This window comes from Neobacillus sp. plas4, assembly GCF_057221695.1.
Genome location: NZ_CM170152.1, coordinates 3135001 through 3250343, shown reverse-complemented (window position 1 = coordinate 3250343; position 115343 = coordinate 3135001). Strand labels below are relative to the sequence as shown.

The window sequence follows — 115343 nt, the reverse complement described above, 5'->3', positions numbered from 1 at the left end:
TCGACGGGCACCTTGTTTCAAGCAGACGCCCGCCAGATCTTCCAGACTATATGCGAGAGTTTATAAAAGTAATTGAGCAAAAATAAGTTGCTAGTCAGTATAATTTGCGGCTTATTGAGAAATACTTTTTGATTAGGACTAAATTTTTTTATGTGAGGAGAATGTAACATGGCGAATATTGAAGTAGGCGAAGTATTTACAATTAGTGATGAGAACGAGCAAGAGCAGGAAGTAGAGGTTCTGGCTTCTATCAATATAGAAGGTACTAATTATGTTGCGGTAGGTTTTGTTGAAGATATTCAAGAGGAAACCGAAGAGGATATTGATATTTTCTTCTTAAAAGTAGATGAAGATGGAGACTTTTCAGCAATCGAAAGTGATGAAGAGTTTGATAAAGTGTCGGCTGCTTTTGAAGAGATTATGGATGAGGAAGAGGAATAGATTCAAAAAAGCTGGCAATTGCCAGCTTTTTACATTCGTTAAATTTTACATCGGAGTAAATCCTACAAAAGTTCCATTGATGAAGACATACATATTAATTACTCCATTTTGATCGATAAATGGAACGCCCACCATTGTTACTCCTTCTGCAGGTAAAACTACCTCTATACTTTTTGCTCCATTCCAGCGGTATCCAGTGTTTATTAATTCCAATTTTTTAACCTTAAACGCATCACTGCTTAGAAAAGCAGCAACAATTTTATTTCTTTCAGAACCAGTAAGGGGTACTAGGCTATGACATGCACAATCATCTCCTGGTTCTTCTGCCTGTACAGGAGTCCCTGGGGCAGCAAACATCAATAAAACAATTAAACTACTTAATAAAAGGGTTACTATTTTCTTCATTCACTTTCCTCCTTCTTTTGGTCTAGTTATATATTCCTTTATTTCTCGACATTTTCCTGCAAACATTTTGAATAAATTGCGACAATTATAGGAAATCTTGTTAATTTTGCTTTATTTATTAGTTTTTATATACCCTTGTGTAAGGTTAACTACACTTTTAAGTAAAAGAAAGCCTCGCAGGGAACTCTCTGCAAGGTTACTTAATAAAGCGTTTAATTTGTTTTAACGCGTCTTTCCGATTTGGATATCGAAATGGTAGATCGAACGTAGTTGTTTGTTTTAAGATACTTTTTTGGTGCGAGAAGACATAAAAACTTCCTCTACCATGATAGGCCCCAATCCCACTGTCTCCAACTCCGCCAAATGGAAGGTAGGGAGAACTAAGGTGCATAACGGTATCGTTAATACATCCCCCGCCAAAAGAAATAGAATTAAGGATCGTTCCTTGAAATTCATTGCTTTGAGAGAAAATAAATAGTGCCAATGGTTTTGGGTTTTCGTTTATTTTACCTACCATCGTATTTGCATCGTCATATTCAAGAATAGGTAGAATGGGGCCGAAAATTTCCTCTTGCATCACAGGGTCTTCCCAATTGACTCCTCCAAGTACGGTAGGCTCAATCGTTAATGTATCGATAGAATAATTGCCACCATGAAGGATTTCTCCACTTGAAAGTAAGTTAATAACACGGTTAAAATGCCGTTCACTCACAATCCTAGTGAACTCTTGGTTTTTTATGATTTCCTCATAAAGGTCCTTGATACTTTCTGTGAGTATCTTTATGAATTCATCCTTAACATCCCGATGAACATATGAATAATCAGGTGCGACACATGTTTGACCAGCATTGATAAACTTGCCCCAAGCTATTCGTTTGGCTGCTAGTTTGATATTCGCATCATGATGGACAATACAAGGACTTTTTCCTCCCAATTCGAGCGTAACAGGAGTTAAATGTTTGGCTGCTGCTTCCATAATTAACTTACCTACCGCAACACTACCGGTAAAAAAGATATAATCGAATTTTTCTTTTAACAAGGTTTGAGTAGTTTCAGCATCGCCCTGGACAACAGAAATGTACTCAGCAGGGAATGTTTTACTGATAAGCTCAGCCATAAGCTTTGACGTTTCTGGTGTTAGTTCTGATGGTTTAAGGATGGCACAATTTCCGGCAGCAATTGCTCCAATGAGTGGTGCAATCGCTAATTGCAGAGGATAATTCCATGGAGAAATAATCAATACCACACCATACGGTTCAGAATAAATATAGCCTTTTGAGCCCATTTGGGTGAAGGCAGTTTTTACTTTACGTGGTGCTGTCCAATTTTTAATGTGTTTAAGAGTAAAGCGGATTTCCTCTAATACAATCCCCAATTCGGTAATATACGTGTCAAAATCACTTTTATTCAAATCGCTTTTAAGTGCAGCCATCAGCTCTGTTTCATGCGAACGGATCATGTTTCCTAATAATGTTAAAGCTTCTATTCTGTAGGTAACATCTTTGGTTTTGCCCGATTGAAAGAAATCCCGCTGTCTATTAAGTAATTCACTAGAAATTTCCATTCTCCCACCTCCACACGATAAGAATATTTTACCACATCCTATTTTAATCAGTAGAATTTGAAATAGGCCGTAATGGAATAATTTTGTATGAATAATAATTATCGGAGAATACTATGATTAAATATTAGTGAAGGAGACATGAAATGCAAATCGAAACCGGTATGAAATATCAAATTTCTCAAAATATCAAGGGGAATTTTAATTCAGCAGATACACTAACAATAACGACTAATAATGGGATAACCGTTCAATTTACACTTGAAGATGGAAAAGGATACGGTTCTATGCCGATCGATCATTTAAATTATTTATTAAAAAGGTCCAATTTAACACCATCTACTACAAATAAAAGAGTGCTGTTAAGTCCAGAAAATGAAGAAAAAATTGGATAAATAAAGCCTTCCTTGAATGCCAAGGAGGGCTTATTTATTTCTCGTTTGTGATCATTTTTAACAAATAACGAGCGTAGGTATCTGATATTTCCTCCGCGCTTTGAGGACCATTCTGGTCATACCATTCTTGAATCCAGTTAAGAGCTCCTAAAATGATTAGCCGCACCATTTTCACGTCCACATTTTCAAAAGCATTTATTTCAATGCCTTCCAGAATAATTCTGTCAAAATACAGTGAGTAACTTTTTCTCAGTTCAAGAATTTCCTTTAGTTGATCTTCCGAAAAATTATGATTCGGTTTTGTTAGTGCCATAAACATTGATTTCTCACGTGTTGCAAGAAGAATATGTTCTTTAATCGCGTGCCTTAGTTTTTCAATTGGGTTGGAATCACTATTAACCACTTTCTCAATGCCATCAAGGCAGAGTTCCATAATCATCAAATGGCATTGATACAGTAAGTCATCTTTATTTTTAAAATAATAATACATCGACCCTTTTGTCATAAGCAGCTTGGCAGCGATTTCTTCCATTGTAGTTCCTTGGTAGCCTTTTTCAATAAGAATAGCTGCTGCAGAGCGAAGGATTTCCTGCTTCTTTTTAGCCATTTTCTGAGCTCTAAAAGATGACATATTTCAAACCTCCTACCTCTATGAACTCTAAATCTTCCTATCTATTTGAACAATTAGAAATTTTTTTACTCTTTGTTTAAATATAGGACAACGGTTTAGGAAAATCAACGGGAATATAGTGGAGATCGATTAATTTTTTAAATCAGTGTTCAAAAAATAAATCAATTGTAAAATTTTAAGAAAATTGTTATTATTAACACAATAATAACATCTTTTGGAAACTGGGATATTGATTGAATAGGAGCGGGAAATATGAGAATACAAGATTCTATTGCATTGGTAACTGGAGGCGCTTCTGGTCTTGGAGAGGCAACTGTCCGAAATATTGTAAAAAATGGCGGTAAAGCAGCTATACTTGACCTCTCTGAAGAAAGAGGGACAAAGTTAGCCGAAGAATTAGGGGAGAATGCTGTTTTTTACAAGTCAAATGTAACAAGTGAAGAAGATGTACAACATGCTATTGATAGAGCTATAGCCCAATTTGGGAAAATCAATACAGTAGTGAATTGTGCAGGTATTGCAATTGCAGAAAAAACAGTTGGCAAGGGCAGCAATGCACATAGTTTTGATAGTTTTAAAAAAGTGATAGAAATCAATTTAATTGGCACATTTAACGTGATTCGCCTTGCTGCAGCCCAAATGGTAAATAATGAGCCGAATCAGGAAGGGGAAAGAGGGGTTATCATTAATACGGCCTCAGTTGCGGCATTTGATGGTCAAATCGGCCAGGCAGCATACAGTGCCTCAAAAGGCGGAGTTGCAGGTATGACTTTGCCTATCGCCCGCGATTTAGCGAAATCCGGGATTCGTGTTATGACCATTGCTCCAGGGATCATCGAAACACCTTTATTTGCATCTTTATCTGAGCAAGCAAAAGCAGCCTTAGAATCACAGGTTCCATTTCCATCCAGGCTTGGACGACCTTCTGAATATGCACAATTAACCCAGTCCATCATTGAAAATGTCATGTTGAATGGAGAGACCATCCGTTTAGATGGTGCCATTCGTATGCCTCCGAGATAATCCAAAACAAGGAAAAAATATATTTAAAATTAGGAGGAAAGAAAATGCGTGAAGTTGTGATTGTAGAGGGTGTTCGTACACCAGTTGGTAAAAGAAAAGGGCTGCTCGGTACTGTACGCCCAGATGAATTAGCTGCAAAAGTCCTAAAAGAATTAGTAAATCGTGCTGGGATTTCTCCGGGAATCGTGCAAGACGTAATCTTGGGGTGTGTTTCACAGGTAGAAGAACAAGGTATGAATATTGCCCGTACTGCTGCCTTGATAGCGGATTTCCCAATACATGTTCCGGCAACCACATTAGATCGTCAATGCGGTTCAGGTCAGCAGGCCATCCATTTTGCCTCTCAAGCCATACTTAGCGGCGATATGGATATTGTCATCGCAGGCGGTGTTGAGAGTATGACTCGGGTTCCACTGGGGTCTACTAGTCAACATTCAAAATTAAGCGAAGAGCTTACTTCGCGTTATGAAATCATTCATCAAGGCTTGTCAGCAGAAAGAATTGCGGATGAATGGGGATTTACGCGCACCAAATTAGATGAATTTTCAGTAGAAAGTCATAATCGCGCCCTACTTGCTCAAGAAGAAGGCAGATTTGATAGAGAAATCATGCCATTAGAAGTAACATTGGAGGATGGCACTACGGTTGTTGTGAAACAGGATGAAGGTCCGCGAAAAGGGTCTACAGTTGAAAAATTAGCCACTCTAAAGACAGTCTTTAAAGAAGACGGGAAAATTCATGCTGGAAATGCTAGTCAAATGAGTGATGGAGCAGCGGCAGTTCTCTTAATGTCTTGGGAAAAAGCAGAGGAACTGGGAATTAAACCACGTTTCCGAATTGTTGCCCGTTCGGTAACTGGCTCTGACCCGACGTTAATGTTGACAGGTCCAATTGAAGCAACTAGGCAGGTATTAGTGAAAGCAGGATTAACTATTGATGACATCGACATATACGAAGTGAACGAAGCTTTTGCACCAGTACCAATGTGCTGGTTGGAGGAAATTAAGGCTGACCCTAAGAAATTGAATCCTAATGGTGGAGCTATTGCACTAGGACACCCTCTGGGAGCTACAGGTGAAAAATTAATGATTTCTATGATGCACGAATTAGAAAGAACGGGCGGTCGTTATGGACTGCAGGCTATTTGTGAAGGCGGTGGTATGGCCAACGGAACGATTATTGAAAGAATCAGTGAATAGGTAAGAACGCGGGAATAAGCAGGAAAAACAATCATTTTGCTGATTATTATTTTTTACAAGATTACTAGAGAGGAGCAACGTGAATTGCTTAATGAGATAGGTGTGACGCAAGTAACCATCCCACTGCCTTTTCGATTAAATCATGTTAATTGCTTTTTAGCAGAAGGGGAAAGAGGGTGGACGATTATCGATGCAGGATTAAATAATGAAGTATCTAGAGACATTTGGAGACCCATCATCGAAAAACATGATATTAAGGATATCATCATTACCCATTATCACCCTGACCATTTTGGATATGCCGGAACACTTCAAAAACTTACAAATGCAGAGGTTTGGATGACGGAAATCGATGCAGAGGCTGGTTTATCCTATTGGGAGTCAGAGTCACTTTCGATTGTAAATAAGAACTACGAAACCTGCGGGTTACCAGATGATTTATCGAGGGTGCTAACCAGAGATGAAAGAAGTTTTAATCCCCAGGTAAAACCATACCCAATTGTTCAACATTACATGGAAGAAGGCATGAAAGTCGTTTTTGGGGATTACGAATATGAAGTTATATTTACACCCGGGCATTCTGATGGGTTAATCACGTTTTTTAACAAAGAAAAAAGTATCTTATTTTCAACCGATCATATTTTACCACGGATTTCTCCTAATATTTCATACTGGTTTCGAGGCAATCGAAATCCATTACATGCGTTTTTTGCTTCATTAGAAAAAATTAAATTATTGGATGTTGATTTTGTCATTCCTTCCCATGGGAAGCCGTTTAGAAATGCAAATCAAAGAATAGAAGAATTATTGGAACATCATCATGAACGATTAGAGCAGACTTATGATTACATTAAACAGCCTGCGACCATCTATGAAGTTAACACCAAGCTTTTTAAGAATCTGAATATCCATGAAACTCGATTTGCAGTTGGTGAAACACTCGCCCATTTGGAGTATTTATATTTAAACAACCAATGTCAAAAATCGATTAAGGATGGAACTTGGTATTACGAGTGCATTTAGGTAGAAGGGTATCCCACGTGGGCACCCTTCATCTTTTTTTACATTATCATATTTCTCTGTTGGTATATACAGCAATTAATACAACCGCGTGGCAATCTCCAATATTCTTTACAGAATGAGGTACACTTGCATTCCAGCTGAAGGAGTCACCTTGTTCTAAGATAGCAGAATCTTCCCCTTGCTCTGCCAGCACTTTTCCTTCTAGTACCAAATGACATTCTTCCCCTTCATGGGCGTGGGCGTCACCAATCGAAGCACCAGGGGGAAATTCTACACTTCGCAAACTTAATCCACCCATCGAAGAAATGTGCTCAATATTCAATTTGTTAAAAGTTGTCATTGTTCGATTATCTTTTCGAACTACGCGTAAATGTTGTTTTTTTTCTAATAATAAATAGGGAAGAGGAACCTCTAAATAGCTGGCAATGGTTTGCAGCGTATTGATGGAAGGTGAGGTGTTATTATTTTCAACATTGCTGATAAATCCTTTTGAAAGACCTGTACCTTCACACATTTGTGCGATTGTGATTTTTTTTCGATTTCTAATTGCACGAATTTTTGAGCCGATATCCAGTTTTATCACCCTTTATAGTTTCCTAATATAGAACATATTTATATATTAGCAAAAAAATGATTGACAATCCATAAGATCTCTTGTTATCTTATAAACAACAAATGTTCATATTTGAAAACATTTAATAAAAAGAAAGGATGAATAGTATATGAATGCACCGATGATATATGAGCTCCGTCGTCCGAATCAGATTGACCCTGATAAAAAATATCCTGCGTTGTTTATCATGCATGGAATTGGCAGTAATGAGCAAAACATGCTGTCGTTGGTTAGCGGGTTAGAAGAACAGTTTTACATTTTCAGTATTCGCGGTCATCTCTCACAACCACCAGGATTTGCCTATTTCACAATTCAAGGGTACGGCAAACCCCATCGGGAAGTGTTCGATGAAGGCGTAAATAAGCTTACAGGCTTTATTGACTATGCTTGCGAAAAGTATCCGCTAGATACTTCAAATTTATACTTGTTAGGTTTTAGTCAAGGTGCCATTTTATCCATGACCCTTGGGTTAACATTAGGAAATAAAATTAAAGGTATTGTTGCTTTAAGTGGTTATATTCCTGCCTTCGTCAAAGAAGAATACACAATTAAACCTGTAGATGAGGTATCCTTATTTATTTCTCATGGAGAAATGGATCAAGTTCTTCCTTTTGAATGGGGAGTTGCCAATAACGAATATTTTCGCCAATTAGGTGCTAACGTTACTTTTAACACCTATCAAGAAGGACATAGTGTTTCCTTAAAAAATCTGCAGGATTTTACAAACTGGTTATTACAAGACTTAGAAAAATAATTTATTAATGGAGAGGAAGAAAATGATGAAAAAAATAGAGGTAAGCACATTAATTTTACGATTAGTATTAGGAGTTACATTTTTTGTCCATGGGTTAGTAAAATTCCAGGGCGGTATTGAAAATATCGTAGGCTGGTTCGATGCCATAGGCTTACCAGGCGGCCTGGCTTATGCAGTTGCTTTGTTAGAAATAGTTGGTGGAATTGCATTAGTAGTTGGATTAGGAAGTAGAATTGTATCAGCATTATTTGTGCTATTAATGATTGGAGCAACTATCAAAGGGAAATTAGCTATTGGCTTTTTGGGAGATGGTCAAGGTGCTGGTTGGGAATTAGATTTAGCATTACTTGTAATGGCATTATTTATTGCTATTAATGGCAGCAAAATGTTTGCTTTAGATAAATTTGTTTCCAAAGGACAAAAGAATCAGACTCAATCACTCTAATTCAGGGGGTACGGACAATGATACCATCACTCTTTATCGCACACGGTGCACCGTTACTGGCCATTGAAAACAATGAATATACTCAATTTTTAAGTCAACTAGGTAAGAATTTGCCGCGTCCAAAAGCGATTGTCTTGTTTTCTGCGCATTGGGAATCTCGCGTGCAAAAAGTAAGTGAAGTAGATCAGTATGATACGATCTATGACTTCGGTGGATTTGACCCGAAACTTTATACGATTAAATATCCTGCACATGGTTCTATGGAAATTTCTAATGAAATAAAAGAGCTGTTTAAAGAAAATGGAATACCATTTGATGTGGAAACGAAGCGGGGATTAGATCATGGCGCATGGGTCGTACTTCGGATGCTATATCCAAATGCTGATGTTCCTGTTATCGCGATGTCGGTTAATCCTGCTCTAACTCCAGAAGAACAGTATAAAATAGGAAAATCCCTTGCTACTTTACGCGCTAATGATGTATTAATTATCGGAAGTGGTGGTACGGTTCACAACCTTAGAGCTGTAAGCTGGGGTGACGATGGCGCAATACATCAGTGGGCACTTGAGTTTGATGATTGGATTGCACATCATCTTCATACATGGGACACTGATTCATTGTTTAAATACGATTCGCTTGCACCTAATGCTGAATTTGCAGTTCCTAAGTTTGGAAACGAACACTTTATTCCGATTTTTTACGCAATGGGAGCAGCAGATGATAGCAGAAAAGCCGCTTTAATCCATCGAAGCTATCGTTATGGTAACCTAAGTCACAGCGTTTGGCAGTTTGGATGATAAAGGCAAAATAACACTAACCAAGCGTTAGTGTTATTTTTATTAAAAGGAAAAGCATATAATTTGATGATTTATTTGAATCTTGATATAATAATTCGGTTATAAATATAAATAATGTAATAATGTTAATAAGGTGGTAATTATGAATCTAGATTATAGAGTTTTACTGTATTATAAATATGTTACGATTGAGAATCCTGAAGAGATACAACAAGAGCATCTACAGTATTGTAATGAAATAGGTTTAAAAGGGCGGATAATCATTGCATCTGAAGGTATTAATGGTACCGTTTCAGGGACAGTTGAACAAACAAATGCTTATATAAAATACATGGATGAGCACCCGCTATTCGCGGGAACCATTTTCAAAATTGATGAGGCTTCAGAGCATGCATTCAAGAAAATGCGTGTTCGATTACGACCAGAGCTTGTTACTTTACGGTTAGAAGATGATGTTAATCCAAATGTAACGACAGGGAAGCATTTAAAACCGAAGGAATTTTTTGAAGCTATGCAAAGAGAAGATACAGTTGTCATTGATGCAAGGAATGACTACGAATATGACCTAGGTCATTTTAGAGGTGCTGTTCGCCCAGACATTTTAAATTTCCGTGACCTGCCAGATTGGATTAGGGAGAATAAAGAACAATTTGAAGGAAAAAAAATCCTTACTTATTGTACGGGCGGGATCCGCTGCGAAAAATTTTCAGGCTGGATGCTTAATGAAGGGTTTGAAGATGTTTCACAATTAGAAGGCGGCATCGTTACCTACGGAAAAGATCCAGAAGTGCAGGGAGAATTATGGGATGGACAACTATATGTGTTTGACGAGCGTATAAGTGTACCCATCAATCGCAAAGAGCATGTGGTTGTTGGGAAGGATTATTTCACAGGTGAGCCATGTGAGCGTTATGTAAACTGTGCTAATCCTGAATGTAACAAGAAAATTCTTTGTTCTGAAGAAAATGAACATCGCCACCTGCGCAGCTGTTCACATGAATGTAGAACACATCCCCGAAACCGCTATGTGGCAGAGCATGGACTTACCGAAGAAGAAGTAAACGAAAGATTATTGAATCTCCAAGCATAAAGGAAAGGCTGCACACTTCATAAATAGTGTGCAGCCTTTTTTTATTTCTTTGCAACAACTTCGTTTGACTTTGAAAGTTCATCAAATATCGCTGTTGTTAAGCTAAGATCACCCCTGCTGTCATGACCAGCTTCCCACAACATCATTCCTCCAAAGCCATTATTCATCGCTAGATTCGTCTTCTTTTGGATGGTCTTCACACCATTATAATGATACGTTGTTCCGTTCATATAAACCGTGTCGTTCAGAGCATTTGCTGGATCCTGCTTGACTATGGCAGCATACGAAACCTGTTTAATGGCAGGGTCTTCTGGTTGAGCATAGAAAGGAACACCTAAAACTAGCTTTTCTTTTGCTAAGTTATACTCATCAAAAAGTGCTGCCCAATAGTTTACTATTTTCTCTGTAAAAGGATATGGAGATAGATTAGCAGCATTATAGCCGCCATCCCACTGACCATCATAGGCCATAATATTGACATGATCCACATGCTGGAACATAGAGGGCTCATAAACGACAAAGCCCATTTCGGTGCCTGTCACCGCATGAATTTTTGCATAAACGGCTACCGATAGCTCTTTCCCCTTGGAATGTAGCTGATTGCTTAGTTCGCTGGTAAAAGCAGCTAGGTTAGCAGCGTCTGACTTTGAACGAGGGTGCTCAAAATCGATATCAATGCCATCAAGCTGTTCGGTGTCGACTATATGAATTAGCTCATTTACAAGTCGTGTTCTCGCGTCTGAATTGCTAATAGCCGCTCTAAATGGCTCATAGGATTCCCCGCCATTAATATGAAACCAGCCGCCTACGGCTAGAATTACTTTTGTATTGTGTTCTTTGGCTTTTATCACCATTGTTCGTAAATTATTGATAGCGGAATCGCCATTTAGTAATATGCCCCCATCTGCTGTCGGATGAGCAAACGAAAAGATCACGTGTGTTAATTTGGAATAATCCACTGCATTCGGATCACGGAAATCCTGAACATAGCCTAATAATACTTTAGAGTCTTCTACCACTTCTTCGGGAATTTCTTTTTCTACAAGATTTTTATCTGACTTAGGCAGTTTCTCCACTTTTTGCGGTTTAACCGCCTGATCTGTTTGATTTGTTGAGTAAATAACTCCTGTAAAAATTCCCCCAATAAAGGTAAATAAAATTACCAGGGCTAGGAGGATTGTGCGTTTCTTCATATTTTACGATTCCTCCCTACTATTCTCATACTTAACGATTGTATCAAAAATAGATAGGAGGAAGTGTTGGTAATATCCGCCTTGCGAAATTATGGTAAATTCCTGGTTTGAATTTGTTGTTAATTAAGCTCAAATATTGTCTAATAATAGTAGGTTGCTTTCTTAAAAAATGTTGTTAAAATCTTAAAGCCGATTTTAACGTGGAAATAGTTATGTTGCACTTTAGAATTAAGTATGTAGGCTTTTTTCTTATTAGTTTTTTCTATTTTCTGTGGATACATAGCACAATAATTAAATTGTCTTCCAAATGCAACAAAGTTTAAGAAAAAAGCCTTTAAGTAAGACATCTAAAGAAAAGGAGATTTACATCTGTGTGGGCTGTTGGAATAGGGATCATCTTACTATATAATTTATTGATTTTTTATATTGGCTATAATATTTGGGTTTGGTTGAAGTACATAAGTGGTGATCGAAAGAGTATTAAAATTATTTTCTGGGTTGTACTTATAATTTTTGCTTATTCATTTGTTATTTCACGCTGGTTGGATGAGAGTTTATTTTTTACCTGGCTGGGTGCCATTTGGCTTTCGTTATTTTACTTCTTAATCTTGTTGCTGCCATTAGCGAATATCGCAATATTTTTAAGGAGATTTACAAAAATAAAGAAAGAAAAGTTTGTTAAATGGACAGGTAATTTTCTAATAATCGTGATTGTTGGTTCATTCTTTTTCGGAGTGTTTAATGCTTACAGTCCTGCAGAAAAAACATATCAAGTTCAAATTCCTAAACAGTCAGCAGGGAAGCAAAGTTTAAAAATTATCATGGCTTCCGATATGCATTTTGGGGATCTATCTGGAGCAAGGCAGGCAAAAAAGCTGGTAGAGTACATTAATGCCGAGAAGCCTGACCTCGTTCTATTCCCGGGGGATATTATTGACGATGATATAACGCCTTTTCTTGAACAAGGAATACCAGGTATTCTGAAACAAATCAAAGCACCTGCCTATGCCTCTCTTGGAAATCATGATCGCGATGATGTTGATCTTGTTAAAATATTTAATAACAGCGGTATGAGAGTTTTGGATGATGAAGTATTGGATCTACCAGAGGGAATAACGTTGGTTGGCAGGAAAGATAGAGGTTATCAAGACGTTGTAAGAGCAGATCTTTCAGAGTTAATGAAACAGGCCGATATTTCGAAACCCGTGTTTTTACTCGAGCATCAGCCTTACGATTTAGATATTGCCGAAAAAAATGGAGTTGATTTAATTCTTTCTGGTCATACACATCGAGGACAGGTTGCTCCAGGTAACCTGATAACAAATATGATATTTGAAAATGATTGGGGCTATTTAAAGAAAGGCAGGCTTCAATCGATTGTCTCATCAGGCTATGGAGTTTGGGGACTGCCACTGCGGATTGGAACGCGGTCAGAAATTGTTCAAATTAACGTTACCTTCAATCCCTCCATTCGATAAAGAAAAAAATCTATCTGACATCAGATAGATTTTTTTCTTTATTTAACTATAGATAACTGTTAGTGTTTTTTTTATTGTAATTGAATAATATTTATTGATGACTAAAAATTTAATTGAGAGCGCTTTATCAGTATAAAGGAGAGAAGCGAATGGAAAAATTAATGCCTTCAGAAATTCAACAAATGTTATCCTCCGTACCGAATTGGAAATTAACCGAAGAGAAATGGATTGAACGAAAGTATCGTTTTCGAGAATACCTGAAAGGAATCGATTTTGTTCAACAAGTGGCAAATTTATCAGAGCTGACGAATCACCATCCATTTATTTCTATCGACTATAAGGTCGTCACTGTAAAGATATCATCTTGGAATGCAAGGGGTTTAACAGCTTTGGATTTTGAATTAGCTGCGAAGTATGATGAATTTTATAATCAAATGTAAAGTTAATTTTCTTCTAAAGGGAGAGATTTACTAATGGGAGAAGCAAAAAAGATTCCGAGGCATTTACAAAAATATGTAGTGGATCAACAATATGAAAAATACACACCGATTGATCATGCCGTTTGGCGGTATGTCATGCGACAAAACCATCATTATTTAAAGGATACAGCCCATCATGCGTATGTTGGCGGATTAAAATCTTCTGGTATTTCTGTAGAGAGAATACCCAATGTGACTGACATGAACATAGCGTTAGAGCCATATGGATGGGGAGCTGCTAATATTGATGGCTTTATCCCAGGGGTTATATTTTTCGACTTTCAAGCACATGGTATTCTCCCAATCGCCTCTGATATTCGTAAACTAGAAAACATTCAATATACACCTGCTCCAGATATTATCCATGAAGCGGCAGGTCATGCACCTATTTTATGTGAAGAGAAATTCTCGGAGTATGTAAAGCTATTTGGTCAAATTGGCTCAAAGGCATTGGCTATAAGCGAGGAGCATGAGTTATTTGAAGCTGTTCGCTCCTATTCCAATTTATTAGAAAGCGGAACAGCTACAAAAGCTGAAATCGAAGCAGCAAAAGCAAACTTTGAAGAAAAGCAAGCAGCTGTTACGGAACTGTCAGAAGCGGAACAAATTTCTCGGCTATATTGGTGGACAGTCGAGTATGGACTCATTGGGACAGTTGAAAAACCACAAATTTATGGTGCAGGTTTGCTGTCTTCTGTTGCAGAAGGCAGAAGCAGCCTAACAGCTTCTGTTAACAAGATTCCTTTTGAACTACAAAAAGTGATTGCTACGGGTTTTGATATTACCAAGCCGCAGCCACAGCTTTTTGTATGTGACAGCTTTGACCAATTAATTGATGCTGTGATTGAGTTTTCGAAAACCATGGCCTTTCATGTTGGAGGAACGCAAGGCTTGGATAAAGCACTTCGTTCCAATCATACTGCCACGATTCAATATAATTCCGGTCTGCAGCTGACGGGAACATTACGAAGAATCCTAAAGGATGAGGACGGGGTAGCAATTTACATTCAAACCGAAGGTCCTTCAGCCTTAGCATATGAAAATACAGAGTTGCTTGGTCATGGGAAAAACAGTCACCAAGATGGCTTTGGAGCCCCGATTGGAAGAATTAAAAATCTGAAAAATCCACTCGAGCTGCTTACAGATGAAGAACTCGAAGAAATCGGGATCTCATTCGGAAAGAATTGTACCTTCGAATATGAGAGTGGAGTTAAGGTAAAGGATACTCCAGTTCAATTAATAAGAAAAGACGGCAAATTACTGCTTATCACCTTCAAAGATTGTACGGTTTCAATAAAAGAACAAATCTTATTCCAACCTGAGTGGGGTACTTACGATTTGGCGGTTGGTGAAAGTATAACATCGGTTTTTGCAGGTGCTGCGGATTCTGATCAATTTTATGCAGATATAGGTGAGGTTGAGACAAAACCTCTTGTTAAAAGGGACCTAACCAAGTTAGAAAAGTTATACGGGAAAATAAGATCTATCCGAGAATCAATGAGTAACGATATAGAAGCAGAGTTGGCAGAAGTGATTGATGTATTAACAAATGATTATAAAGATGATTGGTTATTACGAATTGAAATTATGGAGCTTCTAGTAAAATATAATCTTTTGCCAGATAAACAGCTATTGCTGAGAAAGCAATTTGACGAAATAAAAGATTTACACGACGGATATTCCGTGTTAATTGAAAGAGGGCTCAGGTTAACAAATTCCTAAGCAGCAATAAGTTCGTATCAATAACAACCTGCCGCCTATTGAACAACTTTACCAAAGGTTGAATTGATGGGCGGTATTTTTATGGAGCAGGAATGAAGACATTCAATAGCAAAACGTGATAAGTGTAACTCATAAAGGGCACACTTTATTAAAAGGTAAAATTAGGTGGAGACTAATGAAGTTACTATGTATAGATGGCGGTGGAATCCGGGGAATTTTCTCGATTGCGATTTTACAAGCACTAGAAGAAGAAGTGGGTTACCCTGTAGGGAAATTATTTGATGCTGTTGCAGGGACAAGTACGGGTGCCATCATTGCTGCTTCTGTTTCATTGGATAAAAAAATGAAAGAAGTTCATGAAAATTACATGTTGTATGGAGAGAAGATATTCAAAAGACAGGCAAAAGTAGGGATCTTTAAAAGTGTCTATAGTGATCGGTCACTCCGGAAACTATTAAAAAAGTCCTTTGGTGACCTCCAATTGGAGGATATTGAAAAACCTCTGCTTATCCCGGCTGTCGACATTACCCATGGAAAACCATTTATCCACCGCTCCAACTTTGGACACCCGGGAAATGATGATTTATCGATAAAGCTTTGGGATGCCGTTCTTTCCTCTTGCTCCGCACCTGTCTATTTCCCGCCCAACAACATTGGGAATGAATATTTATCAATTGATGGTGGTTTATGGGCAAATAATCCATCATTAGTAGGTTTAACGGAAAGTATTCATTATTTCCAAAAAGGAATGGAAGATATCCATATCTTATCACTTGGCACGGGACTGCAAAATATTGATTTTACGTATGATAAGGAAAAGTATTGGGGCATAAACGAATGGCTGCCTTTTCGTTTTCCCTCTATGAAGGTGACCCCGAAACTTCTCGATTTAGCCCTTCATTTATCTTCAGAATCGGTTACCTATCATTGTCAGCTTCTATTAAAGGATCAATATCTTCGAATTAATGAAGAGTTAGGGGAGGAAGTACCATTTGATGAAGTAAAGTACATGGATTTCCTTAGTGAACTTGGCCGAAGGACGTTTTACAAACAGAAAAATGAAATCATGGCCTTTTTAAAGAAGATATAACCAAAAACTCGGTTTATAAAGTACCGAGTTTTATTCTATTCAAAAAAGCTGCTATATCTTTGCCAATATTTTTGACCATTTGAACTCATACTATTTCATGAGGTGAAGAACATGTACAAACTGTTGTCTCACAATGATCTGGATGGTGTGGGGTGTGGAATTCTAGCAAAACTTGCTTTTGGAGAAGACGTGAAAGTCCGCTACAATTCTATTTCTGGTTTAAATCGCGAGGTTGAATGGTTTTTAGAAAATGATGATCGCAATACCTTTTTATTTATCACAGATTTGTCTGTAAATGAAAAAAATGAACAAAGTCTCAAAGAGTTTTATGATAATGGGGGCAAAGTACAGCTTATTGACCATCATAAAACCGCTTTACATTATAACGAATATGATTGGGGACATGTTGTCGTTGAGGATGAGGAAGGAAAATTAACATCAGCAACTTCCTTATTGTATGAATATCTTATTTCGCACCAATTGATTGTGCCTACAGACGTGATAACAGAATTTGTTGAGCTCGTTAGACAATATGATACATGGGAGTGGGAAAAAAACGATAACCAAGAAGCGCAGCGTCTGAATGCTCTATTTTTCCTTGTTTCGATCGATGAGTTTGAAGAAAAAATGATCGCCCGGCTTCAAACAAGCGAACATTTTCACTTTGATGAGTTCGAAAAGAGAATACTGGACATGGAAGAAGATAAAATTGATCGCTATATCCGCAGGAAAAGAAGAGAGCTTGTTCAGACACAGCTAGATGGACTTTATGCAGGTGTGGTTTATGCGGAATCGTATCACTCTGAACTTGGAAATGAACTTGGTAAGGAATACCCTCATCTGGATTACATAGCGATTTTAAATATTGGCGGTAAACGAATGGGCTTCCGTACTATTCATGACCATGTGGATGTATCCGCAGTGGCTGGACAATACGGAGGAGGCGGTCATGCAAAGGCATCAGGCTGCTCTCTAACCGAGGAAGCATATATAAACTTTGTAACGGAAACCTTTCATCTAGATCCAATTCCAGAGGACGCAAGGCGAAATCGCTATAACCTAAAACAGTCAACGTTTGGCACGCTGTATAAAAGCCGCAGGGAAGACGAGTTCCTTCTATACCAGTTAAATGAGGAAAAATGGATAATTAAACGAAATAACACAAGATTGGAGCAAACCTTTTCTAGTTTTGAAGATGGGGAGAGCTTTTTAAAAAGATATTATGAGGTTTGGCTCGTAAAGGACGAAGACTTTGTTCATTACCTAATGAAAAAGTTTGAAAAGTGATGTACGAAAACAAATCCACCCAAGAAGCCTGGGTGGATTTGTTCGTAATTGTTACTGTTTCAATTGATTTAAATCCTGAATGCATTCTTGCACAAGTGTAACCGCCTGGCTCATTGCTGCGCCGCCGCCAAATGCAGCAGTTACTCCTACTGCTTCTAAGATTTCCTGTTCCGAACATCCTTGGTCTAGGCAGCCTTTAGTATGATAGATGATACAATATTCATCTTGTGAGTATAGACTAATTCCTAACGCAATCAACTGCTTTTCGCGTTGTGATAATGCACCTTCTTTAAAGCATTCTTCTGTAAAAGCATTGAAGTGTTTAGCAAACTCCGGCATCTTTTGCGTAAAAACACCTAAACCAGATTTATACTCGTGAAGAGCAGCCTCAGTAGAATTTCTAGCTTCAAAATCCATTCTTCATTCAACCCCATTTCCAAAATTCATTAAACAAAATATAGTATAAGCAATATAAGAGTCACTTAACCAAACAAAATGAGGTAACTGATTTTTAATGTGAAAATAGGGTAGAGTATAGTGAAAGAGGGTATAAAAACTATATATAAAAGATTGGGAGGAGAAAACATGAAAAAAAATACTATAAATTTGAATGGAAAATCTGTCTGTTACAACGAAAAAGGGAAGGGAAGCCCAATTGTCCTTCTGCACGGCTTTTGTGGCAGCAATGGTTATTGGGATAATATATTAAGTAAGTTATCAGAAAATTATCGAGTGATTGCTCTAGACCTTCCAGGTCATGGTGAATCTGCTAACCTTGAGGGGGACGTTTCGATTGAAGACATTGCTGATCATATTAAGGATGTATTAGATTATTTGAATGTAGCTCAAGTAACAATGTTCGGGCATTCCCTAGGTGGGTATATTGCCCTTGCTTTTGCGGAGAAGTATAGTCAAATGGTAAACGGATTTTCACTGATTCATTCGACTGCTTACCCGGATTCAGAGGAAGCCAAGAAGGGAAGAGAGGCAGGTGTTGAAAAAGTTCGACAGGAAGGAGTACCGGCTTTTATTGATGGGCTGATACCAAAACTCTTCTCACCTGACAACATAGAGAAAAATCAAAATGAGATCACGACAGCTAAAGAAATAGGATATACCACCTCACCAAAAGGTGTCATGAAAACGCTTATTGCGATGAAAAACCGACCGGACCGTAATAGTGTGTTAGAGAGGGCAGAGATTCCAGTCCTATTAATTGCTGGTGAAAAGGATCAAATTATTCCTTCTGAAAAGACATTTTCAGTTAGTAAATCAAATATTAAACATGTCTTACTAAAAGATTCTGGGCATATGAGTATGTATGAGAATCCATCTGAGCTAGCCAAAAAGATGATTGAATTTTTGAGCACGGTTAAATAATAATAATCAAAAAATCCACCCTTTGGTGGATTTTATTTTTTAGAGTTTACAAACTCCTTGACCATTTCAACGGTAACATTTTTTCTCATTGATATAATTCTTAAGTTAATTTTATTCATTTTATTGGTTACATCATTAATTTTAGCAGTTGAAAAAGGTTTACCTTGTTTACATAATTCGATGGCTTCTTCAATATATTGTTCACGCAGCTGATCCCAAGCTAAAAACTGCTGATAACTCTTATTTTGATTTTCTGCATGTTTCATTAAATCCTTATGTACGCTCATGATTTCACTCCTCAAAATGTTAACTGATATAATAATACCATAAATCTATGGATATAAAGGAGATGCTTTTTTGGTAAAGAGTATTGTCTTAGATGAAACACCAATAAAAGTCTACAAGTATGAGGAAGAAATCGAGCATGGTTTAATTAAAATCTCCGTTCAGTTTAATGTATCAAGTGAGGAGTATCATGATATTACGACACTATTGTATAAAGGAACATTTAATGTAGAAGTTCCTGAGAGGGAGTTATCATTTAGAGCAAGTATTCATCAATACTCTACTTCATTTACAAATTTATATATTAAAGGCCAGGTTGGAGTATTTACATTAAGTTTGCTTGAAGTAAAAGAATAGGAAGGAAGGGGTGGTGTGAGAATGAGGTTAAGTATTTTGGATCAGGCGCCTATCTCTTCTAATCAGACTGCTGCTGAGGCACTAAGAGAATCGATGGAGTTAGCTCAAGCAGCGGAAGAGTTAGGCTACATACGGTATTGGATTGCGGAACATCATGATTTACCAGGACTAGCATGTTCTGCTCCTGAAGTAATGTTAGGTTATATTGGAGCGAATACAATTAAAATACGAATTGGCTCTGGGGCGGTATTATTACCGCATTATAAACCATATAAAGTTGCCGAGTTATACAATATGCTGGCTACTTTGTTTCCTGGCCGAATCGATGTCGGGATTGGCCGAGCACCTGGTGGATCTGCAGAAGCTACAAATGCTTTATCAGATAACTTTTTACAGCAGGTATGGAATATGCCGAGTTCCGTGAAAGATCTGCTCTATTTTTTAGACAATACGATTCCTCCTGAACATCCGCATGCGAAAGTATCTGCGTCTCCGGTTCCGACTGTGGCACCTATCCCATGGCTGCTTGGTACGAGTAAAAAGAGTGCATTACTTGCTGCAGAAAATGGACTATCGTACGCGTTTGGACAGTTTATGAGTGATCAAGACGGTTTCGAAATTATTCAACTATATAGAAATCACTTCAAACCTAGGAAACCAGATCAAGTTCCTGAAGTCATTCTCACAGTGTCAGCCATTTGTGCAGAAACATCTGAAAAAGCAATGGATGTTGCATTAAGCTCACTCGTATGGGGGTTACAAAGAAAAAGAGGAGAGGGACAGGAAGGGGTTCCATCGATTCAAAAGGCGAAGGAATATTTTCAAAACGAAAGAGAAGACCTCTTAGGAGAAATGAGGCAAGGTATTATTATAGGTAATCCGCATGAGGTAGCACAGAGCATTCAAGAACTTCAGGATAAATATAATGCAGATGAAATCATGATTGTTACCATAACACATTCACCATTAGACCGAATTCAATCTTATAAACTAATCTCAGAAGAAATTTTAAGTAAATGACTAATTAATAATAGGGCTTGGCGGGACTTTAACCCGCAAAATACGCGGCAGTTTACGGTTAAAACTGCTGGTTGCTCTACAGTTGAGCTACAAGTCCTGTTTTTATTTTTGTTCCAAAACCAAATATTATTCATTGTTTGTTCGGAAACTTATTTAATTTTAGCTATTTCCTCCGTCACAACAAATGCAAGATCATCGTTTCCAAACAAAGATAAGACACCAAGAAGGGTTTCGTGACCAATTTCTCCAGCTTCCTCTTTAGGGACCACTAATTCCATTGCTTCCATTAAAGCCATATTCGAGGCCTGATTAGGGTAGGCACGTAAATACAATTCCTCAGGATTTAGATCATGATTGATGCACCATTGAGCAAATACGAGGATCATCATTTTTTCCTCACCTTGATAGTGCTGAATAATTTTTTCTTCTAATTGTTTTTTATCCATAAGAATTCTCCTTTAAAACATCATCATTTTATTATATAGGATTCCAAGACTTAGCGAGTAAAAAGATAAATCAACTTTTCAAAAAGTAGGGGCTAGTCCAATCAAAAATTGCAAAAAATTAATATTATTTAGAATAAACTGGAATTTTCGTGAGGCGTTGAATCAAATGAAAAAAGCTACATGTAGGACTAATTAACCGAACAACAAAACGTTGAAAAGGAAAATGGTGAGGTAGTTGAAAAAAAACAAAAAGACTAAGAGTTCTGTAAAAAAAGAAAACTTCAATTCAATTTTAGTTGCGACTTCGATTGGACCTAATAGGATAGAAATACAAAGGAGTGCCATTAATACATGGATAACTGCAGGTTTAAATGTTGTTTCTTTGAATACGAAAGAAGAAGTAGACAAACTTAAACCATATTTCCCTGATATCGAGTTCCGTGTAGTAGAAAGAAATGCTAAAGAAAAATACGGAAAACCATATATTTATATCTATGATATTATGAGCTATCTAAAGAGTACAGATTATAAGGTTGTTGGGATAATCAATTCTGATATCCAATTTAGGGATCTAGAAAAAGGCCTCGTGAAGATTATTTACAAAGAAGCATTGGACAGTCTCGTTTACGGACATCGACTGGATGTCAAACATATTAACGATTCCTATGGCACTCTTAGTAATGGTGTTGACTATTTCTTTATTAATAAATATTTACTTCATATTTATCAGGATGATGGGCTCTGCATGGGACGACCTGCTTGGGACTGGTGGATGGTCTGTGTTCTAGCTTCTAAAAATATACCAACGAAACGAATATTAAACCCACTTGGATTTCATGTAACTCATCCTCAACAATGGAATGAAAACCTTAATCAAGATCTTATTGAAAGTATTGTTAAGAAAAAGTATCTAAGTAAAATGTATCCGGGCTTAAATTCTTATGAATTAAATAGTAAAATGTGGGAGATCGTCATTTCAAAAAATGGAATTATAATTAAATAATAAAATCCATTTACATTTGTTTAAAAAAGAATTGCTGTTTACAAGTAATATAAATTGAGTAAAAATCATAGTTCTTTCAATAAGAGAGAAGCCCATGTGGCTTTTTTTCTTTTTTTGAAATGTCTAATGACACAAACATTAATTCACTCAGGAAAGAAATCGACAACTTACGAGTGACACAAAAGTACTTAATACCTTGTTAAAATGCTAATGTATGTGTTTTTTTATTCTGTTCAATAAAGTATGGCCATCATTGTGAAAGTTTTCACTTAAACTAATGTGGCAGATTAGTTCAACTAGAAACTATACTAATTTATGGAAATATTTATTAACACTTTGCTAAAGTTGGATGGATATTTACAAGAATTGCTAAAATTTATGATTTAAGGTCGCCATATAACTGGTAGAGCTAATGAACATAATAATGTTCCGATCGTATCTTTATACACATCGATAAATCCTACTTTCTTTCATAGTTATAAAGTTGTATCACACCCCTTAAACACTTTAATCCTGAGCCAAACCTTTATGGTTTGGGGCCTGCGGAGGTTGTTCCAACCATTCGTTTTCAATCATTAAGTTTACACCATCTTTAGCGTATTGAGCATTTTCTGCTGTTAAACGAACATAAGATGCTGCAATATCCATTCTTAAACTTGCGGCTGAAGAAGTTGCATAGTTCGAAATACTTGAAGCAATTAACAATGTAATATGAAACATGATTAATTTATCAGAAAAAGGTGTGAAAGTTGAATCTGTGACTTCAAGGTCCCATGCTGCCGGTGCTGGAATGTCATCCTCAGTTAACATGGATGAAAATAGTTGAATATGTTTTTTAGCTATTTCTTTACCTCTATTACAATAATCACTAACCTTTTCAGACTTCGCTACTTGGGCAAAACCTTCTAAAAGAGCTCTACCAACTGCATTTGCCTCAATATTTGCTGCAATATGAGTAATTTCGATTACATTTAGAGGTCTATTATTTAAATTTAAAAAACCACCTAAATACTTCTTTTTATCAATGAAATCAACACTATTAGGAGTTGAAACATAAGGTGGTCTTACAAATAATCCCTTTGATAATAAAACGTTGGCTGTTTTATTATATAGTTCTATTGAGGATTGTATTGCTTGACTTAGGAAATCACGGACATCAGAATGTGCGGAAGTTGCCAAAGCCACACCATATATAGATAAACCAACTTTTGACATATTTTTAAGATAATATAAGTAAAAAGCATCTGAAAATAGACGTGGAGAACTTGGACTTACATCTTCGTCAGAAAAGCCAACTGGAATTGGTTGATTATCTTTTTTTAGTATTTCTTTACTCGTATTTAACATGTTTTGTGATATATTAAGTGCAAATTCTAAAATTGATTTTATATCTGGTTCATCCACATTAGCCAAAAAATATTCCATAATACATTTAGAAAAACTGTTGTTCACATAGCTACTCCACATAATTGATATTTCAGAAGATGTCAATCTTGGATTATGTTCTCCCTCCATTTTATACCCTCCCATAAATCGATAATTATAATATCCACTATTAACTGGTAGTATATTCAAATTCCAAGAAAATTATATTAACCGATTAAGTCTTTATAAAATCAGAGAATCATTGTTTTATTCACCTACCGATACAAAAGACCTGATTGAATTTCATTTTAACCATCATAGACATTTTGATCCGTTTAATGATAATCCAAATTCATTGTATTTACCTGATAATTGGATACCACATTGTACATTTGCTAATAGATTGACTTTAGAAAAACTATCCCAAGCCTTTAATTATTGTTCAGAAATAAACACTATATGCGGAAAGATAAAAGAAGTGGCTTTAATAGATATTTCCGATAAAGGTAAAGCACCAATAATTTACTGGAAAAGGATTAACAGAATAATGTGGTCTAATTATGCTAACGGGGAGTTTAGTTTAACAAGAAAAGAAAAATTTTCGAGAATTTTGGGAATTATAACCTTTGAGGATAAATCAAGAAGAAAGAGCTCCTTTGGTATATATCTTTGATTCAAGACTCTTTAATTGAAAGTAATTAACAGAAGGTTTATTATTAACTTGTTCACCAAAAGTACATAATAGAAATTGTACTGAAAGTTGTTTTCTTAACTGAAAATGACTTGGAAATTTCGAAAGGAGAAATTCAAAATGGGAAAATTAGATGGAAAAGTAGCAATCATTACAGGGGCAGCACAAGGTATGGGTGCTATGCATGCTCGTAAATTCGTGGAAGAAGGCGCAAAAGTAGCGATTACTGATCTTAACTTTGAAGGTGCGCAAAAACTAGCCGATGAATTAGGAGAAAACGCAACCGCTCTTAAATTAGATGTTTCTAGTGAAATGAACTGGGTAGAAGTTGTAGCAAAAACAGAAGAAACATTTGGTCCTATCAACGTTTTAGTAAACAACGCAGGAATTGGTATCTTTAAAACATTAGAAGAATTAACTGTAAAAGACTTCGAATTAACATTTAAAGTAGACGAGCTTGGCGTATTCTTAGGAATGCAAAAAGTGCTTCCTTCTATGAAAAAGGCTGGGGTAGGTTCTATTGTTAACATTTCTTCTGTAGATGGTTTAGTAAGTGCGCCAACAGCAATTGCTTATAGTGCTTCTAAACATGCTGTAACTGGTATGACTAAAGGTGCGGCTGCTGAGCTTGGACAGCATAACATCCGTGTAAATTCTGTGCATCCAGGAATTATCAAAACGCCAATGGCTGACCAACCAGATGTTGAAGAATACCTAAAACAACTTGAGCAAGATATTCCACTAAGAAGAAGGGCAGAAGTAGAAGAAGTATCTAATTTAGTTGTATACCTTGCTTCTGACGATTCTAGTTATTCAACTGGAGCACAATTCGTTGTCGATGGCGGTATGATTTCAGATTTGTAATAAAAATAAACTTATATACCCCAACATTTGGTAGTTGGGGTATTATATTGTCATCATTAGACGCACAACTAAATAATGCTGATTATTTATTAAACTGCCCTTCTAACACAAATATTCAGAACGGAGTAATCATAGTGTTTAGTCATTCGCTTTTTTTATTCAAGTAACGGGTGCAAGAGTGAGTTAAAGCAACGCAATTCGAAATGCGTTGCTTATTTATTTCTAAAAATACTTCCTATAAGACATACTCCCTAGAGTGTAAATTTTTCATTGTAGTTAAAATTGAAGATGGAGAAGCACCCGCTTTGTATCTATCTAAGCATTGAAGCTGAAATTGACTTTGATTTATATGCTAATCCTTATGAAAGTGATTATTAAACAAACGGGGCAGGCTAGTTCAATAAATCGGAAGGGAAAAGGGATATAAAAAGGGAATTACTTGATAAACCATACTAAATAAAGGAGAGGTAGTTTATGAGTAAATCATTTATTGACCAAGTACATTATATTAGAATTCCGGTAAAAAATTTAGAGCAGTCTGCACAATGGTATAGAGATATATTAGGGCTTCAATTATTAACCATTACTGAGGATCCATTTGCCATTATAAAAGTTAATGAGGGACCTTTTTTACTTATCTTAGTTCCTACTGAAGATGATACATTTGCACATTTTACAGTTGGTAATGTCCCAGCCTTTAGCATTGGTTTTACAAGTCCAGAATTATCTAAATTTCATACACACCTTATTGAAAATGGTGTTAAGGTTGAGGATATAAAAGGGGATAATGGACATGCCTATTTCCACTTTTTTGATTTAAATGGCAATAAACTCCAAGTACACTGGTAACAAATATATATAAAGGTATATTTAGTGAAAGGACACACTTAAACTAAAAGGGGCATTCTTTAATTAAGGTTTAGTTAAACTAATTTTTTAAAATATTATTAAAGGATTTAATCAATAAAAAATTGACACAAAAGTCCTGAATTTTAAGGACTTTTGTGTCATTTTAATTTTTTCCCAAAACACTAATCAAGTACAAATTGAAGAGTTAAGGACTTTTGTGTCGCACGTCAGTCGACAACAAATTCAAAGAATAATTTCAGCATAACGATAAAAAAACATAATTACGTAAAATATAAATTTGACGTAATTAAGCTTGTTAGGTAAAATATAGAAGTGAGGTGATTTTATGGTAAATCAGTCAAAACAAGAAAATTTTAAAAAATTACAGTCGCTCTTATCTGAGTTACCCTGGTATGTTGATGAATATATCAATCATAAATTAAGAAAGCTTTCGACGGCTTCTTTATTTAATTACTGCCATGATTATAAGATCTTTTTCAATTGGATGATTCGTGAGCAATTATATACTGGAGCTGCTAAAGATATCCCATTGAAACGTTTAGAGCAAATGACGGTTATTGAGATTGAAAGTTTCTTAAACTTTCTTCATTACGAATTAAATAATAAAGAATTAACCGTTAATCGGAAATTATCAGCTTTAAAGTCCCTGTTTAATTATTTGCAAAACATTGCCGAAACGCCGGATTTACAACCTTATTTGAACCGTAATGTATTGGCAAAAATTGAATTTAATGAAGTGAAAGAAAATCTGGAAACAAAAGCTGCTAAAATGGAAGGCAAAATCCTGCTTGGTGATGAATACGAAAAGTTCCGTTTATTTGTTGCAAATGACTATGGTGAATTAAACAAGGAAAATAAAAAACTCTATAACTTTCACCAATTAAATAAAGAGCGTGATACTGCCATCGTCTCATTAATTTTAGGTTCCGGCCTTCGTCTTTCTGAACTAATTGGCATTGAATTAGATGATATTGATTTTAAAAAGTACTGTGTGAGAGTAATTCGCAAAGGAAATAAAGAACAATTCGTCTATTTTAGCCAAGTGGCAATGGCGGATCTTCAAGAATATCTTGCGGTAAGAACATCGAAATATAAAGTAGAAAAAACCAATAAAGCCTTGTTTATTGCTGCTTCGGTTGGTCCAAAAGGGAAATCCCGCAGACTGACAGCCAGAGCTGTTGAAAAATTAGTTGAAAAGTACGCTACGGCATTCGGAAAACCATCGTTATCCGTACATAAACTAAGACATTCATTTGCAACCAGGTACCATGCTGAGATTAACGATGTACCAAAATTACGAAGACAATTAGGTCATTCTTCCATTCAAACGACGATGATCTACACACATATTAAAAATGATGATTTAAAAATCGCTGTTGATAAAATGGATATGCCAAAAGAGCAACTTGAATAAATAAATTTTGTTCCGTCTCATTATCTTAAGTATACTTTGGATATGAGACGGAATTAGTTTTTTGTTCTTTAATCGATTATAATAACATTATGTAAACTATAAAGTTTGTAAACAAATCTTCTCTACTCATCATTACTAACAAAGAAAAACACAGGTTTCCCTGTGTTTTTCTTTGTTTTAAGGGCTCCGCTTGGTTTCCTCTTTCCTTCTCTACTTGCTTCTCTTGCTTGAGTGAACACTTGCATTATTGAGTTTCCATTTGCCATCAACAAAATTCCATGTCGAATCTACGAAAGCAATTGTATCTGCATTTGCCACGCCGGTAATTCTTTGTGCCCCTTTTAAGATAAACTCTCCGCTTGTTAATTTCACTGGTTTAAGTGAGTGAAACGAATTCACTGTCAATTCCATCGGTTCATTTAATTTCCCTTTATAGTATAAACCTAGCTTCTTATAGTATTTTTTCCGATCCTTTAAATCAAATATATAGGTGTTCCCTGTTAGTCCTATCTTTATTTTCGCTTTATATCCATCCTCAAAAGTGCTGTCTATTTCTAATGGATCAGGAACCGCTAATTCCTTACTTATATAATCCTTAAACGAATATAAATAATTGAGCGTGATCCCTCCACTCCCTCCTGTTAAAACATTTGCAAATAAGTCCTTTACTCCATCCTTGTTTAGATCAACCAACTTAAGTGAAGCCTTAGAACCACTTTCCAGTGGCATTTTGTACTGTTTATCGTCATTGGTAGAAATATCAATATAAATATCTTTTAAATAATCATCTTCATCATCATAAGGTACGCCTTTTAACTGGATATTTTCATTTATACCATCTCCAGTTATATCACTTTCATGTTTGGAAATCGTGACAATTTTCGCTTTATCCTCGAAGGCATGAGCACCAGTGATCGCCATGACAGACATGAGAAAAAATGCAGATGCCGCTAGTAATCGTTCTTTTTTCATCCTATTCCCCTCCAAAATCTGATACATGTAGTATGTCCTATTTTTGGTAAAAACATGAAAAAGACTCCCATAATTTCGGGAGTCTTTTTCATGTTTTTATGATTCATCTGTTTTTGCCTGGCCTGGTGCCTTCCAAATATTCGTTACTTTACCATTTTCATCTTCATCGAGGATGAATGAGCCATTTGAATAACGGTCATTTAAACGAATATCAGCTGTCACGAGTGATTCGGTCGAACCTTTTTCACTTTGGATATAAACAAGATCTTCGTCATTTGCCAAAGCAAAACCGACCACTCGGTGTGGATTTGCTTTAAGTTCTCTTAATATCACAACTCCACGCTTCGCTCGTGTTGTTTTTTCAAATTCTTTTAGTTTCATTCGCTTAACGGAACCGCGTTGAGTGGCAATCACAATAGTTTCTTTGCTGTCTGGAGAAATTATCTTACCGCCGACAAGTACATCGCCATCTTTTAAATTAATCCCTTTCACTCCGGCTGCACGCACACCAACGATACTAACTTCTTCTTCATGGAACCATAATGCATAGCCATATTGTGAGATTAGGAATAACTCTTTTGTACCATCTGTGAGATGAACATCAATTAGTTGATCATCTTCCTTCAGATTAACACCAACTAATGGCTTTGAATAACGTTGTGCTTTGTACTGCTTCAATTCCGTTTTCTTCACCATTCCATTTTTCGTAATGAATACTAGATATGCATCTATATCAAAGTCTTTTACAGGAATGACTTGAATAATATCTTCATCGAATTCAATTGGAATGATATTTGCAACATGCTGTCCAAGATCCTTCCAGCGGATATCCGGCAGCTCATGAACAGGACAGAATAAGTAATTGCCTTTATTCGTAAATAAGAGAAGGACATCTTTTGTATTCATGTCTAATTTTGCAAGTAAACGATCTGAATCCTTCATCGCGAAGTCTTGCCCATTGGAAGCAGCAAAGGATCGCTGGCTTGTCCGTTTGACATAACCCTCTTTTGTAACTGTAACAATGACATCTTCATTTGGAACGGTTACATCAAGATTAATTTTTAGTTCTTCAATTTCCGCCTCGATTTTAGAACGACGCGCATCAGCAAATCTCTTTTTTACGTCTTTTAATTCTTTTTTTATGGTCGAAATAAGCTTCTTTTCACTTAATAAAATGGATGTCCACTCTTCAATTTTCGAAGCTAATTCTTTTGCTTCGTTTTGTAAAGCTGTAATATCTGTATTGGTTAAGCGATAAAGCTGTAAGGAAACAATCGCTTCTGCTTGGGCTTCGGTAAACGCAAATTTTGCAATTAAATTGTCCTTTGCATCCCGTTTATCTTTTGAAGCACGGATGGTGGTAATCACTTCATCTAAGATAGATAGTGCCTTCATTAACCCTTCAACAATATGCTGACGTTCCTTTGCCTTGTTTAGCTCGAATTGTGTTCTTCGTGTAACAACTTCCTTTTGATGCTCAATATACGCGTCAAGTAATTCACGAATCCCTAACAATTTTGGACGTTTTTGGCTAATAGCAACCATATTAAAGTTATAGGTTACTTGCAAGTCACTATTTTTATATAGGTAGTTTAGGACACCATTTGCGTCCGCATCCTTCTTTAATTCAATAACGATTCTTAGTCCGGTTCTGTCTGTTTCATCGCGGACCTCTGAGATTCCTTCTACTTTACGGTCAAAGCGCAGCTCATCAATTTTTTTAACAAGATTTGCTTTATTGATTTCGAAAGGGATCTCTGTAACAACAATTTGCTGCCTGCCGCCTCGCATTTCCTCTATTTCTGCTTTACTGCGGATAATGATTTTCCCTTTACCAGTTTCATAGGCCTTTTTAATCCCATCGATTCCTTGTATTATTCCCCCAGTTGGAAAATCTGGCCCCTTTATGACGTTCATGATATCATCAACTGATGAATCAGGGTGGTCCATTCTCAGAATAACACCATCAATGACTTCTCCGAGATGGTGAGGCGGGATATCCGTAGCATAGCCCGCTGATATTCCTGTTGAGCCGTTTACAAGCAAGTTAGGGAACATCGCTGGTAAAACAGTAGGCTCCTTCGACGTATCATCAAAGTTAGGAATGAAATCTACTGTTTGCTTTTCAATATCGCGAAGTAATTCAGATGAAATGGCTGATAACCGTGCTTCTGTGTAACGCATAGCTGCTGGTGGATCTCCATCGACGCTTCCGTTGTTTCCATGCATTTGTATCAGGACATTTCTGACCTTCCAGTCCTGACTCATCCGCACCATTGCCTCATAAACGGAGGAATCCCCGTGTGGATGATAGTTACCAATTACGTTACCAACGGTTTTCGCTGCTTTTCTGAAACCTTTGTCAAAGGTATTACCCTCTACATGCATCGCATAGAGAATTCTTCGTTGTACTGGTTTTAATCCGTCCCTTGCATCGGGAAGGGCACGTTCTTGAATAATATACTTACTATATCTTCCAAAACGATCACCGATTACATCCTCTAGAGGTAAGTCACGGAATTTCTCATTTGTGCTCATTCTTTAGATTCCTCCTCGGTAACCGTAATATTTTCATTTTCAAGGATTGTGTCATCTTCCTCTAAGCCAAAGGCTACATTGCCTTCAATCCATTTTCTGCGCGGTTCAACTTTATCCCCCATTAATGTGGTTATCCGTCGCTCCGCTCTAGCCGCGTCATCAATTTTGACACGAATTAATGTCCGTGTTTCCGGATTCATGGTTGTATCCCATAACTGGTCTGCATTCATCTCACCAAGACCTTTATAGCGTTGAATGATATAGCCTCTGCCAACCTTGTTAATGGCCCCCTGTAATTCATCATCATTCCAGGCATACTCAACTATTTCCTTTTTACCAGATCCTTTACTTACTTTATATAAAGGCGGCAATGCGATAAATACTTTACCAGCTTCAATAAGCGGCTTCATATATCGATAGAAAAATGTTAAAAGTAACACTTGAATATGTGCACCGTCTGTATCCGCATCCGTCATAATAATCACTTTATCGTAATTGACATCTTCCACGTTAAAATCAGAACCGACGCCTGCTCCAACGGTATGAATAATCGTATTGATTTCTTCATTCTTAAAAATATCTGCTAGCTTCGCTTTTTCGGTATTAATGACTTTACCGCGAAGTGGAAGGACTGCCTGAAAACGTCGGTCACGTCCTTGTTTTGCAGAGCCTCCTGCAGAGTCACCCTCAACCAAATAGATTTCATTTTTTTGTGGGTTTCTTGATTGCGCAGGTGTAAGTTTCCCAGAAAGAAGAGCATCCGAGCGCTTTCGTTTTTTACCGCTTCTTGCATCCTCACGTGCTTTCCGTGCAGCTTCACGCGCCTGAAAGGCTTTAATGGATTTTTTAATCAACAGCGAGCTAATATTGGGATTTTCTTCAAGAAAGTAAGTCAGATGTTCCGAAACAACCGCGTCAACTGCCGATCTTGCTTCACTCGTACCTAATTTACCCTTTGTTTGACCCTCAAACTGCAATAAGTCCTCTGGTATTCTTACGGATATGATTGCAGATAAACCTTCACGTATATCTGCTCCTTCAAGATTCTTTTCCTTTTCTTTTAAAAGGGAAACCTTACGTGCGTATTCATTGAAAACACGAGTCATTGCTGTCCTGGACCCAACCTCATGTGTTCCACCGTCTTTGGTACGGACATTGTTTACAAATGAAAGCATGTTTTCTGAATAGCCATCATTAAATTGGAAAGCGAAATCGACTTCAATTCCATTATGGCTTCCTTCAAAGCTTACGACTGGATGAAGTACTTCTTTATCCTCATTTAGGTAGGATACAAAGGCTTCAATCCCGTTTTCATAATGAAAAACTTCATGAAAATCATTACGCTCATCGATGATTTCAATCTTTAATCCTTTTAACAGGAAAGCAGATTCTCTTAACCTCTCACATATTGTTTCAAAATTATAGGTGGTGGCAGAGAAAATGGTTGTATCGGGTTTAAAGTGAATCGTTGTACCTGTCTGATTGGTTTTACCGATTTTCTCCAATGTGGTAACCGGTTTTCCTCCATTTTCAAAGCGTTGTTCATAAATAAACCCATCTCTTTTAATGGTTACCATTAACCATTCAGATAAAGCATTAACAACGGATGCACCAACACCATGTAAACCACCACTGGTTTTGTATCCGCCTTGACCGAATTTACCTCCAGCATGGAGGATAGTTAAAATGACTTCAGGAGTCGGTTTCCCCATTTTATGCATGCCCGTTGGCATTCCGCGTCCTCTATCCATAACGCTTATCGAATTATCTTTGTGGATTTTAACAATGATTTGGTTTCCAAATCCTCCTAGAGCCTCATCGACAGAGTTATCTACAATCTCATATACAAGATGGTGTAAACCGCGTGTATCAGTGCTCCCGATGTACATTCCTGGTCGCTTTCTGACGGCCTCTAGTCCCTCTAGTACCTGTATGGCATCATCATTATATTCAAAAGCTTTCTGATTACTTGCCACTAAAATACCCCTTTCATTCCCTACAAAAAGAAAAAACACCTTCTGTTTGCTATCTTTATAAGTATATTAATCATTCGTGTAAAAGTTATTTCCATTATTTAGAACGAATGTTTGCCGCTTTAATTGTACCACATGTTTGCGGCGTCTATGCTTTATTTTAGCGATTTATTTCGTTTTGGCAAATGCCAGATATAAAACAACATACTTTTGTAACACTATTTTTAGTGAAAAAATGAAAAAAAACTGCCATCATTTAGCAGCTTTTTTCACTATATTATTATTTTGTTAAAGCGTGAGCAACTTTTATACAAAGATCCATGATGACTGTATATCCTTTATCCTTTAAAAACGTATATGCTTCTTCGTTTACTAAGCCCTGCTGCGCCCAAAAAACATCCGCATCAATTTCATCGAATTCCTTTGCTACATCAAACAATTGCTCTGACCGGCGGAAAACATTGACGATGTCAATATGTCCCTCGATATCCTTTAACGAGGCAACCGCTTTCACTCCAAGGACTTGATCAACCGTTGGATTAACTGGAATGATTTCATATCCTGCTTTTTGCATAACCTCGGAAACCATATAGGAGGTTCTATCAGGTTTGTCACTAAGGCCAACAACAGCAATACGTTTTGATTTTTTTAAAATTGCTCCAATTTCTTCTAACGACGGATTTTCAACTGCCATGAAATAAACACTTCCTTTATTTCCTTAATTTTACTACCTTCTTTTACTATAACATATTTAAATTGTTTACAAAAAAATATAGCTCCCAGGAACCGGAAGCCTTATGAAGGTTAACCATTTATCAGTGTTGTTTGGTTTTCTAAACCAACTTTAGGGACAGACAGAGTGAATCGTGCCCCACTTTCAGTATTATTGACTTGAACACTGCCATTCATATTCTCAATAATCATTTTTGTCATATATAGACCGATACCTGTCCCATGCTGTTTGGTTGTGAAATATGGGTCGAACACTCTTGATAATAATTTAGATTCAATGCCGCCGCCATTATCCGTAATTTCCAAAAATACAAAGTTATCTTTTGTACCTATCGAGATATCGAGCCTGCGATTTTTTACTCCGTTGGCAACAAATACGTCTTTTGTATTCATTAAGATATTTAGAATCACTTGACTGTATTCATTGGGATATCCATAGGCCATAGGTTGTTCACGGTAATTAAAATCTACATGGATTTTATGGTCTCTAAGATTGGAGGAAAAGATAGACAGTGCATCTTCAACACATTGTGCAACAGAAAAAGGACTTTTCTCTTTGTTTGGTTGATAAAATTTCTGATAATCATGGATCGTTTGTGACATATAGTTTATTTGACTCATGCTCTCTTTTGTAAAGATTTCAATATATTGATCATTAATTTCGCCAAATTGGAGAGCTTCTCGTACATCTTGAATTATGAGTGATAGGCGATTGAGCGGCTGCCGCCATTGGTGGCCAATGCTGCTGATTAATTCACCCTTCGCAGCAAGCCGGGAATGTTGGATAAGGAAAAGGTCCTTTTGTCTATTTTTCTCTCCTTCTTCCTTCACTCTTTCCTCTAAAGAATTAGTTATAATTTCATATTCTTCTGCTAGCTCTCGGCAGTTCACTTCACTTTCCTTTAGCTTTTTTATAAGCATTTTTTCCTTTAACATCGACCGTAAAAGAAAAAGAATAAGTATACTGAAAGCTAAGATGATCCATAAGTTAAAATCAGACACGATTGACCACCCTCAACTTTTATTAACTGTTACACAGTTTTTTCCATTTTGTTTCGATATTTTTAGCGCTTCTCCTGCCTCCATAATAAGTTCTGTTTTCTTCTTACATGCTGAATATTCAGCTATACCAAAACTACAGGTTATAGAACCTATTTGGGGGAAAGTAAAGCTATTAATTATGGTACGGATTGACTCTGCCAAAACAACTGCACCATGACTATTTGTTTCTGGTGTTAACAATATGAGTTCATCGCCTCCCCAGCGTGCAAAAATATCACTCTCTCGTATCCTTTGTTGGACAATGGTGGAAATCGTTGCTAGTACCTCATCCCCTCTTTGATTGCCAAAATACTGATTAATATGATTAAAATGGTCAACGTCAAAAAGGATAATAGAAAAAGGGTGTTGATAACGTTTAGAACGTCTTATTTCACTCGATAAAATCTCTTCAAATCGTAAACGATTATAGCTTTTGGTTAAAGGATCCATCATGGCTAATCGATTATTTTGACTATGTTCTTCCTCTAAAACAGTAATTTCTGTACAGACAAATAATGTCTGTTTCCCTCCAGGGATTTGTGCTGCCTTCATGTAATAAATCGTTTCTTTCTCTTTTGGACCTTTCCATTTAACCTTTGCAGCATTTCTTCTGTTTTGAAAAAATTCTTCAATCCATTTTGATTTATTCTTAGGGTAAAAGTAATTCGGATCATCAACAAATAGTTCTGAAATGCAAATAACGTTATGTAACTCCTGGCTTTTCTTAAGACCTGTAAAAAGGGAAAAAGCCTGGTTAAATTCAACGATATCATCTTGTTCAATTACGAATAGTAAATTATCCTGTGCATCTAGAATCGCATTTGCTAAATTTTTCTGATTTGACAATTCTCTTTCAAGTTGAATGTGATTTATAGATTTATGAATGGCTGATAGCAACTTTTCTAAATCAATAGGTTTTAGAATAAAATGATTGACGTTATATTCTATCGATTGGATAAAAATCTCTTGGTCATCATTCCCGGAGGTAACTATAATTTGCACTTTTTTATTGAGATTCCGAATGCTTTCGATCATTTCTAAACCGTTTATTTTGCTCATGTTGATATCCACAATGATGATATCAGGTTGAATCTGTTTAAATAGCTGAAAACCCTCTTCCCCGTCAATGGCTACATGGACATCTGAAAACCGGCGATTAAGGACACGTAATATTTTTTCACGTGAAAAAATTTCTTCATCAATATATAAAATTTTCACATCCTGATTTTGATAACGTTGGTATGGTGGTACACTTATGACCATGATTTTCACCTCTTTCAAAGTACTTAAATGGTATATGGCAAAACCGACCCGTAACACTATCGAATCGGTGGTTTTAATGGAAATTTTAAGAGTTAGTTAAATTATATTTCCTGTTATCAATGCTTTCAATCGACTACGAAATCGTTTGAAAATTCTCCATATCTTTGTAATAAAATTGACTCTAATTGTCCTCAACTTAGACAGAATATTTATTTGAAAGCGTAAATCAAAAAAATAGACCAGCAATGCTGGCCTATTTTTGTGTTACTGCTTTATTAGGATCCATATTGATAGCGGTCCATGCTGTCTGATCTCCAAATAGACGTGACCAAGAAGCAACTCCTGCTAGTTGATAGGCAGCTGCCAAGCTTGCTCGTTTATTTAAGGATAGTTCATCCTCAATCCATACTTTATAGGTTGCTTTCTCAGCTTCTGCATAGTATTCCGCATAGTTTTGACCAGTCACTTCATCATAAACTGGCTGCACTGCTTTTTCCGCCAGCCAATCTTTTATTTTTGCCATGGACAAGGCTTGAGAGCTTACCTCAATTGTTCCATCTTCCTTTTGCTCTTCTTTCCAAAGTCTTGTATATAAAGGAACCCCAAGGATGAGTTTCTCTTTTGGAACCTCTTTTAACAAGGCTTGGAGGTTCTTCTCTACCCAGGGAAGACTCGAAACACTGCCAGCAACAGGAGATGAGCCTGAATGTTCATCGTAAGCCATGATTATTAAATAATCGACAATCCCAGCAAGTTTACTTCTTTCGTAAAAAGAAGACCAATTATTGTTTTCGCCGGCATAAAAGGTAATGTCCATTGAAACCACTAATCCCGCTTCATGCAAGTACGGTGTTGCTTCCCTCATAAGCTGGGTAACAAGTGGTCCATCTTCCTGATATACATTTTCAATATCGAAATTAATCCCTTGCAATTGATACATTTGGCTAAAATGAAGCAACTGTCTAATAATGTATTGACGGGTTTCAAAGTCTTTTAAGGCCTCATGCGTTAGCACGGGATCGAATGAATTTGAAAATAACCCCCATACTTGATACCCCTTTGATTGGGCCCATTTACTATAATCTAAGGATGCTAGATTTTTTATAGAGCCATCATTACCAATCAAGGAGAACCAAGTTGGTGATACCACATTCACACCCAACATTTCTGGTATTTGGGTATGATCTGGATTTTTTGTATAAACAGCTTCCCAGGTCAACTGCACCGGACCGTTTATTTTTGGAAGAGCTCCTGTTTTGCTTTGCTGTGTAATGTTAATAGGTACCTCTTTGTTTTTGTTAACATGTTTCTTGTTGATGTAACCACTTATTCCATTCTCTTTTCTTACTAAATAAAAATCTTCTTCTTCCGCCTCAATCATTACTGCTTCTTGTTTTGACAATTCTGCTGTATAAGGTACCTTCAACGATGGTTCAGTGCGTAATCTCAATATCTCAGGATGAACATCTTCTTCTGTAATTTCTCCTTGGACGTAGTGGTCCCCGTCTTTTTGAATCCAAACTGCTCCAGTTTCTTTTAGAATCTTATATTGTATAGGATAATAGTTTAGCAGCGGGTCTATTGCTACATAGATATTTTCTTCTTTCGAAATAATCGGTGATACTTGTAGATCAACGGGCTTTTGATTTACAAAGAAGGTTAAGGAGTCTGTAGGCATTTGAATCACTTTTTCTGAGGTAGTAATGATGATAGACTTAGACTTTTCATCAAAAATAATCGTTTCATCTATGTGTTCTTGCATAAATGTTAGCGGGAGAAAGATAGAGTCTCCTTCTAATATGCCATTTCCTTGCTGCTTCCCTTCAAAAAGGATTGGATGGTCCCCACTAAAATATGTGGCTTTTTCCTTAGAGGCAAACGGATAAAATAAAAAAAGAATTGAAGATGCAATTACTAACATTGCAAGAATCAATCCTCCTAGAATCCATTTAGGTGATAATGATTTCTTTTTCTGGTATTCAATATGTGCCATTTTTCTTCCTCCTCACTTCTATCCTACGGTATTAAAGGGAAATTTTGAAGGGCTTTTTTTAACACTTTTGGAATTAGTTTAATGCAGTAGTAGTGTTTTTTCACTATTACATGGTAAAATAATAGAACTTGCATTATTTATAGAAGGAGAAATCGTGATGGTTCAAATAATTTTAGTCCTGATCCTTGCCTACTTACTAGGTTCAATTCCGTCAGGTTTAATCATTGGTAAAGTTTTTTATAAAACAGACATACGTCAACATGGAAGTGGGAACCTAGGGGGAACGAATACCTTTCGAACTTTAGGAGTAAAAGCTGGTTTAGCAGTAACGCTGGCAGATATTCTAAAAGGGACGTTAGCGGCTTCCTTACCTGTTATTTTTGGTCTAGATGATATTAACCCTTTACTGGCTGGAGTTTTTGCTGTTATTGGTCACACCTATCCAGTCTTTGCTGGATTTAGAGGCGGTAAGGCAGTAGCAACCTCTGGCGGCGTTTTATTGTTTTGTGCTCCTCTGATGTTCTTAATGATTTTCTTGGTCTTTTTTGCTAGTCTTTACTTTACAAAATATGTATCTTTATCATCGATGATCGCTGGTGTTTTTGCAGTGATTTATGCTTGTATTGATGGGGATATTCCTCTCCTTATTGCAGTCACATTATTGGCCTCATTTGTCATTTATCGACATCGCGCTAATATTAGGCGAATTATGAATAAAACAGAACCAAAAATAAAATGGCTTTAAGGAATTTACTTCCTTAAGCCATTTTTCATTAAAACCTATTTTTACACATTTTTGATTAGTCTGAATGAATACTCACCTTTGTCATTCTTATTATAATCGAGCTTTGTGTTGTCAAAATGTACAAAATCCAGTTCATGAATCAGAATCTTGATCTCGTCAATTTCAAATAGGAGATCACCCGTTATTTTCCGCTCTTCCAGAGACAGATTAAGTTTTGGACCTCCTCAGCCAATCCCCATACTCAACCGGACTAATAATTCCTCATCAGCACTCTGCTTTTCTCTCTCGATTACTTTAGATAAAATACTGCCAGCACTCTCAGATATTTTGAACATACCTAACACGTCCTTAATTTTTTTCGAAAAATACGGAAATAAGTCGAAAAATAGCACATAAATATATTATAGTATTGGTAGACTTGTTTAAAGTATTATGCCTCAAAACAGATTATGAAGGAGAACCTATGAAAAAGAAATTTATATTGACGTCTGTATTTATCATTTCCGCGTGCATACTTCTGGCTTCAGTATTATTTATTCAACAGCAAAACAATAATGCAACGACGGCAAAATTACATCCTACAAAAGATCATTCTCTTAGAAATCAACTTGTAATGAGCAGGACCTTGACAGAAAAGGTGACCGTTGGAGCGATTGGTGACATTTTGATTCATGATACTGTTTATCAGGATGCCTTTAATGGAGCGCAGTATGATTTCAATCCTATTTTTGCTAATGTGAAAGGAATATTAGAGTCACCGGATATTCTAACTGCCAACCAAGAAAGCATGCTAGGCGGAGTTGGAATTGGTGTATCAAGTTATCCCATGTTTAATAGTCCTCACGAAGTCGCAGATGCGCTCGTCAATACGGGGGTTGATATCGTCTCTCTTGCAAACAATCATACTCTGGATAAAGGTGAAAGAGGAATTGTTTCCGCTACGGATTATTTAAATAGCATCGGACTTCCCCATGTCGGCAGCTCCCTATATGAGGCAGACCGTCAACAACTAAGAATCATTACTAAAAATGGGATAAAAATAGCCTTTCTATCCTATACTTACGGTACAAACGGCATCCCAATTCCGGAGGGCAAAGACTTCCTTGTGAATCTTATTAATCGTGATATCATGAGTGATGAAATCGGGCGTGCTAAAAAAGAAGCAGATGTTGTGGTGATGAGTATCCATTGGGGGAATGAATATCAACGAATTCCTACAAACGAGCAAAAGGATTTGGCTCATTTCCTTGCCAATGAAGGCGTGGATATCATCTTTGGTTCTCACCCGCACGTGCTGCAGCCAATGGAATGGATTCAGACAGAGGATGGCCGAAAATCCTTCGTTATTTATTCATTGGGGAACTTCATTTCTGGGCAGGTAAGGGACTATAAAGATATTGGCGGTATGGCTACAGTTGAAATAACCAAACAGGTTACTGAATCTGGAAAGACGATTGAGTTATCAAATCCGGCATTTTACCCTACTTTTGTATCTAGCCAGAAGTCAAGAAATTACCAAGTGGTGCCACTCGAAAATGCAGGTTCTTTCGGGCTTCAAAATGCACCAGCAAAATACCAGGAAATACAAGAACATATGACCCAATGGCTCCGTTAAGCGGGGCCTTTTATCAGTTGTGCTGGAAGGATGTTCGATATGAAAAAAAATAATAAACAAGGTATCTATTTATCAATTCTTTTTATTGTACTACTCTACCTTTTTACAAGAAGTTTTTATACGCCATTTTTTTTGATTCTACTTTCGGTAATGCTCTATCTTGCATTCTTGAAGGAAGAAAATCGTTTAGTTGCATGGATGATCATTTCCTTCTTTGGCGGGAACTTAATCCTCTTTTATCTTGATAAATTTATCGATGGAATTCAAATAGATCCATTTCAAAGGGTAATTATTCATCAGCTTTTGTTCATTATCCCAATCCTTACAATCTGCTACGTAATCAATAGGTTCAATAAAAAAATCAGCTTGTTTTTTAGACGCCCAGAAACATGGATTCAAAGACCTTTGGCTTTAAAGAGAAAATATGTTTATATTATCGTTTTGCTTATATTTATCAGTTTCCTTTCAGTCGTTATGACTCTTGAGGCTACGCTCAATTTTCATCTTGTTATCTCACTGTCACTTTTCGTGTTTATTCATGCGGTCCTTCAGGAAATAATGTGGCGAGGAATTCTATTAACACAGTTCATGATGATTGCCAATGAGACGAGTGCTATTCTGTTTACAAGTCTGGCCTTCGCATTAAACACAACCATATTTGGTTTTACTCTTGTAGTTTTCATCCTGTATTTTATTTTTGGGTTATTACTAGGCTTTATAACAAGCAAATGTAAGAGTATTCTCCCATCAACGATTGCACATGCACTTGTGTTAATTCTCCTATTCATAAAAGGCTTTTTGCAGCTACCAATTTAATGCATTTATTTGTATACCAGTGTAAAAAAGCACACTAAAAGAATTAATCTTCAAGTGTGCTTATACTTTTACCAAATATGATTTTTCAGTCCTTCTTTTTGAAGAATTTCTTTTTGTCTGTCACCAATTAAATCAAAATGAGAATAGCCATCACGGCGATGGTGAATCCATTCTTTTTTCAATCCATATTTATTGCCCCATTCAGCCAATTTCTCTAGGTCATGACAGCCAACTTTAGTCACTGTTTTGCACCCCGGAAAACGGTCATCCAGCCAATAATGGGTTAAGAATGCAATTTCACCATCATCAATTTTTTGTTTCCAGTCTTTTATTTCCTGTCTTTTAATCCCAAATGCCATTGCAATCACCCACCGCCATTGACATATTACTTCTTCTTTATATCCTCGTAGCGTAGGAACCATTCTGGGAACGCCTTTTTGAAGGCGATTGGTCGAAAGTTGTCCTTTTTGACAACGATATGAGTCGATGTTCCTTCTGCGCACACTTCATCTTCGCCATTTACAATCGAATACCCATAAATGGTTTTAATCCCATCATTTTTTTCAATCCAAGTTTTAACAAATCCCTTATCACCATAACGTAACGGCTTTTTATAGGTAGCTTGAATGTCATAAACAGGTGCAAAATAGCCTGCATTTTCCATGTCTAGATAGCTGTAGCCAAGGTCCTCAATCAAACCTGTTCTCCCTAGCTCAAAGTATTTTAAATAATTAGCATGATAGATGACTCCCATCATGTCGGTATCTGCATATAATAGTTGAATTTCTCTTACCGAAATAAATTCTTTGTCCAACTGTATGATTCCCCTTTTTACTCTGATGTTATGGTGCTATTTTTTTTAGTGCTGTTTCTACATCTTCCCTTTCAATATGAATGGCTTTTTCTAATAAATCCTCTTCTCCTGCTTCTCCCATCAACCTCATGGCTTGTGCCTGAATCATTTCATCCGCTAAATTGGTTGCGAATCTTCCATTTCCTTTGAAGCTGTTATTTTCAATACTTTGTTTCAACAATGCTCTGGCTCCCTCACTTATTTGATACTGGAAGCCGCCAACGTATGACTCGATAATCGAAAGAACCTCATCAGCTGAGTAATCAGGGAATAAGAAGAATTTCTTAAACCGTGAGCGCAGTCCTGGATTGCTTTCTAATAGCTGGTCCATTTCTTTTGGGTACCCAGCCAGGACCACAACAAGATTTTCATTATGTTTGGTCATCTCATCTACAAGGGTATCAACCACTTCTTTACCGAAATCACCCGCAGTTTGGCTTAAAAGCGAGTATGCCTCATCAATAAATAAAACGCCTCCAAGTGCTTCTCGAATCTTTTTCTTGGTTTTTCCTGCCGTTTGACCAACATATCCTGCTACAAAATCGGCTCTGCTTGCCACGATTAGATGACCTCTTTTTAACATACCGCACTCTCTTAGGAGCTCAGCATAGATGTTAGCAACTGTGGTTTTACCTGTGCCTGGATTTCCAGTGAAAACGGAATGAAGCTGAATCGGTACGGTTGGGAGTCCTTTTTCTTTTCTAAACTGCTGCATTTTAACAAAGGAGCTCAGCTTCTCCAATTCACTTTTTAGTTCAGTTAATCCAACCAAACGTTCTAATTTTTCAAAAGGTGATTCGCGGCTTTCATTCTTATCTACTTCAAAGTCGTCCTTATCTAAAATTGTATACGTGAAAATATCTTCATGGGAAATCGGATGGTCTGACCCTTTTTTAAATATAGCGTCTAATACGATATTACGGACTGATCGTGCATTACCAAAAGTATCATCCACTCGTTCCTGATCTAGACGATGATTAATTTCTAACTCTGCTTCCTCTGTAAGGATATAATCGTTTTCTGAAGCAATTTTTTTCGCAATTAAAATTAATTCTTCATTTGAATAGTTAGGTAAATGGATGAGATTTGATTGCGGGAATCTGCTCCTTAAACCTGGGTTGGCATCTAAAAAGATACGCATTTCGTCGGGGTATCCCGCTAAAATGACAGCAAATTTCCCGCCATATTCCTTTCCTGTCATAAGAGAAACGAGGGTATCTACGGCCGTTTGACCATAATCATTTCCTGATTGACCTTCACGTTTTAAACTGTAGGCTTCATCAATAAACAGAACGCCGCCAATCGCCTTCTCGACAACTGCTCTCACGTTTTCCTCCGTTTGGCCAACAAAGGCACCTACCAATTGTGATCGGTCCGTCTCAATCACCTCAGGACGCGGCAGCACCTCAAGTTCGTGATAGATTGTAGCTAATAGCCGGGCAATCGTTGTTTTCCCTGTTCCAGGATTCCCTGTTAAAACCATATTAAGGCTAAGTGCATCTTTAATTTGGAATCCAAGTTCTTTCCGTTCTTTTTGATATTTTAGGAATTGATAAAAATCATTGACTCGCTTCTTAACGACATCCATCCCAATCATTTCATTTAATTGGTCAAGTGCTTTTTCTGAATGTTGATTGAATTCCTCTTTGACTTCAAACAACTTCTGCCATTCTCTCTTTATTTCTTCAAGGCTAGACAAATGCAACTTTAAATCATCAAAATAGGTGGCAGTATGGAATACACCTGTTATTGATTTCTCATATTCTTCAGCAGCCTTTAGGAGATTACCCGTCACCTCAATGGATGTAATTAGCAAATCAGAGAGGTTCTTATATTGATCAAAAAGCTGTTTATTTTCCAATGCTTCAGCAAGATTCATTTTTTCGGTTAAATCCTCTTGATGTTCATCTGCTTCGGATAAAAAATTTTGGCAAATCTGTATGTATTGTTCAGCAACTTTCTTCTTTGCAGTCCGGTTATCTGTTTCCCGAATCGCTGGGAACGACAGAATATCCAGGGTTTCCTTTTTCTTAATCCAATCATACCGAATAAAATAAGACTTGGCTTTCTTATTAGCTGGATCTAATTCTAATGCTTTTGTTAGCCAAGCTTGGGCTAACGAATCTTGGTTTTTACGATTTAGACGTGATAAAGCGGCTAATGTTAACATTCTCGATAAGATAGCAGGGTTGGTTTGGTGACGCATAGCTGTTAGCAGCTCATTCTCGTCAGTGATAAAACCCAGTTCATCGAGTTCGGTTTCCCACTGTGTTAGCCTTTCGTTATTGTTGTTATAAGTACGTTGTTGTTGTATCAATAGGATCACTTCTTCTTCAAAATTTCCCCTTTATCTTACCATAACCTGACCAGTGTTACGAAATGAAAGGATTTAAAGAAAAAAAGGACCTGTATAATAGAACAGGTCCTGGTCTGTTGTTTTAGACTTCATCCTTAATTTCTGCACGATAACTTTCAATGCTTTCACGGCGTCGTTCGTTTTTAGCTTTAATTTGCTCACGCTGTGTTTCGCTATCTGTAAAGGCAAGTGATTCTTCAGCTGCCTCTATATTTTCAATCGTATCATGAATCATAGATTGCAGCTTTTCTACGTTATCACTTCGATCATCTGGTTTCGGTTTGTTATTATAGGTCATTAAGATTCCTCCTCGGGTGGTATCACGTACAAATATAGTTTGTATCGAAGCAAAAAAAATATCACAGAAAAATTTGCTAATCAGGAGGCATAAAAAAGACTCGCAAGCCATTGCCTGACGAGTCTTTACCATTTTATTATTCACCTTTTGTTTGCATGACTTGAGCATGCTTACCGGATGTATCTTGGTATTTTTTTCCCTTATTACCGCCGTATTTCTGTGATGTTTTATTTCCAAGCTCATCCGTACTAAATGCTTGCTGTCCTCTTTTTGGATTACTCATGTATTATCCCTCCTCCTTAACATTTTGTCCGTTTTAGGGGGAAACATGATTGGTAATCTATGTGAGTTATTCAGCTTTTTCCAAACGCTTTTCTTCTAAGCGCAATTCAATCTTTTCCATCGCAGCTCTATCTCTCAAAATTTGACTTTTATTTTCGGATACCAACTCTGCAAAGGAACGCTTTCTAGGCTTTCTCATGTATTTCACCTTCCTTATTTCTTATTCTAACAGTTATTATGCCCGGAAACGGTTTCAATTATTACAACTTTTTGAAAATTAAAAAGAAAAGTAGCAAATAATGATTTAAAGCGTAAAAAAGACATTGGAGTTCGTCCAATGTCTTACTTTAATTCCTTCGTGTATTGTTTCATCGTATCATGATTCATAGCACCGACGTATTTGAAGCCGATATTGCCCTTCGTATCGATAAAGTACGTGGTAGGAATAGATAGTACTTGGTACATTTCATTCACTTTATCTTCAGCGTCTAATGGAATAGGAAAAGTAATTTTATTTTCATCTATAAAGGATTGAACGTCTAAATGCGGGTCAATATTAACTGCTAAAATTACTACCTCATCACCGGATTCTTTATGAAACTCTTCCATTGCTGGCATTTCCGCTTTACAAGGAGGACACCAGGTTGCCCAGAAATTAAGCATTACCTTTTTCCCTTTTAAATCGGATAATTTGACAGTCTCCCCCGTTAAGGTTTTTAGTTCAAAATCAGGTGCTTTAGCACCAACTTTTAAACCTCCCATATTGGCAGCTTCTTGACTAAGATTATCGGGTTCAGACTTTTTTTCCATAGCCTGCACAATCGCAACTCCTAGTAGGGCAATTAACACTACGATAGCAATTACTTTTTTTACCATTACCCCGAACCCCCCTGTTCTATATGCTATTTCGATTTTACACTATAAACTCAGTTAAAACGAAGGTTGTATATGCCAATTTTGTGACAATATTAAGAACAGTTTATTAAAAGTATCCTGGAAAAGCAAATTTATCTTACTTTCTTTACAATACCATAATCTTATAAATATTTCTTAAAATATAACCACAGAAAGGATTAGGGGGATGTTCGCAGATAAAATTGAAGTAACGCAGATATATTAGATTTTAAGCAGATATATTTCAATTAACGCAGATATCTCTGATTTATCGCGGATATAATAAAATAGCCCCTCTCGAGGGGCTATTTTAAGGAGCAGGTTTTACATTAGTTTTCTTTTTTGCTTTAAAAGTTCGTTAAATTCATTATCTAATTCCATGTATTTAGGATTTTTTTGATCAATTAATGATAACTCACCCAAGATTGTAGCAATTCTGTTTTCGATGATCATTAATTTTTCTTTCATATCAATAGGCTCAGCACTAGTTTTATTTAAGTAATCTTCCGGCTTCATCTCTACACGCTTAATCACATGATTCTCAAAAACAAGGAGTTTATCGCAGAGCTTATTCAAGAAATAATAATCATGCGAAACAGTAATAATGGTTCCAGTAAATTCATTAAGTGTTTTTTCAAGCTGTTCTCTGCTGGGTAAATCGAGATGATTGGTTGGTTCATCTAAGATTAAAACATCATAATCTTTCAGCAGCATGTCAACGAATTTAACACGAGTCCTCTCGCCAAGACTTAATGTTGCAATTGGCTTCGTTATTAGCTGTTCCTTTAATCCGAGATTAGCAAATAGTGTTCTCGCCTTGAGGATGTTTTCTCTGTCAGTAAATCCCAATGCCTCTAAAGCTGTTTTTTCTGCAGGTAAGTTGTCTACATCCTGGCTTAAGTAAGCAACCTTTAACGATTCACTTTTCCATAGCTCGCCATGAGAAACGGATGTTTCCCTAAGGAGCATTTTTATCAAGGTGGTTTTTCCACAGCCATTTTCCCCCAATAAACCGATACGCTCTCCATGATTAATATAAAAGTGTGAATCGCGGAAAAGGGTTCTCTCACCAAAGCTTTTTGTTAAACTTTTCGCTTCAATAATTCGTTTTCCTCTATTCCCTTTCGTATCAAACTGAAATCTAACTTTTGTCTCCTCTAGAGGTTTGTCGACTTTATTTTTTTCAAGCTCGCTCTGAAGTCGTTTCATTTTAGATTTCACTTGAGAATCCCTTTTTTTCGCCTTAACTCGGTGATATTCCTTATTTCCATAATCTCTGCCTTGTTTAGTTGATGTTCTGTGAGCTGTCTCGGACCACGACGATAATTGGTCCATTTGCATTTCGATTTCTTCTTTTTTACGCTGCTGTACATCATAATGATGCATTTGAGTTTCCAGTCTGTGCTGTTTTTCCTTCTGATAATCGCTGTAATTACCATTGTAGAAATGAAGCTTGGTATTCTCAATTTCAAAGATCCGTGTGACTGTCTTATCTAAAAAATGGCGATCGTGAGAAATAATCAGCACTGGTCCTTTATATTTCGCCAACTCTTCAATCAACCATTCTATCCCCTTAAAATCTAGGTGGTTGGTCGGCTCATCGAGAATTAAGAATCCTGGCTTGGAAGCCCACACGTTGGATAATGAGAGTTTCAACTTCTCGCCGCCGCTTAGATGATTTAAACGCGTTTCCTCCCATTCATAAATCTTTTTCAGCCCTAACTCACTTGTGTGCTGCAAGATTTCTCCCTCAGATGATAGAGAATTTTGAAATTCACTGCCATCGTAATCCACGGATTGCGTCAGGTAACCAATCTTTAATTCCGGCGATTTTTCAATGAAACCCTTATTAGGTGTAAGTTTACCAGTAAGAATATTGGCCAATGTCGTTTTGCCGGTGCCATTATACCCTACAAGTCCAATTCTTTCACCATTCTTAATATCAAATGAAACATTGTCAAAGATTTTCCTTAGATTAAAGTTCATTTCTAGTCCGGTTGCTTTTATAATAGATAAATTATTTTTGTTCATAAAAAAACTCCCTTCGATGGAACCTGAAGAGAGTAATTGAGTCATGTAGTTTACACAATCATAATAAGCATACGTTAATAAACCTAAAAAGGCCTTTATTAACAATGTTTTGATTGAAATATAAACGTTCAGGACTAAAAAAGGATAGACTAATCCTATTCTTCAGGTTCACCATTTTTCGTTGTTCGAATAAATGTGCTGAAAAAATAAGATTATAACTTCATACCTCTTTACCATTCCTTTACGTTTGTTATATTTATTTTATTGTACCTAAACCGAAACTGTCAATGATTTCCGTAAAATTAACATCGGAATACGGCTTTCCACTCTCAATATTATCTTTTAAATGGGTAAGAGTATACCCCTGCCAATCCTCTAAATTATCCGAATTCCACTTCTCCAAAAATAAAGTATATAAAAAAACCTCTCTTATTTTTAAAAAGATAGGAATTTGTTGAATAAGTTCCTTGCTGAGTGTGTGTACATGTTGATATCCTCTTAAGAAATGCTCCCAGAACTCACTGCTAAATTGGGTGGTTTCTGGTGTAAAGGATGAAGTTTGCCAATAGGCATGATAAAAGGCGGCGGCTAGATCATAAGCATACCAATGGTAAGCACAATCATCAAAATCAAAAACGGTTAGCCTTCCTTTATTTACAAAGATATTCCCTTGGTGAAAATCATTATGTATAAGTCCGAATAAGTTTGGAGTTAGTGGGAACTTCTTTAATTGATTTAATAGTTGTTTGTATTTTTCTGCTATAAGTTCGGAGGTGATTTTTGGAAGTAGATTTAATAAATCAGGCTGATTTTCTGACCAAATGGGCCGATCTACCTTTATTGTTTTTCCAGCCATGTGCATTTTCCCCATTAGATTGCCCCAATGATAATATAATTCTTTGTTCCATAAATCACGATTGGTGACATCAATTGAAGTTCCCTTTGCCTTTTCAAATGCTACTACAAAATGATGTTCTCCGATTGTTTCGACCAACTTCTTACTCACAGATTTTACTGGTAAAGAAACAGGTACACCATTCTCCCACAGCCCGTGAATATATGCCAATTCATTAATAATATCCAGTTGCTTTCGTCTACTGGAAGGTGAAACTCTAAATATAAGGTTACCATAGGAATAGACGGTATTATGAAAGCCGTCATTAATTGGAACGAGTTCACCTTCCTTATAGCCATATAAAGGTAAAATAATATCAGTAATCATTTTGATCTCAATCTCACTTTCTGAATGAGCACCTATTTTAATTTGTTATAAATTTTATCTGCATAGCTGCCAAAACGGGAATTTGTGGCTGTTCCTCTTTTTTCAAGCAGTCTATCCATTTCCAGCCTTTTTTTCATCAACTTTGCCCGGAGGCGTCCTTTTTCTTCTTCGTCCGTTGTCTCTTCTATCAATTCTTCAATTCTAAAGATTTCACTTTTAACATCCTCAGGCGAATATCCCGCATTTTTTAACACTCGATACGCCATTTTCCATTCGTTTGACATTCCGGGAAAGTCATCTTTTAATTCCAAAGGCTGCCCTATTCCAGGTAGATTTTCGAGATCATTCTTCTTTATGGCTTCCTTAATTTTATCTTCTGCTATTTTCGAAAAATCCATTTACATCGCACCCTTCGCTCTACAAGTAATAGTTTATTTTCTCTAGTATATATGTTATTACCCGTAAAAAGCCACCATGCATGGCTGCATGGTGGCTTGAATATTACGCTTCTTGTAATTTTTCACGAAGTACCATTGGAAGGATACCACCATGACGGTAGTAATCAACTTCAACTTCAGAATCAAAGCGAACAAGTACTTCAAATTCTTTCTTGTTACCAGCTTCATCAGTAGCAGTAACTTTTAGAAGGTCACGTGGTTTAACATTCTCATCCACTTGAACATCGATTGTTTCTTTACCAGTTAAGCCAAGTGTTTCAGCGCTTTCGCCATCTTTAAATTGAAGTGGAAGAACGCCCATTAACACTAGGTTAGAACGGTGAATACGCTCAAAGCTTTCAGCTAGAACTGTCTTAATGCCTAGAAGGTTAGTACCTTTTGCAGCCCAGTCACGTGAAGAGCCCATTCCGTAATCTTTACCAGCAAGAACAATAAGCCCAGTGCCATTTTCTTTGTACTTCATGCAAGCATCGTAGATGGATGTAACTTCGCCAGTCGGCCAGTATGTTGTGAAGCCGCCTTCAGTTCCTGGTGCGATTTGGTTACGAATACGGATGTTTGCAAATGTTCCACGCATCATAACTTCATGGTTACCACGGCGTGAACCATATGAGTTAAAGTCACGAGGCTGAACACCTTTTTCTAATAAATACTTTCCAGCTGGGGTATTTTTACCAATAGCACCTGCAGGAGAGATATGGTCAGTCGTAACAGAATCTCCGAACTTACCTACAACACGCAGTCCGTTTAATGGTTCAACGGTACCTGGCTCTGGTGATAAACCTTCAAAGAATGGAGGATTTGCAATGTAAGTAGAATCCTCATCCCAAGTATATAATGGCTCATTGCTTGTTTTGATTTGATTCCATAGTTCGTTGCTTTCAAAGACATTTTCATATTCTTTTCGGAATAATTCAGGTGTAACAGTCTTTTTGACAACATCATTTACTTCAGCAGTTGCTGGCCAGATGTCTTTGAAGAATACATCATTACCATTTTTATCTTTACCGATAGGTTCGTTAGCAAAGTCAATGTTTACTGTACCTGCAAGTGCGTAAGCAACAACTAACGGAGGTGAAGCCAGGTAGTTTGCTTTTACAAGCGGATGAATACGTCCTTCAAAGTTACGGTTACCTGAAAGAACAGATGTAACTAAAAGATCGTTTTCAGCAATTGTCTTCTCGATTTCTTCTTTTAATGGACCGGAGTTACCAATGCATGTGGTACAGCCGTAACCAACAAGGTTGAAACCGATTTGCTCTAGGTATGGAAGTAATCCAGAATCACGAAGATATCCAGTTACAACCTTAGATCCTGGTGCTAATGATGTTTTAACAAACTTAGGAACTTCCATTCCAAGTTCAACCGCTCTCTTCGCAACAAGTCCAGCTCCAACTAGAACGTATGGGTTTGAAGTATTTGTACAGCTTGTAATAGAAGCAATAGCTACTGCACCAGTTGTAATTTCAGTTTCTTCCCCATTGTTAAATTTAATAGTAGCAGTCTTGTTAAGTTCATCAGATTGTAAGCCGAATCCTTGGTTTCCTTGTGGTGCAGAAACTGCCTTTACAAACTCTTCTTTCATTTTTGAAAGTGGAATCAAATCTTGTGGACGCTTAGGACCTGAAAGATTTGCTTCAATAACTGAAAGGTCAATCTCAACAACATTAGTATAAACTGGCTCTAAAGCTGGATCAAAGAATAATCCGTTCGCTTTGCAGTATTGTTCTACTACATTGATTTGCTCTTCTTCACGGCCAGTTAAACGTAAATATACAAGTGATTCATCATCGATTGGGAAGAATCCGCAAGTTGCACCATATTCAGGAGCCATGTTTGCGATTGTTGCACGATCTGCTAGTGGCAGTTGGGATACTCCAGGACCGAAGAATTCAACAAATTTACCAACAACACCTTGGCTGCGAAGAACTTGAGTTACTTTTAATGCTAAGTCTGTAGCAGTTGCTCCGTTTGGAAGCGCACCTGTTAACTTAACACCAACTACTTCAGGTACCGGGAAGTATGAAGGCTGTCCAAGCATTCCTGCTTCAGCTTCGATTCCGCCAACACCCCATCCAAGAACACCAAGACCGTTGATCATAGTTGTATGAGAGTCAGTACCAACTAATGTATCTGGATACGCTTCTAATTCACCATCAGAAGTTTCCGCTACATGTACAACATCAGCCAAATACTCTAGGTTAACTTGGTGTACGATACCTGTTGCAGGTGGAACCGCACGATAGTTATTGAATGATTTTTGAGCCCAGCTTAAGAACTGGTAACGCTCAGCATTACGTTCAAATTCTAAATCCATATTTACTCGTAATGAGTCAGCAGATCCATACGCATCAACTTGTACAGAGTGGTCGATTACAAGGTCAACTGTCTTCTCTGGATTAATTTTATCTGGGTCGCCGCCGAGGTCTGCCATTGCTTTTCTTAAAGAAGCAAGGTCAACTACTGCCGGTACACCAGTAAAGTCTTGTAGGATTACACGTGATGGCTTGAATGGAACGTCCACTTCTTTAAGCTCATCTGTTCCCCATTTTGCTAAGTTTTCAACGTGCTCTTTCGTGATTACACGGCCATCGTATTGGCGAAGCACAGATTCAAGTAAGACCTTTACAGAATATGGCAATTTAGAAACGTTGCCAATACCGGCCTCTTCAAGTGCACTTAAGCGGTAATAGTGATAACGTTTACCGTTTGCTTCAAAAGAAGTCCGTGCGTTAAATACATCTTTTTTCACCATTTTAAATCCCCCTCATTCGTCATCATTAGCTAAAATTAACGAAAAGTCGAAAAGTTTGAATATTCCTATCCATCCCTACTTTTCTCACAATTCTAATCTTAATACAACCTTCAATCTATGTAAATAACAAGAAAGTTATTGTGATTGATAAGTTTTTCTTATGATTTTTACGTATAATGTTCAAAATATTTAGATAAATATTGGAAGAACGTAAACTGAATAATCATAAAGATTAGAATTTGTCGTCTTATTTATTATCTCAAAAAACTTATTTGTTGTCATTATTTAAGTTTAAAAGGAAATATTAACATTATTAAAGAGAATTCTACAGAATTCTTTTAGGAGGTGATTACGTTGCAAAGAAGAAAATCAAATCATGTAATCCCAGGTGCTAATGCTGCAAAAGGACAGGGAATGGGTGCGGGATATAATGAGGAAATGTCGAACGAACCATTAACAATAAAAGAAAAAATGAACAATAAGAAACGTAAAAAGAATCAGTAATTATAAAAAGATAAGCCCCTATTTCGCGAAGTATACTGTGTCACTAGTTGCAGCAGCTGGATTCACACTAAAAGCAGGGTATCCCCTGCTTTTTCATGATGTCCTTATTCTGGAAGATTAACTTCAGCAATGATTGTTTGTAAATCTTGTTGAAATCGTTCAAGTGAGCCCGTTGGTGTTCTGAAGCTACTTCTAGGGCATTTTCAATTTGCTGATATGCTTCATTTACTTCTTCCTTTAAATGCTTTAACTGATGTCCATAGCTTGCACTGTCGCTAATAATAGTGGCAGCAAGTCCTTGGGCTTCTTCATACCCCTGTTGGGCTGCCTGAAAAGCCTGCTGTTTATCCTTGTTATACGGAAATCGATCAATTTCTGGCATTGACTGTTTCACTCCCCTCTGTTTTCTATACCGTTAAATTGCACAGCACCCAAACAAATTATTCAGCATAAAAAGTCCTCAGCATTGCATCCTAACAATATAGGAGGAGGGATGAAAATGGTGAACAAAAACGACGGCAAGGATATGCGAAGAAACCAGCCAAAGACATCTGGTCAGCCTGAACCTTTAAGCGGTTCAAAAAAAGTAAAGAACCGTAACCATACACGTCAAAAAAGTAAGTCACATCATGATATGTAAACAAAAATAGGCACAAAAAAATAGTTCTAACCCCCTCTAGACCGCAGAGGGGGTTGCTTTTATAATTGAAGTAAGGCTTGCAGTAATAGCTGCTCTTCTTCCTTAGTGACGGTTCTTAAATCAATGATATATTCATCTTTTTGAATTCGTCCAACAATAGCAGGTTTATTTTCAATCCTTAGTTTCCTGCCGACTTGTTCCGCTGTAAGTGAATGATGTTTAAGTGAAATGACCCTAGTTGGAAGTAGTACGTCAGGCATCGTTCCGCCGCCTACTTGACTTGTACCAGGGGAAATTTTTGCTTCAAAATGATCTGTTCCTTGTAACAAGTTTGTAACAAAAGTCTTCGTTCTTTCGTCTAATTCAACAGTAGAAATTAATAAGTCACGAATTGTGGGTATGTTTTTAACTCCCATTTCCCCTCGTGCATAATCAATTAGCGTGCCTTCTAGTGCTGCTAATGTCATTTTATCTACCCTGACCACACGTGCTAATTGATGTTTTTTTAGAACGTCAATAATCTTCTTTTTCCCAGCAATAATTCCTGCTTGAGGTCCTCCTAACAGTTTGTCGCCACTAAAGGTTACAATATCCGCACCCATTTCAATGACCTCTCTTACAACCGGTTCATCTCCGATTCCGTGTTTTCTAAAATCAAAAAGTGCACCACTTCCAAGGTCTTCGTAAAAAATAACGTTTTCAGTTTGTTGTGTCAACCCGATAAGCTCTTCCGTTTCCACAGATTTCGTAAAACCTATTACTTTAAAATTACTTGTATGTACTTTCATGACAATAGCCGTTTCAGGATTAAGAGCTTTTTCATAATCATATAAATGAGTTTTATTTGTAGTTCCAACTTCGACTAATTTTGCTCCGCTTTCTTCCATAATAGAAGAAATACGGAAAGAGCCGCCGATTTCTACCAGCTGACCACGTGAAACAATAACTTCTTTATTTTCTGCAAGCGCTCTTAATACAAGATAGACGGCTGCTGCATTATTATTCACAACCATGGCAGCTTCTGCACCAGTAATTTCTTTAATAAGGTTTTCTACATGACTATGTCTTGACCCTCGCTCTCCTTCTTGCAGCCTATATTCAAGGTTTGAGTAATTTTGCGCAGTTTCCACGACATGTTGGATCGCATTGTCGCTGAGTCTTGCTCTACCTAGATTTGTATGAAGGATGGTTCCTGTTGCATTAATCACTCTTTCAATCGTAAAAGAAAATTGATTCTTTACGTTTTCACCTACTAGCTGAAAGATTTCATCTATAAACTGATTTGTCCCTGGAATGGATCCATTCCAGTTATCCTTTACAATTGATGACCGTATTTGGTCAATTGCTTCTTTTACCTGTTTGGTTAACTGTGAAACATCTAGTTGATTGTTCCTAAGAAGAACTTCAAACTGTTCATGATTTTGAAGTTCATGAACTGCCGGAATTGAGCGTAGCCATTCTTTCACCAAAAAAACTCCTTTACGGTTCCTATTTATTCCTATTATAACATTACACCTTTTTAATCTGAATGAATAAAATACATCGAGCAAGGGGGATAGTTATGAAATCCAAAAAAAATGATCAGCCTATTGATTTTGAACTTGTGGAAAAGTGGTTGGAAAACTATTGCCTTGATCCTTTAACTACACAAGATGACTTGATACAATTTCGAATTGATCTCTACGAAACGGATCAAGAGTGGATTGTAGAGGCATTACTTAACGAGTATACAAGTTCGGAAATTAAGGTGTTTATAGAAGATAAAAATCTTGTTATTACAGCTGCAAAGTCTTCCCCACCCTCTAATGTACAAAAAAGAGTTCGCACGGTTCAATTCCCCTTTGAAGTGATCAATCAGAAAGTAACGGCAAACTATATAAATGGAATATTAGAGGTTTTGATATCAAAAACTGAAAAAGGATTAGGAAAAAGTTGCTATATAACATTGCCCTAAGTAAAACTTACGGCATTATTTTTTTATCATCAAATTAACATAATACAATTATTGGAACGAAACACCCTCATACCAATCTCTGATATGAGGGTGTTTTTATTTTTGTGAAATGATATTAATGATATCCTCTGTGTCTGGAAATACTCCAGTATCAAGCTTGGAATAGATCTTCTCTCCATTGAGTGTTACTTCAAATGCTCCACCAGAAACTGGGATCAATTCCATTTTTCCTATCTTGCGGTTAAAGTGTGTAAATAGCTCTTCCGCGAAACTCGCGGCCTTTGGTGCGTAGTTTCATTGCATGCAAAATTCAACGGTTATTTGATAAACGTTCATTTTTGATCCTCCATTATTCCCCTAAATCTAATTACCTACATCGGTATAGTAAAAACATTTTAACTTACTGCAATTGTTCAAGCAAATCTTTTGCTTCCCTAGTATGTGCGGTTTCATAAATTATAAGTTATACTAATTAATGGAGGTGGATCTATTGAGCGAGCAAGAGAAAATACGCCTAACTTCTTTATCAACGAAAGCTGGTTGAGGCTGCAAAATTGGTCCTGAGGACCTGGCGCAAGTGTTGCGTCATTTACCAAAACAAGAACAAGTTCCAGAACTATTAGTGGGACATGAAACATCAGATGATGCGGGTGTTTATCAGTTAACTGACTCAATTGCCCTTATTCAAACGGTCGATTTCTTTACGCCAATCGTAGACGACCCATATATGTTTGGACAAATAACAGCAGCAAATGCTTTAAGCGATGTTTATGCAATGGGTGGAGAACCGAAAACGGTTTTAAATATTGTCGCTTATCCAATCAAGAAGCTCGGTGCAGAGATACTTTCAGATATTCTTCGTGGCGCTGCAGATAAAGTTAAGGAAGCCGGAGCATTAACGGTTGGGGGTCATTCTATCGATGACCAAGAACCTAAATTTGGTCTATCCGTTACGGGAATTGTTCATCCAGAGAAGGTTTGGAAGAATGTTGGAGCAAAACCGGGTGATGTTTTGGTGTTAACAAAGCCAATTGGAGTAGGGATTATCACGACAGGGATTAAACGAAGTGTCGTTACACCACAACAAGAACAAACGGTAACGGATACAATGGCTGAATTAAATAAAACAGCAGCTGAATTGTTGACAAACTATCAACCACACGCAGTAACCGATGTAACTGGATTTGGATTGTTGGGACATAGCAGTGAAATGGCACGCGGAAGTAATGTCAGCTTTGAAATCTGCTACTCTAAGGTTCCGATCCTCGAGGGGGCATTAGAGTTAGCCAGGGACGGAGTGGTTCCAGGAGGATCCAAATCAAATCACAAATGGTTACTAGATGATGTCTCGTATGAAGATCTTTCCAATGAGGAGCAGCTAGTGATATGTGATGCGATTACTTCAGGAGGACTTCTGATTTCAATTAGTGAAGAAGAAGCTGTTCAATATGTGGACAACCTCCGTGCCGCTGGGAAACACCATGCTGCTGTCGTTGGCAGGGTTACTGAGAAGAAAGACAAATTGATCTATGCAAAAAGATAACAGCGTGGTATTTGCCTCGCTGTTTTCATTTGTGTTTTTTCGGGAATCAGAACAAATTTTTTGCTCCTGATGGGTACAGTTTTTACAAAAAACCGAACAGCTTCTACAAAAAAACATATATTTTATTACCTAAAATCACAAATAAAAAGATGACCCAAAATCGATTTAGGTCATCTTTTTTACAAACGCAACTAATTGGCTTTAGTTTTGTTTGCAGTTAATTTATGTGTAAGTCTATAAATCATATCTTCTGTCATTTTTGCTAAGTCATATTTAAATGTAAAGCCCCACTCTTCTTCTGCAGTGATGGCATCGATAGAATTAGGCCAGCTGTCGGCTATTTTTTGGCGGACCGGGTCGACATTATATCTTAGTACAAAGTGCGGTATATGTTTTCTAATTTCATTTGCAAGTTCTTCTGGGTCAAAACTCATTGCGGTAACATTGAACGAATTCCGGTGTATCAGCCTGCATGGGTCTGCCTCCATCAAATCGATAATCGCATTAAGGGCATCTGGCATATACATCATGTCCATGTACGTCCCCTTATCGATATAGGAAGTATACAGACCATTTGTGATAGCTCCGTAGAAAATCTCTACAGCATAGTCTGTGGTACCCCCGCCAGGCAAGGCGACATATGAAATCAACCCTGGAAAACGTAATCCCCGTGTATCGACTCCAAATTTATGATAATAGTAATCGCTTAATAGCTCCCCTGCTACTTTATTTACACCATACATGGTCGTGGGCCGCATAATGGTATCTTGGGGTGTACTATTTTTTGGTGTAGACGGTCCAAATGCGCCGATTGAACTAGGCGTGAAAAATTGTGCATTCAACTCTCTAGCTGTTTCTAATGCATTCATTAATCCACCCATATTTAAATTCCAAGCTAGAACAGGTCTTGCCTCGGCAGTAGCAGACAGAAGTGCCGCCAAATGCATCACAGTATCTACTTTATATTTTTTTGCTACTTCCCCCATCTTGTTGAGGTCGGTAACATCCACGATTTCAAATGGCCCGCTTTGTGCCGCTTCACTTTCGTTCTTCTTAATATCAGTAGCGATTACATTGTCTGTACCATACGTTTCCCGCAACTTCATCGTAAGCTCAGAACCGATTTGTCCTAATGCACCTGTAATTAAAATTCGTTTCATTCTTCTCCGTCCCCTTAACATATGTCATGTAAACCCCCGCCCATCGAAGGGTTTCTACAATTAAATAATGCTCATTTCCCTGCCGACTTTCTCGTAAACAGCAATTGCCTGGTCAAGCATTTCTTTTGTGTGTGCTGCAGTTGGCATGTTGCGGACACGTCCAGTTCCCTTCGGAACAGTTGGGAAAACAATTGCCTTTGCATAGACGCCCTCCTCATTCAACCGTTTGCTAAATTGCTGTGCTAATGCTTCGTCTCCAATAATACATGGTGTGATCGGTGTCTCACTGTTTCCTATATTAAAACCTAAATCCTTCAAGCCCTTTTTTAAGTAATCCCCATTTTCCCAAAGCTTTTGATTTAGTTCGGTGCTTTCCATTAAGATTTCAATTGATCTTTTACTTGCCGCTACATCCGCTGGTGTTAAGGAAGTAGAAAAAAGGAACGGACGACTGCGTACTTTTAACCAATCAATTAAATTCTTTCTCCCTGCAACATATCCACCTACGACACCAATCGCTTTTGAAAGAGTTCCAATTTGAAAGTCAATTTTGTCAGAAAGGCCGAAATGTTTAACCGTACCCGCACCGTCACCAAGAACCCCAGAGCCATGTGCATCGTCTACATATGTAATGAGATCAAATTCTTCGGCAATTTTTACGATTTCTGGAAGTAGCGCGATATCTCCATCCATGGAGAAGACACCATCAGTAATGACCATAATTTTATTGTATTGACCCGATGCCTTTGCTTCTTTCACTTTGTTACGTAAGTCCTCCATATCTGAATGATTGACTCGAATTATTTTTGCTTTAGACAGGCGGCAGCCATCAATAATGGAAGCATGGTTTAATTCATCGGATAAAATTGCGTCGTTTTTATCCATTACAGCCGAAATGGCAGCCATATTACAATTAAACCCAGATTGATAAGCGATTGCTGCTTCCGTATGTTTAAACTCAGCTAATTTCTCTTCTAATTCTACGTGGAGTTTAAGTGTTCCGTTAATCGTTCTTACTGCCCCTGCACCTACTCCATATGTTTCAAGTGCCTCCGCTGCAGCTTTCTTTAATCGTTCATCGGTCGCTAATCCTAAATAATTATTGGATGAAAGATTTACGAGTTGTTGACCATTTATTGTAATAATTGGGCCGTTAGGGCTTTCTAATGGATCGATGACATTATAGAGACCTTTACTTTTTAAATCTTCTAGATTCTCGTTTAAAAATTGCTCCAACATTTTACTGGACATATTTATTCCCCCTTATTGTCGGTTTCGGAAAAACAATTGTCCGCTCCAGGTGGACAATTTAAAAACCCTTTAACCTTGGTATGAAAGTGTTTCTTTACTATACTTTATCATATTTCATTTAAGAATGTTCGTTCCAAATGGACATTTTTGATAAAATTTTTTTTGTATTTATAGGTTGTACAATTGGATATATTGCAAAGGGAGCTGAAAAGGTATTATGGATTACAAAGAAAGAACCTGCCCAAATTGGGACAGGTTCTTTTTAACGATTGTATACATGGTTACTTCACTTTTATTCCACTTAATTTTGCAGAGGATTTGTTCACATTTTCCAGTGCCTCTAAGTATTCGCTCTCTAATCGGTTTATGATATCAGCGGCAGACTCGATTTTATCTATAGCACCTACACCGTGCCCAGCGGACCAAATATCGCGCCAGGCTTTCACATCGGATTTACCCGCCATGTCATTAAAGTCAACTTTTTCTTTTTTAACCAACTTTTCTGGATCAAGACCAGCTTTTACAATACTAGGAATGAGCATGTTTGCTCGTACTCCGGAAAAAGCATCCGTTAAAAGTATATCTTCTTGAGTAGAAGTGACGAGCATTTCACGATAATCATCTTGTGCCATACTTTCCGTTGCAACGATAAATCTTGTTCCCATATAGGCAAGGTCAGCACCTGCTGCTTGTGCGGCTAATATCCCTTTACCAGTAGAAATAGATCCTGCAAGCACAATAATCCCATCCCAGAAAGATCGAACCATATCCACGAATGCAAAGCTATTAATCTGACCTGAGTGTCCACCTGCACCACTTGCTACTAAAATTAACCCGTCAACCCCTGCTTCTGCAGCTTTCTGAGCAAATTTTAAATTGCTTACGTCGGAGAAAACCAAGCCCCCATACTCATGTACAATCTCCACTACTTGTTTTGGACTACCTAATGAAGTAATCACCAATTGCGGCTTGTGTTTTTTTAGTAACTCAAGCTCGTCCTTAAGACGGCTATAGGTACTATGTACAACTATATTCATGGCCCATGGTGCGATTTTACGGTCAGGCTCTGCTGCCTTAGCTTCTGCTAATTCCTCATTTAAGTGACCCATCCATTGATCAAGGACCTCAATCGGTCTTGCATTTGGGGCTGGGAAAGATCCAATTACACCATTCAAGCAGCAATTTTTTACAAGTTCTGGACCGGACACTAAAAACATTGGTGCTGCGATAACTGGCAGTTGTAGCTGGTTCCACCAATTTTCAGGGATTGTTTTTTTCATATACATTTACACTCCTTGGTTTAGAATTTTCTGAATTAAACTTCTATTTATATAGTAACTGATAATGAATGGTTATTCAATCATGGAGTGAGGCCAATTATCATTATTAAGAAAGCGTTTTTCTAATACGAACGAAGGTTTTTAAAAATATCATATTGTTCGTCTTTTGAGAAAAAACGTATTGATTTCCGTTTCCATCATGTTTATAATGTGAATGAATTCAATAAGGCTTCACTCATATAATCGCAGGAATATGGCCTGCAAGTTTCTACCAGATTGCCGTTAACAATCTGACTATGAGTGGGTAATGTAAATGGAGCTTTTTTAAGCGTTCCATTATTGGTCTATAAGCCCAAATGCATTGCCTCACTCAAAAACTGATGTGAGCAATAGCATTTGGGTTTTTTATTTTTCCGAGGGGGTCAAACAATGAGATTATTAGAAGAGAAGATTAGAAAGGACGGCAAAGTCCTAAATGAAAATGTATTAAAGGTGGATTCATTCTTAAATCACCAAATAGATGCCAATTTAATGAATGAAGTTGGCAAAGAATTTGCTCAGCGTTTTGCTGGTGAAGGAATTACGAAAATCGTTACCATCGAGTCTTCAGGTATTGCCCCTGCTGTTATGGCTGGTTTATATATGAATGTCCCGGTGATTTTTGCGAGAAAAAGAAAATCTCTTACGTTGACAGATGATTTGCTGACCGCAAGAGTCCATTCATTTACAAAAAATGAAACAAATGAACTTGCAATCGCAAGAAAATATGTAAAGAAAAATGATAAAGTTCTTATAATTGATGATTTCCTTGCAAATGGTCAGGCTGCTCTTGCCTTAGTTGAGATGGTCCACAATGCTGGCGCGTCTGTTGCCGGCATTGGAATTGTTATTGAAAAATCCTTTCAGCCTGGTGCTCAAATATTAAAAGAGCAAGGTTTAAGAGTTGAGTCATTAGCAAGAATCGCTTCTCTTTCTAATGGAGAAGTAACATTTATTACTGATAAAATGGAGGAAGTCATCCAATGAAACAACATCCTTTTAAAATTGCCTCACTGGGTATTCAACATGTGTTAGCAATGTATGCAGGAGCTGTAATCGTACCGCTTATCGTAGGCGGTGCATTAAATCTGACAGGTGAGCAATTGACCTATTTGGTTTCCATAGATATTTTAATGTGTGGAATTGCGACAATTCTACAAGTTTGGCAAAATCGCTTTTTCGGAATCGGTTTACCAATCGTCTTAGGTTGTACGTTTACTGCGGTTGGTCCGATGATCGCCATTGGCGGTGAATATGGTATTTCAGCCATTTACGGTTCGATTCTTGTATCTGGATTAATCGTCATTGTCATTGCACAATTCTTTAGTAAATTAATAAAGTTCTTCCCTCCTGTCGTTACAGGATCTGTCGTTACAATTATTGGTATTACGCTAATTCCTGTGGCTATGAACAACATTGCCGGCGGTCAAGGAAGCCCTGATTTTGGCTCCTTATCAAATATCAGTCTAGCATTTGGAACTTTATTTTTCATTATTCTTCTCTATCGTTTTGCAAAAGGATTTATTCGTTCCGTTGCGATTCTATTAGGTCTCGCTGGTGGGACAATTGTAGCTACATTGATGGGCAAGGTAAACTTTGCAGCCGTTGGGGAGGCTTCATGGTTCCATATGGTTAAGCCTTTTTATTTCGGTACTCCAACCTTTGAATGGACACCTGTTATTACTATGACTTTAGTTGCAATTGTAAGTTTAGTAGAATCCACAGGTGTGTATTTTGCCCTCAGTGATATCACTGGCAGAAAACTTAAGGAAATTGATCTAGCGAAAGGTTATCGTGCAGAAGGTCTAGCAATTATGTTGGGTGCAGTCTTTAATGCTTTCCCTTATACCACCTATTCTCAAAATGTCGGTCTAGTACAGCTTTCAGGTGTAAAAACGAAAAATGTTATCTATACTATGGGTGCGATGTTAGTCATTTTAGGATTTGTACCTAAAATAGGTGCCTTAACAACTGTTATTCCAACTCCTGTATTAGGCGGGGCGATGGTGGCAATGTTTGGAATGGTAATCGCGTACGGTATCAAAATGTTAAGTAAAGTAGAATTTGCTTCTCAGGAAAATCTTTTAATTATAGCTTGTTCAGTTGGAATGGGTCTTGGAGTGACAGCTGTCCCAGATTTATTTGCACAATTGCCAGAAAGCGTTAAAATCCTAACCAATAACGGGATTGTTGCTGGAAGCTTAACGGCTATCTTCTTAAATATTGTGTTTAATGTAGCGAGACCTGTAAAAGCTCAAAAAACAATTAGTCAAAGTGCTGATTAAAAATGATCCAATAAAAATCAGGTAATCCCCAAACCGATAAAATGCCCCGTATAGGTTAGACACCAATCTAGCATTTACGGGGTAATTTTTTGATTAAACTCGCTAAAAAACCTCGTGCTCTTCCACAAAAAATAAAGCGGTGCTCACTTAGCAGCGCTTTTGGAAATTCACCATTAACTCATTTTCAGGAGTCGGACTTGTATTATCCTCACCAGAGCTAGAGTTTGTTTTGGTGATGGAGATGGGTGAAATGTAAACCGCACCGCCAAAGTTAACAATACCGCCAGAAATTGTCCCGATCGAAACATTATTAGGGTTCGTCACCAATGTACCCCCTCCTTTATGTTACTGCTATGATATGTAAGGATGTGGTTAGGGTTCATACAATAGTCGTCCAAATTTTGTACAAGATCTGGTTAATGGTCAACCGAAACTCTTCAATTTAGAAAAATGATTTAAACATTTCTTGGTGGTCATTACATTCCTTACAGATATACTCTATTTCCAGTGGATCTTCTCTTACCATATGGACAGTTTCTCTACTGCAATTTTCACAAAATCTAACTTCCTGGATTTCTTCCATAAAGCTCACCTCTTCTTCTTAATAAAAAGTATCCTAAGAATATCATTCCTTTTTCTAGAGCTTCTAAACCGTTTTTGTTCTCTCTTATTATTTTTCATTTCCAATGTTTCCCTGCTCCAGCTGCAAAAGCGCTGACTTCATATCCAATCCACCGCGAAACCCGGTTAGTTTTCCATTCTTTCCGATCACTCGATGACAAGGTACAATTAATAGATTTGGATTTGCCCCGATAGCTGTACCTACTGCACGAACCGCAGCAGGTCTTTGTATAGCGTTTGCTATATCCGAATAGGTCCACGTTTCTCCATATGGAATGGAACACAATGCATTCCATACCTCAGTTTGAAACGGTGTTCCTTTTAAATCCTGAGGTATTGAAAAAGAATCTCGTTTTCCTTGAAAAAATTCAATAAACTCCACCACATAAGACTGCATGGCCTCGTCATTTTTGATCAGTTTCCTTCCGGGATATCGCTTTTGAACCCATTCTTCCAATTCCTCAAAAGCTTTACCTTGTGAACCTACATAACAAAGTCCCTTAGAAGTTGCTGCCATATATAGTTCCCAATTTCCATAATCCAATTTTGTCCAATAAACGTCGGTTTTCATTTTAAATCCCTTCTATCCTTTTAATTTCTTGACCTCTCTATTAGTATACCGATTTCAAGAGATGTATTTAAGTACGTATTATATGGTGATTTAAGATTGATTAACAAAAAGTTTGGAATGTCGGAGAATGATCACAAACGGTCATCGCATAAAAAAACAAAATTCCTGCGTAAAAGGCAGGAGTTTAGTGTTTATTCTTAAGGATTACTATCTGATCCATATTTTCTTATCGGTAATTCCGATAAGTATCAATACGTTATATAGATAAAATGAATTTAATAGAGATAATCAATTCATTATAATCATAATGGCAAGGACAAAACTACTGTGTTAAACAACAAACATTATGAGGTGGATCGTTTTATGAAAAAATGGGTATCAGGAATTATTTTGTTTATGCTCGTACTTACATTAGCAGCTTGTGGGCAAAATGATGATAAAGCAACAGAAGGAAAGAAAGAAAGTAAAGAAACAAAAACAGAAGAAGTATTTAAAATCGGTGCGATTCCCGATCAAAATGCAGCATTCCTTCAAACAGGAATGGACGCGGTCGCTAAGCAATTAAGTGAAGAAACAGGAATGAAGGTTGAATTTGTCCCTTCCGTTGATTATGCAGCATTAGTTACAGGTTTTCAGCGCGGAGAAATCCATTTAGCATGGTTTGGCGGCTTAACAAGTGTTCAAGCTAGGAACCTTGTGCCAGATGCTGAGTCGATTGTTCAACGTCCACGTGACGCAGAATTCAAATCTGTATTTATTACCCAAGAAGGCTCAGGAATTAACACACTAGCTGATTTAAAAGGAAAATCTTTTACTTTTGGCAGTGAAAGCTCGACATCAGGACATTTAATGCCGCGTTATTTCTTATCTGAAGAAGGCATTGATCCGAATACAGACTTTAATGGAAAGCCAAATTTCTCAGGCTCCCATGATACAACGTATAAGTTAGTTGAATCTGGTTCTTTCCAAGCAGGTGCGTTAAATATATCCGTTTGGGAAGCTGCAGTAAAAGAAGGCAAAGTAGACTCTAGCAAAGTAAAGGTTTTCTACACTACTCCAGATTATTACGACTATAACTGGACAATCAATAGTAATGTTGAAGAAGTGTTCGGAAAAGGATCTAAGCAAAAAATAAAAGACTCGCTTCTTTCAATGCCCGGCGATTCAAAAGAAATTGCTGATTTATTCCAAACAGACAAGTTTATCGAAACAAAGAATGATAACTATGAAAAAATTGAAACAGTAGCAAAAGAATTAGAGATAATTAAGTAGTAGGTGTTGTTACATGTCTTCAAAAACTATAATTGAAGCGAAAAATATCACAAAACAGTTTGAGCGGAAGATAGCCCTATCTTCCCTTTCTTTTTCTATTAAAAAAGGTGAATTGGTTGCCTTAATTGGTCCTAGTGGTGCTGGAAAAACAACCCTTTTAAACTCAATTGCCGGCCTTGTTCCGCTGCACAGCGGAGAGCTCATGATTGATAGTCAGCCTCTGGGCACCTATAAACGCGGCAGACGATTTGCTAAAAAGATAGGCGTCATTCGCCAGCAATTCGATTTAATTGGTCCTCTGGCCGTGATTCATAATGTTCTGGCAGGTAAATTATCTGAGTGGGGATTTATCAAATCAATCTTTTCTCTGCTCATTCCACAAGAAAAAGAAGTGGCGATTAGAGCACTAGAACGAGTTGGACTGAAAGATAAAGCATATGAAATTACAGCGACACTTTCAGGTGGAGAACAACAGCGTGTTGCAATGGCTAGATTATTGGTGCAAAAACCGGAGATTATTCTAGCAGATGAACCAGTCGCTTCTCTTGATCCCGCTCGGGCAGATGATGTGCTGGCGATGTTGACCAACATCGTTACAGAGGAAAAACAAACATTATTGGCAAGCTTGCATTCTGTAGAATACGCCCGTAAATACTTTACTAGAATCATCTCACTCAAAAATGGGGAGATATTTTTTGATTTGCCAACGGAAAAAGTAACCGATGAACTTTTAAATGAATTATACCGATTGAAGGAGCAGGTATAAGATGATGAAACTTATCCCCTCTCTTCGGCTTCATAAAAGATTCATCCTTACATTACTGTTACTTTTCATTTTTATTTGGAGTCTTTCCTCGGTTCGTTGGAACGCTGAGCTATACCATGCCGGCGGGATTCCAACCATGCTGCAAATAGTGGAAGGATTGATCCAGCCAAATTTAGATCCTGGCATCTTATTGGTTGGTTTGGAATCTGCATGGATAACTCTCGCATATGCAGTTGCAGGGATGTCGTTAGCCATTATCTATGCATTTATTGCTGGTGTCCTTGCATCAGGGACATTAACCTCCAGTAAGTTTTCTAGAATATTCTCGAAAGTGGTATTTAGAGGAATTCTAGGTTTTACTCGCTCGATTCATGAATTAATCTGGGCATGGCTTTTTGTTGCTGCGGTGGGTCTTTCCCCTTTTGCTGCAATCTTTGCTCTTGCAATCCCTTATGGCGGGATTCTCGGACGGATATTTGCAGATATGTTAACAGATGTCCCAGAACAACCCATTATGGCACTTAAATCTGCAGGGTCCTCTCGCCTCCAGACATTGATTTATGGTTACCTGCCATTGGTCTGGGCTGATTTCATTAGTTACACGATGTACAGGTTTGAATGTGCGATTCGATCTTCAGCGATTATGAGCTTTGTTGGTCTTGGGGGATTAGGTTTCCAAATCCAATTAGCTCTTGCGGACTTGAAATATAATTCCGTATGGACATATGTTTTTTTTCTCATTGCCCTCGTTATTTTTGTAGATAGCTGGAGCAACTTTGTTCGTGGAGGATTAACCGATCATAAAAGGCGAAAAGGTTTTGGAACTGGCTGGTTATCCGTTCTGTTTTCCTTAGTTTTAATCGTTAGTTCGTGGGTGTATATTACTTTGGCGGAAAAAGCTAATTTATTTGAGCTATTATCTGAAAGAAATTTGGAGTATGCAAAAAAGTTTTTCGGCGGACTCTTTGGTGTCGATCAAGAAAATCCAGCTTTTCTTAATGGTGAGAGTTGGACTGCGGCCTTAAAGTTAACGTTAGAAACGCTTGAAATGAGTATTATGGCAATAGGATTTGCAACTGTTGTTGCCTTTATTACCGTTATTCCTGCAGCAAGAAACATCGCGAATGGCGGTCTTACTTTGAAAAAAAGTTGGTTGAATTGGATTCTTTTCGGCTTTATTCGACTGACATATATATTTTCTAGAGCGGTTCCAGAACTCGTTTGGGCGATGATGATCATTTTTATTTTTAAACCTGGCATTTTGCCTGGTGCTTTAGCTCTTGCTCTTCATAACTTTGGTATTTTAGGAAAGCTTTGGGCAGAAGTAATTGAGGATATGGACCCTAGGCCAATCCGAAATTTATCCACATCTGGTGCTTCAAAAATCGAAATTATGTTTTATGGAATACTGCCGATTGTTCTCCCAAGATTTCTCACATATATTTTATATCGCTGGGAAGTGATTATGAGAACTACAATCGTTGTTGGGTTTGTTGGTGCAGGCGGGCTGGGGATGGATTTTAAACTCGCAATGAGCTATTTTGATTATACTCAAATCACGTTACTGTTACTTTGTTATATGATCCTCGTTATCCTTGCAGACCTTGCGTCTGAAACAACTCGAAAGGCAGTTAAATAGAGAGTACATATCCATTCAAAGGGTGTGTGCTCTTTTTTTATCTGTCACCCTCCCTGCTACACATTTGCTAGCAGCTGATATATGATTGCTATCTGAGTGATGGACCCGCTATTTTAAAAAATCTTTGAGGTTTGTAAAATAATATATAAATAAAACTTGAAATACTTGTATTCATTTCATGTTTTCTATTATCCTAAGCATAGCGGTCAAAATTTGTATCAACCGAGACATAGAGATTTGATCTGTTTAAATTATTTAGGAGTTGGAGTTATTGGAAACAAAGAGAGCTTTACCTATTTTATTTTTAGTGATGTTTTTAGTCATGATAGGTTTTGGGATTATCATTCCCGTTCTTCCTTTTTATGCTGAAGAAATGGGTGCCTCCCCTACACAGCTAGGATTACTAATGGGCGTTTATTCATTAATGCAACTGATCTTTGCGCCATTTTGGGGTAAATTGTCTGATCGGATTGGACGTAAACCAATCATGATGATTGGTATTGCCGGATTATCCTTATCATTTTTTATTCAAGCAATGTCTACTGAACTTTGGATGTTGTTTGCGGCCCGAATTATCGGTGGAATTCTTTCTTCTGCTAATATGCCAACCGCAATGGCTTATGTCGCAGATATAACAACCCCAGAAAATCGTGGAAAAGGTATGGGAATTATTGGAGCGGCAGTTGGTTTAGGATTTGTATTTGGACCAGCGATTGGCGGTATATTTTCAAAAGCAAGCATGAGCATGCCTTTCTATTTAGCTGGAGCTTCTTCGTTAATCACATTAGTGATCATTTTCTTTCTATTAAAAGAATCTTTACAAACAAATAATCAAGAGATTCAGCAAAGTAAAATTTCATCGAGATGGAAAGCATTTTCAGGACCTGCGGCCGTATTGTTCTTATTACAGCTATTGATTTCTTTATCACTGTCTGGTCTTGAAGCAACATTTGCTTATTTTGCTGCCAAAAAAGCTGGCTTAGGAGCCACTCAGCTAGGGTATATTTTTATGATCATGGGCTTTGCAGGTGCGTTAGTACAAGGCGGTTTGGTTGGAAAGTTAACAAAGAAATATGGTGAAGGGAAAGTTATACAAGGCGGAATCATTGTATCCGCGATAGGTTTCGGTTTAATCCTGCTTGTAGACAGTTTTGCAACGGCAGCAATATTTTTATCTATTTTTGGTATCGGTAACGGCGTCATTCGTCCAAGTGTCTCTTCCCTGCTTACGAAAACAACAGATGCTGGACATGGAAGTGCCACAGGTCTGCTTTCTTCCTTTGATTCATTAGGAAGAATTATTGGTCCTCCATTAGGAGGCTGGTTATTCTCGCTATCGATTGGATTACCCTATATATCAGGTGCAATCATTTCGATTCTGGCTTTAGTTCTTTATCAATTTTATCGTTCAAAGGATTTAATCTTAAAAACAAACTAGCATATGTTAAAAGGACATGCATAAGATAGGTTACGAGGATGTATTGTTAAAGGAGTCGAGATAAATGAAACTGCTCTCTCATTTCACAACGTTTATAATCCTGTGTATACTTGTTGCTTTGGTAGCCTATCTTGATTCACCCTATTCCTTTATTCATAGTGGCTATTCCTATTCAACCAGTGAACCAGCAGTGGCACAGCCGGTAGAAATAAAGCCTTCAACCGAAATACCGGTTTTGGAAAATAGGCTGGACAGTGTTGAAAAAATGGACGGATATTACGTTGAAATTTATCAGGAATACGAAGTATTTTACGATGGAGAAGGTAATGTGGCCAAAAGAGAACCAACTGGCAAGACGGAAAGTGTCAGGTATTGGGATGAAAGTAAAAAAATCAAACGGTAAAAGCTGTCGAAAGCATTTCGACAGCTTTTTTGTTTTTATAGCGATTTTATAGGTATTCATTCGAATATTTAGAAGCGATATTTGAAAACCTACTAGTAGTTGGTAGTTGGAGGTGAATATGATGAAAAAATGGCTTTATGGAATCATATGTGTTGCATTTCTTGGCTTTATTACTGCTTGTGGCGGTGGGAATGATGAAACAAAAGAAGACACAAATAATACTCAGGAACAAACTACAGATGAACATGAACAAACAGCTGACGCAGGTGATGGAGATGCTTTATTTCAACAAAGCTGTTCTTCATGTCATGGTGGTGACTTAGTCAGCGGCGGAGCACCGGATCTTGATAAGATTGGCTCAAAGTACTCTAAAGATGAAATCGAACAAATTATTTTAAAGGGACAAGGCGGTATGCCTGGGGGACTTCTTAAAGGTGAAGATGCTGATGCAGTTGCATCTTGGCTTGCTGAGAAAAAATAAGTGAGTAAAAACCAGAATGGACATTCCAATCTGGTTTTATTTTTTGACAAGAATAAGCTGAATTATTTGCTAGATAGTACTGTTTACACTACAATAAACTTATTGATTTTTATTCATATTCAAAAAATAAAAGGAGTTCAAGATGAAACCAAGAATTCTTGTCTTATTCCTTCTAGCGGTTCTTGTATTATCTGCTTGTGGACAAAAGACACTTAACGAACCATTGACATTACTAAACCAGGATCAAAAGGAAGTAACGTTTCCTTCAGAAAAACCAACAGTCTTCTTTTTTATTACCACCTATACCTGAGGACTTTGCCAGCAGCAACTGGTTCAGTTGCATGAAAATTTGGATGAATTAAAAGACCTAGATGCAGATATGTATATTGTTAGCAATGATTCTCCCGATGAACAGCTTGAATTATATAATCAGTTAACAGAAGCTTTTGGTCAAAGCCTCCCATTCGTTTCTGATCCAGAACTCGAATTAATTGATTTCATGGGCATGAAAAATGGTGATGTAGCCTATAGAGGATATGGGATGATTGATAAAGATGGCGAAGTCATTTTTACAACTAAAAATGACCATTGGGGAGAACAGTTTGACCATACAGGAGAAAAGATTAAGGAAGAATATAATAACCTCCAGTAGTTTTAGAAAAGATCCTTCAAAAAAGCTAATCAGACAAGATTAGCTTTTTTGCTTCTTATTAGAATTATTTAAACATTTTTTCTATAGGATGATTTTTTTGAATGGTTTGATGATCTCCAATTAAGGTAATATCACTGAACGGGGCAGAGTCCCCTATTTTAGCATTTGCCTCTATTACACAACCTCTACCGATCACGGCACGATTGATAACTGCATTTTCACCTATGATGGTATTTGGCAGTATAACAGAATCTTTGATTTTAGCCCCTTTTGCAATTCGGACACCATTAAAGAGAACAGAATTGTCAACTCTTCCAAACACAACACAGCCCTCACTAATGATTGATTTATGCATGGACCCTTCTTCATCAAGATACATAGGCGGCTGAGGCAGTCCAGAGGTATAAATTTTCCATTCCTCATTTACTAGTATCGGATTTGTCCGTGCCGACAATAGATCCATATTCGCTTCCCAAAAGCTCTCGACTGTCCCAACATCTTTCCAATACCCACTGAAACAATACTCATGGATATGGCAGCTATCTCGTAACATAGCTGGGATGATATCCTTACCAAAGTCTTTTGAAGAAAAGGGATTCTTTTCTTCTTTTTCAAGGTATTTTTTTAATATAGCCCAATTAAACAAATAGATTCCCATAGAGACAAGATTAGATTTTGGTTTTTCTGGTTTTTCCTCAAAATCGATGATTCTTTTTGATTCTGGCTCCATATTTATGATACCGAAACGGCTTGCTTCACTCCAAGGAACATTGATAACAGAAATCGTTGCATCCGCACCAGATTGTTTATGCTCGTTGATGAGCTTGCTGTAATCCATTTTATAGATGTGATCCCCAGAAAGAATGAGTACATATTCTGGGTACTGACTTTCTATATAACGAAGGTTTTCATATACAGCATGTGCGGTCCCTTCGAAAATTTTTTCTTCTCCTTCATTTTGTACAGGCTGAAGGATTGCTACACCTCCCAAATATCGATTAAGCCCCCACTTTTCCCCATTTCCAATATACTTGGATAACGTTTGATGCTGGTAGTTAGTAAGGATTCCTACGGTATCAATGCTAGAATTTTTACAATTACTTAGTGCAAAGTCAATAATTCGGTATTTTCCTCCAAACGGGACAACTGGTTTTGCTAAATTACTCGTTAATTCTTTTAACCGCGACCCTTTCCCACCTGCTAACAACATGGCAATACATTGTTTTTTCATCATTGGCATCTCCTTTAGGACAAGAGATTTAAATTTACCTATATGTAAGACTTATATTGCCCTCATTGTATCATTCTCCGATATCGGACAAAATTAATAATTAACGACGTTGAACCCACCAATTCGACCTAATTCCTTATAACTTATATAGATGAGTAAAAATGAGTAAATGATTGACAATAAATACAACCTGATTATGTCGAATAAGAACGATGTAATAATTGAAAAATATGATCATTTTGTGAAGAACAATTCATAAAAAAACACGCTGAAATGATTTCAACGCGTTTTCTAACTATTTTAATGACCGACAGCTTTTTCAAGACCGCCTGGTTTGGTATGGACCGCAAGCTTTTCTAATAATTTATGACTCTCTTTATTAAGCCCTATTAGGTGGACCTTTATGCCATTTTGGTGATATTTAATCATCACCTTATCAATTGCACCGACTGCTGAATCATCCCATAAATGAGCTTGTGTTAAATCTAAGACTACCTCTTTTACATTTTCACTATAATTAAAGCTATCTACAAATTCTGTAACAGAAGCGAAGAATAATTGACCTGTAACACCGTAGATTTTTCTCTCTGCAGCAACAGATGTCAAGGTAGTTACTCGTACTTTAGAAATTTTGGAAGCAAAGAAAATAGCACTTAATAAAATTCCTACTAAAACACCTTTAGATAAATCATGTGTAATAAGAACTGTTCCAACAGTTGCAAGCATTACAATGGTATCGGAAAACGGCGTCTTGCGAATATTTTTTATAGAGGACCAATCAAAGGTTCCAATCGAAACCATGATCATAACTCCGACTAAAGCTGCCATTGGAATTTGGACCAAGAAATCATTTAATAGAATAATTAACACCATTAAAAATACACCAGCTACTAAAGCAGATAATCTCCCACGACCTCCAGATTTCACATTAATTACAGATTGTCCAATCATTGCACAGCCCGCCATTCCGCCGAAAAATCCTGAAACAATATTTGCAATTCCTTGCCCTCTTGCCTCTTTATTCTTATCACTAGGGGTATCCGTCATGTCATCCACGATAGAAGCAGTTAATAAAGATTCTACCAAACCCACAATTGCAATGGATAGTGAGTAAGGAAAAATGATCTGTAACGTTTCGAAATTAAAAGGAATATCAGGTATTAAGAAAAATGGCAGTGTTTGACTCAATTCACCCATATCACCAATAGTCCGAACCCCGCTTCCTGTCATGACAGCAATAACTGTGATCGTGATTATTGCGACTAATGGTGATGGAATCACCCTTGTTAAACGAGGGAAAATATAAATGATAGCTAGAGCCCCGCCGACCATTGCATACATTTCCCAGGTTTCACCAACAAAATGTGTCAGTTGCGAAGAAAAGATTAGTATTGCCAGCGCGTTAACGAATCCGACCATAACTGAACGAGGGACAAATTTCATTAAACGACCTAATTTTAAGACCCCCATAATAATTTGAATGATTCCAGTTAAAATAGTGGCAGCTAGTAAATACTGTAACCCATAATCGGCAACTAAGGTTACCATTACCAGGGCAGTTGCACCAGTTGCAGCAGAAATCATTCCCGGTCTTCCACCTACGAATGCAATAACAACTGCAATACAAAATGAAGCATATAAACCAATCATGGGGTCTACTCCAGCAATAAGTGAGAAGGCAATTGCTTCTGGAATTAATGCCATTGCAACAACAATACCGGATAGGACATCACCTTTGATGTTACCAAACCATTGATTTTTCAATGTGTAACTGTTCATGAAGCACCTCTTTCTATTTTCAATATTTAATTGACTTTCAACTCTCATGAAAGTCAGAGCCGTTGTGAACAAAACACAGTATATATGATTGTGACAATTTTGTGAAACGACATGTAAACGCAATCAATAATCAATCACATTGTATTACTCCGTTTTTCTTCCGTTTTCAATATTTTTTAAAAAACAAAAAAACAGGAGGGCGAACTCTCCTGCTTTTCCAAATACTTTTTTATATTACTTAAGTACATTTTTTAGTATCTCATTAAGATCTGACCAGTCTCGAATCCGAGTATATTGTAAGTGTCGATTATAGGACTGGTCTCTTACAAATACTTTTAAGGAATCGTGTGTTAGAGTATCTAAAACTTCAGCTTTATCATCGAAGTAAAAGTCTAACTTTAGTTCCTTTATGATTTCGACCTTTTCATGATCCTGCATTCCATAGTAAAAGCGGTCATCTCTAACCGGGAAGCCTTGATCTTTTAACCATTTTTTTGTCCGCTCCCCATGTTCCTTTGGTCGGGCGGTTATGTAATAAATTTCATGGCCTTTTTTGTCTAATTCCTGCAAGGTTTCAACGGCATGAGGAAATGGAGGACAATTGGTATAATAAATCTCTTCTAAAGAAGTATTCCACATTTCCTTACCCTGCTCATCAGATAATCCAAAGGGTTCATGGATTTCTACCCTATTTAATGCATGAAAGTCCTTAATCGGAACATTTTTATTTAATCTTTTATTGTAGATCGTAAACGCGTGTTCTCTTAAATTGATGAGTGTGTCATCAATATCGAAACCAAATTTCATTTTATAACTCCTCATGGGTGTAAACTGGATAACCTATAAATTTATAATCTTTACCGATTTGCTGAAGCGCTAGATTTGATAACTCAACGGCGTCTTTCATTTTATCCATACCAGCCCCTGCAAGGAAGGAAGGTGCATGCTGACCGCCAATGATTTTTGGAGCAACGTAGAGCACTACTTTATCAATTAATTTTTTTTCTAAAAATGACCAGTTTACCGTTCCTCCACCTTCAATTAAAACGGAAGATACGAGCTTTTCACCTAGTATTTGTAAGACTTCAGCAGGATTAACGGTTGATCCGCTCGTTTGAAAAACAGCTATTCCTAAGTCCTCTAAATTTCTTCGCTTGTCTTTATCGCATCGTTCACTAGTAAAAATCCATGTTTCCGCCAATTTATCAGTAACCAATTTAGCATTCAATGGAATTCTTAATGTGGAGTCCAAAACAATTCGAATGGGATTCCGCCCATTTGGTATTCGTGTAGTAAGCTCGGGATTATCTTTTATGACCGTGTTTACCCCTACTAGTATCCCCATGTTCTCATTTCTAAGATGGTGGACATCTTCTCTTGCTGCTTCAGAAGTAATCCATTTGCTGTCAAAAGAATGGGTGGCGATTTTTCCGTCTAAGGTAATTCCTGCTTTTAGTGTAATAAATGGCGTTTTCTCAACAATAAACTTATTAAATACTTCATTCATTTGTTGAGACTCTTCTTGACGCACTCCAATAATTACTTCGATTCCAGCCTCTTCTAAGATTTTTACCCCGTTCCCTGCTACAACTGGATTTGGATCCAGTGTGGCAATCACAACTTTTTTAATGCCTGCCTCTACGATGGCTACGGCACAAGGTCCGGTTCTGCCATAGTGTGAGCAAGGTTCAAGTGTCACATAAATGGTTCCGCCTTTTGCTTTCTCACCAGCCATTCGAATCGCGTGTATCTCAGCATGTGGTTCTCCAGCTTTTAAGTGGGCACCAATCCCAACTACCCGGTTATCATTGACAATAACTGACCCAACTAACGGATTCGGGTCAGTCTGCCCTTTCATCGCCTGGGCATTTTTTAAAGCTAAATCCATATAAAATTCATGATTAGTCATTTGGACAAGTCCCCTCATCTTCTTCTAGATGACCAGACTTATTTATTTTTGTCTGTAAATATTTCTCATTATACTCAGAGATATCTCCCCATAAAGGCTGCCGTCCTGAAACCTCTAGACCTGCTTCTTTTAAGGCGTTTAATTTTTTAGGATTATTCGTCATTAATGTAACGGGTTTTTGACGAATTGCCTTTAGAACACTGATGGCATCACTATAGTTTCTAGAATCATCCACAAATCCAAGTCCTTCATTTGCTTCAACGGTATCATACCCGTTTTCTTGAAGAACATAGGCCATTGCTTTACTGAATAAACCAATACCTCTTCCTTCATGGTTTGCTAAATAGAATAATGCTCCAGTTCCATGTTCCTGAATGATTTTCATTGATTTTTTTAACTGATAACCGCAATCACAACGCTTACTTCCGAAAATATCACCTGTATGACAAATGGAATGCATACGAATAATCGCGTCTTCGCCAAATTCAAAGTCCCCATAAACTAAAACACTTGATTGTTGAAACTCCGCTAAATTAGAGGATGACAATTTATCAATAATTCTTTCATAATCCTCTGTTACCTCATCACAATTTAACCAGCAGTACCATTTGAATTGAACGGTTTCGCCGTATAAATTCACTGGGAGTTTTATTGGTCCAACTAAGTAAATAGCACCTTTTTCTGTTTTAATTAATTGAACTTTATCTTCTAATACAGAAAGTACCTTAGAGTCTAGAGTTTGTTTCATTAAATGATCCCCTTTTTTCATTAGTTTGTCGTATTCATTTTTATTTCATGCTGAGGTCCAGCTGGTAGAGTTTTCAAAATCTGTTTGAATGGTTAGAAGGAGCAACCTAATGAGACTGCTCCCGAATATTTTTATTTTATTATCAAGCCTAATAATCGTGCAAATCCTACGGCTTGATCTGTAGTAACTTTACATCCGACTAAATCAGGAATCGATACATTTAGTTGTTCAAAAGTGCAGCTGCTTAAATCGATTCCCTTCAGCGGGGTACCCTCAAAACTCGCTTCATTTAGATCACACTCTTTAAAAAATACGTGATTTAATTTAGATTCAAAGTAATCAGCATTTCTTAAAGAACAAAAATCAAAACGAACATGCTTTAATTTTGAATATCCAAATGAAATTAAATTGGCATTGCAATCTTGAAACAGAACATTTCCGAGTGATGAGTCTGAAAGGTTAAGACCAAGTATTTTGGAATCTTTAAACTCCACACGATGAATGCTTCCGTTACTAAAATCAGTATTGGATAGGTCACAGTGATCAAATATAACGTCCGTTAATTCAATATTTTTAAACGATACATCGTGAAAAATTACATTCTTAAAAACGACTTGCTCAAATCTTATTCTATGTATATCTTCACTACGGATAGAACAATCACTTATGTAACACATTTCATAATAAAGTTCTTCATTTAGATAGAAGTCCAATGGAGTTAAATCTGGTGGAATTTTGGGATTTTGAATTTTCACTGATTGTGTCACCTCGCTCAAAAGAGAAGACCTCTGTTCACAACAAAGGTCTTCTTGTCGTTTTATTCACCTAAATCAACGTTGTGGTACACACGTTGAACATCATCTAATTCTTCTAATACATCGATCATTTTTTCGAATTTAGCCTGCGCGTCTTCCGGAAGAGTTACTTCATTTTGTGCAAGCATGGTTAATTCCGCTACGGTAAATTCAGTAATTCCAGCATTCTTAAATGCTTCTTGTACAGCGTGGAACTGGTCTGGTTCAGCGTAAACAATTACCTGCTCCTCTTCTGCAAGAATATCACGTACATCTACATCTGCTTCCATTAAGATTTCTAGAACATCATCTTCCGTTTTTCCTTCGATACCAATGACAGCGGTTGAATCAAACATGTATGCAACCGAGCCGCTGACCCCCATGTTACCGCCATTTTTACCGAATGCAGCACGAACATCAGATGCGGTACGGTTCACGTTATTCGTTAAGGCATCGACAATAACCATTGAACCATTTGGACCAAACCCTTCATAACGAAGCTCTGAGTAGCTTTCTTCTGATCCGCCTTTTGCTTTTTCAATGGCACGGTCAATAATGTGTCTTGGTACATTATATGTTTTTGCTCGTTCTAAAACAAATTTTAAAGCCTGATTTGATTCAGGGTTTGGTTCCCCTCTTCTAGCTGCTACATAAATTTCTACTCCAAATTTTGCATAAATACGACTAGTATTTGCATCCTTTGAAGCTTTCTTTTCTTTAATATTGTTCCATTTACGGCCCATCTTGTCCACTCACTTTCAATTGACTCTAACAAAAATAGTAATAGAAATAGACTGCTACTTCAATCATTTTTTGAAATGGAGTTCTACCAGATAATATTATACCGTAATTGTTTCATTTGTTAAGTATTTATCGTCCAAACAATGAATAAAAGTCAGGGGTCCTGACTTTTTAAGATAATTTTAATTTTGCTATAAATTTGATTTCGTTTTGAAATTTCTCGAGGATTTCTTCAAAAGAGGATTGTATGAGAAGAGGAAATAAGTTTTCGAGTGCTTCTGGATAATTTTGACCTAACGCTTCCCGTAACAGAACATATTCATGGAAAAGAAGGGCTTTTTCAAAATCAATTCCAAGCTCGTATAAGCCCCTAAATAAGCTTTCTTTTGGGATTCGCTTAATCTTTTTATATACTTTTTCATTTTTTTCAATAAATTTTTCTTCCAAATATCTTGTCACATAATCTCTGTAGACCATTTGCCCGATATCATTTGTTTCTTTTTTTGTATGATTAAAACCAATCACTCTGCCCTCTTTGTTCTCACGAATAATAAACGTTTTGTTCCCTTTTAATTGCTGAATGAAATTTTTTACACTTTTATCAAAGATTTTATCAAATTGGATAATTTGATGGAGTTTAACAGCAAAGTCTGTATTTTCTTCTCCAACAACAAATAACCGATCCACAATAGGTAAAAGCTTTAAAACGCCTTCAGAAAGTTGGCTTGATGCATCATAAATGATAATGTCATATTCCTTCTTCATGTTTGTGACGATTTGTTTTTGTTTTGTGAGTGTTAATTTAGAAAATTCATGGATCACTTCATTTGTAAGCCCTTCCTTTTCTAAAGTTCCATAGGAAATGAATGCTGTTGATAAAGACGTATTCATTTTAAGCCAATGATAGATGGATAAAGACAATTCCGTAACACCAGATTTCGCTTTTGGCGAATAAAAGCCGACCACATACATTTTACTCACCTGCCTTTTATTACTATAGTATTTTTAGAATGAAATAACGTTAAAGACAAACCCTCCCTTTGCTTCTTTTTTTGAAAAAAAGGCTGTTATTTCAAAATTAAATATAAAAAAGAATGACATTATGTCATCCTTATTTGTATTCCCCTGACACTCTTGGACTGCTTTCAAATCCTCCACGTTTATGGGATCCATCACAAAATGGTTTTTTATTTGAAAGTCCACAACGGCACAGATAAACCTTCGGCTTTTTTGGAAATTCATTACCTTCTGAATCATAGAGCTGGAAGTCACCGCTAACTTCCAATGGTCCATTATCTGAAATTTTTATTTGATTATCCATTTTCTTCACTCCCTTGAATTCTTTATTAATGAATAAAATTCAGCACGTAAATCAGCTCTTTTTTCATATATACCTCGAATACTAGAGGTTGTCGTAACGGCATTCGCTTTTTTAATGCCCCTTGAGCACATACACATATGTTTTGCTTCAACCATCACGATCGTTCCCTCCGGCTCTAAAACCTCTTCTATGGCTTGTGCGATTTGGGTTGTAAGTCTCTCCTGAACTTGAAACCTTTTAGCATATCCTTCCACTACACGGCCAACCTTTGAAAGTCCTGTGATTTTTTCATTTGGGATATAACCAACATGGGCCATTCCAAAAAAAGGAGAAAAATGATGTTCACATAACGAGTAAAATTCAATATCCTTAATGAGAATTAATCCATTATGTTGAATATCAAACGTTTTTTCTAAATGCAGCTTTGGGTCTTCACGATATCCCTCTGTGGATTCAAGGAAAGCTTTAAGGATTCTAAATGGAGTGTCTTGCAAACCATCTCTTTCCGGGTCGTCTCCACAGAGTTTTATCAATTCTTTAATCGCTTCCGAAAAACTTGCAAGTTCCGCTAAGCTGCCGTTTTCATCAATCGACTGTTGGCTAAACAATTTAGGGAATTTCTCACGCAAAAGTAAATACTGCTCACTCGTCATGTTCACATCATCCTTTTGTTATTTTTAGGACAGTTCATCCTCAATGATGATACGAGAGGTCTTTTCATTAACGGGCTCATCTAAAAGAAGTTGAAAAATGCAGCAGTCATCACCATTCTGAAGCTTCTTCACTCTTTTAACTGAACAGCCTAATAAATGGGTTAGAACGGAAACCGAAACACTGCAAAGGATTGGCCGCTCTATTGCAACATTGTGAAATGGACAATTTCGCTCAATAAGGGAATAGGAATTATTTTTATATTCCATTTCCATAAACGAATCATCTTTTTTATAGAAATCCTTTAGAGCATGCAACCGTTCTACCGTGGTCATTCCCTTTAATTTAGGTTCCCATTTAGAGATTCTTTCCTCAACCATGGAAGAAAGGACTTTTTTGAGTGCATCATCTCCTAGTTGCTGGAGCATTGTATCTAATACTTCAATGGTTAAATGGTCGTAATCTTTTTCGAACATATGTTCCCCTGCCTTGGTTAGTCGATAGTGTAAGATAGGACGGCCAATCCCATTGTTTTCTGAAAATCGTTTAATCCATCCTTCTTTTTCTAATTGTAAAAGGTGCTGCCGAACAGCTTCACTACTAATTTCTAAGAAGGAAGCGAGCTCGCTCATGGATGAGGAACCATTATTTTTAATAAGGCGGATAATCCTTTGGCGTGGTTCTGACAAATGATTCGCACGAAAACTCATCTTCTTCCCTCCAATCCTGCCGTTGATTAAATATATTCAGGAATCAAATGAATTGTTCAAGATTTTTATTGAAAAAATTGATTAATTAGGATGCTAAAATGGAAAAAAGCCCTTTCTGATGAAAGGACTGGAACAACTTACATTCTCATATTCATATGGTACATCTCCATAGAAAAATTTTTTTTTTACTATATGCAGGGCAGATCTCCAAGGAATGGGCTTGTTCTAGCTTCATTTCAAGCTGAATCAACGGTCATGTTGAGTTGGTGTTATAATGAAAGAAATAATAAATGAGGTTGATTGTGCGATGAAAAAGTCACTTTTAATATCTTTATTAGTAAGTATTGTTCTTTTTGTTTCATTTTCGAGCGTATTATTTCAATTGATCTCTTATCTCCACCCTATTGTTTTAGTTGTTGTCTTTTTCTGTATGGTTTTAGCAGTTATCTTAATTGTAATATTCATACGAAATGAAACAATAGAGCTTTCATACTTACATTTTCGTAATCTATTACTACTCTATTCTATCGCTTTATTTATGTTGTTATTCTTTCGACCTGGTAACCAAACCTATCAGACCATAAACCTTATACCCTTTTCCACCATATCCTATTATCTATCTGGACAAGTGAACAGCTTGATTTCTTTTTATAATTTGGCAGCTAATATTGGCTTGTTTATACCATTTGGCTTATTTTTAAAGGTAAAAAAACGGTCTCCTATACGACTATTATATCTCCCGATCATATACATTTCGTTAATAGAATTACTGCAATACATTACTCATAGAGGCAGTTTGGATATCGATGATCTGATATTAAATGTACTTGGATTTTTTATAGGATATTTCTTTTACCCAGTCTTCAATCGGCTTTTTAAGGTCATATAAGGAAAAGACTCATGCTTTAGATTGTTCCCAAAAATAAGGACCACCTATTGGTGAGTCCTCTATACATAAACGAGTAAAAGCCATAAATACAAACTCACGAGTGTGAAAATTAATGCTGGAGGAATAACGATGATGGTAACACGTAAATATTCCAGCCAAGTTATGTTAATTTTATTTGCCCTTAGGATGTGCATCCAAATTAATGTTGCTAACGTTCCAATCGGAAGTAATAAAGATCCAATGTCACTTCCAATAATATTGGCAAGGTATACTGTTTTCAGTGTAAGCGGTTGTAATCCCATTTCAGTTAGAGTTATGGTCGCCACCATTAATGCAGGATGATTATTGAACAGGTTCGATAAAACCCCAGTTAATACACCCATTGTAATACTAGCATGGAACAAACTGCCTTGAACGAGAGAACTTAAATGATCCACTAAAAAGTTAGTTAACCCTATATTATGAAGACCGTAAATGATGATGTACATATTAAATGCGAAGATTAATATATGCCATGGTGTTTTAAATAACATATCCTTCGGACTTACTCCAATCTTAATCCATCTCCACACGAGAAGTATGATTGAGCCAATTACTGCTACTAACGAAACAGATATTCCTATAAACGATGCAACGAAAAGACTAATCCGCATAATAAACACAAATATTAGCATTTGAATCATAATCTTTTTTTGTTTGTCAAAAATTTCTTCAGAATTTTTCTTTAAAGGGTGATAACGGTTATTTTGATGTAAGGGAATCGAGTAAGAATGGAAACGAAGCTTTTGCGGCAGTTCCTTTTTAAATACAAGGAATAATAAACAGGATAGGAATACCAATCCTAGAGTACCAGGTACAAACATCATAGCGGTATGAAGATAAAGATCCATTCCGATAATTTTTAAAGCAATTAGGTTTACAATGTTACTTACACCTATAGGTGCACTTGAGGCTGTTGCTATCAATGCACCACTTAGTAAATAGGGAATCATTTGCCGTTTCTTTAGTCCTAAATGTTTAAGTATTAAAATTAAAATTGGCGTGGTAATTAATATACTCCCATCATTGTTAAAGAATAGTGTCATTAAAAAGCATAGCAGTAATGTATACCAAAACAATCTTATCCCCGAACCCTTTGATACTTTTAACATCAAAGCAGCTGTCCATTTAAAAAATCCAAAGCTTTCAAGAATGATGGCCATGACGATTGTCGCTATAATTGTAATCGCGGCTCCGGTTACTTTTGAACTTATATCTAATAAATCTGTGAGAGATACACTTCCGCTAAAAAAAACAAGTACAGCTCCAATAGTTGCCGGAATGGCCTCGTTCATATTTTTCGGACGGATAAATATCATCACCATGGTTAGGATAAAGGCAAATATGGTTATGATCACCGTCGATGGATGATACATATATTTTTTTCTCTCCTTTCAACATTCTAAAATTACATTCTGCGGATCTCCTTTTTCTGTTCTTCTCTTGTCCTTTGCTTTATCATACGTAGTTGTTAGGGGGCTTGAACTAAACGAATATCTTGAATTTATGTAAATCAGCGAGTAACTAGAAAGTTTTTTTAAATAGCGTATAGATTTATGCCCATCTATATGAAGCTTAGCAATCACATATAGATTCATTCATAGGCAGCAGTTTAGCTAGAAGCAGGAAAAAGAAAAACCGGTACTCTGAAGTACCGGTTTGGGATTCATTATTCTTTCTTTTTGGATCCTTTCGTTCCTTTTTTACCTTTAGAATCTTTATTTCCTCTTCCCTTTTTATTTCCTTTAGAACCTTTACCGCCCTTAGAGCCCTTATTCCCTTTTGATCCTTTGCTTCCACCGGAGCCTTTACTGCCTTTGGACCCCTTGCTTCCACCGGAGCCTTTACTGCCTTTGGACCCCTTGCTTCCACCGGAGCCTTTACTGCCTTTGGACCCCTTGCTTCCACCGGAACCTTTACTGCCTTTGGACCCCTTGCTTCCGCCAGAACCTTTACTGCCTTTGGACCCCTTGCTTCCGCCGGAACCTTTACTGCCTTTGGACCCTTTGCTGCCGACTGAACCCTTACTGCCTTTAGACTTCCGGTTTTTAGCATAACCATAACCGCCCATGGATCCTTTACCGCGACCGCCTTTGGATCCTTTGCTGCCGGCGGAACCGCGACTGCCTTTGGATCCGCTGCTGCCGGCGGAACCGCGACTGCCTTTGGATCCTTTGCTGCCGGCGGAACCGCGACTGCCTTTGGATCCTTTGCTGCCGGCGGAACCGCGACTGCCTTTGGATCCTTTGCTGCCGGCGGAACCGCGACTGCCTTTGGATCCTTCGCTGCCGCTAGAGCCACGACTGCCTTTTGATCCCTTACTTCCACCAGAGCCTCTGCTTCCGCCTGAACGGCGACCGCCTTTAGACCCCTTGCTGCCTTTTCTTCCCTTTGGACCTTTTGGCCTCTTTTTAGCTCCACCTGAACCTCGTGAGCCTTTGCTGCCTTTGGACCCTTTACTTCCGTCAGAGCCTTTGCTGCCTTTGGACCCTTTACTTCCATCAGAGCCTCTGCTGCCTTTGGACCCTTTACTTCCGTCAGAGCCTCTGCTGCCTTTGGACCCTTTACTTCCGTCAGAGCCTCTGCTGCCTTTGGACCCTTTACTTCCGCCAGAGCCTTTGCTGCCTTGAGATCCTCCGCGACCGCCATAACCATAACCGCGCATGGATCCTTTACCGTGGCCACCTTTGGAACCTTTGCCACCGCGGGAACCTTTACTGCCTTTTGATCCTTTGCTTCCGCCGGAGCCTTTACTGCCTTTTGATCCTTTGCTTCCGCCGGAGCCTTTACTGCCTTTTGATCCTTTACTGCCACCAGAACTCCGTCGACCCTTTCTGCCTTTAGGTCCTTTTCGGCCTTTTGGCCCCTTTGGACGCTTCCTTGAACCCTTGCTGCCTCTACTGCAATCACAGCCGCATGATCCATGACTTCCTCTTGAACCCCTGCTTCCTTTAGATCCTTTGCTGCCTCTACTGCAATCACAGCCGCATGATCCATGACTTCCTCTTGAACCCCTGCTTCCTTCAGATCCTTTGCTGCCTCTACTGCCATCACTGCCGCATGATCCATGACTTCCTCTTGAACCCCTGCTTCCTTTAGATCCTTTGCTGCCTTCAGATCCCTCGCTTCCACTTGAATCTGAATTACCGCAGAAACATTTATTGTCTTGCTTGTCATCTGGATTGTTATCTAGAAATAAAACTACTCCATTATCTTCGGCCATAGACAGCAATTGTTTCATGTCTTTCCCCATCTTGGTTTCCCACCACTTTCATAAATAGTTTTTACACTTTCTAATTTATGGTTATAAAGTGGAACTTGATATAGACAAACATTTATTTTTTATAAATCATTTCAATTTGCTCGAGCCTAAACACATGCCCTATATCGAATATATAGATGTTTGTACTGCACATTCAACGAAGGTATTGCATACTATCTAGAAAAAATGTATGTATAGGAGTATTTACGTGTTAAAATACGAAATCTTCATAAATCCAAAATGGCTTCAGAAGATGGAAGATGATATTTGGGAGGATGAACACGTCCCAGCAAAATTAAGAATTGAAGGAAAGCTTTACAAAATAGGACTCACTTATCGAGGAAATGTTATCCGAAAGAAAAAGAAAAAGTCCTATAATATCATTTTCCAAAGCCCATACTTCTTTAATGGTGCTCACGAAATTCATCTAAATGCAGAATACGATGACTTATCGCTAAGCAGGAACAAACTCTCACTTGATTTTTTCGATCGTATTGGTGTGATTTCACCTCATTCTAAGCATGTACTTCTTTATATAAATGGTTTTTGTAAAGGTATTTACTTAGAGTTGGAATCATTTGATCAACATCTTTTGAAGAAAAGAAAACTTCCGGATGGTGCGATCATATATGCTACGAATTATTTTGCAAATTTCTCATTACTCTCCCCAGAAAATGAACTAAAATCAAGTTTGGATGAGGGTTACACGATAAAATATGGGGATCTAGAGGATCTTTCATTCTTAGAAAACTTTATTGAAATAATCAACACTTACAGCAATGAAGAATTTGCAAAAGAAGTAGAAAATTACCTTGATATTGAGAAATACCTAAAATGGCTTGCAGGAGTAGTTTGTACACAGAATTTTGATGGCTTTATTCATAACTATGCTCTTTATCGAAACAGCAAAACAAAAGTGTTTGAAATTACACCTTGGGATTATGACGGAACTTGGGGTAGAGACCTTCATGGCAGATTGTTAGACCATGACTTTGTGCCTATAAGTGGTTATAATACATTAACCGGACGACTCCTCCATATTCAACCATATAAGGAAAAATACAAGGAAATCTTGTCTTCTATCTTAGAATATGATTTTAATCTGGAAACATTAGAACCAATTATTGAAGGTCAATTTCAAACACTAAAGCCTTTTATCTCTTCGGATCCTTATATAAAATTGGACCAGAAACAATTTATAAAAGAAAAAAATGTCTTTCTCCGATTTATTGAGAAAAGAAATAACTACTTAAAAACAGAAATGGCTGCTCTTTGACCTTTTCAATCTGTATATGGTTTCCATATACCTTTTTTTTGCCTATTTTTTCAAATAGATAAGAAAAAAGGCTTGTCGTTTAGTACAACATCACACCATGACACATATAAATGCAGTGTAAAAGTTTATTTATTTAAAGGAGGATAAATATTGTGAATAACGACATGTGGAAGTCTTTAGTGGGGAAGACGATCAAGGTTGATAGAGGCGGTCCAGAATCAAGGATTGGAAAATTGATGGCTGTTCTTGATGACCATCTAGTACTTTTGACCAAGGATGACGGTGTGCTTTATTACAATACACACCATGTCAAAAGTGTAACAGAAAATTCAAAGGACACAATGGATCTTGGAATTGAGGTTCCAGAGAATTTCGAATATAAAAAAGCCGATAACTTCCAAGGTCTTTTAGAATGCCTAAAATTCCAGTGGGTAAGAATTAACCGTGGAGGCCCAGAAAAACTTGAAGGAGTTATTAGTGAAATAAACAAAGACTTTGTATCGCTAATTAGTAAAGAAGAAGTTGTTCGGGTATCTAAGTGGCATATCCGAAATGTCAGTTATGGATTAAAAATCGAAAGTGAAAAACAAGAAGAAAGTAAGGATCAGGGTTCTCAAGAAAACACTATGTCTCAAACAGAAAAGCAAGTAGTTAGACAAAGGGTCGTTCGTGCAGAAAATTCACAAGTAAGACAATGAAAAAATTAATATTCTTGTCGCTTCTCCAGAGAAGCGACAAATTTACCCTAAGGAGGAACATTAAATGGGATCAGATAATTTTTCATCTACCGTAGATTTACTAAAAGGTTATGATGTGAATCTATATGTTGGTGAAGAAATTATAAAAGGAAAATTAATGGGCGTCGAGACCGATCATATCATCCTAGAAGATGAAAATAATTACGTCTATTATTATAGCATTGATAAGATACAGGCGATTACGAAAAACACAAAACAATATAAAGGTGAAGAAATAACCACGGAATTTATGAAAACGCAAAGTTTAGCGGACCTATTAAGCTCATTAAAGAATTCATGGGTATCGATTTTGTGCTTAAATAAACAATCTTTCAGCGGCGTTCTAAGTATCGTCGATGCGGACTTTGTTACGCTAATCAATGGTGAAGAAAGGATCTTAATTAAAATCTCTCACATTTCAAATATATTAAAAGGCTATAGAAAAGAAGTGAAAGAAGAAAAACAACAAGAAGACAATGAAACACAATCGGTTGTTTCTGAAAGTAAGCAAGATGAAAAAGAAGACAATTATGTTGAAACTCAGGTATTCATAAAGTCAGAATCTAATCAACAAAAACATGAAGTAGTCAATGAAGTAGTCAATAAACCTGAGATAGTCAATATTGTTGAAAATGGTGCGATTGTCACCCCAACATCAAGCATAAATCAAATAGATGATGGGAAAAAGAATTGGGCAGAACCTATTAAAAGCACTTCACCATCTGCAAAGGTCAACAATGAAAGGAAAAAAGTTAAAGAAGATAAAGAACAAAATTCTCAAATTGAGAGTTTGAAGACGAAAGAAAATGTTAAACAAATCAGCAAAAGCGAAAATAAATGGACAAAAACTGAAATCCCTCTTGCTTCCAAAGAAGAAGTTAAAAAACAGAATACAGATGTTGTGATTCAGAACATTGTTAAACATGATAAAGAAAATATTCAAAAACCAGCTGCATCCATCATCGATAAAAGAGCACAAATAAAACAGCCTGCTCGAGAGCAAGTAAAATCTGAAATTCCAAAAAAAGAAGCAACAGCAAATTCTACACAAGAGTTATTGAATAAAGTTAAAAAAGCAAAACAGACGATTGATACAAATCCACTTATGAAAATAGAAAAGAACAAGAAGGACAGTGCAGAAAGTAAGAAAGAAGAAAGAAAACCTAAAGTACAGGAAGTAGGAGCATCCCGTTTTTCAGGTGAACCAGCCATGCGTGATTTTGACCGTAGAACCATTTTCTCTGGATGGCCAAATCGAAATAATTCGCAAAGACGCATTTAAACCTACCTTACCATATGCCAGCAAATGAATATCCCTAACACTTCTGTTCCTATACCAACTCATTCCCATAATAAATACTACAATAAAGAGCAGGGCATTAAATCCTAAATCGTGTATGTTGGAGCCCGCTCTTTTTGTAGAATCATTTTACTAGAAAGGGTGTGATGGAATGAAATTAAAAGACCATATTGGCACCTATATTAAACTTGAAATCTCTGGGAATAAACCAATTAGCGGAATCTTAATAGACATTGGCAGTGATTTATGGGTTATTTATAATGGTTATGATTATTTATATATTCCTACCGTTCATATTCAAAATTGGAAGTTTCCGAAAAAAGAGGAAATTGACGAAATCATAACGTTATCAGATGATCAATCTCCAATATTCAACCCTAATGAGGAAATTTCTTTAAGAAAAACCCTGACAGCCGCAAAGGGTATTTTTACTGAAATCTACGTAACCAGTAAACAAGCATTGCATGGTTACATTATCAGCATTATGAATAATTATTTCGTTTTTTACTCTCCTATATACAAAACAATGTTTATTTCCCTCAACCATTTAAAATGGTTAATTCCCTATACAAACAGCCAGCGTCCCTATGGGTTAAGCAATGCAAATTTACCCGTAAATCCTACTAACATAACATTCGCACGATCATTCGAAGTCCAGATTGAAAAGTTAAATGGAACCTTAATTGTGTTTAATATTGGGGAAAATGAAAATGTTATGGGGAAAATTATAGGGATTAAAAATAATTTCGTTGAATTAGTAACCGCAAAAGGAGATTCGGTCTTTTTAAATCTTCAGCACATTAAAACTGTTCATATGACCTAACACCAAAGCCTAACCTACTTGTTTTACAACAATGGGCCAAGCGCTCAATAAAAATTTCTATAGAGTGTCTAATCGGCACTCTTTTAATTATGTGCAAATCGGCTTTAGGATTTTTACATCACGCTCACGAAAACCACACCTTAATAATGAACATACCTACATAAATGCTTAGCACTGATGCATACATTTTTAATAAAACCACTATTGAACATCAGGAGGATTACATGGACATCTATGTTAGGCAAGGTGATTCATTATGGTACTACAGTCAACTGTATGGGATAAATCTGCAGCTAATCTTGGATTCTAATCGGGATATTCAACCTAGTTCTCTGACCGCCGGGCAGCGGATTCGTATTCCTGGGTTTGCTGCTCAAGATTATCAAATTAGACGCGGAGACTCTTTCTGGAGAATTGCTCAAAGCAGGAATCTCTCGCTTGACGCACTGCTGCTTGTAAACCCAGATGTGAATCCGAATCAACTTCAGGTTGGGCAGACGGTTCGTGTTCCATTACGTATTACGTGGAGACTGGTTCAAGGAAAACAGCATTATGATTATAGTCGGACGATGAACGATTTAGCTCGTTTACAAAATGTTTATCCCTTTCTGCGTGTAACTAATATTGGGAATTCTGTACTAGGCAACCGCATTCCCGAGGTTCTTATAGGCAAGGGCGGAAAAAGAGTGCACTATAATGCTTCCTTCCATGCGAATGAATGGATCACCACCCCGATTTTAATGACTTTTTTGAATGATTATTGTTTATCACTTACGAATGGTACCTCTATACGAGGGTTAACTTCCTATCCGTTATATAATCAAACGATGTTATCGATTGTACCTATGGTAAATCCTGATGGTGTGAGTCTTGTCATGAATGGGCCTCCTGAAAATGAAACATGGAGAAATAGAGTAATAGAACTTAACCGTGGCAGCACTGATTTCTCTGGCTGGAAAGCAAATATTCGAGGTGTTGATCTCAATGACCAGTTCCCTGCTCGCTGGGAATTGGAGAAGGCTAGGAACCCTGGGCAACCGGGTCCACGGGATTATGTAGGTGAGCATCCATTGTCGGAGCCTGAAGCCATCGCGATGGCTGATTTGACACGACGGCGTGATTTTGCCCGAGTACTCGCCTTTCATACTCAGGGTCGAGTAATTTACTGGGGCTTCGAAAACCTGGAGCCTCCAGAATCTGAAATACTGGTTAACGAGTTTAGCAGAGTCAGTGGTTATGAGGCTGTTAAAACAATCGAAAGTTATGCTGGCTATAAGGACTGGTTTATACAAGACTGGAGGCGGCCAGGATTTACCGTCGAGCTTGGAACGGGAACCAACCCCCTCCCTCTTACTCAATTTGATGAGATATATGAAGAAACACTGGGGATCTTTTTGGCGGGGCTGTATATGTGACGTTTGGAGACCTATTTCCTTGTGAAATGGGTTTTCTTATTAGGTGTTTTGGTTATGCGCCAGTATTTCTGGCTATGCGCCAGTATTTTTGGTTATGCGCGAGTATTTCTGGTTATGCGCCAGTATTTACGGTTAAGCGCCAGTATTTCTGGTTAAGCGCCAGTATTTACGGTTATGCGCCAGTATTTTTGGTTATGCGCCAGTATTTCTGGTTAAGCGCCAGTATTTCTGGCTATGCGCCAGTATTTCTGGTTATGCGCCAGTATTTCTGGTTATGCGCCAGTATTTTTGGTTATGCGCCAGTAATTCTGGCTATGCGCCAGTATTTTTGGTTATGCGCCAGTATTTTTGGCTATGCGCCAAAGCAATTTTTAACTATACTAATAATATGTAGCATCAAGGAAATTAGGTGAAAATATGGAAAAAATCATCTTATTTGATGGGGTCTGTAACCTTTGTAATAGCAGCGTACAATTTATTATCAAAAGAGATCCAAACGGTCACTTTAAATTTGCTTCTCTCCAAGGTGAGGTCGGACAAAAATTACTAAAACAATATGGATTTGAAAAAGAGAGCGACAGTTTTGTTTTTATTGAAAATCAAAGGGCTTATACAAAATCGAGTGCAGCATTACGCATATGTAGGAATTTAACTGGATTTTGGAAAGCTTTAGCCATATTACAATTCCTCCCCTCTTCCTTCAGAGATTTCTTTTACGATGTAGTTGCAAAAAATCGGTATAAATGGTTTGGAAGACAAGATAGCTGTATGCTGCCAACCAAGGAAATGAAAAAGCGATTCCTTGATTAAAAAATTTATTAAAAATGGACAGGTTCACTACATGCATGTACCATGAAGTACATATACTGTACTAACCCATGATACAATACCTCCTTTAGAAAGTGGCCCCACCACTTTCTTTTTTTTTGGAAAACAAAAAGCACTCCATGAAAAGTGCTTTTTGTTTTCCAAAATTAGGATTTTTGATAATTTAATTCCCAAATGGTGCCAAATTGATCTTGAACCCTTGCATATTTAGCTCCCCAAAACGTATCCTCGAGCTCTTGTAGTGATTTTCCATTCTTGCTAAGAGCATCGTAAAGATTTTGAATTTCCTCTTCACTTTCTGGCTCAAGCGTCAGCGAAATATTTGATCCTACTACAACCGAATGCCCTGGGAATGTATCAGAAAACATAATCGAGATATCACCTTTTTTGAGATGCCCATGCATGACTCGATCATCCGCTCCTGGTGGAGTTGGGTAATCGGCTTCCCCAAATGTTTGTAAATTGATTATTTCAGCTCCTAATACTTCCCTATAAAACTCCATAGCTTGTTTCGCATTTCCGTCAAAAGAAAAATATGGCGTGAGTTGCCCTTTCATAAAAAACACTCCTTTCCTTCATTTGCACAACAATATATTAGTTTTTCATAAAATACAGATTTTAAACAATAGCACAAAAAAAGACCTTTGAAACAAGGTCAAAGGCTAAAGGAGAGCTTAGTGGTCAAGGCTAAGCTCCAGTTTTAGGAGGTCTAAACTCAGAAGAATTTAAACAAGAACATCATAGCATTTTTTGAAAATTCGTTCAATAGTTTAAAGCGTTAAAGTTAAAAAGTTAAGAACTTGTAATAATACTTACTATAATCCTTATTAGTGCTCAATTTTTACTCTATTTCACAACTAGAATATATTTGTTGACAACCTTGTATATACAAGTTAGAATGTAACCGTAAACAAAAACTTGTATATACATGTTTGGAAGCAAATGCAGAAACCTACGTGAACATGTAAATACATGGGAAACAATATTAGGTAAAGAAGTGGTTCAATTCCATTTCTATTAGGGGGAAATTGTCATGACTAAGTTCACTGAGCCGGCAAAAGAACTGCTCGAACATGTTGGTGGGAAGGAAAACATCGCTGCTGTTACACATTGTGTAACCAGAATGCGGTTCGTCTTAAATGATCCAAGTAAGGCAGATGTTTCAAAAATTGAAGCAATTAAACATGTAAAGGGTACTTTTACCCAAGCAGGACAATTCCAGGTCATTATCGGAAACGATGTTTCTACGTTCTATAATGATTTTGCCAAAGTAGCTGGAGTTAGTGAAACAACGAAAGAAGAAGCAAAAGTTGCTGCTAAGCAAAATATGAACTGGCTGCAGCGAATGATTGCTCACCTTGCTGATATCTTTACACCATTAATCCCTGCACTAGTTGTTGGTGGTTTAATCCTTGGATTTAGAAACGTAATCGGTGATATTAAGCTACTTGAAGATGGAACAAAAACGATTGTTGAAGTTTCTCAATTCTGGGCTGGAGTTCACGCTTTTCTTTGGTTAATAGGTGAAGCAGTGTTCCACTTCCTGCCGGTCGGAATAACATGGGCCGTCGCCAGAAAAATGGGTGCAACACCGATCCTTGGTATCGTCCTTGGTATTACGTTAGTATCTCCTCAATTACTAAATGCATATGGCGTTGCAGGGGCAGAAGAAATTCCTACATGGGATTTTGGCTTTGCTCAAATTGAAATGATTGGTTATCAAGCTCAAGTAATTCCTGCTATTTTAGCTGGATTCCTACTCTCTTTCTTAGAATTAAGACTTAGAAAAATTGTTCCAAATTCAATATCTATGATTGTCGTACCATTCTTAGCGTTAATTCCAACTGTATTAATTGCACATACTGTTTTAGGTCCTATCGGTTGGACAGTTGGTTCATGGATATCTGATGTTGTCTATTCAAGTCTAACCTCTGCTTTTGGCTGGTTATTTGCTGCTATCTTTGGTTTTGCTTATGCACCACTTGTCATTACAGGTTTACACCATATGACAAATGCGATAGACCTTCAATTAATGTCAGAGCTTGGCGGGACAAACCTATGGCCAATGATTGCCTTGTCAAATATTGCACAGGGTTCAGCTGTTCTAGCGATGATCTTTATCAATCGTAAAAATGAAGAAGAAAAACAAGTTTCCATTCCAGCAGCGATCTCTTGTTACCTCGGTGTTACAGAGCCAGCGATGTTCGGGATTAACTTAAAATATGGCTTCCCTTTCCTTGCAGCTATGATTGGTTCTCTAGTAGCAGCCGTCATTTCTGTAGGCAGTGATGTAATGGCAAACTCAATCGGTGTCGGGGGTCTTCCTGGATTCCTTTCTATCCAGCCGCAGCACATGATGATGTTTGCAATTGCTATGCTTGTGGCGATTGTGATTCCATTTATTTTAACCATCATCTTTGCAAAAACAGGTATGAACAAAATTTCTTTTAAAAAATAAAACTCCAATTTAGGAGGGAGAGCATCTCCCTCCTTTTCATTATTAGATTCTCAAAAAATATAGGCAGGTGTATATCATGTCAACATCATGGTGGAAAAACGCAGTCGTTTATCAAATTTATCCCAAAAGTTTTAATGATACAACTGGTAATGGTACCGGTGATATCCAAGGAATCATTGAAAAGCTCGACTACTTAAAAGAGCTTGGTGTAGATGTTCTTTGGCTCACTCCGATTTATAAATCCCCCGGCCGAGATAATGGTTATGATATTAGCGACTATTACAGCATTCAAGAAGAATACGGTACGATGAAAGACTTCGACCAACTTCTTGCGGAAGCACATAAGCGCGGCATCAAGATCATTATGGATATTGTCATCAACCATACATCCACTGAACACGAGTGGTTCAAGCAAGCAAAATCCTCAAAAGACAATCCATACCGCGATTTTTATATATGGAAGGATAGTAAAGAAGGCCTCCCTCCTACCAACTGGGAATCAAAATTTGGCGGTTCGGCGTGGCAATGGGATGAAACCACTGGTCAATACTACCTCCATTTATTTGATGTTACACAAGCCGATTTAAATTGGGAAAATCCAAAAGTCCGCCAAGCTTTATATGAAATGATGCATTTCTGGCTCAAAAAAGGTGTCGATGGCTTCAGACTAGACGTCATTAATTTGATTTCCAAAAATCAGCAGTTCCCTGAGGATGACAGTGACGGACGGAAATTTTATACAGATGGACCAAGAATTCATGAGTTCCTCCATGAGATGAATCAAGAGGTATTCTCAAAATATGACATCATGACAGTTGGTGAAATGTCATCAACTTCAATCGATAATTGCATTCGATATACAAACCCACAAGAAGAAGAATTAAATATGACATTTAGCTTCCATCATTTAAAAGTGGATTATCCAAATGGAGACAAATGGACGAAAGCTGATTTTGATTTCATAGCTTTGAAAAACATCTTGTCAGATTGGCAGGTGGAAATGAATAAAGGCGGCGGCTGGAATGCCCTCTTCTGGTGCAATCATGATCAGCCGCGTGTGGTTTCAAGATTCGGTGATGATCAGCAATACCACAAAGAATCGGCAAAAATGCTTGCAACGACCATTCATATGATGCAAGGTACCCCTTATATCTATCAAGGGGAAGAATTCGGAATGACCAATCCAAATTTTGAAAAAATTGAGGATTACCGTGATGTCGAGTCACTTAATATCTTTAAAATAAAGAAAAATGAAGGGTTGGCAGAACAAGAGATTATGGAGATTCTAAAACAAAAATCTCGTGATAATTCTCGTACTCCAGTCCAATGGAATGCTAGCGAACATGCTGGATTTACAACTGGCACCCCTTGGATTCATACAGCTGCAAACTATACAAAAATAAATGCAGAAAATGCGATGAAGGATTCAAACTCTGTTTTTTATCATTATCAAGAACTTATTCGTTTGCGGAAAGATTATGATGTCATAACGAATGGTGATTATGAATTGATTTCCGAAGAGCATGATTTGATTTTTGCTTTTGTAAGAAAAACAGAAACAGAAATGCTGCTGGTCGTCAATAATTTTTATGGAAAAAACATCACTTTTGATCTCCCTATGACAATAAACATTGATGGGGTGTCAAACTCTGTGTTACTCTCAAATTATGAGGACTCTGCCCCGCTTGGCAAAGTAGTACCGTTACGACCTTACGAGTCCATTGTTTATCATTTGAAAAGATAATGGGAGTTTACTATGACAAACAAGTATCAAATAATCTTCAATACGATTGTAGATCAAATAAAAAGAGGAGAAATCCTGCCTAATTCCCTTCTCCCCTCTGAAAATGAGTTGAAGGACCAGTACGATACATCTAGAGAAACCATTAGAAAAGCCTTAAACCTGCTTGCTCAGAATGGATACATCCAAAAAGTAAGAGGAAAAGGTTCCATTGTCATCGATATTAATAAATTTGATTTTCCAGTTTCAGGCTTGGTTAGTTTTAAGGAACTGGCTGACAAAATGGATAAGAAGCCAAGGACCATTGTCAATGAGTTATCACTTATTATCAAACCTGATGCCTATATCAAACAGCAGCTGCAACTATCCGGCAAGGATCAGGTCTGGAAGGTTGTTCGAACGCGGGAAATTGGCGGTAAGAAGATCATTCTCGATAAAGATTATCTTGCAGCAAAATTTGTTCCATCAATCACAGAAGAAATTTGTGCGAATTCTATTTATGACTACCTTGAAAACGAATTAAATTTAAAGATTAGCTTTGCAAAAAAGGAAATTGTCGTTGTTGAACCAACGGCCGAAGATCGGTCTTTATTAGATTTAGATGGTTTTCATAATATTGTCGTCATTAAAAACTATGTTTATTTAGAAGATGCCAGCCTTTTTCAATATACTGAATCACGGCATAGGCCAGACAAATTCCGTTTTGTCGACTTTGCAAGGAGAACACACTAAAAAATACCTCGCCTGAGGTATTTTTTTATTTCTTGCTATTTTTAAGTTCAGCAACCACAAACAGGTCCTTGAAAAATTGATTGAATTCCACTATTTCCAATCCTTTTTTAGTGAATGCCTGCAACGTTTCTCTATCTAAACAACAGCCATCACAAATCTTTTTCCACAAGGGGGTTAACCTTTCCTGCAGGTTACTAAGCGCAGTATTTTCCATCCTAACGTGTTCAAACAAAAGGATTTTCCCATTAGGTTTACAGACTCTTATTAACTCTTTAATCGCCTCGTCGACATTTGGGATTGTACAGAAAACGAGTGTTGCGACAACGGTATCAAATGTATGATTTTCGAACGGCAGACTCTCAGCACTTGCGTTAATCAGCTCAATTGGTACCAAAGCTAAATTACTTCGTGTTTTTGATCGGTCAATCATATCCTGACTTGGTTCGATGGCGATTACTTGGTCAACGTTCGAGTAAAATGGAAAATTCACACCTGTTCCTGATCCAAGTTCAAGCACCCTCCCGCTTGCTCTTGATAGCAGTTCTTTCCGAATCCTCTTAAATCTCCACTTTTCCAAAGGATTCATAAAAAAATCATACCATTTTGCAAATGTAGAACTCAAAATCTTCCACTCCTAATCTAGATGAACTATTAAATTTCTAATTAAACGTGTGATAAAATTCCTATAAAATGTGAGATGTTTCACTGACGAACCAGGGCAAACTTCTTATACTATTGTTGGATTGTACTATTCAGCATCGTTACTATTATATGTGTTTTAATATTGAAATTGGAAGTGAAATTATGAATGCCATAAATCTTAGTCACATTGAATTGAAAAACCAAATTGAAATATTAAGATCAGAAATGGTAATAATTGGTTTAAGTGGAGGCTTATGTAGTGAGGAAACCATCAAGCTTAGTCACAAGCTTGATAAATACATAACGAAATATATGTCAATCATAAATCATATGCAATGTATGTCACCTCCTCGGGATTACCATCATAGCAAATGAGGTAATAAGGAGTCATTTTGGTTTTACATAAGGTTTATTTTTTGAACAACTTACCTATCCAAATGAATAATCTCCCTACGTGTTTGAGCACACCATGATAAAGAACTTCTACAATAAAATAGATTAGTAAATCTAATAAAATATGCAATAAGGATCCTCTCCTGCTAAACGTCTAATGTATTTGTAGTCTGCATACATTTTTTTCTATATGTGGCAAAGGAAAAGGTATTGGTCATAATGCGAACCAATACCTTTTAATCTAATGACCCCTACTTTTGTTCCCATAAATAATCTACTACTGCTTGGTACTCTTCTTTAGATAAGGAAGCCGGCGCTGACTTTGGCATATTCTTTTCGACAAAAGCTAGGAGATCTTCTTTTGTTTTAAAATCTGCATGAATTTTTGCTCCATCAAGCTTCGCTTGACCTCCTGTGATGTCTCCTGAACTGTGGCATGTGATACAGCTCTTTTGAAAAATTTCATTCCCAGCTAAAGTTGTTCCCCCAGCCGCACTGCCTGAGTCATCGGTCTCAGCCTTATCTCCCGTGTCAGCAGTTTCTTCTGTCTTATCTGCATCATCACTAGCTGCTGGTTCATCATTCCCGCAGGCAGCCAAAACTCCTAGCAGGAACAAAAATAAGAATATACCTAAAATTCTCTTCAAGCTTCCACCTCAATTCAAATTTTGTTCTATAGCATTACCCATATACAGCTGTAAAATTTCTTATGTAGTTATACCTACATACAATGGGCAAATCCTACCTTCAAATCTTATTTACGGAAATTCGTTATTATTCCTAGCCCATTCTTACAAATGTGCAAATATTTTTTATAAAGTAGATGATTAATCGTACTATTTCCAAATAGAAGCTAATACATTGGAATATACGTTCGATGAGGAGGAGAGAATCTTGGTTAGACAGAATGATTCCTTCATAACAGATGAGATGCTGGTTAAATATTACGAACTTAATAAGAAGAAAAAAGAAATCGAGTTGGAAATGAATGAATTAAAAAACACCTTTCATGACTATTTTAATAAACTAGTCGGTCCTGATAAAAAGGCTGAAATCACAATAAATGGGTATAAATTGCAGAGGCAAATGAGAAAGGTAGAAAAATATAATGAAGAAGTTACAGTGAAAAGATTAGAGGAATTACAGATGAGCGATCTTGTTCAAGTGGTCAAAAAACCAGATGTCGAAAAGATAAAATCGGCAATCCAACTTGGATTGTTAAAGGAAGATAATTTAGAAGGTTGTTTGGTAACCTCATACTCACCTGCCATTTCTATTAAGACTTTAACTCCTAAATAATCGTAAGAGCCATTAGGTGCCTAATGGCTTTTTTCTTTTATAAAGCTTTAAAACTTTTATTTTTTCTGCTAAATTAATAGAATGGTTTGTATTGGAGGGGGTTTTTTATGAGCACTCTTGGTGCTGCTTTGTCCTACCCAAGGACAAAAGGAATTTTGCTAGTGCTAATTGCCGCAACATCATGGGGGGTATCTGGGACAGTTGCGCAATTTCTTTTTCACCAACAAGGCTTTAGTTCAAGCTGGCTTGTCGTCGTTCGCTTGCTTTTGGCCGGAATGGGCTTGCTCTTTTACTCTCAAACTGTTGGGAAACAAAATATTTGGAGCATTTGGAAAAGTAAACATGATATTTTTCAACTCGTCGCATTTGGGATATTTGGAATGCTCGGTGTTCAGTATACTTTTTTTCTAGCTATAGATCATGGAAATGCCGCTACTGCTACGGTTTTACAATACTTGGCACCCGTTATCATTGCCTTGTATGTATGCTTTCGTATAAAGACATGGCCTGTATTACATGAAGTGTTAGCGATTGTTTTAGCGCTGGGTGGAACATTTTTGCTTGTAACAAAAGGTAATATCCATACCCTATCGATTTCTGGTCCTGCCTTTGGCTGGGGAATTTTATCGGCCTTTGCACTCGCTTTTTATACCTTATTTCCTGTGAGGCTACTCTCCAAATGGGGGACGACGTTAACGGTTGGCTGGGGAATGATGATTGGTGGCATTGTGATGTGCTTTATTCATCCTCCATGGCAATTTGAGGGTCACTGGTCATTCACTTCTTTTATAGCAGTTGCTTTTGTTGTTATCGTCGGTACTTTAATCGCATTCTTATGCTTTATGCAAAGTCTTAAATATATTACAGCCTCGGAAGCTAGCTTGCTAGCATGTATCGAACCACTCTCGGCTGCTTTCCTTGCTGTGGCATGGCTTCATGTTCCGTTTAGCCCAATAGAATGGATAGGAGCACTTTCTATAATTCTAACAATCTTTATATTAGCAGCAGTAAAAAGGTGAAAAGCCATCTAAAATATCAGATGGCTTTTTTCTATGATTATTTTACTCTAGCAAACCCAAATCCGGAAGCGTAATCGTCACCAGTAGCTGCACCGTAGCCACCTTTAATATCATATAATTTGGCTCTTCTTTGTAATTCAGATCTCAGCTGTGTATGAGACCAAGATAAATTAGAAGACCAAATTTTTGCTGCTAAACCTGATACGTGCGGAGTAGCCATTGAGGTTCCACTAATCGTATTATAGTTCCCATCATACCAAGTTGATTCAATGGCAGCGCCTGGAGCAGAAATTTCTACATCACGTTCATGAATGATATAATCACCATCTGTTGACGGATTACCGCGCGAAGAGAAATTGGCGACACGATAAGTGCCATTTTGCTGAACATTTTCTAAAGCTGCAACTGCAACAGCATTTTTCAATGCACCTGGATAGCCAATTGTATTTGCAGCATAGCCATCATTACCGGCTGCCGCCACAACTAGAACTCCTCTACTATATGCATAATCTACTGAACTAGCAATCATGCTGTCCTTACCACTTGAACCAAGTGACATGGAGAGAACCACTTTTGACCCTGTTCTTACTGCCTCATCCGCTACGTGACGGATGGCACCTGCAATATCATCGGAATATCCAGATCCACTGTCTGTTAAAACCTTATATGCCCAAAGTTTAGCTTGAGGTGCTACCCCATAAATACCTAAACCGTCTGATGCTCCATGTGCAAGTACTGTCCCAGCTACATGTGTACCATGTCCATTTCGGTCTGTACATGAACCATTGATGATTGGTGAAGAGTATTGGGTAAAGTCTTTACATTGTTCTGCACTGCCTGCCAAATCATAGTGATTAATATATGTTCCAGTGTCTAAGACAGCAACCTTAATCCCAGCACCGCCAGACGTACTTGTAATGTTTGGATCATTATAAATGGCTTGCATCCCCCATGGAGTACGATCACTTGGAAGGGTTGTAATAGCGGTTGTCCCAATTTTATCGTTAGAAGCGTTTTCATTTCGATCTAATTGAACTTCTTGAACTTTCGTAATAGTTAAATTCTTATTTTTTAATAATGCCTGATATTGTTTGGCGTTCACTGTGGTGGAATAGCCTTCAGACCCAAAATCCCAACGCGCTCCGGTCTCTTGCCTTGCCTTTGCTTTTTCTGAGCTTGGTCCATTAATATAGACCCGGAAGGTTTCATTCGATTCTGTACCCTCACCATAAGCGGCTGACGCAAACAATGAAACTCCCATCGTTAAAGCTAGAAAAAATGAAACAACCTTCTTTTTCCTTTTCATTTTATTTCCCCTCTCCTATTTTCTATGTAAAGCTCTGTCTCTGTTGTAATATTGAGTTTATTTAGAAACTACTAATTAATCAATATATTATCTTATGGCGAGAGTTGGGAAATAATTTGAAAGTTTACTTACAGATAAAGACTCAAAAAAAAACGGAAAAATCATAAGATTTCTCCGTTGCCATTTTATTTGACAAATGATTGTACAAAAACAGCTAAAACAAATACACAAAGGAAGATATTCATATATCCCCTGCGTTTATTTCCTTTTTTGAGCTCATCAATGCCGCCAACTAATATAAAGGCACTTAGACCTATCATCATGAATGGCTGTGCCACGAAGTTTTTAGTTATTAAGCCAAATACTGCCAAAAATAAAACAACAATTCCTAATATAATTCTTACTTTTTTCAACAAATGCATTCCCTCCTCGTCTAATTGTACAATAATAAACAAGAAGTACAATAGAAAAAGCTGCCATGCGACAGCTTTCGAAACTAGTTATTCAGATAATTTTCGATATTGACCACCGAAATACAACAACGGGTCCCCTTCATTTACCTTAAGGTCCGTAACCTCACCGATAAATAAAACATGATCTCCTGCATCAACCTCGTTATATAGGTTGCAGGTCATGTTTGCTAGTGCGCCCGAGATAACTGGCATTTCCCCAAATTGCTCAAAACGATAAGGAGTCTCTTCCTTAATCTGTCCTGCAAAACGCATAGATTCTGTTTGTTGGTCTGCAGATAAAAAGCTTACACCGTATTTTTTTGATTGTTGGATAAGTGGCAGGATTCTTGCTCTCTTATCGATTGATACTAGGACTAATTTTGGATTTAAAGAGACAGAAACAAACGCATTTGCTGTCATTCCATATGGTTCCCCATCTACTTCAGTTGAAACAACGGTAATTCCTGTTGCAAATTTCCCCATTGCATTTCGAAAAAAACGATCATCCATTTCCCTGCACCCCTAACTATTTACTAATTTAGCTGCTCAAATTTTACATAGCACTTATTCAATTTTATTATCTTTGTTATTTAGTGTCTAATATTATGATTAGAAACCATTGCTTTTGAATGTTTTCATCCTTCTTGAACTTTTCCATCAATAATGGTCATTTCAATATTTGCCTCTAATAATTCATCAGGGTCTTTCAATTTAAAGAGGTTCTTTGAATAAACAGTCATGTCTGCTAATTTACCTCTTGAAATCGTACCCTTTATCGCTTCCTCATTTGTAGCATAGGCACCGCCAATCGTAAAAAGCTTCACAGCTTCAAGCATAGAGATTTTCTGTTTCTCATTCCATGTCTCAGACTTTCCTGGGGTTTTCCTAGTAACGGCGGCATGTATACCTAGCAACGGATCAACTGGTTCTACTGGTGCATCAGAGCCTCCCGCACATATCACACCATTCGTTAATAAGAATTTCCACGCATATAAAAAGGTTTCTCGCTTCTTTCCTATACGTTCGATTATCCATGGATAATCACCTGCCACAAACCTCGGTTGAATATCTGCAACGATAGTAGGATCCGCCAACCTTTGGATTAAATCCTCTCTTACTAAAGAAGTATGGATAATCCGATCGCGATACTTCATTTTTGGAAATTGATCTAGGATGTTGAGAACATCTTCTAAGGCTTTATCACCAATGGTATGTACGGCAATAGGAAAAGATTGCTCCCTAGCTTCTTTTACAATTTTATAAAGAACCTCTTGAGTTTGCATTGCTTCTCCAAATTGACTTGGGTCATCATTATATGGCTCTGATAATAGCGCTGTCCTTCTGCCGAATGCACCATCTGCAAAAATTTTGATTGCACCAATTTGTAATTTCTCATTACCTAAACCCGCAAACATTCCTTTTTCCTTTAATGCAGGTAAAAAGGGATAATCAATTAATAGATTACAGCGTAACCCATTTTGCTCATGATTAAGTAATTCATCATACATTTTGTATGTTTGTTCAAGTCCGCCTAAGTACGCAGGATCATTGGTATGTACGCTGGTTAACCCTTTTTTAATAGCAAATTTCATCGCATGTCGCAACCCATTTTTTAATTCTTCGTATGTTTTCTCTGGAATATGTCTAGTGACCAATTGGGAAGCTGACTCCAATAGCAGCCCAGTAGGTTTTTTTGTTTGTGGATCAAGTACAACACTTCCGCCCTTCGGTACCTCAACGGAAGAATGATAGTGACTCATCTCTAAAGCTTTACTATTGATTAAAAATGCGTGATAGCATACTCTCTTAAGGTAAATAGGGCAATGGGGTGCGACATGATCTAATTCTTCTATCGTAGGTATCGTACCTTCCGTAAAGAGATTCTCATCCCAGCCCATTCCAATTAACCATTTTCCAGGTTCAACACAATCTGCTTTTTGCTTAATTTTTGCTAGCATTTCAGATTTGGAAGTAACCCCCGTTAAATTTAAGTCTAAAAAATTAAACGCGACCCCTGACATATGCAAATGGCTGTCAATGAGTCCAGGAGTTACCATTTTCCCCTGCAAATCAACGATTGTGGATCCTGCTCTTCCCCACTGTATACTCATATCTTGATGTGAACCAAGATCTATAATTCTGCCATTCTCAACCACAACGGACTCGACCAATGGCTGATTTGAATCGAGGGTGTAGATTTTTGCATTTGTGAAGATTGTCTTTGACACATAGCCACCACCTTGTTCTAAATTTTCAATCTTAAAACAATTATAAATGATAATGGAGTGACTGTGCTAGGATTGTTGCACCTATCAGGTTTAAAATAGAGAATGTTAAAAGAAAGTAGTAAAATACAGGTGAAGGTATTATTTTCCATAAGCCTTAAGTCTGAGAAAAGATTCCAACTAGAGCCGTTTTTTCAAACTGATTGTTTTTCTTACAATGATGGTAGTTAAAGAAACGGGGGATGAATAATGAAAAAGAATATTTTGGCTGGTGCATTGGCAGTTTCATTACTAGTTGTAATATCGGGATGTGGAATATTTGCAAATGGAAGCGATGAGAGTGGTAAGGTCACAATAGAGAAAGATAAGGCGAAAGAATTGCAGCTGGAACTAAACCTTGGTGCCGGGGAGCTTAACGTTGAAAAAGGTGCGGATGAATGGGTTGAAGGTTCTATTGACTACAATCAAGACAAACTAAAACCTGAGGTCTCCTATAAGCTTAAAGGTGATAAAGGAATTGGAGTTATTGAACAAGAGAATAAAGGATTATTTGATAAAATAAAAATCGGTGAGATAAAAAATGTGTGGAACCTAACCATAACAGATGAAATCCCTTTAGATTTACGTGTAAATTCAGGTGCTTCTGATACAAATTTAGACTTACAAGGTTTAAATATTAAAGATTTAGAGGTAAAGGCAGGAGTTGGGGATATCACGATTGATCTCGGCGGAATGTGGGATGAAAGCTTTAACGCCTCCTTATCATTAGGAGTTGGGGAAACAACCATCATCCTTCCAAATGATGTCGGGGTGAAAATTAATTCATCAAAAGGAATTGGAACAGCGAATTTTGATGATTTCATCTCCAAAGGAAATGGAGTATATGTCAATGAGGCCTATGAGGATGCAGATGTGATTATTAACCTGGAAACAAATTTAGGTGTAGGAGAGGCGATTTTCAAATTAGAATAGAAAGAGCCCGTTATGGGCTCTTTTTCACTATACAAGCATTTGGTACAAGGTGCTGTCGTTATTTAATTCACGGTAAACAAATCCTTTTGCATTAATCCGCTCAATTAATGGGTAATAATCTTCTTTACATTTTAGCTCAATCCCGACTAAAGCTGGTCCGGTTTCACGATTATTCTTTTTCGTATATTCGAAATGGCTAATGTCGTCATTTGGGCCTAAGACATCATCTAAAAATTCACGTAATGCACCTGGGCGTTGTGGAAATTGGACAATAAAGTAATAACGCAGCCCTTCATAGATCTTCGAGCGCTCTTTAATTTCTTGCATACGGCCGATATCATTGTTACCGCCACTCACGATGCAGACAACCGTCTTTCCTTTGATTTCTTCTGCATATTCATCTAAAGCTGCAATCGAAAGCGCCCCAGTTGGCTCAACAACGATGGCATTTTCATTATAAAGCGATAGTAAGGTGGTGCAAACCTTTCCTTCGGGAACAACGACAATATCCTTCACGAATTCTTTACAGATGTTATAGGTCATGGAACCGACGGTCTTTACCGCTGCACCATCCACAAATGGGTCAATTTCTTTCAATGAAGTCACTTCACCTTTTAAAAACGACTCCTTCATTCCTGCAGCTCCCTGCGGCTCAACTCCAATGATTTTTGTCTCAGGTGAAAAATGCTGCATATAGGTACCAACACCTGAAACAAGACCACCTCCGCCAATAGCAGCAAATAAGTAATCAATTTTTTCTGGGCACTCATTTAATAATTCTACCGCTACAGTCCCTTGACCGGCAATGACATCTGGATCATCAAACGGGTGGATAAAGGTTCTATTTTCTACTTGACTGCATTCGATTGCTTTTTCATAGGCATCGTCAAATGTATCACCTACTAAAACAATTTCCACATGTTCTTTGCCCCAAAATTTTACTTGGTTGACCTTTTGTTTTGGTGTAGTGTTCGGCATAAAGACTTTTCCATGGATTTTTAAGTGATTGCAAGAATAAGCCACCCCTTGGGCGTGATTCCCGGCGCTCGCACAAATAATCCCATTCTTCAATTCATCTTCTGTCAATTTTTTGATTCGATTGTATGCACCACGGATTTTAAAGGATCGAACACTTTGCAGGTCCTCACGCTTTAAATAAATATGACAGTCATATCGCTCAGATAATAAGTGATTATACTGCAGAGGAGTTGGCGAAATCACATCCTTGATGGAGTGGCTTGCAATAATAATATCCTCTACTTGAAAAGCTCTTTCTTTTTGATCAACTTGTTGACTCATTTCACTTTCCTCCTCTTTCTTCCAGTTAAATATTGCCATTTTTAAAGGCGTTAGTTTGTTTTTTTAGGCTCTTTTCTTAACTGTGTTGTTTTTTATAACAAAAATTATTGTTTATACCTGTTTTCGCAGAATACAGCAGAAATTTATTAAGAAAAGAGCTTGCAAACTATATTCAAAAGTGCAAAATAACTATTTCCTCGTTAAAATCGGCTTTAAGATTTTAACAACAATCGTTACGAAAACAACCTTTTTGAACAACAAAAAAACCCGCCCCATTGTATAGGGACGAGTTAACTCGCGATACCACCCTACTTCCACAGCAAAAATGACTCAAGCTGCGGCTCTCGATTAACGTATAAAAAATACGTGTTCCCTGTAACGGCGGACTATACCGGTATAACTTACTGTGGAACTTCTTTCAGCTATACATCTCAGAGATGATCTTCAGATAAGCCCTGCCATCGACTCCCAGCAAACGTCGACTCTCTTAAGACAACAAGCAAATCCTACTATTCTCGTCATTGAACATTTTTAAATTATTAATAAGATTATCACTGTTAATGGGCTTCGTCAATATTATTTGACTATTTTAATTATTTTGTCATCTTGTAAAGCGCTTTCATATTAAAAAGGGAGTAACCTCCCATATATATAGGTCAATTACTCCTCTTTTCATCTTTACTTTTTCTTTTTAACATTAATAAACAATTTGCCTTGTGCTGCTTTTCTAGTTTCATTTCCAAATGCATCTTTGGCTTTGACTTCAATGACTGCACCATCGGCTACAATGTCTTTCGTAGCGGTGTAATAGCCTGTATAATGTCCAGGAGATACCTCCATCAATGGCAGCTCGGTTGCATTTTGTACTTGTGATGTTTTTAAATTTGTTAATGGCATATGAATTGCAAATGATGTAGATAAACCAGGCTCACTTGTGAATTCAATTTTCACACTTTCACCCTTTTTTAAGGTATTATCTTCTGCCGGTTTCACATCAGCAATCACCGGTGCTGTGTAATCTACATTTACCTGCATGGTTTTATCTATCGTATTTCCGGCCAAATCATTTGCTGTGACATTAATTGTGTTTGTTCCTTCATCCAGTAGAATTCTAGCAGAATAGATGCCATCTTCTACTCTAGCTGTTGTGCCATTAACTGTGACGGAATTCAAATAATCATCAACCACTGTACCTGTTACCGTAACAGTTTCTTTATTGATATTACTTGCCTCTGTTGGGCTGGTGATGGATAGCTCTGGAGCTTGCTGGTCAAATACTACAGTTACTGGTGCTGAAGCATCGGTGATTCCCTGAAGGGTTGATGCCTTGGCCGTTAAGCTGTTTTCTCCTTCTCCAAGGGTAACTTCAGCTGCATAGGTTCCATGATTAGTTGCTTCCACAGTTGCAATTTCTTCTCCATGATTATAAATATGAACCTTTGTAGTTGGTGCAGCTTTACCTTCAACAGTTACCTGAGCAACATTCGTAAATGTGCCATCAACTGGAGATGTGATAGTCGGGGCAGTAACCTCGTAATCTACTACTGCACGAATCATATAGTTACCTTCATCTTCAGGTGAGAGTGACCAGCTGCCGCCAACATATTGCCAGCTTCTTAATGCATTTTCACCATCTTCATCTGTTGCAAGTCCCGGTGAAGCTGTATTGATACCAGCTTGGATGTACACTAAATAGAAGTCACCTTCAACGACAATACCATGACTGCTTAGGTCAACATGTGTCCATTGACCATTACGGAGTGCAGTGGCATCAATAGGGCCAGCAAGTTTTTTACCTGGCGCTCCATCAACACCAGTTGCATCGTAAACTTCTATTTTGAAAGCGGTGCCTCCTGGAACTGGCCATTCCGTATCCCAAAATCGGAATAAGCCTCCAGAAACGAGTGCCTTTTCATTCCCCGGTGCTAAAGACATTTTTACTGCCCATCCGTTTCCTGCATCGAAAAATGCTCGAGCATTTTCAGCTGTGCCATCATCATAACCAATCTCACTAGGGTAACCGATGAATGGCTTAATTTCGAAGTTTTGAGAGATACTTCCTTCTAATGATATGGTGACTTCTTGGCTATAGAAATGTGGTGCAATAATTTTTAACGTGTAATCGCCTTCATAGGCTGTTAAGGAATATTGTCCATTTTCATCTGTTTGGACAGGAGCTACTTGAGCGTCTTCCATTACATAAACTGTTGCTCCCGCGACTGGTTCCCCGGTTGCTTGGTTTGTCACATTTCCGGAAACAGTACCCTTAGGAAGTTCTTCGAGGGTAAAGTATGCGTTCGCTTCACCATCCTGTTCAATGGTTACAGTTTGTGTTTCTGGGCGATATCCATAACTTTCAGCAACAACGGTAAATGCACCTGCAGGATGTGTCAATTCAAAGCTTCCGTTAGCAGGATTGGTTTTAACAGATCGTCCAGATTCCAATACAGTAACTTGGGCCAGCATCGGCAGTGCCATTGGTGCTGCTTTTTCCGTGCTAGCTTCTTTAGAAACCTCAGGCATTTGGATGGAAATTTTACTTGGATCGACTTTTTCCTTTAATCCTACATTTGATGACGAATCTTCTTTATCTGCAGCAACTCCAAGTTGTTGAGGAACAGTGAGTGGAGTGTCAGCTAGCCTGACATCATCTAAATACCACCCATCTCTTACTACACTGCCATCGGTCGTTACATTAAAGGCAATATAGATCCGTTGGCCAGCATATTCACTTAGATTAACTTCTCCGTCAATCCAGCCATTTGATAAATTGTTCACTCTCAGCTTTTGTACCCAGTTTACGGCATCTGTGGAAACATAAACATGCCCGTAATCGTAGTTTCTTTCAAGATTGTACCACTGCTTAAATTGTAAAAAACTGCTTCCTTCTGGCAAATCAATTGGGGGCATTTGCAGCGACATATTTGCACGGCTATCATAAGTGCCTTCAAGGTTGGTTGCATAAACCTTTTCACCCGAAAATGCTGCCCGTGGACCGCTTGTCGGAGCGCCCCATTCCCAAGTATTTGCAGCACCATAAGATGTCCATCCATTAGGATTACTTTCAAAATCGTACGTATATCCAACTGTTATTCCAGGTAGTACGGTTACTGTGAAATCACTTGATGTTTCATTCCCTCCGAAATCAGAGACTTTAATTGTATAGGAGAACGAGTCACCAGCTATATCCTCACCAGGAACCGTTACAGAATAGACTCCATTTTTATAATCTCCGCTAATACGTTCAGCTGCGATTGTATTTGTGGTACCTTCTTCTAATTGATATACCACTTCAACATTTGTTACACTGATATTGTCGACAGCAGAAGCTTGTAACGTTAGTGGCATTCCTGCATAAACCGTGGCAGGTTGGGAATGTTCTAACACGGGAGCTTCACTGTCTTCTCCTTCTATTGTCACTTGCCCTTTCAGCTTTCCTAAGCCGGAAATAACAGATGAAACTGCGTCATATACATTTAACAGACCTGATCCATAACCGTTGTTTGGAGAATCTCGATAGGTATTATCGGTTAAAGGTACGGCGGTTGTTAATAAAATTTCTTCTAGCTCATCGACGGTTAAGCTAGAGTTTGCTTCCAACAATAAAGCAATCGCTGCTGCTACATGTGGACCTGCCATCGATGTTCCGTTCCATCCGCCTTCATAGCTGCTTCCTGGAACAGATGAACGAATGTTAACACCCGGTGCCGAAAGCTCTGGCTTAATTTCTTCATATGGAGATGGACCTAATAAAGAAAAGCTTCCTAATAAGTTATTAATATCCGTTGCACCTGTAGCAACTGATTCAGGGTAGTTAGCAGGATTTGCAACCGACCCTGGTCCACCTGGGTTTGATAACGTCGTATTACCTGCTGAAAATTCTGGGAAGATTTCTGCTGCTCTCCAAGCTTGAACCATTGGGCGGTACCACTCATCTAAACCAGCACCACCACCCCAGGAGTTATTAACAACATCTGGAGCTAAGTCAGGATTTCCATTCGGTGCTAAAATCCATTCACCAGCTTCTAATAAATCAGTATCTGTTCCACCTGCTGCTGAGAATGCTTTAACAGCAATCCATTTTGCGCCTGGTGCAACACCGATCGCATTCGAACCATCTGGCTCTGAGCCTACCATTGTGCCCGTAACATGTGTACCATGACCGAGATCATCATAGGGTGCTGATTGACCTCTTACAGCATCAAACCAGTTATTCTCATGAGCAGTTTGACCAGTCGCTTCATCAAACCCACGATATTTGGACTGTAAAGCTGGATGATTCCATTGAACACCGGTATCAATTGTAGCGACCGTAATTCCACTACCGTCAATCCCCATTTCCCAAACAGCAGGAGCGCCGACACGATTAATGTTCCATTCAATTGCATTGGTTTCTGCATTCGGTTCTAACACCGCACCGGCAGATTTTTCAGGAACGAATAATTGTCTTGTTTCATTCGGAAGGATTTTTTCTACTTCATGGAACGCTGCTACCTTTTCCATAACCTCTTTTGTAGCCGTTACCGCTATTCCGTTTACTACATAGTAGGAATGAACATCCTTCGCATTTCCGGCTTCGACTTGTTTTTGAAGAAATTCTAACAAGTTGAACTGAGTTTCCTGTGCAGTTGCTTTTAACTCCGAAACAATCGAAGAACGTTTTAATGATTTGGCCTTAGCGGGTGTTGTTTTATTTAGGCTTGCTTTTATGTCCGCTTCTTTTGCGACACTAGCTGTATCAACCTGTTCCTTCATTTTTATTAAAAAAGTTACTTTTTCTTTCTCATCAAATTGTTTTTCTAAGCTGTTAGAAATCTTTTTAGCTGGGGAGGCGTTTGTTTCTTTAGCTGAAACACTTACCCCCTTCGTTACGGCTACCGCGTTCATTTGAGGCTGCATGAGCATCGGCACAACTAGCATGGCGGTACAAAGCACTGATAGAAACCTTCGTTTCTTTCTTCTCATCCCATTACCCCCTAAGTATTCTCGCTAACCAATGATTACCTGCCCTCCTTTCTATCACACACTTTATGTCATGGACATGGTGCTTCTTTAAAAATACCGTTTTGGGGTTGGAGTTTGTGTCGAAACCCGCTTTAAATTTAGCAACGGTTAGAAATTGAGAGTTTAGTATTTATTGGGAAATATGGAAAATTGGTCCAATATAAGGTCGACAAGGATGAACGTTTTGTTTCGAAGGTATCTAATTTACTATGTTATCAGGCTTTTTATTGGGGTAATTTTCTCCATTTTCATAAAATGATTATTTTTACCTAGTAATATTGATACCTGAATAGAGGTATTTGGTTCAAAGATACAGTTTAAAAGTCGTTTTTTCCAATTCATATGACTCTCTTTTTCATAATCACAATGGTATAATCTAGCTAAAATGCAAAAAAATTCTGAATATAAAGGAGCGAGATTATGCACATTCCCTATAATGGAATTACACCCAAAGTTCATGAGACTGTATTTGTAGCACCTGGTGCTTATATAATTGGTGATGTTACGATTGGAGAGCAGTCAACTGTCTGGTTCAATGCCGTATTGCGAGGAGATGATGGTCCAATCATAGTTGGGAAAAGATGTAGTATTCAAGATAACTCCACCATACATCTGTACGAGGGATATCCCGTTGAAATCGGTGACGATGTTACGATTGGTCATAATGTTATTTTACATGGCTGTAAAGTTGGAAGAAGTTCGATTATTGGTATGGGTTCAACATTATTGGACAATGTCGAAGTAGGAGAAGAATGTATTATCGGAGCAAATACGCTTTTGGCAGGAGGAATCAAAATTCCACCGCGCTCACTCGTTATCGGTTCACCTGGGAAAGTGGTAAGGGAATTGACAGACAAAGACTTGCAGATGCTGAAATATTCCAGTGATAATTATGTACAAAAAGGAAAACTTTACAAAGATATACTTAAATAAAATATCTAATTAAAGTCCAAGCATTTGGACTTTTTTATATGAAAAAAAGGCAAGCATACTTTATGCTCACCTTTCCATTTACAATGCGAATTAGACTTTACTGTTTGAATATACCGGTCTTAATTTCATCGGGACCCTTATCATACCATTCAATTTAGATTGTACATAATTCATGATATACGTTAACCTAATTCCGATAAGTATTAAGGATCTTAGTAAGTTATAGAGTATATTCAAAGTATATCCCTCCACATTGTAGTTTCGTGTTAATGAATAACACTAAACCTATTATTTATCGATGGAATTATTTTATTCTAAATCAGTTCTATTATTTTGATAAAGTACCTTCCCTTACGGAGTCTGTCTTATCAGGGATTCGCAGGCTAAGCAGGATGGTAATAAAACTCAAAATTAGAGCATAAAGAAAAACGTTTTTCATTCCAATCATAATGGTTGCAGCAGAATTGATAATTAGTCCCATGATTGTAACACCAACAGATAAACCGATGTTTCTTAGGAACACCTGAAGTGAAGTGGAAACACCTTTGATACTAGACTCCGCAAATTCTTGAGACGCAATTGTGCCTAGGGCAAACAATAAGCCAAAACAAAAGCCCTGTATGGTCAGGATTAAAAATAAACTTAGATACGATATATCTTGAATAAATAGATAGAGTAATAGTCCTGATATGGTGGTGAATATACTGCCGATTATAAATAAGATTTTATAGCCGAATCGGATAATCCATTTGCCAGCTGGTGTACTGCCGAATATCCATCCCAAAGCAATACTTAACAGCATTAATCCACTTTTAAAGATACTCATTTGATTGCCTTCTTGTAAGTACAATGGAATAAAGTTTGATGTTCCATAAAAAGAGAGGCAGTAAATTAACATAAAGAGATTTGTTGATTGTAACCCTTTGTTTTGAAACAAGGAAACAGGAAGAAATGGGTGTTTTTCTTTTCTTTCGATAAATACAAACAGGATTAATCCAACCACACCACCGATCATATACCAGAACCAATGGCTCATGCTTGTGGATAGCAACAAAAAAGTAATAGAAATTCCAAAGAGGATGAAACCTTTATAATCGATATATGCTTTTTTATATTCCGCTGCTTCTTTATATGGAATTAAACAAACTACAGTGGCAATCCCAATTGGAATATTGATAAAGAATATCCACCTCCATGTCATAGCTTCCACAAAAAAGGAGCCTAAAACCGGACCAATAATAGAAGAAATTGCCCATATCGCGCTAAAGACCGCTTGAATCTTGCCTCTTTTTTCGATTGTAAACAAATCTCCAACAATAATCATAGCCAGCGGAATCATTCCCCCGGCACCTAAACCCTGTATTCCCCGGAATATAATTAATGGAACCATTGAATTTGCCAAACCGCATAGAATGGAACCTATGGTGAATAAAGTTACCGCAAACATTAAGAGCCGTTTTCGTCCATACATATCCGATAATTTCCCGTATAGGGGGACAGTTACAGTACTCGCTAACATATAGATAACAAAGATCCAGGAAAACCATTTCATGCCTCCAAGTTGACCGACAATGGTAGGACTTGCAGTTTGCATGATATTTGTATCCAACGCCGAAATGAGGGTTGTAATGATAAGCCCTATTAACACATATTTATTCTTTTTCATTTTGTTCCTCCTGGATGACGTTGATGGTTATTTCAAATTTTTAACAAAGGGGAATTTATTCCTATTATAGCAAAATGCTATTTTATGGTCGCTAATTACCGTTTAATGGATAATCCCTTCTTTTTATTGGGTATGCTACTTCATAAAGCGAAGGAGGAGTATCCTTGGAAAAAGCAATCGTAGAGGTAATGGATGAGAGGTTGAAAGAAAAAATCGGCTATGAAATTGGGGGAATGAAGTTTACGAAAAATTTTCGCTCACCAACAGCAGAGGAATGGTATATTTTTCTCCCAAGTTATACTGACCCGGTAACCGGGGGCGCTGCTGGAAAAACAATTATTCATTATAACCTTTATGATACAAAGGAGATTTTTATTAATACCACCATCATTTTTGATGATCCTTCCCTGCATAAAGGCGAACAACACCAACTTGTTTATTCTCTTGCAGATGAAATTGTGAATAGGCTAGTAGGGTATGCAGATACACTTTTATCGGTTCATTCCGGGGAAAATTCATATAACGCTGAGTATAAGCAGTAAAGAGTTCATCCTGACAATGAGGATGAACTCTTTCTCCATTACCTGATTCCCGGAAACCAACCTGGTGTATGAATAATGGCCTGCCAGAGAGGATCAGGAATAACCAGCTGATCTTGATTATTCGGGTTAATCTCGGTTATTATATCTTCCTCTTTGCCCTCTACTACCTTCTGAACCCAATCAGGCTCAATTATGATTTCACGACCCAGGGCAATTAGCGGAACCCCTGTTTGTAAAGCTTTTAGGGCCTCATCTGGCGTATAAATGGAACCTACTCCAATCACAGGTACTCGATCTCCTACTCGTTCTTGAATAATTTCTATCCGTGACCGTGTATCGTCCACCCCTCTTCTTGGAGTTGACCAAAAGTCTTGTAGAGAAACGTGAAGATAATCCAGGTCTTTTTTAGCTAGTTCATCGATTAAGACGAGAGAATCTGCCATGGTAATCCCAGGAGTTTCTCCTTCTTCTGGTGAAAAGCGATATCCAACAATAAACGGCTCCTTGGCGTTGTCAGCCACCACTCTCTTAACTTCATCCACAACAGCTATTGGGAAGGTTAAGCGTTTTTGTAAACTCCCTCCCCAATAATCGTCGCGACGGTTGGAATGAGGAGAGAAAAACTGTTGAATTAGATATCCGTTTGCGCCGTGGATTTCTACTCCATCATACCCGGCTTCTATTGCCCGGCGTGTGGTTTCACCAAAGTCATGAATAATTGAACGCACTTCTTGGTCCGATAACTCCCTAGGAACCGGCTTCCCATTCCCTTCTGCTGGGATACTGCTGGCACTAACTACATCACCATCCGGTAGTATTTCAGGTGGTGCCTGCCTGCCGCCGTGAAAAATTTGTAAAATTGCCTTGGCTCCCTGCTCCTTTATAGCCTTTGCAAGTTTTTGTAAGCTTGGCAAAAGTTCGTCCCTGTCGCCGCCAAATTCTCCATGAAATCCCTTTCCATTTGCTGTAACATAAGTACATGCGGTAATAACCATCCCGACACCGCTTGACCGCCTTGCATAATAGCTTACCTCACTGTCCGTAACGGTTCCATCAATATTAGATGACCAATTGGTCATAGGTGCCATCACCAATCGGTTTTTCAATTTGATTCCATTTTTAAATGTCATTGTCTCAAATAATGGTGTATATTTTGAATTCACCGCTATGTACCCCCAACTATTAATTTTCCATCACTTTTATTTTCAGTTCCTTTATCAAAATTACACTTGTAAATAATACAAAAAACACCAAGTCCTAGGTTAGGTGGGTGAGTTGATTAAAAGGTCTCTTTACTGTATTATAGCAACCATTTATGATATTAAATTGATAATAAATTTTAGGAAAAAGGTGAGTAATGATTATGGATATACCAGATATCACTCTCAGTAGAAAATAAATAAGCCAGTCAAATAGACTGGCTTAGGTTGCTATGTTAAATGTTAACATAAGATTATTATGTAATAGTTATTTACTCTGCTGGTGCTACCTCCACTGCAATTTGGTATGCATCTAAAATAGACTGGCTTTCGATTGGGTCGGAAATACCA

114 protein-coding genes, 4 pseudogenes, 1 riboswitch and 1 other annotated feature (2 of these 120 only partly in view) are annotated in these 115343 nt (G+C 37.5%); of the genes and pseudogenes, 56 read left to right on the top strand and 62 right to left on the bottom strand.

Features of this window, described 5'->3' with window-relative positions; genetic code table 11:
* Nucleotides 1-86, top strand: partial view of a type 1 glutamine amidotransferase domain-containing protein gene (locus tag AC2TFD_RS16165; RefSeq protein ID WP_335520090.1) — the 3' portion only. It extends 439 nt beyond the left edge of the window; 86 of the gene's 525 nt are visible here — the last part of the coding sequence; the start codon falls outside the window, past its left edge; its stop codon occupies nt 84-86.
* Nucleotides 87-168: 82 nt separating this feature from the next.
* A complete protein-coding gene (locus AC2TFD_RS16160; protein ID WP_484673575.1) occupies nt 169-441 on the top strand; it encodes a DUF1292 domain-containing protein in 273 nt (90 codons plus the stop codon).
* Nucleotides 442-486: 45 nt separating this feature from the next.
* Here AC2TFD_RS16160 and AC2TFD_RS16155 read toward each other — a convergent pair whose 3' ends face one another.
* Both AC2TFD_RS16155 and AC2TFD_RS16150 read right to left on the bottom strand, forming a co-directional pair.
* Nucleotides 487-846, bottom strand: coding sequence for a hypothetical protein (locus AC2TFD_RS16155; protein WP_484673574.1), 360 nt, complete (start codon nt 844-846; stop codon nt 487-489).
* Between the two features lie 196 nt (nt 847-1042).
* Nucleotides 1043-2410 (bottom strand): aldehyde dehydrogenase, encoded by a 1368-nt coding sequence (locus AC2TFD_RS16150; protein WP_484673573.1) that lies wholly within the window; start codon nt 2408-2410, stop codon nt 1043-1045.
* A gap of 143 nt (nt 2411-2553) precedes the next feature.
* Here AC2TFD_RS16150 and AC2TFD_RS16145 point away from each other — a divergent pair, with 143 nt between their 5' ends.
* The gene (locus tag AC2TFD_RS16145; RefSeq protein ID WP_335520055.1) at nt 2554-2802 is read left to right on the top strand and encodes a hypothetical protein; all 249 of its coding nucleotides are present in this window, start codon (nt 2554-2556) and stop codon (nt 2800-2802) included.
* Nucleotides 2803-2836: 34 nt separating this feature from the next.
* Here AC2TFD_RS16145 and AC2TFD_RS16140 read toward each other — a convergent pair whose 3' ends face one another.
* Complete coding sequence (locus AC2TFD_RS16140; RefSeq protein WP_484673572.1) at nt 2837-3433, bottom strand: TetR/AcrR family transcriptional regulator; 597 nt, start codon at nt 3431-3433, stop codon at nt 2837-2839.
* A gap of 252 nt (nt 3434-3685) precedes the next feature.
* Here AC2TFD_RS16140 and AC2TFD_RS16135 point away from each other — a divergent pair, with 252 nt between their 5' ends.
* The 3 genes from AC2TFD_RS16135 to AC2TFD_RS16125 all read left to right on the top strand — a co-directional run bounded on the left by AC2TFD_RS16135 (nt 3686) and on the right by AC2TFD_RS16125 (nt 6678).
* Entirely contained in the window at nt 3686-4456 is a 771-nt protein-coding gene (locus AC2TFD_RS16135) for a 3-hydroxyacyl-CoA dehydrogenase (RefSeq protein WP_335520061.1), read from the top strand.
* Nucleotides 4457-4500: 44 nt separating this feature from the next.
* The gene (locus AC2TFD_RS16130; protein ID WP_484673571.1) at nt 4501-5655 is read left to right on the top strand and encodes a thiolase family protein; all 1155 of its coding nucleotides are present in this window, start codon (nt 4501-4503) and stop codon (nt 5653-5655) included.
* Nucleotides 5656-5739: 84 nt separating this feature from the next.
* Nucleotides 5740-6678, top strand: a complete 939-nt coding sequence (locus AC2TFD_RS16125) for an MBL fold metallo-hydrolase (RefSeq protein ID WP_484673570.1) — start codon at nt 5740-5742, stop codon at nt 6676-6678.
* 46 nt (nt 6679-6724) lie between these two features.
* Here the strand turns inward: AC2TFD_RS16125 and AC2TFD_RS16120 are convergent, their stop codons facing one another.
* Nucleotides 6725-7252 (bottom strand): helix-turn-helix domain-containing protein, encoded by a 528-nt coding sequence (locus AC2TFD_RS16120; protein WP_335520072.1) that lies wholly within the window; start codon nt 7250-7252, stop codon nt 6725-6727.
* Between the two features lie 148 nt (nt 7253-7400).
* On the opposite strand from AC2TFD_RS16120, the gene AC2TFD_RS16115 reads away from it, so the two are divergent.
* The 4 genes from AC2TFD_RS16115 (at nt 7401) to trhO (ending at nt 10377) form a co-directional block, all read left to right on the top strand.
* The gene (locus AC2TFD_RS16115; RefSeq protein WP_335520070.1) at nt 7401-8045 is read left to right on the top strand and encodes an alpha/beta hydrolase; all 645 of its coding nucleotides are present in this window, start codon (nt 7401-7403) and stop codon (nt 8043-8045) included.
* A 22-nt stretch (nt 8046-8067) separates the two neighbouring features.
* Entirely contained in the window at nt 8068-8490 is a 423-nt protein-coding gene (locus AC2TFD_RS16110; RefSeq protein ID WP_335569361.1) for a DoxX family protein, read from the top strand.
* Between the two features lie 17 nt (nt 8491-8507).
* Nucleotides 8508-9287 carry a DODA-type extradiol aromatic ring-opening family dioxygenase gene (locus tag AC2TFD_RS16105; protein ID WP_484673569.1) on the top strand — a complete coding sequence of 260 codons (780 nt, stop codon included), beginning with the start codon at nt 8508-8510 and terminating at the stop codon, nt 9285-9287.
* Nucleotides 9288-9429: 142 nt separating this feature from the next.
* The gene (gene trhO, locus AC2TFD_RS16100) at nt 9430-10377 is read left to right on the top strand and encodes an oxygen-dependent tRNA uridine(34) hydroxylase TrhO (protein ID WP_335569363.1); all 948 of its coding nucleotides are present in this window, start codon (nt 9430-9432) and stop codon (nt 10375-10377) included.
* Nucleotides 10378-10418: 41 nt separating this feature from the next.
* Here the strand turns inward: trhO and AC2TFD_RS16095 are convergent, their stop codons facing one another.
* Nucleotides 10419-11570 carry a glycoside hydrolase family 18 protein gene (locus AC2TFD_RS16095; protein WP_335520537.1) on the bottom strand — a complete coding sequence of 384 codons (1152 nt, stop codon included), beginning with the start codon at nt 11568-11570 and terminating at the stop codon, nt 10419-10421.
* A 371-nt stretch (nt 11571-11941) separates the two neighbouring features.
* Here AC2TFD_RS16095 and AC2TFD_RS16090 point away from each other — a divergent pair, with 371 nt between their 5' ends.
* The 5 genes from AC2TFD_RS16090 to AC2TFD_RS16070 all read left to right on the top strand — a co-directional run bounded on the left by AC2TFD_RS16090 (nt 11942) and on the right by AC2TFD_RS16070 (nt 17626).
* Nucleotides 11942-13048, top strand: a complete 1107-nt coding sequence (locus tag AC2TFD_RS16090) for a metallophosphoesterase (RefSeq protein WP_420489041.1) — start codon at nt 11942-11944, stop codon at nt 13046-13048.
* A gap of 149 nt (nt 13049-13197) precedes the next feature.
* On the top strand, nt 13198-13488 hold the full coding sequence (locus tag AC2TFD_RS16085) for a 4a-hydroxytetrahydrobiopterin dehydratase (protein ID WP_335512122.1): 291 nt from the start codon (nt 13198-13200) through the stop codon (nt 13486-13488).
* Nucleotides 13489-13521: 33 nt separating this feature from the next.
* Nucleotides 13522-15249, top strand: a complete 1728-nt coding sequence (locus AC2TFD_RS16080) for an aromatic amino acid hydroxylase (protein ID WP_484673568.1) — start codon at nt 13522-13524, stop codon at nt 15247-15249.
* A 175-nt stretch (nt 15250-15424) separates the two neighbouring features.
* On the top strand, nt 15425-16339 hold the full coding sequence (locus AC2TFD_RS16075; RefSeq protein ID WP_335512126.1) for a CBASS cGAMP-activated phospholipase: 915 nt from the start codon (nt 15425-15427) through the stop codon (nt 16337-16339).
* A gap of 111 nt (nt 16340-16450) precedes the next feature.
* Nucleotides 16451-17626, top strand: a complete 1176-nt coding sequence (locus AC2TFD_RS16070) for a DHH family phosphoesterase (protein ID WP_335569368.1) — start codon at nt 16451-16453, stop codon at nt 17624-17626.
* Between the two features lie 51 nt (nt 17627-17677).
* On the opposite strand, the gene AC2TFD_RS16065 is transcribed toward AC2TFD_RS16070, so the two are convergent.
* Entirely contained in the window at nt 17678-18043 is a 366-nt protein-coding gene (locus tag AC2TFD_RS16065) for a carboxymuconolactone decarboxylase family protein (RefSeq protein WP_335512130.1), read from the bottom strand.
* A gap of 168 nt (nt 18044-18211) precedes the next feature.
* Between AC2TFD_RS16065 and AC2TFD_RS16060 the strand changes: the two genes are divergently transcribed.
* On the top strand, nt 18212-19006 hold the full coding sequence (locus tag AC2TFD_RS16060) for an alpha/beta fold hydrolase (protein ID WP_335512132.1): 795 nt from the start codon (nt 18212-18214) through the stop codon (nt 19004-19006).
* Nucleotides 19007-19038: 32 nt separating this feature from the next.
* Here AC2TFD_RS16060 and AC2TFD_RS16055 read toward each other — a convergent pair whose 3' ends face one another.
* The gene (locus AC2TFD_RS16055) at nt 19039-19293 is read right to left on the bottom strand and encodes a DUF2533 family protein (protein WP_335512134.1); all 255 of its coding nucleotides are present in this window, start codon (nt 19291-19293) and stop codon (nt 19039-19041) included.
* 70 nt (nt 19294-19363) lie between these two features.
* Between AC2TFD_RS16055 and AC2TFD_RS16050 the strand changes: the two genes are divergently transcribed.
* Both AC2TFD_RS16050 and AC2TFD_RS16045 read left to right on the top strand, forming a co-directional pair.
* Nucleotides 19364-19648 (top strand): DUF3219 family protein, encoded by a 285-nt coding sequence (locus AC2TFD_RS16050; RefSeq protein WP_335512135.1) that lies wholly within the window; start codon nt 19364-19366, stop codon nt 19646-19648.
* Between the two features lie 21 nt (nt 19649-19669).
* Nucleotides 19670-20668: an LLM class flavin-dependent oxidoreductase gene (locus tag AC2TFD_RS16045; protein ID WP_335512137.1), complete on the top strand. Its 999-nt coding sequence runs from the start codon at nt 19670-19672 to the stop codon at nt 20666-20668.
* Nucleotides 20669-20679: 11 nt separating this feature from the next.
* Here the strand turns inward: AC2TFD_RS16045 and AC2TFD_RS16040 are convergent.
* Both AC2TFD_RS16040 and AC2TFD_RS16035 read right to left on the bottom strand, forming a co-directional pair.
* Nucleotides 20680-20766, bottom strand: a pseudogene (locus AC2TFD_RS16040).
* 51 nt (nt 20767-20817) lie between these two features.
* Nucleotides 20818-21114, bottom strand: a complete 297-nt coding sequence (locus AC2TFD_RS16035) for a hypothetical protein (RefSeq protein WP_335512139.1) — start codon at nt 21112-21114, stop codon at nt 20818-20820.
* A 235-nt stretch (nt 21115-21349) separates the two neighbouring features.
* On the opposite strand from AC2TFD_RS16035, the gene AC2TFD_RS16030 reads away from it, so the two are divergent.
* A complete protein-coding gene (locus AC2TFD_RS16030) occupies nt 21350-22117 on the top strand; it encodes a hypothetical protein (protein WP_484673567.1) in 768 nt (255 codons plus the stop codon).
* A gap of 507 nt (nt 22118-22624) precedes the next feature.
* Here the strand turns inward: AC2TFD_RS16030 and AC2TFD_RS16025 are convergent.
* Nucleotides 22625-23632: a DUF3231 family protein gene (locus AC2TFD_RS16025; RefSeq protein WP_335569369.1), complete on the bottom strand. Its 1008-nt coding sequence runs from the start codon at nt 23630-23632 to the stop codon at nt 22625-22627.
* Between the two features lie 661 nt (nt 23633-24293).
* Here AC2TFD_RS16025 and AC2TFD_RS16020 point away from each other — a divergent pair.
* The 3 genes from AC2TFD_RS16020 to xerS all read left to right on the top strand — a co-directional run bounded on the left by AC2TFD_RS16020 (nt 24294) and on the right by xerS (nt 27321).
* On the top strand, nt 24294-25037 hold the full coding sequence (locus AC2TFD_RS16020; protein ID WP_335519150.1) for an SDR family NAD(P)-dependent oxidoreductase: 744 nt from the start codon (nt 24294-24296) through the stop codon (nt 25035-25037).
* A gap of 474 nt (nt 25038-25511) precedes the next feature.
* Nucleotides 25512-25886 (top strand): VOC family protein, encoded by a 375-nt coding sequence (locus AC2TFD_RS16015; RefSeq protein WP_335569371.1) that lies wholly within the window; start codon nt 25512-25514, stop codon nt 25884-25886.
* 346 nt (nt 25887-26232) lie between these two features.
* A complete protein-coding gene (xerS, locus tag AC2TFD_RS16010; protein WP_484673566.1) occupies nt 26233-27321 on the top strand; it encodes a tyrosine recombinase XerS in 1089 nt (362 codons plus the stop codon).
* Between the two features lie 210 nt (nt 27322-27531).
* On the opposite strand, the gene AC2TFD_RS16005 is transcribed toward xerS, so the two are convergent.
* The 7 genes from AC2TFD_RS16005 to AC2TFD_RS15975 form a co-directional block, all read right to left on the bottom strand.
* Nucleotides 27532-28293, bottom strand: coding sequence for a hypothetical protein (locus AC2TFD_RS16005; protein WP_335520358.1), 762 nt, complete (start codon nt 28291-28293; stop codon nt 27532-27534).
* Between the two features lie 96 nt (nt 28294-28389).
* Nucleotides 28390-30831, bottom strand: coding sequence for a DNA topoisomerase IV subunit A (gene parC, locus AC2TFD_RS16000; protein ID WP_335510374.1), 2442 nt, complete (start codon nt 30829-30831; stop codon nt 28390-28392).
* Nucleotides 30828-32807 (bottom strand): DNA topoisomerase IV subunit B, encoded by a 1980-nt coding sequence (parE, locus tag AC2TFD_RS15995; protein ID WP_335510377.1) that lies wholly within the window; start codon nt 32805-32807, stop codon nt 30828-30830. Before parE ends, parC begins: the two co-directional genes overlap by 4 nt.
* Before the next feature lie 277 nt (nt 32808-33084).
* Complete coding sequence (locus AC2TFD_RS15990) at nt 33085-33498, bottom strand: CoA-binding protein (RefSeq protein WP_335510379.1); 414 nt, start codon at nt 33496-33498, stop codon at nt 33085-33087.
* Nucleotides 33499-33608: 110 nt separating this feature from the next.
* Nucleotides 33609-34538 (bottom strand): sensor histidine kinase, encoded by a 930-nt coding sequence (locus tag AC2TFD_RS15985; protein ID WP_484673565.1) that lies wholly within the window; start codon nt 34536-34538, stop codon nt 33609-33611.
* A 12-nt stretch (nt 34539-34550) separates the two neighbouring features.
* Complete coding sequence (locus AC2TFD_RS15980) at nt 34551-35840, bottom strand: GGDEF domain-containing response regulator (RefSeq protein WP_484673564.1); 1290 nt, start codon at nt 35838-35840, stop codon at nt 34551-34553.
* Nucleotides 35841-36093: 253 nt separating this feature from the next.
* A complete protein-coding gene (locus AC2TFD_RS15975; protein WP_484673563.1) occupies nt 36094-37833 on the bottom strand; it encodes a glycosyl hydrolase family 18 protein in 1740 nt (579 codons plus the stop codon).
* 157 nt (nt 37834-37990) lie between these two features.
* Here AC2TFD_RS15975 and plsY point away from each other — a divergent pair, with 157 nt between their 5' ends.
* From plsY to AC2TFD_RS15960, 3 genes are all read left to right on the top strand, one after another.
* Entirely contained in the window at nt 37991-38578 is a 588-nt protein-coding gene (plsY, locus tag AC2TFD_RS15970) for a glycerol-3-phosphate 1-O-acyltransferase PlsY (protein WP_484673562.1), read from the top strand.
* Nucleotides 38579-39041: 463 nt separating this feature from the next.
* Entirely contained in the window at nt 39042-40193 is a 1152-nt protein-coding gene (locus AC2TFD_RS15965; RefSeq protein ID WP_484673561.1) for a CapA family protein, read from the top strand.
* 39 nt (nt 40194-40232) lie between these two features.
* Nucleotides 40233-41009, top strand: a complete 777-nt coding sequence (locus tag AC2TFD_RS15960; protein WP_484673560.1) for a CPBP family intramembrane glutamic endopeptidase — start codon at nt 40233-40235, stop codon at nt 41007-41009.
* Between the two features lie 68 nt (nt 41010-41077).
* Here the strand turns inward: AC2TFD_RS15960 and AC2TFD_RS15955 are convergent, their stop codons facing one another.
* The 11 genes from AC2TFD_RS15955 to acnA form a co-directional block, all read right to left on the bottom strand.
* Nucleotides 41078-41368: a hypothetical protein gene (locus AC2TFD_RS15955; RefSeq protein WP_335512951.1), complete on the bottom strand. Its 291-nt coding sequence runs from the start codon at nt 41366-41368 to the stop codon at nt 41078-41080.
* Between the two features lie 26 nt (nt 41369-41394).
* Nucleotides 41395-41823: an acyl-CoA thioesterase gene (locus tag AC2TFD_RS15950; RefSeq protein ID WP_335569383.1), complete on the bottom strand. Its 429-nt coding sequence runs from the start codon at nt 41821-41823 to the stop codon at nt 41395-41397.
* A gap of 28 nt (nt 41824-41851) precedes the next feature.
* Nucleotides 41852-44188: an AAA family ATPase gene (locus AC2TFD_RS15945; RefSeq protein ID WP_484673559.1), complete on the bottom strand. Its 2337-nt coding sequence runs from the start codon at nt 44186-44188 to the stop codon at nt 41852-41854.
* 112 nt (nt 44189-44300) lie between these two features.
* Nucleotides 44301-44516, bottom strand: coding sequence for a small acid-soluble spore protein Tlp (gene tlp, locus AC2TFD_RS15940; protein WP_335512957.1), 216 nt, complete (start codon nt 44514-44516; stop codon nt 44301-44303).
* 136 nt (nt 44517-44652) lie between these two features.
* Nucleotides 44653-44799, bottom strand: coding sequence for a small acid-soluble spore protein N (sspN, locus tag AC2TFD_RS15935; protein WP_335512958.1), 147 nt, complete (start codon nt 44797-44799; stop codon nt 44653-44655).
* A gap of 66 nt (nt 44800-44865) precedes the next feature.
* The gene (locus AC2TFD_RS15930) at nt 44866-44997 is read right to left on the bottom strand and encodes an FbpB family small basic protein (protein ID WP_335512959.1); all 132 of its coding nucleotides are present in this window, start codon (nt 44995-44997) and stop codon (nt 44866-44868) included.
* 143 nt (nt 44998-45140) lie between these two features.
* Nucleotides 45141-45674, bottom strand: a complete 534-nt coding sequence (locus AC2TFD_RS15925; RefSeq protein ID WP_335512960.1) for a redoxin domain-containing protein — start codon at nt 45672-45674, stop codon at nt 45141-45143.
* A 342-nt stretch (nt 45675-46016) separates the two neighbouring features.
* The gene (gene abc-f / locus AC2TFD_RS15920; RefSeq protein ID WP_484673558.1) at nt 46017-47723 is read right to left on the bottom strand and encodes a ribosomal protection-like ABC-F family protein; all 1707 of its coding nucleotides are present in this window, start codon (nt 47721-47723) and stop codon (nt 46017-46019) included.
* A 256-nt stretch (nt 47724-47979) separates the two neighbouring features.
* Nucleotides 47980-48945, bottom strand: a complete 966-nt coding sequence (locus AC2TFD_RS15915; RefSeq protein ID WP_484673557.1) for a phosphotransferase enzyme family protein — start codon at nt 48943-48945, stop codon at nt 47980-47982.
* 32 nt (nt 48946-48977) lie between these two features.
* Nucleotides 48978-49343, bottom strand: a complete 366-nt coding sequence (locus AC2TFD_RS15910; RefSeq protein ID WP_335511323.1) for a DnaJ family domain-containing protein — start codon at nt 49341-49343, stop codon at nt 48978-48980.
* 103 nt (nt 49344-49446) lie between these two features.
* Nucleotides 49447-52158 (bottom strand): aconitate hydratase AcnA, encoded by a 2712-nt coding sequence (gene acnA / locus AC2TFD_RS15905; RefSeq protein ID WP_335569387.1) that lies wholly within the window; start codon nt 52156-52158, stop codon nt 49447-49449.
* 354 nt (nt 52159-52512) lie between these two features.
* Between acnA and sspO the strand changes: the two genes are divergently transcribed.
* Entirely contained in the window at nt 52513-52662 is a 150-nt protein-coding gene (sspO, locus tag AC2TFD_RS15900; protein WP_132086590.1) for a small acid-soluble spore protein O, read from the top strand.
* Nucleotides 52663-52766: 104 nt separating this feature from the next.
* On the opposite strand, the pseudogene AC2TFD_RS15895 reads toward sspO, so the two are convergent.
* Nucleotides 52767-53044 (bottom strand): annotated as a pseudogene (locus tag AC2TFD_RS15895) (hypothetical protein).
* A gap of 117 nt (nt 53045-53161) precedes the next feature.
* On the opposite strand from AC2TFD_RS15895, the gene AC2TFD_RS15890 reads away from it, so the two are divergent.
* A complete protein-coding gene (locus AC2TFD_RS15890; protein ID WP_179595556.1) occupies nt 53162-53302 on the top strand; it encodes a small acid-soluble spore protein P in 141 nt (46 codons plus the stop codon).
* A gap of 59 nt (nt 53303-53361) precedes the next feature.
* Here AC2TFD_RS15890 and selA read toward each other — a convergent pair whose 3' ends face one another.
* Nucleotides 53362-54768, bottom strand: a complete 1407-nt coding sequence (gene selA, locus AC2TFD_RS15885; RefSeq protein ID WP_484673556.1) for an L-seryl-tRNA(Sec) selenium transferase — start codon at nt 54766-54768, stop codon at nt 53362-53364.
* 95 nt (nt 54769-54863) lie between these two features.
* Between selA and AC2TFD_RS15880 the strand changes: the two genes are divergently transcribed.
* The gene (locus AC2TFD_RS15880) at nt 54864-55256 is read left to right on the top strand and encodes an Hsp20/alpha crystallin family protein (RefSeq protein WP_335569390.1); all 393 of its coding nucleotides are present in this window, start codon (nt 54864-54866) and stop codon (nt 55254-55256) included.
* Nucleotides 55257-55352: 96 nt separating this feature from the next.
* Here the strand turns inward: AC2TFD_RS15880 and AC2TFD_RS15875 are convergent.
* Nucleotides 55353-55538: pseudogene (locus AC2TFD_RS15875) on the bottom strand (Rdx family protein); the annotation flags it as partial.
* 193 nt (nt 55539-55731) lie between these two features.
* Here AC2TFD_RS15875 and selD point away from each other — a divergent pair.
* Nucleotides 55732-56799, top strand: coding sequence for a selenide, water dikinase SelD (selD, locus tag AC2TFD_RS15870; RefSeq protein WP_484673555.1), 1068 nt, complete (start codon nt 55732-55734; stop codon nt 56797-56799).
* 191 nt (nt 56800-56990) lie between these two features.
* Here the strand turns inward: selD and AC2TFD_RS15865 are convergent, their stop codons facing one another.
* The 3 genes from AC2TFD_RS15865 to AC2TFD_RS15855 all read right to left on the bottom strand — a co-directional run bounded on the left by AC2TFD_RS15865 (nt 56991) and on the right by AC2TFD_RS15855 (nt 60490).
* On the bottom strand, nt 56991-57959 hold the full coding sequence (locus tag AC2TFD_RS15865) for an L-threonine 3-dehydrogenase (protein ID WP_484673554.1): 969 nt from the start codon (nt 57957-57959) through the stop codon (nt 56991-56993).
* Nucleotides 57960-58019: 60 nt separating this feature from the next.
* A complete protein-coding gene (locus tag AC2TFD_RS15860; RefSeq protein WP_484673553.1) occupies nt 58020-59210 on the bottom strand; it encodes a glycine C-acetyltransferase in 1191 nt (396 codons plus the stop codon).
* A gap of 281 nt (nt 59211-59491) precedes the next feature.
* Nucleotides 59492-60490, bottom strand: a complete 999-nt coding sequence (locus tag AC2TFD_RS15855; RefSeq protein WP_335569394.1) for an NAD(P)H-dependent flavin oxidoreductase — start codon at nt 60488-60490, stop codon at nt 59492-59494.
* A gap of 215 nt (nt 60491-60705) precedes the next feature.
* A riboswitch (purine riboswitch) is annotated at nt 60706-60807 on the top strand.
* Nucleotides 60808-60919: 112 nt separating this feature from the next.
* On the opposite strand from AC2TFD_RS15855, the gene AC2TFD_RS15850 reads away from it, so the two are divergent.
* The gene (locus tag AC2TFD_RS15850) at nt 60920-61516 is read left to right on the top strand and encodes a xanthine phosphoribosyltransferase (protein ID WP_335569395.1); all 597 of its coding nucleotides are present in this window, start codon (nt 60920-60922) and stop codon (nt 61514-61516) included.
* Nucleotides 61513-62814: a nucleobase:cation symporter-2 family protein gene (locus AC2TFD_RS15845; RefSeq protein WP_484673552.1), complete on the top strand. Its 1302-nt coding sequence runs from the start codon at nt 61513-61515 to the stop codon at nt 62812-62814. The genes AC2TFD_RS15850 and AC2TFD_RS15845 overlap by 4 nt, the downstream gene beginning before the upstream one ends.
* Before the next feature lie 147 nt (nt 62815-62961).
* Here the strand turns inward: AC2TFD_RS15845 and AC2TFD_RS15840 are convergent, their stop codons facing one another.
* From AC2TFD_RS15840 to AC2TFD_RS15830, 3 genes are all read right to left on the bottom strand, one after another.
* The gene (locus tag AC2TFD_RS15840; RefSeq protein WP_335569397.1) at nt 62962-63138 is read right to left on the bottom strand and encodes a spore germination protein; all 177 of its coding nucleotides are present in this window, start codon (nt 63136-63138) and stop codon (nt 62962-62964) included.
* A 118-nt stretch (nt 63139-63256) separates the two neighbouring features.
* Entirely contained in the window at nt 63257-63397 is a 141-nt protein-coding gene (locus AC2TFD_RS15835; RefSeq protein WP_192652145.1) for a hypothetical protein, read from the bottom strand.
* Between the two features lie 87 nt (nt 63398-63484).
* Complete coding sequence (locus AC2TFD_RS15830) at nt 63485-64006, bottom strand: methylated-DNA--[protein]-cysteine S-methyltransferase (protein WP_484673551.1); 522 nt, start codon at nt 64004-64006, stop codon at nt 63485-63487.
* 363 nt (nt 64007-64369) lie between these two features.
* On the opposite strand from AC2TFD_RS15830, the gene AC2TFD_RS15825 reads away from it, so the two are divergent.
* From AC2TFD_RS15825 to AC2TFD_RS15790, 8 genes and pseudogenes are all read left to right on the top strand, one after another.
* Complete coding sequence (locus tag AC2TFD_RS15825) at nt 64370-65278, top strand: putative selenate ABC transporter substrate-binding protein (protein WP_484673550.1); 909 nt, start codon at nt 64370-64372, stop codon at nt 65276-65278.
* Nucleotides 65279-65291: 13 nt separating this feature from the next.
* The gene (locus AC2TFD_RS15820; RefSeq protein ID WP_335569400.1) at nt 65292-66044 is read left to right on the top strand and encodes a phosphonate ABC transporter ATP-binding protein; all 753 of its coding nucleotides are present in this window, start codon (nt 65292-65294) and stop codon (nt 66042-66044) included.
* 1 nt (nt 66045) lies between these two features.
* Nucleotides 66046-67683 carry a PhnE/PtxC family ABC transporter permease gene (locus tag AC2TFD_RS15815; RefSeq protein ID WP_484673549.1) on the top strand — a complete coding sequence of 546 codons (1638 nt, stop codon included), beginning with the start codon at nt 66046-66048 and terminating at the stop codon, nt 67681-67683.
* A gap of 271 nt (nt 67684-67954) precedes the next feature.
* Nucleotides 67955-69121, top strand: coding sequence for an MFS transporter (locus AC2TFD_RS15810; protein ID WP_484673548.1), 1167 nt, complete (start codon nt 67955-67957; stop codon nt 69119-69121).
* 64 nt (nt 69122-69185) lie between these two features.
* A complete protein-coding gene (locus tag AC2TFD_RS15805) occupies nt 69186-69524 on the top strand; it encodes a hypothetical protein (RefSeq protein WP_484673547.1) in 339 nt (112 codons plus the stop codon).
* Between the two features lie 121 nt (nt 69525-69645).
* On the top strand, nt 69646-70005 hold the full coding sequence (cccB, locus tag AC2TFD_RS15800) for a cytochrome c551 (RefSeq protein WP_484673546.1): 360 nt from the start codon (nt 69646-69648) through the stop codon (nt 70003-70005).
* Between the two features lie 142 nt (nt 70006-70147).
* Nucleotides 70148-70315 (top strand): lipoprotein, encoded by a 168-nt coding sequence (locus AC2TFD_RS15795; protein WP_335569405.1) that lies wholly within the window; start codon nt 70148-70150, stop codon nt 70313-70315.
* A gap of 15 nt (nt 70316-70330) precedes the next feature.
* Nucleotides 70331-70657: pseudogene (locus AC2TFD_RS15790) on the top strand (redoxin domain-containing protein); the annotation flags it as partial.
* A gap of 64 nt (nt 70658-70721) precedes the next feature.
* Here the strand turns inward: AC2TFD_RS15790 and AC2TFD_RS15785 are convergent.
* The 11 genes from AC2TFD_RS15785 to AC2TFD_RS15735 all read right to left on the bottom strand — a co-directional run bounded on the left by AC2TFD_RS15785 (nt 70722) and on the right by AC2TFD_RS15735 (nt 80541).
* Entirely contained in the window at nt 70722-71891 is a 1170-nt protein-coding gene (locus AC2TFD_RS15785; protein ID WP_484673545.1) for a glucose-1-phosphate adenylyltransferase, read from the bottom strand.
* A 297-nt stretch (nt 71892-72188) separates the two neighbouring features.
* Nucleotides 72189-73667, bottom strand: coding sequence for a SulP family inorganic anion transporter (locus AC2TFD_RS15780; RefSeq protein ID WP_484673544.1), 1479 nt, complete (start codon nt 73665-73667; stop codon nt 72189-72191).
* Between the two features lie 234 nt (nt 73668-73901).
* A complete protein-coding gene (locus AC2TFD_RS15775) occupies nt 73902-74474 on the bottom strand; it encodes a 5' nucleotidase, NT5C type (protein ID WP_484673543.1) in 573 nt (190 codons plus the stop codon).
* 1 nt (nt 74475) lies between these two features.
* Entirely contained in the window at nt 74476-75576 is a 1101-nt protein-coding gene (gene ribD / locus AC2TFD_RS15770) for a bifunctional diaminohydroxyphosphoribosylaminopyrimidine deaminase/5-amino-6-(5-phosphoribosylamino)uracil reductase RibD (RefSeq protein ID WP_484673542.1), read from the bottom strand.
* Nucleotides 75569-76324, bottom strand: coding sequence for a GTP cyclohydrolase II (locus tag AC2TFD_RS15765; protein WP_484673541.1), 756 nt, complete (start codon nt 76322-76324; stop codon nt 75569-75571). Before AC2TFD_RS15765 ends, ribD begins: the two co-directional genes overlap by 8 nt.
* 131 nt (nt 76325-76455) lie before the next feature.
* Nucleotides 76456-77079: a pentapeptide repeat-containing protein gene (locus AC2TFD_RS15760; RefSeq protein ID WP_484673540.1), complete on the bottom strand. Its 624-nt coding sequence runs from the start codon at nt 77077-77079 to the stop codon at nt 76456-76458.
* 62 nt (nt 77080-77141) lie between these two features.
* Nucleotides 77142-77861, bottom strand: a complete 720-nt coding sequence (locus AC2TFD_RS15755) for a YebC/PmpR family DNA-binding transcriptional regulator (RefSeq protein ID WP_484673539.1) — start codon at nt 77859-77861, stop codon at nt 77142-77144.
* Between the two features lie 169 nt (nt 77862-78030).
* Nucleotides 78031-78831 (bottom strand): hypothetical protein, encoded by an 801-nt coding sequence (locus AC2TFD_RS15750; protein WP_484673538.1) that lies wholly within the window; start codon nt 78829-78831, stop codon nt 78031-78033.
* Nucleotides 78832-78970: 139 nt separating this feature from the next.
* Nucleotides 78971-79180: a CDGSH iron-sulfur domain-containing protein gene (locus AC2TFD_RS15745; RefSeq protein WP_484673537.1), complete on the bottom strand. Its 210-nt coding sequence runs from the start codon at nt 79178-79180 to the stop codon at nt 78971-78973.
* Between the two features lie 5 nt (nt 79181-79185).
* Nucleotides 79186-79833: a GTP cyclohydrolase I FolE gene (gene folE, locus AC2TFD_RS15740; RefSeq protein ID WP_484673536.1), complete on the bottom strand. Its 648-nt coding sequence runs from the start codon at nt 79831-79833 to the stop codon at nt 79186-79188.
* Nucleotides 79834-79857: 24 nt separating this feature from the next.
* On the bottom strand, nt 79858-80541 hold the full coding sequence (locus tag AC2TFD_RS15735; RefSeq protein ID WP_484673535.1) for a helix-turn-helix transcriptional regulator: 684 nt from the start codon (nt 80539-80541) through the stop codon (nt 79858-79860).
* Nucleotides 80542-80815: 274 nt separating this feature from the next.
* Here AC2TFD_RS15735 and AC2TFD_RS15730 point away from each other — a divergent pair, with 274 nt between their 5' ends.
* On the top strand, nt 80816-81430 hold the full coding sequence (locus tag AC2TFD_RS15730) for a VanZ family protein (RefSeq protein WP_484673534.1): 615 nt from the start codon (nt 80816-80818) through the stop codon (nt 81428-81430).
* Nucleotides 81431-81489: 59 nt separating this feature from the next.
* On the opposite strand, the gene AC2TFD_RS15725 is transcribed toward AC2TFD_RS15730, so the two are convergent.
* Both AC2TFD_RS15725 and AC2TFD_RS15720 read right to left on the bottom strand, forming a co-directional pair.
* Nucleotides 81490-82845, bottom strand: coding sequence for an arsenic transporter (locus tag AC2TFD_RS15725; RefSeq protein WP_484673533.1), 1356 nt, complete (start codon nt 82843-82845; stop codon nt 81490-81492).
* 199 nt (nt 82846-83044) lie between these two features.
* Nucleotides 83045-84646: a hypothetical protein gene (locus AC2TFD_RS15720; protein WP_484673532.1), complete on the bottom strand. Its 1602-nt coding sequence runs from the start codon at nt 84644-84646 to the stop codon at nt 83045-83047.
* Between the two features lie 293 nt (nt 84647-84939).
* Here AC2TFD_RS15720 and AC2TFD_RS15715 point away from each other — a divergent pair, with 293 nt between their 5' ends.
* The 7 genes from AC2TFD_RS15715 to AC2TFD_RS15685 all read left to right on the top strand — a co-directional run bounded on the left by AC2TFD_RS15715 (nt 84940) and on the right by AC2TFD_RS15685 (nt 91092).
* Complete coding sequence (locus tag AC2TFD_RS15715) at nt 84940-86007, top strand: CotH kinase family protein (protein WP_484673531.1); 1068 nt, start codon at nt 84940-84942, stop codon at nt 86005-86007.
* Between the two features lie 152 nt (nt 86008-86159).
* Nucleotides 86160-86705: a hypothetical protein gene (locus AC2TFD_RS15710; protein WP_484673530.1), complete on the top strand. Its 546-nt coding sequence runs from the start codon at nt 86160-86162 to the stop codon at nt 86703-86705.
* A gap of 64 nt (nt 86706-86769) precedes the next feature.
* Entirely contained in the window at nt 86770-88026 is a 1257-nt protein-coding gene (locus AC2TFD_RS15705) for a hypothetical protein (RefSeq protein WP_484673529.1), read from the top strand.
* Between the two features lie 169 nt (nt 88027-88195).
* Nucleotides 88196-88867 carry a DUF2642 domain-containing protein gene (locus AC2TFD_RS15700; protein ID WP_484673528.1) on the top strand — a complete coding sequence of 224 codons (672 nt, stop codon included), beginning with the start codon at nt 88196-88198 and terminating at the stop codon, nt 88865-88867.
* Between the two features lie 224 nt (nt 88868-89091).
* Nucleotides 89092-90282, top strand: coding sequence for a M14 family metallopeptidase (locus AC2TFD_RS15695; RefSeq protein WP_484673527.1), 1191 nt, complete (start codon nt 89092-89094; stop codon nt 90280-90282).
* The gene (locus AC2TFD_RS15690) at nt 90279-90695 is read left to right on the top strand and encodes a hypothetical protein (protein WP_484673526.1); all 417 of its coding nucleotides are present in this window, start codon (nt 90279-90281) and stop codon (nt 90693-90695) included. The genes AC2TFD_RS15695 and AC2TFD_RS15690 overlap by 4 nt, the downstream gene beginning before the upstream one ends.
* A gap of 4 nt (nt 90696-90699) precedes the next feature.
* Complete coding sequence (locus AC2TFD_RS15685) at nt 90700-91092, top strand: thiol-disulfide oxidoreductase DCC family protein (RefSeq protein WP_484673525.1); 393 nt, start codon at nt 90700-90702, stop codon at nt 91090-91092.
* Nucleotides 91093-91256: 164 nt separating this feature from the next.
* On the opposite strand, the gene AC2TFD_RS15680 is transcribed toward AC2TFD_RS15685, so the two are convergent.
* The gene (locus AC2TFD_RS15680; RefSeq protein WP_484673524.1) at nt 91257-91667 is read right to left on the bottom strand and encodes a VOC family protein; all 411 of its coding nucleotides are present in this window, start codon (nt 91665-91667) and stop codon (nt 91257-91259) included.
* Nucleotides 91668-92143: 476 nt separating this feature from the next.
* Between AC2TFD_RS15680 and treP the strand changes: the two genes are divergently transcribed.
* The 3 genes from treP (at nt 92144) to treR (ending at nt 96041) form a co-directional block, all read left to right on the top strand.
* The gene (gene treP / locus AC2TFD_RS15675; RefSeq protein ID WP_484673523.1) at nt 92144-93568 is read left to right on the top strand and encodes a PTS system trehalose-specific EIIBC component; all 1425 of its coding nucleotides are present in this window, start codon (nt 92144-92146) and stop codon (nt 93566-93568) included.
* Between the two features lie 76 nt (nt 93569-93644).
* Complete coding sequence (gene treC / locus AC2TFD_RS15670; protein ID WP_484673522.1) at nt 93645-95312, top strand: alpha,alpha-phosphotrehalase; 1668 nt, start codon at nt 93645-93647, stop codon at nt 95310-95312.
* Nucleotides 95313-95324: 12 nt separating this feature from the next.
* Nucleotides 95325-96041: a trehalose operon repressor gene (gene treR, locus AC2TFD_RS15665; RefSeq protein ID WP_484673521.1), complete on the top strand. Its 717-nt coding sequence runs from the start codon at nt 95325-95327 to the stop codon at nt 96039-96041.
* Nucleotides 96042-96066: 25 nt separating this feature from the next.
* On the opposite strand, the gene AC2TFD_RS15660 is transcribed toward treR, so the two are convergent.
* Nucleotides 96067-96663, bottom strand: coding sequence for a class I SAM-dependent methyltransferase (locus tag AC2TFD_RS15660; protein ID WP_484673520.1), 597 nt, complete (start codon nt 96661-96663; stop codon nt 96067-96069).
* A gap of 149 nt (nt 96664-96812) precedes the next feature.
* Between AC2TFD_RS15660 and AC2TFD_RS15655 the strand changes: the two genes are divergently transcribed.
* Nucleotides 96813-97058 (top strand): aspartyl-phosphate phosphatase Spo0E family protein, encoded by a 246-nt coding sequence (locus AC2TFD_RS15655; protein ID WP_484673519.1) that lies wholly within the window; start codon nt 96813-96815, stop codon nt 97056-97058.
* Nucleotides 97059-97327: 269 nt separating this feature from the next.
* Here the strand turns inward: AC2TFD_RS15655 and AC2TFD_RS15650 are convergent, their stop codons facing one another.
* The gene (locus AC2TFD_RS15650; protein ID WP_484673518.1) at nt 97328-97723 is read right to left on the bottom strand and encodes a c-type cytochrome; all 396 of its coding nucleotides are present in this window, start codon (nt 97721-97723) and stop codon (nt 97328-97330) included.
* Between the two features lie 247 nt (nt 97724-97970).
* On the opposite strand from AC2TFD_RS15650, the gene AC2TFD_RS15645 reads away from it, so the two are divergent.
* Nucleotides 97971-98375 carry a hypothetical protein gene (locus AC2TFD_RS15645; RefSeq protein ID WP_484673517.1) on the top strand — a complete coding sequence of 135 codons (405 nt, stop codon included), beginning with the start codon at nt 97971-97973 and terminating at the stop codon, nt 98373-98375.
* Nucleotides 98376-98482: 107 nt separating this feature from the next.
* Nucleotides 98483-99394 carry an EamA family transporter gene (locus AC2TFD_RS15640; protein ID WP_484673516.1) on the top strand — a complete coding sequence of 304 codons (912 nt, stop codon included), beginning with the start codon at nt 98483-98485 and terminating at the stop codon, nt 99392-99394.
* Between the two features lie 37 nt (nt 99395-99431).
* On the opposite strand, the gene AC2TFD_RS15635 is transcribed toward AC2TFD_RS15640, so the two are convergent.
* From AC2TFD_RS15635 to AC2TFD_RS15620, 4 genes are all read right to left on the bottom strand, one after another.
* The gene (locus tag AC2TFD_RS15635) at nt 99432-100700 is read right to left on the bottom strand and encodes a S8 family peptidase (RefSeq protein ID WP_484673515.1); all 1269 of its coding nucleotides are present in this window, start codon (nt 100698-100700) and stop codon (nt 99432-99434) included.
* A 185-nt stretch (nt 100701-100885) separates the two neighbouring features.
* Nucleotides 100886-101116: a hypothetical protein gene (locus AC2TFD_RS15630; protein WP_484673514.1), complete on the bottom strand. Its 231-nt coding sequence runs from the start codon at nt 101114-101116 to the stop codon at nt 100886-100888.
* Between the two features lie 84 nt (nt 101117-101200).
* Nucleotides 101201-101662: a flavin reductase family protein gene (locus AC2TFD_RS15625; RefSeq protein WP_484673513.1), complete on the bottom strand. Its 462-nt coding sequence runs from the start codon at nt 101660-101662 to the stop codon at nt 101201-101203.
* Nucleotides 101663-101787: 125 nt separating this feature from the next.
* On the bottom strand, nt 101788-103380 hold the full coding sequence (locus AC2TFD_RS15620; RefSeq protein WP_484673512.1) for an amidohydrolase: 1593 nt from the start codon (nt 103378-103380) through the stop codon (nt 101788-101790).
* 246 nt (nt 103381-103626) lie between these two features.
* On the opposite strand from AC2TFD_RS15620, the gene AC2TFD_RS15615 reads away from it, so the two are divergent.
* The gene (locus AC2TFD_RS15615; protein WP_484673511.1) at nt 103627-104349 is read left to right on the top strand and encodes a toast rack family protein; all 723 of its coding nucleotides are present in this window, start codon (nt 103627-103629) and stop codon (nt 104347-104349) included.
* A gap of 27 nt (nt 104350-104376) precedes the next feature.
* Here the strand turns inward: AC2TFD_RS15615 and ilvA are convergent, their stop codons facing one another.
* Together ilvA and AC2TFD_RS15605 are read right to left on the bottom strand one after the other, a co-directional pair.
* Nucleotides 104377-105648 (bottom strand): threonine ammonia-lyase IlvA, encoded by a 1272-nt coding sequence (ilvA, locus tag AC2TFD_RS15610; RefSeq protein ID WP_484673510.1) that lies wholly within the window; start codon nt 105646-105648, stop codon nt 104377-104379.
* Between the two features lie 278 nt (nt 105649-105926).
* Nucleotides 105927-106179: a binding site (T-box leader), on the bottom strand.
* A gap of 147 nt (nt 106180-106326) precedes the next feature.
* A complete protein-coding gene (locus AC2TFD_RS15605) occupies nt 106327-110613 on the bottom strand; it encodes a S8 family serine peptidase (protein WP_484673509.1) in 4287 nt (1428 codons plus the stop codon).
* Between the two features lie 459 nt (nt 110614-111072).
* Between AC2TFD_RS15605 and AC2TFD_RS15600 the strand changes: the two genes are divergently transcribed.
* The gene (locus tag AC2TFD_RS15600) at nt 111073-111585 is read left to right on the top strand and encodes a gamma carbonic anhydrase family protein (RefSeq protein ID WP_484673508.1); all 513 of its coding nucleotides are present in this window, start codon (nt 111073-111075) and stop codon (nt 111583-111585) included.
* Nucleotides 111586-111913: 328 nt separating this feature from the next.
* Here AC2TFD_RS15600 and AC2TFD_RS15595 read toward each other — a convergent pair whose 3' ends face one another.
* Entirely contained in the window at nt 111914-113251 is a 1338-nt protein-coding gene (locus tag AC2TFD_RS15595; protein ID WP_484673507.1) for an MDR family MFS transporter, read from the bottom strand.
* A gap of 188 nt (nt 113252-113439) precedes the next feature.
* Between AC2TFD_RS15595 and AC2TFD_RS15590 the strand changes: the two genes are divergently transcribed.
* A complete protein-coding gene (locus AC2TFD_RS15590; protein ID WP_484676330.1) occupies nt 113440-113793 on the top strand; it encodes a hypothetical protein in 354 nt (117 codons plus the stop codon).
* Between the two features lie 38 nt (nt 113794-113831).
* On the opposite strand, the gene AC2TFD_RS15585 is transcribed toward AC2TFD_RS15590, so the two are convergent.
* Nucleotides 113832-114956: an NADH-dependent flavin oxidoreductase gene (locus AC2TFD_RS15585; protein ID WP_484673506.1), complete on the bottom strand. Its 1125-nt coding sequence runs from the start codon at nt 114954-114956 to the stop codon at nt 113832-113834.
* 308 nt (nt 114957-115264) lie between these two features.
* Nucleotides 115265-115343, bottom strand: the 3' end of a protein-coding gene (locus tag AC2TFD_RS15580) for a DUF1292 domain-containing protein (protein WP_484673505.1). Its footprint extends 176 nt past the window's final position; only the last 79 of its 255 coding nucleotides appear in the window; the start codon falls outside the window, past its right edge — the gene reads right to left on this strand; it ends in the stop codon at nt 115265-115267.

What these genes read in the sequence shown, in the direction of transcription:
- AC2TFD_RS15860 (WP_484673553.1), bottom strand. Translation starts at nt 59,210, where the DNA reads ATGTCCAGTAAAATGTTGGAGCAATTTTTAAACGAGAATCTAGAAGAT.
- AC2TFD_RS15785 (WP_484673545.1), bottom strand. Translation starts at nt 71,891, where the DNA reads ATGATGAAAAAACAATGTATTGCCATGTTGTTAGCAGGTGGGAAAGGG.
- AC2TFD_RS16085 (WP_335512122.1), top strand. Translation starts at nt 13,198, where the DNA reads ATGGAAAAATTAATGCCTTCAGAAATTCAACAAATGTTATCCTCCGTA.
- AC2TFD_RS16025 (WP_335569369.1), bottom strand. Translation starts at nt 23,632, where the DNA reads ATGGAGGGAGAACATAATCCAAGATTGACATCTTCTGAAATATCAATT.
- AC2TFD_RS15930 (WP_335512959.1), bottom strand. Translation starts at nt 44,997, where the DNA reads ATGAGAAAGCCTAGAAAGCGTTCCTTTGCAGAGTTGGTATCCGAAAAT.
- AC2TFD_RS16045 (WP_335512137.1), top strand. Translation starts at nt 19,670, where the DNA reads ATGAGGTTAAGTATTTTGGATCAGGCGCCTATCTCTTCTAATCAGACT.
- AC2TFD_RS16060 (WP_335512132.1), top strand. Translation starts at nt 18,212, where the DNA reads ATGAAAAAAAATACTATAAATTTGAATGGAAAATCTGTCTGTTACAAC.
- AC2TFD_RS15850 (WP_335569395.1), top strand. Translation starts at nt 60,920, where the DNA reads ATGAGATTATTAGAAGAGAAGATTAGAAAGGACGGCAAAGTCCTAAAT.
- AC2TFD_RS15960 (WP_484673560.1), top strand. Translation starts at nt 40,233, where the DNA reads ATGAAAAAAAATAATAAACAAGGTATCTATTTATCAATTCTTTTTATT.
- AC2TFD_RS15600 (WP_484673508.1), top strand. Translation starts at nt 111,073, where the DNA reads ATGCACATTCCCTATAATGGAATTACACCCAAAGTTCATGAGACTGTA.
- AC2TFD_RS16095 (WP_335520537.1), bottom strand. Translation starts at nt 11,570, where the DNA reads ATGAAGAAACGCACAATCCTCCTAGCCCTGGTAATTTTATTTACCTTT.
- xerS (WP_484673566.1), top strand. Translation starts at nt 26,233, where the DNA reads ATGGTAAATCAGTCAAAACAAGAAAATTTTAAAAAATTACAGTCGCTC.
- parC (WP_335510374.1), bottom strand. Translation starts at nt 30,831, where the DNA reads ATGAGCACAAATGAGAAATTCCGTGACTTACCTCTAGAGGATGTAATC.
- trhO (WP_335569363.1), top strand. Translation starts at nt 9,430, where the DNA reads ATGAATCTAGATTATAGAGTTTTACTGTATTATAAATATGTTACGATT.
- AC2TFD_RS15590 (WP_484676330.1), top strand. Translation starts at nt 113,440, where the DNA reads ATGGATGAGAGGTTGAAAGAAAAAATCGGCTATGAAATTGGGGGAATG.
- AC2TFD_RS15915 (WP_484673557.1), bottom strand. Translation starts at nt 48,945, where the DNA reads ATGATTACTGATATTATTTTACCTTTATATGGCTATAAGGAAGGTGAA.
- AC2TFD_RS15735 (WP_484673535.1), bottom strand. Translation starts at nt 80,541, where the DNA reads ATGAGTTTTCGTGCGAATCATTTGTCAGAACCACGCCAAAGGATTATC.
- AC2TFD_RS16135 (WP_335520061.1), top strand. Translation starts at nt 3,686, where the DNA reads ATGAGAATACAAGATTCTATTGCATTGGTAACTGGAGGCGCTTCTGGT.
- AC2TFD_RS15765 (WP_484673541.1), bottom strand. Translation starts at nt 76,324, where the DNA reads ATGAAACAAACTCTAGACTCTAAGGTACTTTCTGTATTAGAAGATAAA.
- AC2TFD_RS15635 (WP_484673515.1), bottom strand. Translation starts at nt 100,700, where the DNA reads ATGAAAAGGAAAAAGAAGGTTGTTTCATTTTTTCTAGCTTTAACGATG.
- AC2TFD_RS16005 (WP_335520358.1), bottom strand. Translation starts at nt 28,293, where the DNA reads ATGAAAAAAGAACGATTACTAGCGGCATCTGCATTTTTTCTCATGTCT.
- AC2TFD_RS15700 (WP_484673528.1), top strand. Translation starts at nt 88,196, where the DNA reads ATGAAATTAAAAGACCATATTGGCACCTATATTAAACTTGAAATCTCT.
- AC2TFD_RS15705 (WP_484673529.1), top strand. Translation starts at nt 86,770, where the DNA reads ATGGGATCAGATAATTTTTCATCTACCGTAGATTTACTAAAAGGTTAT.
- AC2TFD_RS16105 (WP_484673569.1), top strand. Translation starts at nt 8,508, where the DNA reads ATGATACCATCACTCTTTATCGCACACGGTGCACCGTTACTGGCCATT.
- cccB (WP_484673546.1), top strand. Translation starts at nt 69,646, where the DNA reads ATGAAAAAATGGCTTTATGGAATCATATGTGTTGCATTTCTTGGCTTT.
- AC2TFD_RS15805 (WP_484673547.1), top strand. Translation starts at nt 69,186, where the DNA reads ATGAAACTGCTCTCTCATTTCACAACGTTTATAATCCTGTGTATACTT.
- AC2TFD_RS15775 (WP_484673543.1), bottom strand. Translation starts at nt 74,474, where the DNA reads ATGAAATTTGGTTTCGATATTGATGACACACTCATCAATTTAAGAGAA.
- AC2TFD_RS15965 (WP_484673561.1), top strand. Translation starts at nt 39,042, where the DNA reads ATGAAAAAGAAATTTATATTGACGTCTGTATTTATCATTTCCGCGTGC.
- AC2TFD_RS15845 (WP_484673552.1), top strand. Translation starts at nt 61,513, where the DNA reads ATGAAACAACATCCTTTTAAAATTGCCTCACTGGGTATTCAACATGTG.
- folE (WP_484673536.1), bottom strand. Translation starts at nt 79,833, where the DNA reads ATGACGAGTGAGCAGTATTTACTTTTGCGTGAGAAATTCCCTAAATTG.
- AC2TFD_RS15825 (WP_484673550.1), top strand. Translation starts at nt 64,370, where the DNA reads ATGAAAAAATGGGTATCAGGAATTATTTTGTTTATGCTCGTACTTACA.
- ilvA (WP_484673510.1), bottom strand. Translation starts at nt 105,648, where the DNA reads ATGAGTCAACAAGTTGATCAAAAAGAAAGAGCTTTTCAAGTAGAGGAT.
- AC2TFD_RS16160 (WP_484673575.1), top strand. Translation starts at nt 169, where the DNA reads ATGGCGAATATTGAAGTAGGCGAAGTATTTACAATTAGTGATGAGAAC.
- AC2TFD_RS15730 (WP_484673534.1), top strand. Translation starts at nt 80,816, where the DNA reads ATGAAAGAAATAATAAATGAGGTTGATTGTGCGATGAAAAAGTCACTT.
- AC2TFD_RS16075 (WP_335512126.1), top strand. Translation starts at nt 15,425, where the DNA reads ATGAAGTTACTATGTATAGATGGCGGTGGAATCCGGGGAATTTTCTCG.
- AC2TFD_RS16035 (WP_335512139.1), bottom strand. Translation starts at nt 21,114, where the DNA reads ATGGATAAAAAACAATTAGAAGAAAAAATTATTCAGCACTATCAAGGT.
- AC2TFD_RS15595 (WP_484673507.1), bottom strand. Translation starts at nt 113,251, where the DNA reads ATGAAAAAGAATAAATATGTGTTAATAGGGCTTATCATTACAACCCTC.
- sspN (WP_335512958.1), bottom strand. Translation starts at nt 44,799, where the DNA reads ATGAGTAATCCAAAAAGAGGACAGCAAGCATTTAGTACGGATGAGCTT.
- AC2TFD_RS15655 (WP_484673519.1), top strand. Translation starts at nt 96,813, where the DNA reads ATGTGTTTTAATATTGAAATTGGAAGTGAAATTATGAATGCCATAAAT.
- AC2TFD_RS15750 (WP_484673538.1), bottom strand. Translation starts at nt 78,831, where the DNA reads ATGTATGTGGTCGGCTTTTATTCGCCAAAAGCGAAATCTGGTGTTACG.
- AC2TFD_RS15680 (WP_484673524.1), bottom strand. Translation starts at nt 91,667, where the DNA reads ATGAAAGGGCAACTCACGCCATATTTTTCTTTTGACGGAAATGCGAAA.
- AC2TFD_RS15975 (WP_484673563.1), bottom strand. Translation starts at nt 37,833, where the DNA reads ATGGCACATATTGAATACCAGAAAAAGAAATCATTATCACCTAAATGG.
- AC2TFD_RS15910 (WP_335511323.1), bottom strand. Translation starts at nt 49,343, where the DNA reads ATGGATTTTTCGAAAATAGCAGAAGATAAAATTAAGGAAGCCATAAAG.
- treP (WP_484673523.1), top strand. Translation starts at nt 92,144, where the DNA reads ATGACTAAGTTCACTGAGCCGGCAAAAGAACTGCTCGAACATGTTGGT.
- AC2TFD_RS15980 (WP_484673564.1), bottom strand. Translation starts at nt 35,840, where the DNA reads ATGGTCATAAGTGTACCACCATACCAACGTTATCAAAATCAGGATGTG.
- treC (WP_484673522.1), top strand. Translation starts at nt 93,645, where the DNA reads ATGTCAACATCATGGTGGAAAAACGCAGTCGTTTATCAAATTTATCCC.
- AC2TFD_RS15865 (WP_484673554.1), bottom strand. Translation starts at nt 57,959, where the DNA reads ATGAAACGAATTTTAATTACAGGTGCATTAGGACAAATCGGTTCTGAG.
- AC2TFD_RS15745 (WP_484673537.1), bottom strand. Translation starts at nt 79,180, where the DNA reads ATGGATAATCAAATAAAAATTTCAGATAATGGACCATTGGAAGTTAGC.
- AC2TFD_RS16145 (WP_335520055.1), top strand. Translation starts at nt 2,554, where the DNA reads ATGCAAATCGAAACCGGTATGAAATATCAAATTTCTCAAAATATCAAG.
- AC2TFD_RS15755 (WP_484673539.1), bottom strand. Translation starts at nt 77,861, where the DNA reads ATGGGCCGTAAATGGAACAATATTAAAGAAAAGAAAGCTTCAAAGGAT.
- AC2TFD_RS16065 (WP_335512130.1), bottom strand. Translation starts at nt 18,043, where the DNA reads ATGGATTTTGAAGCTAGAAATTCTACTGAGGCTGCTCTTCACGAGTAT.
- AC2TFD_RS15615 (WP_484673511.1), top strand. Translation starts at nt 103,627, where the DNA reads ATGAAAAAGAATATTTTGGCTGGTGCATTGGCAGTTTCATTACTAGTT.
- AC2TFD_RS16020 (WP_335519150.1), top strand. Translation starts at nt 24,294, where the DNA reads ATGGGAAAATTAGATGGAAAAGTAGCAATCATTACAGGGGCAGCACAA.
- AC2TFD_RS15795 (WP_335569405.1), top strand. Translation starts at nt 70,148, where the DNA reads ATGAAACCAAGAATTCTTGTCTTATTCCTTCTAGCGGTTCTTGTATTA.
- AC2TFD_RS15855 (WP_335569394.1), bottom strand. Translation starts at nt 60,490, where the DNA reads ATGAAAAAAACAATCCCTGAAAATTGGTGGAACCAGCTACAACTGCCA.
- ribD (WP_484673542.1), bottom strand. Translation starts at nt 75,576, where the DNA reads ATGACTAATCATGAATTTTATATGGATTTAGCTTTAAAAAATGCCCAG.
- AC2TFD_RS15695 (WP_484673527.1), top strand. Translation starts at nt 89,092, where the DNA reads ATGGACATCTATGTTAGGCAAGGTGATTCATTATGGTACTACAGTCAA.
- AC2TFD_RS15640 (WP_484673516.1), top strand. Translation starts at nt 98,483, where the DNA reads ATGAGCACTCTTGGTGCTGCTTTGTCCTACCCAAGGACAAAAGGAATT.
- acnA (WP_335569387.1), bottom strand. Translation starts at nt 52,158, where the DNA reads ATGGTGAAAAAAGATGTATTTAACGCACGGACTTCTTTTGAAGCAAAC.
- AC2TFD_RS15880 (WP_335569390.1), top strand. Translation starts at nt 54,864, where the DNA reads ATGAAATCCAAAAAAAATGATCAGCCTATTGATTTTGAACTTGTGGAA.
- AC2TFD_RS15815 (WP_484673549.1), top strand. Translation starts at nt 66,046, where the DNA reads ATGATGAAACTTATCCCCTCTCTTCGGCTTCATAAAAGATTCATCCTT.
- AC2TFD_RS15780 (WP_484673544.1), bottom strand. Translation starts at nt 73,667, where the DNA reads ATGAACAGTTACACATTGAAAAATCAATGGTTTGGTAACATCAAAGGT.
- AC2TFD_RS15890 (WP_179595556.1), top strand. Translation starts at nt 53,162, where the DNA reads ATGGTGAACAAAAACGACGGCAAGGATATGCGAAGAAACCAGCCAAAG.
- AC2TFD_RS16015 (WP_335569371.1), top strand. Translation starts at nt 25,512, where the DNA reads ATGAGTAAATCATTTATTGACCAAGTACATTATATTAGAATTCCGGTA.
- AC2TFD_RS15835 (WP_192652145.1), bottom strand. Translation starts at nt 63,397, where the DNA reads ATGGAAGAAATCCAGGAAGTTAGATTTTGTGAAAATTGCAGTAGAGAA.
- treR (WP_484673521.1), top strand. Translation starts at nt 95,325, where the DNA reads ATGACAAACAAGTATCAAATAATCTTCAATACGATTGTAGATCAAATA.
- AC2TFD_RS15725 (WP_484673533.1), bottom strand. Translation starts at nt 82,845, where the DNA reads ATGTATCATCCATCGACGGTGATCATAACCATATTTGCCTTTATCCTA.
- AC2TFD_RS16140 (WP_484673572.1), bottom strand. Translation starts at nt 3,433, where the DNA reads ATGTCATCTTTTAGAGCTCAGAAAATGGCTAAAAAGAAGCAGGAAATC.
- AC2TFD_RS15720 (WP_484673532.1), bottom strand. Translation starts at nt 84,646, where the DNA reads ATGACAAGCAAGACAATAAATGTTTCTGCGGTAATTCAGATTCAAGTG.
- AC2TFD_RS16110 (WP_335569361.1), top strand. Translation starts at nt 8,068, where the DNA reads ATGATGAAAAAAATAGAGGTAAGCACATTAATTTTACGATTAGTATTA.
- AC2TFD_RS15990 (WP_335510379.1), bottom strand. Translation starts at nt 33,498, where the DNA reads ATGGCAGTTGAAAATCCGTCGTTAGAAGAAATTGGAGCAATTTTAAAA.
- AC2TFD_RS15830 (WP_484673551.1), bottom strand. Translation starts at nt 64,006, where the DNA reads ATGAAAACCGACGTTTATTGGACAAAATTGGATTATGGAAATTGGGAA.
- AC2TFD_RS15820 (WP_335569400.1), top strand. Translation starts at nt 65,292, where the DNA reads ATGTCTTCAAAAACTATAATTGAAGCGAAAAATATCACAAAACAGTTT.
- AC2TFD_RS16150 (WP_484673573.1), bottom strand. Translation starts at nt 2,410, where the DNA reads ATGGAAATTTCTAGTGAATTACTTAATAGACAGCGGGATTTCTTTCAA.
- plsY (WP_484673562.1), top strand. Translation starts at nt 37,991, where the DNA reads ATGGTTCAAATAATTTTAGTCCTGATCCTTGCCTACTTACTAGGTTCA.
- tlp (WP_335512957.1), bottom strand. Translation starts at nt 44,516, where the DNA reads ATGACCTATAATAACAAACCGAAACCAGATGATCGAAGTGATAACGTA.
- AC2TFD_RS16115 (WP_335520070.1), top strand. Translation starts at nt 7,401, where the DNA reads ATGAATGCACCGATGATATATGAGCTCCGTCGTCCGAATCAGATTGAC.
- AC2TFD_RS16080 (WP_484673568.1), top strand. Translation starts at nt 13,522, where the DNA reads ATGGGAGAAGCAAAAAAGATTCCGAGGCATTTACAAAAATATGTAGTG.
- abc-f (WP_484673558.1), bottom strand. Translation starts at nt 47,723, where the DNA reads ATGAACAAAAATAATTTATCTATTATAAAAGCAACCGGACTAGAAATG.
- AC2TFD_RS15625 (WP_484673513.1), bottom strand. Translation starts at nt 101,662, where the DNA reads ATGGATGATCGTTTTTTTCGAAATGCAATGGGGAAATTTGCAACAGGA.
- AC2TFD_RS16130 (WP_484673571.1), top strand. Translation starts at nt 4,501, where the DNA reads ATGCGTGAAGTTGTGATTGTAGAGGGTGTTCGTACACCAGTTGGTAAA.
- AC2TFD_RS15685 (WP_484673525.1), top strand. Translation starts at nt 90,700, where the DNA reads ATGGAAAAAATCATCTTATTTGATGGGGTCTGTAACCTTTGTAATAGC.
- AC2TFD_RS15955 (WP_335512951.1), bottom strand. Translation starts at nt 41,368, where the DNA reads ATGGCATTTGGGATTAAAAGACAGGAAATAAAAGACTGGAAACAAAAA.
- AC2TFD_RS16070 (WP_335569368.1), top strand. Translation starts at nt 16,451, where the DNA reads ATGTACAAACTGTTGTCTCACAATGATCTGGATGGTGTGGGGTGTGGA.
- AC2TFD_RS16055 (WP_335512134.1), bottom strand. Translation starts at nt 19,293, where the DNA reads ATGAGCGTACATAAGGATTTAATGAAACATGCAGAAAATCAAAATAAG.
- AC2TFD_RS15605 (WP_484673509.1), bottom strand. Translation starts at nt 110,613, where the DNA reads ATGAGAAGAAAGAAACGAAGGTTTCTATCAGTGCTTTGTACCGCCATG.
- AC2TFD_RS16155 (WP_484673574.1), bottom strand. Translation starts at nt 846, where the DNA reads ATGAAGAAAATAGTAACCCTTTTATTAAGTAGTTTAATTGTTTTATTG.
- AC2TFD_RS15925 (WP_335512960.1), bottom strand. Translation starts at nt 45,674, where the DNA reads ATGGTAAAAAAAGTAATTGCTATCGTAGTGTTAATTGCCCTACTAGGA.